The organism is Mucilaginibacter sp. AK015 (assembly GCF_014200785.1).
In the GTDB taxonomy this organism is placed as follows: Bacteria; Bacteroidota; Bacteroidia; order Sphingobacteriales; family Sphingobacteriaceae; genus Mucilaginibacter.
In genome coordinates, this window is record NZ_JACHCV010000003.1 from 460758 (window position 1) to 573858 (window position 113101).

At 45.6% G+C, this 113101-nt stretch carries 125 protein-coding genes and 1 tRNA gene (2 of these 126 only partly in view); 46 read left to right on the forward strand and 80 right to left on the reverse strand.

Translation table 11 applies throughout. The features are described from left to right. From glgP to HDC91_RS14360, 8 genes are all read right to left on the reverse strand, one after another. Window positions 1-1455, reverse strand: the 5' portion of a protein-coding gene (glgP, locus tag HDC91_RS14325; RefSeq protein ID WP_183553311.1) for an alpha-glucan family phosphorylase. 192 nt of this gene lie to the left of the window's left edge; 1455 of the gene's 1647 nt are visible here — the first part of the coding sequence; its start codon is at window positions 1453-1455; the stop codon falls past the left edge of the window. Continuing rightward, window positions 1442-1624 (reverse strand): hypothetical protein, encoded by a 183-nt coding sequence (locus tag HDC91_RS14330; protein ID WP_183553313.1) that lies wholly within the window; start codon window positions 1622-1624, stop codon window positions 1442-1444. The genes glgP and HDC91_RS14330 overlap by 14 nt, the downstream gene beginning before the upstream one ends. Continuing rightward, complete coding sequence (locus HDC91_RS14335; RefSeq protein WP_183553315.1) at window positions 1611-3998, reverse strand: phosphoketolase; 2388 nt, start codon at window positions 3996-3998, stop codon at window positions 1611-1613. The genes HDC91_RS14330 and HDC91_RS14335 overlap by 14 nt, the downstream gene beginning before the upstream one ends. A 4-nt stretch (window positions 3999-4002) precedes the next feature. Continuing rightward, on the reverse strand, window positions 4003-5190 hold the full coding sequence (locus HDC91_RS14340; RefSeq protein ID WP_183553317.1) for an acetate/propionate family kinase: 1188 nt from the start codon (window positions 5188-5190) through the stop codon (window positions 4003-4005). Between the two features lie 154 nt (window positions 5191-5344). Next, window positions 5345-6205 carry a universal stress protein gene (locus tag HDC91_RS14345; RefSeq protein WP_183553319.1) on the reverse strand — a complete coding sequence of 287 codons (861 nt, stop codon included), beginning with the start codon at window positions 6203-6205 and terminating at the stop codon, window positions 5345-5347. A 77-nt stretch (window positions 6206-6282) separates the two neighbouring features. Continuing rightward, window positions 6283-6966, reverse strand: a complete 684-nt coding sequence (locus HDC91_RS14350; protein ID WP_183553322.1) for an ABC transporter ATP-binding protein — start codon at window positions 6964-6966, stop codon at window positions 6283-6285. After that, entirely contained in the window at window positions 6963-8078 is a 1116-nt protein-coding gene (locus tag HDC91_RS14355; RefSeq protein WP_221262192.1) for an ABC transporter permease, read from the reverse strand. The genes HDC91_RS14350 and HDC91_RS14355 overlap by 4 nt, the downstream gene beginning before the upstream one ends. Window positions 8079-8218: 140 nt before the next feature. Next, complete coding sequence (locus HDC91_RS14360; RefSeq protein ID WP_183553324.1) at window positions 8219-9319, reverse strand: efflux RND transporter periplasmic adaptor subunit; 1101 nt, start codon at window positions 9317-9319, stop codon at window positions 8219-8221. 132 nt (window positions 9320-9451) lie between these two features. On the opposite strand from HDC91_RS14360, the gene HDC91_RS14365 reads away from it, so the two are divergent. Beyond that, the gene (locus HDC91_RS14365; protein WP_183553326.1) at window positions 9452-10171 is read left to right on the forward strand and encodes a TIGR00730 family Rossman fold protein; all 720 of its coding nucleotides are present in this window, start codon (window positions 9452-9454) and stop codon (window positions 10169-10171) included. Between the two features lie 33 nt (window positions 10172-10204). Next, window positions 10205-11272, forward strand: coding sequence for a PAS domain-containing sensor histidine kinase (locus HDC91_RS14370; RefSeq protein ID WP_183553328.1), 1068 nt, complete (start codon window positions 10205-10207; stop codon window positions 11270-11272). On the opposite strand, the gene HDC91_RS14375 is transcribed toward HDC91_RS14370, so the two are convergent. The 3 genes from HDC91_RS14375 to HDC91_RS14385 form a co-directional block, all read right to left on the reverse strand. Continuing rightward, the gene (locus HDC91_RS14375; protein WP_183553330.1) at window positions 11211-12632 is read right to left on the reverse strand and encodes an MBL fold metallo-hydrolase RNA specificity domain-containing protein; all 1422 of its coding nucleotides are present in this window, start codon (window positions 12630-12632) and stop codon (window positions 11211-11213) included. The two genes, HDC91_RS14370 and HDC91_RS14375, sit on opposite strands and share 62 nt — an antisense overlap. A 76-nt stretch (window positions 12633-12708) precedes the next feature. Next, window positions 12709-13212 (reverse strand): cupin domain-containing protein, encoded by a 504-nt coding sequence (locus tag HDC91_RS14380; protein WP_183553332.1) that lies wholly within the window; start codon window positions 13210-13212, stop codon window positions 12709-12711. A gap of 52 nt (window positions 13213-13264) precedes the next feature. Further along, entirely contained in the window at window positions 13265-13846 is a 582-nt protein-coding gene (locus tag HDC91_RS14385; RefSeq protein ID WP_183553334.1) for a Crp/Fnr family transcriptional regulator, read from the reverse strand. Between the two features lie 160 nt (window positions 13847-14006). Here HDC91_RS14385 and HDC91_RS14390 point away from each other — a divergent pair, with 160 nt between their 5' ends. Genes HDC91_RS14390 through HDC91_RS14400 form a run of 3 tightly spaced genes read left to right on the forward strand, consistent with a single transcriptional unit; the run spans window position 14007 to window position 17753 of the window. Continuing rightward, on the forward strand, window positions 14007-14765 hold the full coding sequence (locus tag HDC91_RS14390; RefSeq protein WP_183553336.1) for an SDR family oxidoreductase: 759 nt from the start codon (window positions 14007-14009) through the stop codon (window positions 14763-14765). Window positions 14766-14796: 31 nt separating this feature from the next. Then, window positions 14797-17196 carry a phosphoenolpyruvate synthase gene (gene ppsA / locus HDC91_RS14395; RefSeq protein ID WP_183553338.1) on the forward strand — a complete coding sequence of 800 codons (2400 nt, stop codon included), beginning with the start codon at window positions 14797-14799 and terminating at the stop codon, window positions 17194-17196. Then, complete coding sequence (locus tag HDC91_RS14400) at window positions 17178-17753, forward strand: HdeD family acid-resistance protein (protein WP_183553340.1); 576 nt, start codon at window positions 17178-17180, stop codon at window positions 17751-17753. The genes ppsA and HDC91_RS14400 overlap by 19 nt, the downstream gene beginning before the upstream one ends. A gap of 165 nt (window positions 17754-17918) precedes the next feature. Here HDC91_RS14400 and HDC91_RS14405 read toward each other — a convergent pair whose 3' ends face one another. From HDC91_RS14405 to HDC91_RS14425, 5 genes are all read right to left on the reverse strand, one after another. Then, complete coding sequence (locus HDC91_RS14405) at window positions 17919-18908, reverse strand: MlaD family protein (protein ID WP_183553342.1); 990 nt, start codon at window positions 18906-18908, stop codon at window positions 17919-17921. Window positions 18909-18912: 4 nt separating this feature from the next. Beyond that, window positions 18913-19650: an ABC transporter ATP-binding protein gene (locus tag HDC91_RS14410; RefSeq protein ID WP_183553344.1), complete on the reverse strand. Its 738-nt coding sequence runs from the start codon at window positions 19648-19650 to the stop codon at window positions 18913-18915. Between the two features lie 5 nt (window positions 19651-19655). Further along, window positions 19656-20426, reverse strand: coding sequence for an ABC transporter permease (locus HDC91_RS14415; protein ID WP_162430419.1), 771 nt, complete (start codon window positions 20424-20426; stop codon window positions 19656-19658). Window positions 20427-20504: 78 nt separating this feature from the next. Then, entirely contained in the window at window positions 20505-21788 is a 1284-nt protein-coding gene (locus HDC91_RS14420; RefSeq protein ID WP_183553346.1) for an acetyl-CoA hydrolase/transferase family protein, read from the reverse strand. Window positions 21789-21790: 2 nt separating this feature from the next. Next, entirely contained in the window at window positions 21791-22171 is a 381-nt protein-coding gene (locus HDC91_RS14425; RefSeq protein ID WP_183553348.1) for a hypothetical protein, read from the reverse strand. Between the two features lie 116 nt (window positions 22172-22287). Between HDC91_RS14425 and HDC91_RS14430 the strand changes: the two genes are divergently transcribed. The 5 genes from HDC91_RS14430 to hemN all read left to right on the forward strand — a co-directional run bounded on the left by HDC91_RS14430 (window position 22288) and on the right by hemN (window position 27814). Then, window positions 22288-23586 (forward strand): hypothetical protein, encoded by a 1299-nt coding sequence (locus HDC91_RS14430; protein ID WP_183553350.1) that lies wholly within the window; start codon window positions 22288-22290, stop codon window positions 23584-23586. Window positions 23587-23714: 128 nt separating this feature from the next. Further along, on the forward strand, window positions 23715-24902 hold the full coding sequence (locus HDC91_RS14435) for a PAS domain-containing sensor histidine kinase (protein ID WP_183553352.1): 1188 nt from the start codon (window positions 23715-23717) through the stop codon (window positions 24900-24902). Next, window positions 24899-25948 carry a response regulator gene (locus HDC91_RS14440; protein WP_183553354.1) on the forward strand — a complete coding sequence of 350 codons (1050 nt, stop codon included), beginning with the start codon at window positions 24899-24901 and terminating at the stop codon, window positions 25946-25948. Before HDC91_RS14435 ends, HDC91_RS14440 begins: the two co-directional genes overlap by 4 nt. A 79-nt stretch (window positions 25949-26027) precedes the next feature. After that, window positions 26028-26450, forward strand: a complete 423-nt coding sequence (locus tag HDC91_RS14445) for a lactate dehydrogenase (protein WP_183553356.1) — start codon at window positions 26028-26030, stop codon at window positions 26448-26450. Beyond that, entirely contained in the window at window positions 26450-27814 is a 1365-nt protein-coding gene (gene hemN, locus HDC91_RS14450) for an oxygen-independent coproporphyrinogen III oxidase (RefSeq protein WP_183553358.1), read from the forward strand. Before HDC91_RS14445 ends, hemN begins: the two co-directional genes overlap by 1 nt. Before the next feature lie 132 nt (window positions 27815-27946). On the opposite strand, the gene adhP is transcribed toward hemN, so the two are convergent. The 9 genes from adhP to HDC91_RS14495 form a co-directional block, all read right to left on the reverse strand. Then, window positions 27947-28981 (reverse strand): alcohol dehydrogenase AdhP, encoded by a 1035-nt coding sequence (adhP, locus tag HDC91_RS14455; RefSeq protein ID WP_183553360.1) that lies wholly within the window; start codon window positions 28979-28981, stop codon window positions 27947-27949. A gap of 18 nt (window positions 28982-28999) precedes the next feature. Beyond that, window positions 29000-29344, reverse strand: coding sequence for a hypothetical protein (locus tag HDC91_RS14460; RefSeq protein WP_183553362.1), 345 nt, complete (start codon window positions 29342-29344; stop codon window positions 29000-29002). A 113-nt stretch (window positions 29345-29457) separates the two neighbouring features. Continuing rightward, window positions 29458-30198: a sulfite exporter TauE/SafE family protein gene (locus HDC91_RS14465; RefSeq protein ID WP_255476732.1), complete on the reverse strand. Its 741-nt coding sequence runs from the start codon at window positions 30196-30198 to the stop codon at window positions 29458-29460. After that, window positions 30147-30566, reverse strand: a complete 420-nt coding sequence (locus tag HDC91_RS14470; protein WP_183553364.1) for a FixH family protein — start codon at window positions 30564-30566, stop codon at window positions 30147-30149. Before HDC91_RS14470 ends, HDC91_RS14465 begins: the two co-directional genes overlap by 52 nt. Before the next feature lie 4 nt (window positions 30567-30570). Then, complete coding sequence (ccoG, locus tag HDC91_RS14475) at window positions 30571-31947, reverse strand: cytochrome c oxidase accessory protein CcoG (protein WP_255476733.1); 1377 nt, start codon at window positions 31945-31947, stop codon at window positions 30571-30573. Window positions 31948-31949: 2 nt separating this feature from the next. Beyond that, window positions 31950-32852 carry a cbb3-type cytochrome c oxidase N-terminal domain-containing protein gene (locus HDC91_RS20110; RefSeq protein ID WP_183553366.1) on the reverse strand — a complete coding sequence of 301 codons (903 nt, stop codon included), beginning with the start codon at window positions 32850-32852 and terminating at the stop codon, window positions 31950-31952. Between the two features lie 199 nt (window positions 32853-33051). Continuing rightward, on the reverse strand, window positions 33052-35178 hold the full coding sequence (gene ccoN / locus HDC91_RS14485) for a cytochrome-c oxidase, cbb3-type subunit I (RefSeq protein ID WP_183553368.1): 2127 nt from the start codon (window positions 35176-35178) through the stop codon (window positions 33052-33054). An 87-nt stretch (window positions 35179-35265) separates the two neighbouring features. Continuing rightward, window positions 35266-35427, reverse strand: coding sequence for a cbb3-type cytochrome oxidase assembly protein CcoS (gene ccoS / locus HDC91_RS14490; protein WP_183553370.1), 162 nt, complete (start codon window positions 35425-35427; stop codon window positions 35266-35268). Beyond that, entirely contained in the window at window positions 35424-37811 is a 2388-nt protein-coding gene (locus tag HDC91_RS14495) for a heavy metal translocating P-type ATPase metal-binding domain-containing protein (protein ID WP_183553372.1), read from the reverse strand. The genes ccoS and HDC91_RS14495 overlap by 4 nt, the downstream gene beginning before the upstream one ends. A gap of 212 nt (window positions 37812-38023) precedes the next feature. Here HDC91_RS14495 and HDC91_RS14500 point away from each other — a divergent pair, with 212 nt between their 5' ends. Both HDC91_RS14500 and HDC91_RS14505 read left to right on the forward strand, forming a co-directional pair. Further along, on the forward strand, window positions 38024-38992 hold the full coding sequence (locus HDC91_RS14500) for a DUF542 domain-containing protein (protein WP_183553374.1): 969 nt from the start codon (window positions 38024-38026) through the stop codon (window positions 38990-38992). A 27-nt stretch (window positions 38993-39019) separates the two neighbouring features. Beyond that, window positions 39020-40804 carry a hypothetical protein gene (locus HDC91_RS14505; protein WP_183553376.1) on the forward strand — a complete coding sequence of 595 codons (1785 nt, stop codon included), beginning with the start codon at window positions 39020-39022 and terminating at the stop codon, window positions 40802-40804. Between the two features lie 53 nt (window positions 40805-40857). Here the strand turns inward: HDC91_RS14505 and HDC91_RS14510 are convergent, their stop codons facing one another. The 3 genes from HDC91_RS14510 to HDC91_RS14520 are packed head-to-tail and all read right to left on the reverse strand — an operon-like array spanning window position 40858 to window position 42401. Then, entirely contained in the window at window positions 40858-41700 is an 843-nt protein-coding gene (locus HDC91_RS14510; RefSeq protein ID WP_183553378.1) for a universal stress protein, read from the reverse strand. Between the two features lie 12 nt (window positions 41701-41712). Continuing rightward, the gene (locus HDC91_RS14515; RefSeq protein ID WP_183553380.1) at window positions 41713-42126 is read right to left on the reverse strand and encodes a hypothetical protein; all 414 of its coding nucleotides are present in this window, start codon (window positions 42124-42126) and stop codon (window positions 41713-41715) included. 17 nt (window positions 42127-42143) lie between these two features. Beyond that, the gene (locus tag HDC91_RS14520; protein ID WP_183553381.1) at window positions 42144-42401 is read right to left on the reverse strand and encodes a hypothetical protein; all 258 of its coding nucleotides are present in this window, start codon (window positions 42399-42401) and stop codon (window positions 42144-42146) included. 123 nt (window positions 42402-42524) lie between these two features. On the opposite strand from HDC91_RS14520, the gene HDC91_RS14525 reads away from it, so the two are divergent. Beyond that, window positions 42525-42923: a hypothetical protein gene (locus HDC91_RS14525; RefSeq protein WP_183553383.1), complete on the forward strand. Its 399-nt coding sequence runs from the start codon at window positions 42525-42527 to the stop codon at window positions 42921-42923. 1 nt (window position 42924) lies between these two features. Here the strand turns inward: HDC91_RS14525 and HDC91_RS14530 are convergent, their stop codons facing one another. Continuing rightward, window positions 42925-43377 (reverse strand): pyridoxamine 5'-phosphate oxidase family protein, encoded by a 453-nt coding sequence (locus HDC91_RS14530; RefSeq protein ID WP_162430400.1) that lies wholly within the window; start codon window positions 43375-43377, stop codon window positions 42925-42927. 151 nt (window positions 43378-43528) lie between these two features. Here HDC91_RS14530 and HDC91_RS20035 point away from each other — a divergent pair, with 151 nt between their 5' ends. Together HDC91_RS20035 and HDC91_RS14535 are read left to right on the forward strand one after the other, a co-directional pair. Beyond that, the gene (locus tag HDC91_RS20035; RefSeq protein ID WP_255476734.1) at window positions 43529-43654 is read left to right on the forward strand and encodes a hypothetical protein; all 126 of its coding nucleotides are present in this window, start codon (window positions 43529-43531) and stop codon (window positions 43652-43654) included. A gap of 57 nt (window positions 43655-43711) precedes the next feature. Next, window positions 43712-44815 carry a hypothetical protein gene (locus HDC91_RS14535; protein WP_183553385.1) on the forward strand — a complete coding sequence of 368 codons (1104 nt, stop codon included), beginning with the start codon at window positions 43712-43714 and terminating at the stop codon, window positions 44813-44815. Between the two features lie 107 nt (window positions 44816-44922). On the opposite strand, the gene HDC91_RS14540 is transcribed toward HDC91_RS14535, so the two are convergent. The 3 genes from HDC91_RS14540 to HDC91_RS14550 all read right to left on the reverse strand — a co-directional run bounded on the left by HDC91_RS14540 (window position 44923) and on the right by HDC91_RS14550 (window position 48815). Continuing rightward, complete coding sequence (locus HDC91_RS14540) at window positions 44923-45294, reverse strand: PleD family two-component system response regulator (protein WP_183553387.1); 372 nt, start codon at window positions 45292-45294, stop codon at window positions 44923-44925. Next, a complete protein-coding gene (locus HDC91_RS14545) occupies window positions 45291-46826 on the reverse strand; it encodes an ATP-binding protein (protein ID WP_183553388.1) in 1536 nt (511 codons plus the stop codon). The genes HDC91_RS14540 and HDC91_RS14545 overlap by 4 nt, the downstream gene beginning before the upstream one ends. Window positions 46827-47621: 795 nt before the next feature. Next, window positions 47622-48815, reverse strand: coding sequence for a sulfite oxidase (locus tag HDC91_RS14550; protein ID WP_199502030.1), 1194 nt, complete (start codon window positions 48813-48815; stop codon window positions 47622-47624). 114 nt (window positions 48816-48929) lie between these two features. On the opposite strand from HDC91_RS14550, the gene HDC91_RS14555 reads away from it, so the two are divergent. Together HDC91_RS14555 and HDC91_RS14560 are read left to right on the forward strand one after the other, a co-directional pair. Beyond that, entirely contained in the window at window positions 48930-49325 is a 396-nt protein-coding gene (locus HDC91_RS14555) for a YidH family protein (protein ID WP_117392409.1), read from the forward strand. Between the two features lie 45 nt (window positions 49326-49370). Next, window positions 49371-49595 (forward strand): hypothetical protein, encoded by a 225-nt coding sequence (locus HDC91_RS14560; protein WP_117392408.1) that lies wholly within the window; start codon window positions 49371-49373, stop codon window positions 49593-49595. Window positions 49596-49606: 11 nt separating this feature from the next. On the opposite strand, the gene HDC91_RS14565 is transcribed toward HDC91_RS14560, so the two are convergent. Then, window positions 49607-50059: a DUF305 domain-containing protein gene (locus HDC91_RS14565; RefSeq protein ID WP_157541629.1), complete on the reverse strand. Its 453-nt coding sequence runs from the start codon at window positions 50057-50059 to the stop codon at window positions 49607-49609. 145 nt (window positions 50060-50204) lie between these two features. Here HDC91_RS14565 and HDC91_RS14570 point away from each other — a divergent pair, with 145 nt between their 5' ends. The 15 genes from HDC91_RS14570 (at window position 50205) to HDC91_RS14640 (ending at window position 61426) form a co-directional block, all read left to right on the forward strand. Continuing rightward, window positions 50205-51311 (forward strand): c-type cytochrome, encoded by a 1107-nt coding sequence (locus HDC91_RS14570; RefSeq protein ID WP_117392771.1) that lies wholly within the window; start codon window positions 50205-50207, stop codon window positions 51309-51311. A gap of 10 nt (window positions 51312-51321) precedes the next feature. Next, a complete protein-coding gene (locus tag HDC91_RS14575) occupies window positions 51322-51780 on the forward strand; it encodes a DsrE family protein (RefSeq protein ID WP_117392407.1) in 459 nt (152 codons plus the stop codon). A 32-nt stretch (window positions 51781-51812) separates the two neighbouring features. Beyond that, entirely contained in the window at window positions 51813-52733 is a 921-nt protein-coding gene (locus HDC91_RS14580) for a substrate-binding domain-containing protein (RefSeq protein WP_157541625.1), read from the forward strand. Window positions 52734-52737: 4 nt separating this feature from the next. After that, a complete protein-coding gene (locus HDC91_RS14585; protein ID WP_117392405.1) occupies window positions 52738-53478 on the forward strand; it encodes a substrate-binding domain-containing protein in 741 nt (246 codons plus the stop codon). Between the two features lie 163 nt (window positions 53479-53641). Further along, window positions 53642-53788 carry a hypothetical protein gene (locus tag HDC91_RS14590; RefSeq protein WP_157541623.1) on the forward strand — a complete coding sequence of 49 codons (147 nt, stop codon included), beginning with the start codon at window positions 53642-53644 and terminating at the stop codon, window positions 53786-53788. Between the two features lie 14 nt (window positions 53789-53802). Beyond that, window positions 53803-54696, forward strand: coding sequence for a LysR family transcriptional regulator (locus HDC91_RS14595; protein ID WP_117392404.1), 894 nt, complete (start codon window positions 53803-53805; stop codon window positions 54694-54696). Between the two features lie 9 nt (window positions 54697-54705). Further along, window positions 54706-55167, forward strand: a complete 462-nt coding sequence (locus tag HDC91_RS14600) for a hypothetical protein (protein ID WP_117392403.1) — start codon at window positions 54706-54708, stop codon at window positions 55165-55167. A gap of 115 nt (window positions 55168-55282) precedes the next feature. Then, window positions 55283-55942 carry an MBL fold metallo-hydrolase gene (locus HDC91_RS14605; protein ID WP_117392402.1) on the forward strand — a complete coding sequence of 220 codons (660 nt, stop codon included), beginning with the start codon at window positions 55283-55285 and terminating at the stop codon, window positions 55940-55942. Between the two features lie 46 nt (window positions 55943-55988). Next, window positions 55989-56597, forward strand: coding sequence for a Crp/Fnr family transcriptional regulator (locus HDC91_RS14610; RefSeq protein WP_117392401.1), 609 nt, complete (start codon window positions 55989-55991; stop codon window positions 56595-56597). A gap of 59 nt (window positions 56598-56656) precedes the next feature. Next, on the forward strand, window positions 56657-57460 hold the full coding sequence (locus HDC91_RS14615; protein WP_117392400.1) for a sulfite exporter TauE/SafE family protein: 804 nt from the start codon (window positions 56657-56659) through the stop codon (window positions 57458-57460). Further along, window positions 57447-58007 (forward strand): YeeE/YedE family protein, encoded by a 561-nt coding sequence (locus HDC91_RS14620; protein ID WP_117392399.1) that lies wholly within the window; start codon window positions 57447-57449, stop codon window positions 58005-58007. Before HDC91_RS14615 ends, HDC91_RS14620 begins: the two co-directional genes overlap by 14 nt. After that, window positions 58004-58414, forward strand: coding sequence for a DUF6691 family protein (locus HDC91_RS14625; protein WP_199502029.1), 411 nt, complete (start codon window positions 58004-58006; stop codon window positions 58412-58414). The genes HDC91_RS14620 and HDC91_RS14625 overlap by 4 nt, the downstream gene beginning before the upstream one ends. 1 nt (window position 58415) lies before the next feature. After that, window positions 58416-59753, forward strand: coding sequence for a rhodanese-like domain-containing protein (locus tag HDC91_RS14630; protein ID WP_117392397.1), 1338 nt, complete (start codon window positions 58416-58418; stop codon window positions 59751-59753). A 101-nt stretch (window positions 59754-59854) separates the two neighbouring features. Next, a complete protein-coding gene (locus HDC91_RS14635) occupies window positions 59855-60379 on the forward strand; it encodes a class I SAM-dependent methyltransferase (protein ID WP_262512204.1) in 525 nt (174 codons plus the stop codon). A gap of 75 nt (window positions 60380-60454) precedes the next feature. Next, entirely contained in the window at window positions 60455-61426 is a 972-nt protein-coding gene (locus HDC91_RS14640) for a YeiH family protein (protein WP_117392396.1), read from the forward strand. 63 nt (window positions 61427-61489) lie between these two features. Here the strand turns inward: HDC91_RS14640 and arsB are convergent, their stop codons facing one another. From arsB to HDC91_RS14685, 9 genes are all read right to left on the reverse strand, one after another. Continuing rightward, a complete protein-coding gene (gene arsB, locus HDC91_RS14645; RefSeq protein ID WP_117392395.1) occupies window positions 61490-62554 on the reverse strand; it encodes an ACR3 family arsenite efflux transporter in 1065 nt (354 codons plus the stop codon). Then, window positions 62554-62973 (reverse strand): arsenate reductase ArsC, encoded by a 420-nt coding sequence (locus HDC91_RS14650; RefSeq protein WP_117392394.1) that lies wholly within the window; start codon window positions 62971-62973, stop codon window positions 62554-62556. Before HDC91_RS14650 ends, arsB begins: the two co-directional genes overlap by 1 nt. Continuing rightward, complete coding sequence (gene arsN2, locus HDC91_RS14655; protein WP_117392393.1) at window positions 62974-63408, reverse strand: arsenic resistance N-acetyltransferase ArsN2; 435 nt, start codon at window positions 63406-63408, stop codon at window positions 62974-62976. A gap of 11 nt (window positions 63409-63419) precedes the next feature. Next, window positions 63420-63989 (reverse strand): DUF6428 family protein, encoded by a 570-nt coding sequence (locus tag HDC91_RS14660; RefSeq protein ID WP_117392392.1) that lies wholly within the window; start codon window positions 63987-63989, stop codon window positions 63420-63422. 53 nt (window positions 63990-64042) lie between these two features. After that, the gene (locus HDC91_RS14665) at window positions 64043-64375 is read right to left on the reverse strand and encodes a helix-turn-helix transcriptional regulator (RefSeq protein WP_117392391.1); all 333 of its coding nucleotides are present in this window, start codon (window positions 64373-64375) and stop codon (window positions 64043-64045) included. Between the two features lie 79 nt (window positions 64376-64454). Continuing rightward, entirely contained in the window at window positions 64455-65402 is a 948-nt protein-coding gene (locus HDC91_RS14670; protein WP_183553389.1) for a DUF5712 family protein, read from the reverse strand. 3 nt (window positions 65403-65405) lie between these two features. Next, entirely contained in the window at window positions 65406-65960 is a 555-nt protein-coding gene (locus HDC91_RS14675; protein ID WP_147321999.1) for a BfmA/BtgA family mobilization protein, read from the reverse strand. Between the two features lie 460 nt (window positions 65961-66420). After that, window positions 66421-66774, reverse strand: coding sequence for a hypothetical protein (locus HDC91_RS14680; RefSeq protein ID WP_117392388.1), 354 nt, complete (start codon window positions 66772-66774; stop codon window positions 66421-66423). After that, window positions 66771-67037 carry a helix-turn-helix domain-containing protein gene (locus tag HDC91_RS14685; RefSeq protein WP_117392387.1) on the reverse strand — a complete coding sequence of 89 codons (267 nt, stop codon included), beginning with the start codon at window positions 67035-67037 and terminating at the stop codon, window positions 66771-66773. Before HDC91_RS14685 ends, HDC91_RS14680 begins: the two co-directional genes overlap by 4 nt. Before the next feature lie 235 nt (window positions 67038-67272). Here HDC91_RS14685 and HDC91_RS14690 point away from each other — a divergent pair, with 235 nt between their 5' ends. Beyond that, window positions 67273-67989: a hypothetical protein gene (locus HDC91_RS14690; protein WP_183553390.1), complete on the forward strand. Its 717-nt coding sequence runs from the start codon at window positions 67273-67275 to the stop codon at window positions 67987-67989. A 38-nt stretch (window positions 67990-68027) separates the two neighbouring features. On the opposite strand, the gene HDC91_RS14695 is transcribed toward HDC91_RS14690, so the two are convergent. The 5 genes from HDC91_RS14695 to HDC91_RS14710 form a co-directional block, all read right to left on the reverse strand. Beyond that, window positions 68028-68678, reverse strand: coding sequence for an AAA family ATPase (locus HDC91_RS14695; RefSeq protein WP_117392385.1), 651 nt, complete (start codon window positions 68676-68678; stop codon window positions 68028-68030). A 4-nt stretch (window positions 68679-68682) separates the two neighbouring features. Next, on the reverse strand, window positions 68683-68955 hold the full coding sequence (locus tag HDC91_RS14700; RefSeq protein WP_147321997.1) for a hypothetical protein: 273 nt from the start codon (window positions 68953-68955) through the stop codon (window positions 68683-68685). 44 nt (window positions 68956-68999) lie between these two features. Continuing rightward, the gene (locus HDC91_RS20040) at window positions 69000-69128 is read right to left on the reverse strand and encodes a hypothetical protein (protein ID WP_255476735.1); all 129 of its coding nucleotides are present in this window, start codon (window positions 69126-69128) and stop codon (window positions 69000-69002) included. Continuing rightward, window positions 69129-70229, reverse strand: a complete 1101-nt coding sequence (locus tag HDC91_RS14705; protein WP_255476736.1) for a site-specific integrase — start codon at window positions 70227-70229, stop codon at window positions 69129-69131. It lies immediately after the preceding gene. Between the two features lie 264 nt (window positions 70230-70493). Further along, window positions 70494-70567 (reverse strand) — tRNA-Asp (locus HDC91_RS14710). Window positions 70568-70744: 177 nt separating this feature from the next. On the opposite strand from HDC91_RS14710, the gene HDC91_RS14715 reads away from it, so the two are divergent. The 6 genes from HDC91_RS14715 (at window position 70745) to HDC91_RS14740 (ending at window position 79984) form a co-directional block, all read left to right on the forward strand. After that, entirely contained in the window at window positions 70745-72271 is a 1527-nt protein-coding gene (locus HDC91_RS14715; RefSeq protein WP_183553391.1) for a xylulokinase, read from the forward strand. A 15-nt stretch (window positions 72272-72286) separates the two neighbouring features. Beyond that, window positions 72287-73615, forward strand: a complete 1329-nt coding sequence (gene xylA, locus HDC91_RS14720; protein WP_183553392.1) for a xylose isomerase — start codon at window positions 72287-72289, stop codon at window positions 73613-73615. A 42-nt stretch (window positions 73616-73657) separates the two neighbouring features. After that, entirely contained in the window at window positions 73658-75358 is a 1701-nt protein-coding gene (locus HDC91_RS14725; protein WP_183553393.1) for a sodium/solute symporter, read from the forward strand. Between the two features lie 139 nt (window positions 75359-75497). Continuing rightward, on the forward strand, window positions 75498-76151 hold the full coding sequence (locus HDC91_RS14730; RefSeq protein ID WP_183553394.1) for a hypothetical protein: 654 nt from the start codon (window positions 75498-75500) through the stop codon (window positions 76149-76151). Window positions 76152-76351: 200 nt separating this feature from the next. Then, a complete protein-coding gene (locus tag HDC91_RS14735) occupies window positions 76352-78796 on the forward strand; it encodes a TonB-dependent receptor (RefSeq protein ID WP_183553395.1) in 2445 nt (814 codons plus the stop codon). Between the two features lie 3 nt (window positions 78797-78799). Then, window positions 78800-79984 carry a PepSY domain-containing protein gene (locus HDC91_RS14740; RefSeq protein ID WP_183553396.1) on the forward strand — a complete coding sequence of 395 codons (1185 nt, stop codon included), beginning with the start codon at window positions 78800-78802 and terminating at the stop codon, window positions 79982-79984. Between the two features lie 33 nt (window positions 79985-80017). Here the strand turns inward: HDC91_RS14740 and HDC91_RS14745 are convergent, their stop codons facing one another. From HDC91_RS14745 to HDC91_RS14775, 7 genes are all read right to left on the reverse strand, one after another. After that, window positions 80018-81031 (reverse strand): ferredoxin--NADP reductase, encoded by a 1014-nt coding sequence (locus HDC91_RS14745; RefSeq protein ID WP_183553397.1) that lies wholly within the window; start codon window positions 81029-81031, stop codon window positions 80018-80020. Window positions 81032-81035: 4 nt separating this feature from the next. Further along, window positions 81036-82031, reverse strand: coding sequence for a zinc-binding dehydrogenase (locus tag HDC91_RS14750; protein WP_183553398.1), 996 nt, complete (start codon window positions 82029-82031; stop codon window positions 81036-81038). A gap of 131 nt (window positions 82032-82162) precedes the next feature. After that, a complete protein-coding gene (locus HDC91_RS14755) occupies window positions 82163-82774 on the reverse strand; it encodes a superoxide dismutase (protein WP_183553399.1) in 612 nt (203 codons plus the stop codon). A 165-nt stretch (window positions 82775-82939) separates the two neighbouring features. Next, complete coding sequence (locus tag HDC91_RS14760) at window positions 82940-83413, reverse strand: nucleoside deaminase (protein ID WP_183553400.1); 474 nt, start codon at window positions 83411-83413, stop codon at window positions 82940-82942. Continuing rightward, complete coding sequence (locus tag HDC91_RS14765; protein ID WP_183553402.1) at window positions 83413-83787, reverse strand: SdpI family protein; 375 nt, start codon at window positions 83785-83787, stop codon at window positions 83413-83415. Before HDC91_RS14765 ends, HDC91_RS14760 begins: the two co-directional genes overlap by 1 nt. After that, on the reverse strand, window positions 83784-84119 hold the full coding sequence (locus tag HDC91_RS14770) for a tRNA-binding protein (protein ID WP_183553404.1): 336 nt from the start codon (window positions 84117-84119) through the stop codon (window positions 83784-83786). The genes HDC91_RS14765 and HDC91_RS14770 overlap by 4 nt, the downstream gene beginning before the upstream one ends. A 44-nt stretch (window positions 84120-84163) precedes the next feature. Next, a complete protein-coding gene (locus tag HDC91_RS14775) occupies window positions 84164-84691 on the reverse strand; it encodes a YfiT family bacillithiol transferase (protein WP_183553406.1) in 528 nt (175 codons plus the stop codon). A gap of 85 nt (window positions 84692-84776) precedes the next feature. Between HDC91_RS14775 and HDC91_RS14780 the strand changes: the two genes are divergently transcribed. Next, complete coding sequence (locus tag HDC91_RS14780; RefSeq protein WP_183553408.1) at window positions 84777-86603, forward strand: FAD-dependent oxidoreductase; 1827 nt, start codon at window positions 84777-84779, stop codon at window positions 86601-86603. A 91-nt stretch (window positions 86604-86694) separates the two neighbouring features. On the opposite strand, the gene HDC91_RS14785 is transcribed toward HDC91_RS14780, so the two are convergent. The 10 genes from HDC91_RS14785 to HDC91_RS14830 form a co-directional block, all read right to left on the reverse strand. Then, complete coding sequence (locus HDC91_RS14785; protein ID WP_183553410.1) at window positions 86695-88092, reverse strand: hypothetical protein; 1398 nt, start codon at window positions 88090-88092, stop codon at window positions 86695-86697. Window positions 88093-88101: 9 nt separating this feature from the next. Then, window positions 88102-88899, reverse strand: a complete 798-nt coding sequence (locus tag HDC91_RS14790; protein ID WP_183553412.1) for a hypothetical protein — start codon at window positions 88897-88899, stop codon at window positions 88102-88104. A gap of 21 nt (window positions 88900-88920) precedes the next feature. Beyond that, window positions 88921-89421, reverse strand: a complete 501-nt coding sequence (locus tag HDC91_RS14795) for a heavy-metal-associated domain-containing protein (RefSeq protein ID WP_183553414.1) — start codon at window positions 89419-89421, stop codon at window positions 88921-88923. A gap of 58 nt (window positions 89422-89479) precedes the next feature. Further along, entirely contained in the window at window positions 89480-89872 is a 393-nt protein-coding gene (locus tag HDC91_RS14800) for a hypothetical protein (protein ID WP_183553416.1), read from the reverse strand. 94 nt (window positions 89873-89966) lie between these two features. Beyond that, a complete protein-coding gene (locus HDC91_RS14805; protein WP_183553418.1) occupies window positions 89967-90452 on the reverse strand; it encodes a DUF3347 domain-containing protein in 486 nt (161 codons plus the stop codon). Window positions 90453-90489: 37 nt separating this feature from the next. Continuing rightward, entirely contained in the window at window positions 90490-90879 is a 390-nt protein-coding gene (locus HDC91_RS14810; protein WP_183553420.1) for a hypothetical protein, read from the reverse strand. A gap of 31 nt (window positions 90880-90910) precedes the next feature. Further along, complete coding sequence (locus HDC91_RS14815; RefSeq protein ID WP_183553422.1) at window positions 90911-91711, reverse strand: S1/P1 nuclease; 801 nt, start codon at window positions 91709-91711, stop codon at window positions 90911-90913. A 2-nt stretch (window positions 91712-91713) separates the two neighbouring features. Then, entirely contained in the window at window positions 91714-92235 is a 522-nt protein-coding gene (locus HDC91_RS14820) for a fumarate hydratase (RefSeq protein WP_183553424.1), read from the reverse strand. 72 nt (window positions 92236-92307) lie between these two features. Then, window positions 92308-93705 carry a class II fumarate hydratase gene (fumC, locus tag HDC91_RS14825; protein ID WP_183553426.1) on the reverse strand — a complete coding sequence of 466 codons (1398 nt, stop codon included), beginning with the start codon at window positions 93703-93705 and terminating at the stop codon, window positions 92308-92310. Between the two features lie 195 nt (window positions 93706-93900). After that, window positions 93901-94809 carry a tetratricopeptide repeat protein gene (locus HDC91_RS14830; protein WP_183553428.1) on the reverse strand — a complete coding sequence of 303 codons (909 nt, stop codon included), beginning with the start codon at window positions 94807-94809 and terminating at the stop codon, window positions 93901-93903. A 111-nt stretch (window positions 94810-94920) separates the two neighbouring features. Here HDC91_RS14830 and HDC91_RS14835 point away from each other — a divergent pair, with 111 nt between their 5' ends. The 3 genes from HDC91_RS14835 to HDC91_RS14845 all read left to right on the forward strand — a co-directional run bounded on the left by HDC91_RS14835 (window position 94921) and on the right by HDC91_RS14845 (window position 97387). Further along, a complete protein-coding gene (locus HDC91_RS14835; protein ID WP_183553430.1) occupies window positions 94921-96129 on the forward strand; it encodes a serine hydrolase in 1209 nt (402 codons plus the stop codon). Window positions 96130-96262: 133 nt separating this feature from the next. Then, window positions 96263-96577, forward strand: coding sequence for a YbaB/EbfC family nucleoid-associated protein (locus tag HDC91_RS14840; RefSeq protein ID WP_162430271.1), 315 nt, complete (start codon window positions 96263-96265; stop codon window positions 96575-96577). Between the two features lie 132 nt (window positions 96578-96709). After that, a complete protein-coding gene (locus HDC91_RS14845) occupies window positions 96710-97387 on the forward strand; it encodes a metal-dependent hydrolase (protein ID WP_183553432.1) in 678 nt (225 codons plus the stop codon). A 190-nt stretch (window positions 97388-97577) separates the two neighbouring features. On the opposite strand, the gene HDC91_RS14850 is transcribed toward HDC91_RS14845, so the two are convergent. From HDC91_RS14850 to HDC91_RS14875, 6 genes are all read right to left on the reverse strand, one after another. Further along, window positions 97578-98840 carry a glucose-1-phosphate adenylyltransferase gene (locus HDC91_RS14850; protein ID WP_162430269.1) on the reverse strand — a complete coding sequence of 421 codons (1263 nt, stop codon included), beginning with the start codon at window positions 98838-98840 and terminating at the stop codon, window positions 97578-97580. Next, window positions 98837-100261 (reverse strand): glycogen synthase, encoded by a 1425-nt coding sequence (locus HDC91_RS14855; RefSeq protein WP_183553434.1) that lies wholly within the window; start codon window positions 100259-100261, stop codon window positions 98837-98839. Before HDC91_RS14855 ends, HDC91_RS14850 begins: the two co-directional genes overlap by 4 nt. 196 nt (window positions 100262-100457) lie before the next feature. Beyond that, window positions 100458-101555 carry a S41 family peptidase gene (locus tag HDC91_RS14860; RefSeq protein ID WP_183553436.1) on the reverse strand — a complete coding sequence of 366 codons (1098 nt, stop codon included), beginning with the start codon at window positions 101553-101555 and terminating at the stop codon, window positions 100458-100460. Window positions 101556-101621: 66 nt separating this feature from the next. Beyond that, window positions 101622-104432, reverse strand: coding sequence for a DNA polymerase I (gene polA, locus HDC91_RS14865; protein ID WP_183553438.1), 2811 nt, complete (start codon window positions 104430-104432; stop codon window positions 101622-101624). 125 nt (window positions 104433-104557) lie between these two features. Next, window positions 104558-105130: a DNA-3-methyladenine glycosylase I gene (locus HDC91_RS14870; RefSeq protein ID WP_183553440.1), complete on the reverse strand. Its 573-nt coding sequence runs from the start codon at window positions 105128-105130 to the stop codon at window positions 104558-104560. A 131-nt stretch (window positions 105131-105261) separates the two neighbouring features. Further along, complete coding sequence (locus HDC91_RS14875; protein WP_183553441.1) at window positions 105262-105606, reverse strand: carboxymuconolactone decarboxylase family protein; 345 nt, start codon at window positions 105604-105606, stop codon at window positions 105262-105264. A gap of 113 nt (window positions 105607-105719) precedes the next feature. On the opposite strand from HDC91_RS14875, the gene HDC91_RS14880 reads away from it, so the two are divergent. From HDC91_RS14880 to HDC91_RS14890, 3 genes are read left to right on the forward strand one after another with little or no spacing between them, the layout of a single operon-like run. Next, complete coding sequence (locus tag HDC91_RS14880; protein WP_183553443.1) at window positions 105720-106097, forward strand: glyoxalase/bleomycin resistance/extradiol dioxygenase family protein; 378 nt, start codon at window positions 105720-105722, stop codon at window positions 106095-106097. Between the two features lie 3 nt (window positions 106098-106100). After that, on the forward strand, window positions 106101-106466 hold the full coding sequence (locus HDC91_RS14885) for a VOC family protein (protein WP_183553445.1): 366 nt from the start codon (window positions 106101-106103) through the stop codon (window positions 106464-106466). Window positions 106467-106504: 38 nt separating this feature from the next. Next, window positions 106505-106876, forward strand: coding sequence for a hypothetical protein (locus HDC91_RS14890; protein WP_183553447.1), 372 nt, complete (start codon window positions 106505-106507; stop codon window positions 106874-106876). Here the strand turns inward: HDC91_RS14890 and HDC91_RS14895 are convergent. The 10 genes from HDC91_RS14895 to HDC91_RS14940 form a co-directional block, all read right to left on the reverse strand. Beyond that, window positions 106857-107189, reverse strand: coding sequence for an MGMT family protein (locus HDC91_RS14895; protein WP_183553449.1), 333 nt, complete (start codon window positions 107187-107189; stop codon window positions 106857-106859). The two genes, HDC91_RS14890 and HDC91_RS14895, sit on opposite strands and share 20 nt — an antisense overlap. 5 nt (window positions 107190-107194) lie before the next feature. Then, window positions 107195-107842, reverse strand: a complete 648-nt coding sequence (gene trmB / locus HDC91_RS14900; protein ID WP_183553451.1) for a tRNA (guanosine(46)-N7)-methyltransferase TrmB — start codon at window positions 107840-107842, stop codon at window positions 107195-107197. Window positions 107843-108093: 251 nt separating this feature from the next. Continuing rightward, on the reverse strand, window positions 108094-108549 hold the full coding sequence (locus HDC91_RS14905; RefSeq protein ID WP_183553453.1) for a hypothetical protein: 456 nt from the start codon (window positions 108547-108549) through the stop codon (window positions 108094-108096). A 4-nt stretch (window positions 108550-108553) separates the two neighbouring features. After that, complete coding sequence (locus HDC91_RS14910) at window positions 108554-108895, reverse strand: phage holin family protein (RefSeq protein ID WP_162430258.1); 342 nt, start codon at window positions 108893-108895, stop codon at window positions 108554-108556. A gap of 43 nt (window positions 108896-108938) precedes the next feature. Further along, window positions 108939-109205: a YtxH domain-containing protein gene (locus tag HDC91_RS14915; protein WP_162430257.1), complete on the reverse strand. Its 267-nt coding sequence runs from the start codon at window positions 109203-109205 to the stop codon at window positions 108939-108941. A gap of 95 nt (window positions 109206-109300) precedes the next feature. Next, window positions 109301-110347 (reverse strand): AI-2E family transporter, encoded by a 1047-nt coding sequence (locus HDC91_RS14920; protein ID WP_183553455.1) that lies wholly within the window; start codon window positions 110345-110347, stop codon window positions 109301-109303. Window positions 110348-110430: 83 nt separating this feature from the next. After that, window positions 110431-110637, reverse strand: coding sequence for a hypothetical protein (locus HDC91_RS14925; protein WP_183553457.1), 207 nt, complete (start codon window positions 110635-110637; stop codon window positions 110431-110433). A 2-nt stretch (window positions 110638-110639) separates the two neighbouring features. After that, window positions 110640-112049 (reverse strand): sigma-54 dependent transcriptional regulator, encoded by a 1410-nt coding sequence (locus HDC91_RS14930; protein ID WP_183553459.1) that lies wholly within the window; start codon window positions 112047-112049, stop codon window positions 110640-110642. Window positions 112050-112223: 174 nt separating this feature from the next. After that, window positions 112224-112808 (reverse strand): outer membrane beta-barrel protein, encoded by a 585-nt coding sequence (locus tag HDC91_RS14935; protein WP_162430253.1) that lies wholly within the window; start codon window positions 112806-112808, stop codon window positions 112224-112226. Between the two features lie 274 nt (window positions 112809-113082). After that, window positions 113083-113101, reverse strand: the end of a protein-coding gene (locus tag HDC91_RS14940) for an enoyl-CoA hydratase/isomerase family protein (RefSeq protein ID WP_183553460.1). Its footprint extends 764 nt past the window's final position; only the last 19 of its 783 coding nucleotides appear in the window; the start codon falls outside the window, past its right edge; it ends in the stop codon at window positions 113083-113085.

Here is a 113101-nt window from a genome sequence, read left to right on the forward strand (position 1 = left end):
TTCTTGCGGCGCCGTCGGGATCAGAAAACAGTTCACCGGGTCGCGGGCAAATTCAGCTACCCAGCCGTCAGCGATGGATAGGTTCACCGCCCCGTTCATAGCCGCAGTCATCCCACTGGTCCCCGAAGCTTCGTGATACAGGCGCGGTGTGTTCAACCAAAGGTCTGCACCTTGCTTTAAAAGTGCGGAAAGGCGCAATTCATACCCGGTGAGTACAGCGCAATTGCAAAAAGCAAACGTCCGGTTTATCAATTGGTTAAATTCCCCGGCTCCTGCCTCATCGCCCGGATATGGCTTTCCTGCCCAAATCAATTGTACAGGATATTTCGTCTGTGTAACCAGGCTTACAAAAGCCTGCCAATCGGCCATAAGCAGTCCGGCACGCTTATAACCCGCAAAGCGCCTCGCCCAAACAATGGTTAACACATCTTCGCGGAATAGTTTGCCGCATTGATCAGCAACAACCCGGAATAGTTCGCGCTTTAACTCTTTCTTACGGCCGGCAAAGCCCTGTACATCCTTTGATTGCAACTGCCGGCTTATCTGCATATCGGCCCAATAATACCGGTTTTGCGCATTGGTGATGGGGATGAGAGGGCAAATACCGGCATTGGCGCCCCACATTTGCTGCGCTATTTGAGTATGAAGCTTTGAAACGCCATTGGCCTTCCGCGCGAATTTGAGGGCAGTCAGCGTGTAGTTAAATTGCTCCCCCTCCAGCTGGAGCAATTCCCTAACCTCTGTTACGGTGAGGTGATAAAAAAAGGACATTGTTTCCAACAGTGCAAAGTTATGCGCTTCATTACCTGCCATCTCCGGCGTATGGGTAGTGAACACTACCCTTTTTTTTACCTCTTCGAGATTTTTGAATTTATCATACAGGTAAAAATTTAAGGCTACGGCGTGACCTTCATTCATATGGTAAACATCTGGCGTAAGCCCTAAAATATCCAGCATTTTAGCGCCCCCGATACCTAAAACGATATTTTGTGCGATGCGGGTCGCCTCGTTTGAATCATACAGCCGATGGGTGATCGACCGGGAAAGCTCGTCGTTCTCCGGGATATCTGTGGTCAGCAAAAATAAGGGCGCGCAACCAAAAGTTGCCGGCGGTAAAAGGTAAGCTTTGACATGGACAGGGGACTGGTGAACAGTTATACTGAAGGTGATATTAATATCTCTTAGAAAGGAATAGTGCTTTTCAATAAAAGCGTCTGCCATATGGTTTGTTGCATCGCGCACCTGGTCATAATAACCATATTTCCATAGCAACCCCACGGCGACGAAGTTTTGCTGCAGATGATACGCACTGCGCAGGTGCGAGCCGGCCAGGAAGCCAAGGCCGCCGGCGTAGATCTTTAACGATTGGTCTATCGCGTATTCCATGGCAAAATAGGCGACCGATGTGCGGTACTGGTCGGCCGGTGTGTAAGTAAATAATTCAGCTTTGTCCATCTGGTGCTGTATTGATGTTGCGCCCGGCGATTTCCGCTTTTAACTTCGCCGGTATTGGCCGGCAGCCACAATTTTGCTGATGCGCCAGGTGCCAGCATATCCGTTGGTCGATGGTGGCGTTTTTCGGCATCACGTTCATCTTATGCCAAGCTTTGTTAATCATTTTCATAAGGTGTTAAATGGGTTTCGTCGTTCCATTTCCAATCTTTGATCTCGGGCATATCATCCAGGTGCTTACAGATATATTGATGATGCCGCTGAAGCATAGATTGGCAATATGCGGTAAAGGTATCTGCGTAGGGTTGAAAGCCGGCTATCCGCTTCACAGCTTCCATCGCCAGATGATATCGGCTCATATTATTTAGTACAACCATATCAAATGGCGTCGTGGTTGTGCCTTCCTCCATATAGCCGCGAATATGGAAGCGGGCCGGTTCCGGCCGGCCGTGTACCAGGTCGTGTATGATGCGCACATAGCCATGAAAGGCAAAGATCACATGCGCTGTGTCTGTAAACAAACTGCTGAATAATTCGGCACTCATACCGTGCGGATGATAAGCTTGCGGTGATAAGGCCATCAGGTCGATCACATTGACGACGCGTACCTTTATCTGCGGCAGGTGGTGCCGCAGCAGCCATGCCGCCGCCACCGTTTCCAAAGTAGGGACATCGCCCGCGCAGGCCAGTACAATATCCGGCGTTTCAGCGCCGCAATTGCTTGCCCAATCCCAAATGGAAGCGCCTTGCGCCGAATGCCTGATCGCGTCAGCCATGTTCAGCCATTGCAGTTCCGGCTGTTTGCCAGCTACAACTACGTTTATGTAATCACGGCTGCGCAGGCAATGATCCATAACAGATAGCAATGTATTGGCATCAGGCGGCAAATAAATACGCACTACCGCGCTTTTTTTGTTCACCACCGTATCAATAAATCCTGGCCCCTGGTGGCTGTAGCCGTTATTGTCCTGCCGCCATACATGCGAGGTCAGCAAGTAATTTAATGATGCTACCGGTTTACGCCAGGGCAGTTCGCGCGCAGTTTTTAACCACTTGGCATGTTGGCTCACCATAGAATCTACTATCGTTACAAATGCTTCGTAACAGGGAAATAATCCATGCCGCCCGCTCAGCAGGTAACCTTCCAGCCATCCCTCACAAAGGTGCTCACTCAGCACTTCCATTACCCGGCCGTCAGTGGAAAGCTTATCATCTGCAGGCAGCGTTAATTCCATCGTACAACGCTCCGTGACCTCAAAAACAGCCTCCAGGCGGTTCGATGTCGTTTCGTCCGGGCAAAAGAGCCGGAAGTTCCTTTTATCTGCATTCAAGGTAAAAATATCCCGCAGATACTTACCCAACTTGCGGGTACTCTCCGCTTCTAGGGTTCCCGGCATACCAATATCAAGACCGTATGTTTTAAAATCAGGCAGCACCAGATCAGTTAGTAACAACCCTCCGTTTGCTTGCGCAACTGCGCTCATGCGCTTATCTCCTTTTGGGGCAAGCTCCGCCAGTTGCGGCAACAGTTTTCCCGTATCGTCAAAAAGCTTTTCAGGGTGATAGCCGCGCAACCAGTTTTCAAGCAGTTTGAGTTTTTCCGGATCTTCACGCACACCGGTAAGCGGTACCTGATGAGCACGAAAGGTGCCCTCAATAGGTACCCCTTTCCAGGCCTTTGGCCCCGTCCACCCCTTCGGCGTCCGCAAAATAATAACCGGCCAAAGAAAAGGATAAGAAAGTTTTTTAGCCCTGGCTGATTGTTGTATAAGCCTTATTTTATCGTAGGCAGCATCCAGGGTTCTCGCCATTTGCTCATGCACCACGAGCGGGTCGTCGCCCTCAACAAAATACGTAGCGTAGCCATAACCGGCAAAAAGCGCCGTAAGCGAAGCGTCGCTCATGCGCGCAAGCACTGTGGGCCCTGATATTTTATATCCGTTTAAATGCAGAATAGGCAAAACTGCCCCATCCGTTGCCGGATTTAAGAAAGCGACTGACTTCCAGCTGCCCTCTAATGGGCCGGTCTCCGCTTCCCCGTCACCGACAACACAGGCGACAATAAGGTCCGGATTATCAAACGCCGCTCCGAAGGCGTGTACCAATGAGTATCCCAGTTCGCCTCCTTCGTTAATCGAACCCGGGGTATGCGCACTTACATGGCTGGGAATCCCGCCCGGTGTTGAGAATTGCCGGAATAACTGACGCATACCTTGCTCATTCTCGGGCACAGCCGGGTAAATTTCGCTGTAGGTAGCCTCCAAATAGGTGTGGGCTATAACAGCAGGCGCTCCATGCCCCGGGCCGCAAACATAAAGTATGGCGGCGCCTGTGTTTTTGATCAGCCGATTCAGGTGAACATACACCAGGTTCAGCCCCGGCGACGTGCCCCAATGGCCCAGTAGTCTTGGCTTGATATCTGCTGCTTTCAATGGCTCGTTAAGCAACGGGTTCTCCTGCAGGTAAATTTGCCCCGCTGCAAGATAGTTTGCTGCTTGCCAGTAGGCGTGTATCGATCGAAGTTCTTTTTCGTTTAATGTGTTCATAATCTTAAAGGTTACCGATTAACGTTTGGGCGTGTTTGGCCATGATAGCGGCCTCATTGGTTTTCAACACTCCTATTTTTACTTTACTGCCTGATTTTGATATCCATTTATGCCCGGCACTATTGCGCCGCCGGCTGAGTTCCAGCCCCATAAACTGCAGGCCGTGGCAGCACTGCTCCCTAACGAGCGCGGCATTCTCGCCAATCCCTCCCGTAAAAACCAGCATATCCAGCCCACCCATAGCGGCAGCTAAGGCGCCGATAAATTTTTTTACTGTGTAACAGAAAAGTTCGATTGCCTGCCCGGCTTTTTGATCGCTTGCAGAACGCTTTACCAAACTTTCCATATCTGCGCATCCGGCAATGGCCTGTAACCCGGACTGCTCACTCAATAACTCATCGATCTCATCTGCTGACAATTTCTCGTTTCGCAGCAAGTACAGGATCACCCCGGGGTCGAGATCGCCGCTGCGTGTTGCCATCACCAGACCGCCTAACGGACTAAAACCCATTGTGGTATCTACACTTTTACCATTACACACCGCGGCCATGCTGGCCCCGCTGCCCAAATGGGCGATAATCAGTTTCTGCCCCACCAGTTTTGGATGCTTTTGTAACAGCGTTTCCAGGATGAACTCATAGGATAAGCCATGAAAACCATAGCGCATCACCCCCTTTTCACGGTAGCTTGCGGGCAACGGGTAATATTTGGCTTGCCCGGGCAGGTGGCGATGAAAAAAGGTATCGAAGCAAGCTACGGCCAGCGATTCAGGAAAAATTTCCTGAAATGCCTTTATAGCTTTTATTTCAACCGGAAGATGGTTGGGTGCGAGATAGGAATAATGTTGAAGCTCGTTCAGCAAACTGTCGCTGATAATTTCCGGCTCCCGGTGTTTTGGCCCCCCCTGAACAATACGGTGCGCCACAACCCGGATAGTATAACGGTTGGAATGATTGTGAAGCCAACCGCTCAGTTCCCGAATACCGGCGGCCACACCAGCCTGCGCCAATGGGTGATTGGCCAAATATTCGCCCCCTTCATCTTGTATGATAAAGTGCGTTTCACCGGCAATATCTGTCTTCACCGAACCGGATAAAGCGGGGTGCAGGTTTTGCAGCCCGAATAAACAAAACTTAAGGCTTGAAGACCCGCAGTTGACAGTAAGTATGAACTGATCATTCGCCGTTGTCATGCTACGAAATTATTATTCGCAGCGCGGCTAAAATATGACCATGAGCACGGCCGGTAATGATCTGCCGGCGTGTTTGGCTAAAAGAAGCACAAAGCCGGCTCAAGGTTGCGCTGCTGCGATATATAATTACGAATGTTTACAAATTTACTGTTTTTTAAGCAGTGGTTTCATCGTTGAAGTTTCCGGGAAAAACCAGCATCAGTAGCTGTAAATGACGTAACTCCTTAAAAGTTTGGCTGTTGCCTAACAAGCGACTGAAGAAATCATGATGGTAATTGATCATGGCCAGTACATCCGCCTTTTTATCCTGGCAAAACCGATCAAGTCGTTCTAGGATATCTTTACCCTGCAGGTCATGACATTGGAAATTATTAAAACTCAAGTTATTCAGAAAAAGTTCGAACACCTGCCTTTGCTGGGCTGTAAGCTGCGGTACCTCATCGCTGGTTTGAATATGCACAACATCCAGCCGACCGCCAATAACCGCTATCCATGCGCTTAAATAGCGTAACGCGCAAAGATCTGCGGACCGATAGTCGGTTGCCAGCACAAAGTTGTTAAAGGGCTTGATCGGCTTATCCCCCGGAATTATCAGTACAGGTCTGTTGGCAGATTTTATAACGGAACGCGTTTCGCTTCCGGTTAGTAAATGATTAATCAAGCTACCCTGCGGTGCTCCCATCACAATCAGTTCGATGGCTTGTTCGTTAAGCAGCTTTTTGATATTACTACCCAGATCACCCTCGCCGATGAGTATCTCGATTATCGGGCCTTTCCCCTGCCTGGCCAGTAAGCTGTTGCGCACTTGCGTTAACTGACCGAAACTCTCTTCGGCAAACAAATTTTCTGTTTCCGTTACAAATCCGCCGCCTGCATAATTAGGAACAATAGGTATGGACTCGACGGTATTATACAGCAGAATACTGGTTCCACGTTGGCTGGCCAGCACGTTTGCATACTGAGCAGCGTTGTAAGAACTGGCACTAAAATCTGTTAAAACAAGAATCTTTTTCATGATACTGCGGTTTATATCCCAAATCTGAACAATGTTAGTTTATCGAAGAATGACTTCGGTCAATAGCTACGCTGATGTCAGGCATCCGGCACAACAATACGGCCGTCTTTCATCTCTATTACACGGTCGGCGTGTTTAGCGAAATCAAGGTCGTGCGTAACTGCCAGTACCGTTATGTTCTTTTCGTGGGCCAGACGACTGAAAATATCAAACACCAACTTAGTGTTGCCGCTATCCAGGTTACCGGTTGGCTCGTCGGCCATAATGATCATCGGTTCGTTGATTAATGCCCGCGCTATGGCAATACGCTGCTGCTGCCCACCCGAAAGCTTGCCCGAAAGTTGGCGCGCAAAGGGCTCCATCTCCAGTTGACGCAATTGTTGCAATGCCCGCTCCTCTGTCTCTGCTTTATCCCATCGCCCGAGTTTTAAAGCGGGGAGCATCACGTTCTCCAACGCGGTAAACTCGGGCAATAAAAAATGAAACTGGAAAACGAAACCGATGTGCCGGTTGCGAAACAATGCCAGGTCGTTCTGCGACAGACCGGTAACCTGCTGCCCATTGATCGTGATCAACCCGGTATAATCCGTATCCATCGTACTGAGCAAATAAAGCAAAGTTGATTTACCACAGCCGGACTTGCCGATAATGGGGACGAATTCGCCCTTATTGATATTGAAAGAGATATCCTGCAGCACCCGGAATTCTTCGGGTTCGTGGAAGTACTTATTCAAATTCTCGGCGGTTAGTGCTGCTGTCATCCTCTTAATATCATTACGGGGTCTATCTTAGCGGCTTTGAGCGAGGGCATTAAGCCGGCAACCAGCGGGGTAAGCGAGCCGAATAGCAACCCAAAAAAATAATGTGCAGGCTCAAAAGCTACAGGGAAATATTTCAGGGCCACGTACTCGTTAGGCGGAAAGGGCACGCTGGACAAGGCATAAGCTAACATAAAGCCCAGGCCCATGCCGCTCAGGGCTCCCAACAACCCGATAAATATGGCCTGGCTCAAAAAAATCTGCATAATGTCTTGTCCGGCAAAGCCCTGGGCCTTCAAAATAGCAATGTCCTTCATTTTATTATTAATGGTCATGTTCATAATATTGTAAATGCCAAAGCCGGCTACAATAAGCAATGTCACGCTTACCACGTAAGTGAGTGTATCGCGCACCAGGTTAGATGTCTTTACAGAGGCATTTGCGGTTTCCCAGTCATCCGCTTTGTAGCCAAACTGTTTATTCATTGCCTTGGCTACCCACGCCGCCTTACTATGGTCATGTAGCTTTATGCTGATGTCTGTAATATAACTTTTGTCCTTCCCCAATAGTTGCTGGCCGCTGGCCAGGCTAACATAGCTGCGTACATTATCAATTGCACTCATGCCGATTCGGAAAATACCGACGACCCTAAAACGCATCAGCATGCCATTGGGCGCCGCCAGACTGACCAGATCACCCAACTGCACATTTAACTTTTGTGCCAAACCGCTACCCATTAAAATTCCTTTATCAGCGGTTAGCAAATCCTCCGGCATGCCGCTAACCATCTTTTCTTTAAGATCAAACATCCGCGACTCATCCAGGATGTTAACCCCACTGATGTTACCATTGATCTGAACCGGCCCATAGTTGTAAAACACCAGCGTGCTAACCATCGGCGAAATCTCTGATATCAGTGGATCCTGCCGGAGCCTGGCTATAATGCCTGCGGCATTTTTCAGATTAAGCTTTATTTGTCGCGGTTTTGGATGCGCCACGCCTACAGATACCGGCTGGCCTTTAAAGTAATCTCCGGCTATTGAATGGCTGTAATCCGTACTGATGTCATTGTACAGGTGTACATCCGGCGTAAAAGAAAGCATGGTGCGTTCCATAAACTGGTTCACCCCCGATCATGAAACTGATCATAAGGATAAACATCGCGATTCCGAACGTAACACCTAACATAGCAACCAATGTCTGCTTTTTGCTGGCCATTAAATGCCGCCTTGCGATGAGTAGATTTACAGACATGCTATTGGGGGTTAAAAGGGTCAAGAATAGCGGTATGCCTGCTTGCCCCGCTGATAATTTCAATTTCGTTCGTCGTACGGATACCGGTTTTTACCGGTTGGGTAACTATCCGTCCGTTTTGGCGCACACGGATACTGTCGCCTGTCATGAGCAAAGCCAGCGGGATCGTCAGGCAATTCATTTTCTTTGCGATAATGATATTAGCTTCAACGGAACTATGAAGATAAGCAGGGTCAGCACCGTCGGTAAACAGCGCATCTACCCTAAAGGTCTGGTCTGTTTCATTCATCATAGGATAAATCCGGCTGATCTTTGCCTGGTAAATATGCTCGCCACTGGCGTCGGTTTTCAAAAGCACCTGCTGGCCGGCCCTGATCTGACGGATGTCTTCCTGGTCAACAGCCAATTGAATAAGCCTTGTTCCAGATCGTCCCAAAAGGGCAACGGGTTCGTTCATCTTAACCGCTTCACCTTTTTCCTTTAATAGCTGATAAATCGTGCCGCTACTCTCGGCACGTATAAAATAATTTTCCAGATCAGCCCTGGAACCGGCCGCCATGCTTTCGGCATTTTTCATGCTAACCTTCAGATCGTTCAACGTTGACCGGTATTTTTCGCGGGCAGATTGTTTTTGATTATAGGAAAGCTCGTATTGCGTTTGCGCGTTATCCAGATTTACCCTGGTGCCAATATTCTGAGCCCACAGGTTTTGATAGCGGATGTATAGTAAGGAATCGTTGTGGAATTTGAGATCTGCGTTCTGCTCGGCAATCTTCAGATCATTTAAAATGCGCGAACGTGCAGAAATATTTTCCCTTGCATTCAGTAACGCGCTGGCAGCCGCTTCCATTTTTGCCGCCGGGGCGGTATGGCGTAAAATATAAATGACCTGGCCTTTTTTGATTTGGTCACCTTCCTTAACAAGCTTTCCAATAACCGTTCCGGAGATGAGAGCGCCCACCGTGTATTCACTATCCGCCATGACCTTGCCGGAAGCATAAACTGTTTGCACGATCGTCATGTACCGCGGGTATGTAATGCGCTGTTGCTGACAAGCTGCAACAAAAACAGAAATTAATAATAGTAATGACTTTTTTGACATGGCTACTGTTTAATGCAGCCGAAAGCTGCGCTGTAAATTTGTAGCTAAGCTGTATATAACAGAATGATCATTATCAGTTTTTATACTGGCTTTCATCAGCAAACGCTACAATACCTTCAACGATATTTGACTATGAACGAATCTGAGATTGTGTTTCTGGACGGGCTGCAGTCGCGGTGGAAGGAACTAAAGTTTGCTTTTAAGACCTTGCGCGAAATGATAGTTGGTTTTCGGGCGCTGCATTTTATCGGGCCATGCATTACTATTTTTGGCTCTGCGCGTTTTGCCGAAGACCACCCCTATTATACCATGACCCGACAGGCAGCAGCTGCCTTTGCGCAGCTGGGGTTTACCATACTCACCGGCGGTGGCCCCGGCCTGATGGAAGCGGCAAACCGTGGCGCAAAAGATATTGGGGGCCGTTCTGTAGGCTGTAATATTCAGCTTCCGGTTGAACAATCTCCTAACCCTTACCTTGACAAATGGATACGGCTGGAACACTTTTTCGTGCGAAAAATACTGCTTGTAAAATATTCGTACGCGTTTATAGTGATGCCTGGCGGCTTTGGTACGCTTGATGAGTATTTTGAAGCGCTTACGCTAATACAAACCAGGAAGATAAAAGATTTTCCGGTGGTCATTTTTTCCAAAACCTACCACCGGGAATTACTGGCGCATATGGAAGCCATGCAAAAGGAGGGCACCATCGGCCCTGCGGATGCACGAATGTTTCTTGTAACAGATAGCATTGAGGAGGCGGTTGAAATGATCAGGGAAAAAAGCATCAAACCCTTTGGTTTGCAGCCTAAAAAGAAACCAAAACCCTTCCGGTTTTTATTTGAACGCGGCTGATCGATGCTTAACCATAACCTTAAACCATTTACAATGAACAAAACAACAATATTTGAGGCGCTCTTTGAACGGGCCGCTGATGGACTGTTGGTTACCGACAGAAATGGCAACATCCTGTTAGCCAATCCTGCTTTTTGGTCATCCTTTGGGTGGAAACCTCATAAGGGCATGCAAATAGGGCAGTTTCTGGATGGCCAAACCAGTCAGCGGCTGCTGTCGTGCGATATGGCACAAGAGTTTACCGGCATTAAAAAAGACGGCACGAAATTTCCCATATTTTTTTCCCTGGTGCGGGTTCCGGATGATGACGACCACTATTACATCGGACAGGTTCATGACCTCAGCCGTGAAAAAAGTAACGCGAACTCCTTAGCAAGGGAACAGCAGTTAGGTCAGTTAAAAAGCCGGCTTGTGTCTATGGCATCCCACGAGTTCCGTTCACCATTAAGCCAGATCCAGCTCTCGGCCTCCCTCATCGAACGCTATTATCAGCGGCTTGATCAAAGCAAGATCATGGCGCATTTGCAAAAAATACGCCTGGCGGTGAATGATATGACAGATACACTTAACGATTTCCTATCCCTGGAACGTATTGAGGCCGGAACCTTCCAACCCGATTTAAGAAAGTTTGACCTGGTTAATTTTGGAGAGGATCTGTGTGCCCAGATGCGGCTAATGGCTGGTAATCATCAGTTACTGTACCAGCATAATGGAAGGGAACGCCTGATAAATTCTGACCGGAGCCTGCTAAAACATTGTGTGATAAACCTGCTATCCAATGCGTTTAAATACTCTGCCCTGCCCGGCAAGATCTTCCTTCGGACAAAGATAAATCCCGAAGGATACGTAATCACCGTTAGTGACCGAGGGATAGGCATTCCGCAGGATGAACAAAAAAAGCTATTTGAACCATTTTTCAGGGCAAGTAACGCCGGGGCAGTATCGGGTACCGGGCTGGGCCTGCATATCGTTAAAAATTACGTACGCCAGCTTGGTGGTGAAGTGCGTGTACGAAGCCACGAAAATAAAGGATCAACTTTTAGCTTATCGTTTCCGGCGCTGCCGGCTCAAATAGCATCAAGCGTACATCCTGTTGCATAATTTCCGCATAAATACCTAACTCATCTTTAACTTTTACCCGGAAAGCATCCTGTACACCAGGCTCGCCGTGTACCAAAAATACACGTGGCTGGCTGGCAGCTAACCGGCTGAGCCAATTTAACAATTCCCTTTGATCGGCATGGGCCGAAAGCCCTTCTATCTCTTTAACCTGAGCCCGCACCGGGTAATAGTTGCCGTGCATCTTTACTTCGGGGGCTTTGTTCAGCAAGGCGCGGCCACGCGTGCCTTCGGCTTGAAACCCAATCAGCAAAACCATATTTTTACTATCGGGTAAATATTGCTTAAGGTATTCCAATACCCGTCCGCCTGTTAACATGCCGCTGGCGGCCAATATAATCTTGCTTCCCCTGCGGCGTATGATCTTCTTTGTTTCTTCATAATTTTCATTAATGGTTACTCCGCTGAACATTCGTGCGCATTCCTTTTCATCAATGGTAAACCATTGAGGATGGTGAAGCAATGCTTTGCCTGCGGCTGCCGCCATGGGGCTGTCCAGGTAAACCGGTACAGTCCTGGGGATAATATTCTGCATTTTTAAGCGGTAAATTAGGTGCATAACCTCTTGCGCGCGGCCAACGGCAAAACAAGGGATAAGGATGTTTCCTTTATTAAAAAGCGTATCGTTAATCAGCATTGCCATTTCCTGGGCCGTATCCGCTGCGGAATGCAGCCGATCGCCATAGGTGGTCTCCATAATTACAAAATCAGCATTGGTGAGCCGTGCGGGAGGCGGGAGCAATTCGGAATGTTCGCGGCCGATATCGCCCGAAAACAACACATTTTTACCATAACAGTTAAAATTAACCGAACATGCCCCGGGGATATGACCGGCGGGGAATAAGGTAAAAGACAAATGTTCGCCCAATCTTATTTCAGATGCTGTTGCACATACTTTAAACAGTGGCAGCGCAGTTTCAACATCAGCTACTGTATAAAGCGGCTGCGCGGGATGATGTTTACTAAAACCATGCCGGTTGGCGCGGGCAGCATCTTCTTCCTGTAATTTTGCGCAATCTCTCAGGATGATCTCGGCCAGGTCGCGTGTTGGGGCGCTCATATAAATTGGCCCGCGATAGCCGTTTTTTACAAAAAGCGGAATATAGCCGCAGTGGTCCAGATGCGCATGGGTAAGTACCATAGCCCCCACGCTAGGGGCAGCAACCGGCAGCTTATCCCAATTGCGCTCACGTAACGTTTTGATACCCTGGAAAAGTCCGCAGTCTATCATTACCGTCATACCTGGGGTAATCAGCAAATGTTTAGAGCCCGTAACCGTACCGGCCGCGCCCAACGATTCCAGGTAAACTGCCGAAGCGCTGTGATGTTGTTTTCTTCCCATGACGCAATATCAGGCTCTGCTGCTGATGGAAAGTTGACCAAGATCACCCATATAAGTGATACCCGGCAAGGAATAACTATTGAGCCCGGATCTCCCTGTTATCTACGTTCCGGATGCCGAATTGATGCTGTAACCGGCCCAAACGCTCCAACCATTCGGCCGGCGGCGGCCCCGCAGGTACAGTGGGGTAATCTAAAGCAATTGCAGGCTGGCTTAATTCAAGGAACATGGCTTCAAGCCCCGCAGGCACCAGGTGAATTAGTACCCTGGCGGTGGGGCTCAGTACTTTAAATGTGTGCTGAACCCCTTTTGGCAGATGCAAAAATTCTCCGGCCTTAAGTTGGTATTGTTTGCCATCTGCAGTAAACAACATCTCGCCTTCCTGCAACTGAAAGGACTCATCTTCGTTGGTATGTACATGAGCTGGCGGCTCCATGCCCTGGCGCAGGTTGGCTTCTATCAGGCTAAACTGCCCCCCTGTATCTGCAGCGGTAGCCAAAAACACCCAGTAACCGCCCATATAATAGCGCGCCCGTCCAAGTCTGTTTGTTAATTGATATATTGTTGTTGATGGTTGCATACACTAAAGTTAACCCGTTCCATTTTTAAAAATGTTGACCCGGATCAACAAATCAACCCCGCAGCAACCTGGCTTTGATACGGCTAAGCGTTTCAGTCCGCACCCCGAGATAGTTGGCAATAAGATGTTGCGGTACACGCAGAAGTAATGACGGCCTGGACTCCATTAACTCGCGGTAAAGTGTTTCGGGCGGTTCGCTTTTTAAACGGTTTGCAGCTTCCAGTAACCTGGCATGGTCAGCGGGGTACTTTTTCAAAAAATATTGCTGATACCATGGAAACAGCGCCATGCCGCGATCTACATTCTCTATCGTAATACCCAGTATCTGGCAGGGTTCAAGCGCCTGCAGATAAACGTTGGTGGGCGTACGGCTGCGCATGCTGCCTAATTGCCCTGCCCAGTTGCCCTCTTCGTTGAATAATATGGTCTGCTCCCGGCCTGATTCGTCCAATATGAACTGCCGCAAACATCCTTGAACTACGAAAGGGCTGTACCGGGGCACCTCACCACTTTTATAGAAATACTCGCCTTTGCGAAGACTGAAGGGCACAAGTAATTTTAAAAATCCATCGAAATCCGCATCAGGAAAGGACACGTAGGAACGAAGATGCTGCAGAAAAATGCTGGTATCCATCAGTTAGGAAACTATATGAATTAAAATTAATAAGCATTTCGCGATAAAACAACACCCCAACTGCCTTAGCCCGGTGCACCGCTTAGCATCAACTAAAACTATGACCACCGTCATAGCCTAAACCTGTTTAGCTTGCGACCTTCGATATAAAAAGACGATCATGAATTTATTGAAAAACAAGGTAATACTGGTGACTGGTGCAGGGTCCGGAATTGGCAAAGCAATCGCACAGCGGTTCACTCTTGAGGGAGGAAAGCTTATGCTGGCCGACTTGCACCAGGGAAATATTGAAGCTGTGGCACGCTCGATCACCGACCAGGGCGGCAGCGCCAGTTGCTTCGCAGCCGATATTGCGAGCCCTGGTGATGTAGAACAGTTGTTCAAGCACACGCTGAATACTTATGGGAGCCTTGATATCCTGGTCAACAACGCCGGTATCATGGATAACTTTACGCCGGCAGCCGAGCTGAGTGACGAACTTTGGGCCAAAGTGATAGGTACCAACCTGAATGGATCGTTTTTTACGTGCCGCAAGGCCTTGAAGCTCTTCCTGCAGAATGAGCGCGGCCGCATCATCAACATCGCTTCTATAGGTGGCTTTTGCGGCGGCCGTGCCGGAGCCGCTTACACGGCGTCTAAGCATGGCCTTATTGGCCTTACCCGCAATATTGGTTACCAGTATGCCGGCAAAGGCATTCAGTGTAACGCTATTGCTCCGGGCGGTGTAACTACCAATATCCTTCAAGGTATGCAGCCCGAACCCTTTGGTTATGAACGGATGAACGCGGGCACTGGGAATATTCCGGAAAGTGCCCAGCCTGATGCGATCGCTGAACTTGCGCTATACCTGGCCACTGAAGCATCAGGGTTTATTAATGGCGCGGTCCTGGTTGCAGACGGTGGCTGGACTGCTTACTAAACCGCTTTCGTCCCACACAATAAAAAACAATATGGAACGCTATATCAAAAAATTCAAGGATACCACCCTTCGCGACATTGCCGAGGTTGGCGGAAAAAATGCCTCGATCGGCGAAATGTTCGCAACGCTGGAACCACAGGGAATTGCTGTGCCTGATGGCTTTGCGGTTACTGCCGCAGGCTACCGGCACTTTTTAAAAGTAAATAATTTAGAGTCGCAACTGGCCAAACTGATGGAAATGCTGGATCGAAACGAATTCGCTAATTTGCCTGAGATTGGTCAAAAAGCGCGAAAGTTAATCTTGAACGCGCAGATGCCAAACGATCTGCAGCTGGCCATATTTGATGAATATGACTACGTATTCGATTTTCACGAACAGGCAGTTGCAGTTCGTAGCAGCGCAACAGCTGAAGACCTGCCCGATGCCAGTTTCGCGGGTCAGCACGAGTCCTACTTGAATATCAAAGGTCACCGGGCCGTTGTTGATGCTGTAAAACACTGTTTTGCTTCGTTATACACCGACCGTGCCATCAAATACCGCGAAGATAAGGGCTTTGCACACGATAAGGTTTACCTATCCGTTGGTATCCAGGCCATGATCCGCGCTGATCTGGGTTGTTCTGGCGTCGGGTTTACGCTGGAACCGGAAAGCGGCTTTCGCGACGTTATTCAAATTTCAGGTGTATGGGGACTGGGGGAAAATATGGTACAAGGTACCGTTGTGCCTGATGAGTTTTTGATTTTTAAACCCACCTTACGTTCAGGCAAGCAGGCCATCATTCAAAAAACATTAGGCAGCAAAAGCAAAATGATGGTTTACCCAACAGATAATGACCAGCAGCGTACTACCGTTAACCTGGACACCCCCTGGGAACTGCGCGAGAAGTTTGTTCTGAAAGACGGGGATGTGCTTAAACTGGCCAACTGGGCGTTATTGATTGAGGCACATTATCAAAAACCTATGGATTTTGAATGGGCAAAAGACGGTGCCAGCGGCCAACTATACCTTATACAGGCGCGACCTGAAACTGTACATAGCCAGGAAAAAAAACGCCTGGTAAAAAGTTGTCGTATTATAGAGCAAGGAGAATTGATTACCAGCGGGGCAGCGGTAGGCCACCAGATCACTGCCGGTACTGCACGTTTATTGAACTCGCCGGCAGATATAGGCAAACTGCGCCCGGGAGACATACTGGTGACGGACACCACCAGCCCGGATTGGGACCCTGTACTTAAAAAAGTGGCCGGTATTGTCACCAATAAAGGCGGAAGGACCAGCCACGCAGCCATTATTGCACGGGAACTGGGTGCAGTTGCGGTTGTGGGTACAGAAAACGCTACTGTTAATATACAGGATGGGGAAGTGATAACGGTTAGCTGCGCCGAGGGAAAAGGCGGCAAAGTTTACCGTGGCAAGTTGAATTGGACCGAAAGCATAACAGATGTTGCTTCAGTGAGGCTACCACAGCGGCCGCTGGCACAATTGATCGTTGGTGATCCTGAACAAGCCTTTGAGTTATCTTTCTTCCCTAACCATGGAGTTGGCCTGATGCGCCTGGAATTCATTATTGCCCGCCAGGTACAGGTTCATCCCATGGCACTGGTGCATTTTGACCAGGTAACCGAAGAAACCGACCGGATCAAAATCCAAAACCTGACGAATGGCTATGATACGAAAGAAGCCTATTTTATAGATCAACTTGCCCAGGGCGTGGCCACTATAGCGGCGGCATTTTATCCCAAGGAGGTAATTGTACGTATGAGCGACTTTAAGACCAATGAATATGCAGGCTTGTTGGGTGGTAAATATTTTGAACCAAAAGAAGAAAACCCGATGATCGGCTTCCGTGGAGCTTCTCGTTACGACAACGATCATTACAGAGAGGGGTTCCGCCTGGAGTGTGCAGCCATGAAACACGTTCGCGACGATATTGGGCTCACTAATGTTAAACTTATGATACCATTTTGCCGTACCGTTGCAGAAGGTAAGCGGGTGATTGAACTGATGGCAAAAAACGGATTGAAGCAAGGCGAGAACGGCCTCGAAATAATGGTAATGGCGGAAATTCCAAGTAATGTATTATTAGCGGAAGAGTTTGCGCAGGTATTTGACGGCTTCTCCATCGGTTCCAACGATCTGACGCAGCTTACCCTGGGTATAGACCGCGATTGTGCGCTTATTGCGGACGAGTTTGACGAGCAGGATGCCGCCAGCGTGCAACTCATCCGGCTGATGATCGAAAAGGCAAATCGTTTAAACAAGCACATTGGGCTTTGCGGGCAGGCAGCCAGCGATTCGGAAGCTTTTGCCCAGATGCTGGTTAAGGCGGGGATAGATAGTATTGCTTTTAACCCCGACGCCCTGATCAACGGCATCAACAACATTAACCGTGTTTTAGCAAACCAAAAGCCATGTCAACCCCCGGCGTAAAAAAACCAATGCCTGATATCAGGCATTGGTGGCTGTTTCCGGCAAGTGGCTGCGTTTTAACAGGGATGGGCATTTGGATACTGACGGAACAATTGACCGCTTACTTAACGGTATGTATCATCTTCGCGATCGGCATTTTTGTGACAGGAATTATTGAATTTTTGTTTGTACTGCTTACCCGGCGCGCTTCGGGCGTAACACGCTGGGCCTTACTTGGCGCATTTGTTGATCTGTTCATAGGGATTTATCTTGGGTTTTACCCGCTGATATCGTTGGTCATTGTACCTGTTATTCTCGGTTTTTGGCTCGTACTGCGCGGGATATTGTCCATCGCCAGCGCCTGGCAGTTGCACGACCATGGGCAGGAAGACTGGGCCTGGTTGTTGCTTTTTGGCGCACTGGTTATGTGTACCGGTGTGCTGATGCTCACGAATATGATCTGGGGCACTCAAGACATTATCTTACATACCGGTGCCGCCTTTGTTATTACCGGCTTGTTCCGGATCTATCTGGGGTTTAGGTTTCGTAACTTAAAGATCAACAACAACAGCATATGAAGTGTGCATGGCCGGTATCGTTATCGGTGCATTTCGTAAGGGCCACCCGATGGCTCTAAGTTGTCCGCCGGCCAGGGTACACAGGTGGCCTTAACGGCAATGGCACTACATCAAACCAGCCAAAAATCCGTTGACCAAATAATGCAAAAATTAAAATTTATCGTGTCAAGGCTTTGACGTCTGTTTCGCGCTTTTTTTGGCTTGATCCTTAAAATATCCCCTGAACAGGAAATTGTGTTTCAGCGCTTCCATATTTTGATTAAAGCCATCGGTACCTTGTTCGATATGTTCGAGGCTTTTCCGGATGTGCCCGGCGGTCACAGAATCTTTTAGGAGCAGATGTAGCGTCCCCTTGCCATTTTCCAGGTCGCTATTGACCTGCCGCAACAGGTCGTCCAGTTCCCTGGTCAGCGACTGTGTATGTTCAGTTGTTTGGCGGATGTTTCCTAATGCGGCCCGCAGGTCACCAGCCAGCAGGGTATCGCTTACCAGCGTGCCGGCCAGGCCTTTTCCTTTGTTGATTTCAGTAACCGTCCTATTGAGGTTAACAGCCAGTTGATCCGCTTGGGCAGCTGTTCGATCCATGTTTTTTAGTGCAGACTTTAAGCTGTTTCCGATAGAAGGGTCATCCAGCAAAGCCATCAATTTACTTTCGTTGATGCGAAGTACCGACACCTTCAGCGCCTCTGAAATGCCGGCGATATTTTGATTGGTGCGCGAAAGGGTTTGCAGCATCTCATCTGTATTGATAGCCGGGCGCGAGGAAAGAAGATCGCCATCAACTACCAATGGATAATTACCTGACGATGGTACGATATTTACGATCTTATTCCCCATCAGGCCTTCCGTTCCGATAGAGGCAACCGAGCGCTGGTGTATGTGCTGCCTGATGGTCTTATCAATCAGTAGGGTTACTTCTATGGTGGTGTCATTGATCAGTGTGATATCGCTTACTGTTCCTGCCTGGATACCTGCGTATAACACATTGCTTCCTTCTATTAAACTGTTCAGGTTACTAAACCGGGCGCGCAATTTAAATTTTGCGCCAAACAGATGCTGATTCTTACCAATAAAATAAAAGGACAGGATCAAGGCCAGTAAGCCAGCCAGCATAAATCCGCCAAGTTTTACATTATTAATGCCTTGCTTGCTCATAGTTTCATTCAAAAAATTGTTTTACCAGTGGGTCAGTAGCGTTTTCCAATTCACTATACGTGCCTCCCATATACACCTGGCCGTCCAGCAGCAGCGCTACATGGTCGGCCGTGCTTTTCACGCAATGCATATCATGGGTAATAATGATGGATGCCGTTTGATATTTATGCTGTAACTCCACAATAAGCCGGTCGATTTCCCGGGCGGTTACAGGGTCTAGCCCTGTAGTCGGCTCGTCATATAAAATAATATTCGGTTGCAGGATCATTGTGCGGGCCAGTGCCACCCGTTTTAGCATCCCTCCGGAAAGCTCGGCGGGCATCATATCTACCGTATGAGGAAGACCTACATTTTCAAGCGCTTCCATCACCAACCGGTTTACTTCTGCCTGCGTTTGCTGCAAACGATGACGCCGAAGGGGAAATTCGAGGTTTTCTCTGACGGTCATCGAGTCGTAAAGCGCATTACCCTGAAACAAGAATCCTACCCTGACCCGGATATCGTCGAGTTCTTCTTCATCCAATTCAGGAATGTTTTTTCCGAAGACCAAAATGCTGCCCCGCTCGGGCTTTAACAAGCCGATGATACATTTGATGAGCACGGACTTGCCGGAACCTGATTTGCCCAGCACAACCACATTTTCATTGGCATGCACTGTTAAATTAAAATCTTTGAGGACCTTGTTTTTACCAAAGCTTTTGTATAGGTGCTCAACAACGATTATAGGTTCCCTGGTGTCCATCCTTTTCAATTTAAACCAAGAAGGTCAGTTATTTGAACGGCCAGTAGGTCGATGATAAATATAACTACAGAGGATAGAACAACCGCTGAATTAGCTGAATTGCCTACACCACGTGTTCCCTTATTGCAAAAGTATCCTTTAAAGCAGCCGATAACCCCCACAGCGAAACCAAAAAAGAACGTTTTTATTACTGCAGGCAACAGGTCTCCGAAGCTCAAGCTGTTAAATATCTGATCAAAAAACAAGCGAAAACTTGTGACAGAACGAATGTTAACACCGATATAAGAACCCGTTAAAGAGATCGCATCACCAAGGACGGTAAGTATAGGCAGCATTAGTGTGCAAGCCAGCACCCTGGTGGCTACCAGGTACTTAAACGGGTTTGTACCACTAACTTCCATGGCATCTATCTGCTCGGTAACCTTCATCGAACCCAATTCTGCACCAATACTGCTGGCTATTTTACCCGCAAAGATCAGCGCGGTAATAACCGGCCCTATTTCCCGAACAATAGCGATACCCACCATGACTGGCAATTGCGACTCAACCCCATAATCAACCAGATTAGGCCGAAGCTGCATGGTTAGTACTAAACCCATAATAAAACCGGTGAGGCCAACCAATGGCAGAGACTGGTACCCTACGATAAAACACTGTGCTAAAAATTCGCGAAACTCATAGCGCGGTTTCAAGCCGCCGGCAAAAAAGCGGCCTATAAACCGCCCGATTGAGCCGGTTTGTTCTAAAAAAGAGGATATATCTTGACTAAATGCCATATGCGTGCTTTGATCATAAAATTAACGGAGCGTTGTGAGCTTGCCTATGACCGCCGGCAGCCCCAAAAGTGATCGGTGTCAGGCTTTAGCGAAGCGTTCAAAGTAAGCACGGTCCAGCGTTTCGCGGTGATCTGGATGAGCAAGGGCAATCAGGCACTTTGCCCGCTGTTTCAGGTTTTTTCCAAACAGATCAACGGCGCCGTATTCCGTCACCACCCAATGAATATGTCCGCGGGTGGTAACAACACCGGCACCTTCCTTCAAGCATGGTACAATACGGCTGATGCCTTTATTGGTTTGCGAGGGCAGCGCGATGATAGGCTTACCGCCTTCTGATAAAGCGGCACCCTGTATAAAATCCATCTGCCCCCCTATACCGGAATATTGGAAAGAACCGATTGAATCGGCGCAGACCTGGCCGGTGACATCAATTTCAATAGCACTGTTGATGGCTGTTACTTTCGGATTTTGCCGGATCACACTGGTATCGTTTACATAGCCGATATCCATCACGCCAACGGAGGGGTTGTCATGTACAAAGTCGTACAACTTTCGGGTACCCGACAGGAAGGCGGTTACAGATAAGCCTGCGTGAATCTTTTTATAACGGTTATTGATCACACCTTTTTCGATCAGGGGGATAACGCCGTCAGAAAACATTTCCGTGTGAAGACCAAGATCCCGATGGCCCGACAGGTTTTTCAATACCTGGTCGGGAATGCCGCCTATACCCAGTTGCAGGGTCGCGCCATCCTCAATAAGCCCGGCAATGTTTTTCCCTATCTTTTCGGTGACAGGATCCGCAGCGCTGGCATAATCCATTTCGGGTAGTTCAGCCTGGTGCCAAACCATGGCGTTAAGGCGACTCGTATGCACAAAGCCTTCACCATGCGTCCTTGGCATTAGCGGATTTACCTGCGCAATTACGTATTTAGCGGTTTCTACCGCGGCCAGTGCAATATCCACCGAAGTACCCAGCGAACAATAGCCGTGACTATCCGGCGGCGAAACCTGGATCAACGCCACATCGATCGGCATGATCCGTTTACGAAATAGCGCCGGGATCTGGCTCAGAAAGATAGGAACATAATCCCCATGTTCGCTATTCGCGACATTACGGGTGGTGGCAGATACAAATAGGGAATTGAAAAAGAAGCTGCCGCGGTGTTCCGGCCGGTCAAAATTAACCTGCCCAAGCGTGGTAATGCTTACCAACTCTACATCCTGTAAGTCGCGCCAGCGCTCCTGAAGCGCTGCAACAAGGTGAATTGGGGTTGCCGCGCTACCGTGAATGAAAACACGATTACCCGACTGCACGAGTTTAACAGCTTCGGCGGCAGGTATGTAGGCGATGTTTTTCATGTTTACATCCATTCCGCCGCAAAACGATTGAAATCCTGCCTGAGTGTTTTGAAAAATTGCTCTTCCTGTTCATAATCAGCCCCAATCTGATTCGCCGCGTCGACAGTAGCCTGCTGAACGAAATTTTCGGATTGCTGTAAATCTGCTGCCACCTGGTCCAGGTTCACATGGATACGATGTTTTAATTGGTCTGTCTGCTCGCGATGAATAATCAGCTGGTTCTGAAAATGCTCGACCTGCTCAGACACCTCGTGCCCCGTGTTATCACCGGCGATCTCTTCGAGCCTTTCCTGTAGAAAACGGATCTCTAATGCATAGAATTCCAGTCCGCGCAAACAAGCCTGATGCGCGAACGTCAAATGTTTGATGTTTGTCTTTTTCATCCTGCAAGTGTAAATGTTTAACATGCCTTAAAAAGTGACCCAACGCATTTTTGCCGCTGATACGCATCATTGGGTGGCCCACTTAAATATGGGTTCTTTGCTAATAAAAACGGAAGATGAACTTACCATATCCCCGCATAAAACTGGCCCGCCTGCCCTTATATTGGGTCTTAGCTTTTTTATTCCTGAGTAGCGCACCGGCGCTGGCCCTGCAGCCGGATCCCGGGCTTGCAAGCCAGATCCGATCGCAATTGCAAGCAAAAAATAAGTTAGCCTTGTATTTTCCACGGTCTGTTAAAAGGTTTTATGCGGCACGTAACTTTAAGCCCGTCTGGCTGATCAAAGAAACAGGAGAAACGGGCCACGCATGGCAAGCCATGCTATTGTTAGATTGCGTAGTTCAATACGGCCTGTCATACGGCGATTACCATCCGGATGAATTAAAATACGGCATATTACGTGACATTGCAGAGCAACCTGCTAAAATCAACCGCAAACAGCAGGCGCGCTTTGAGATCATGCTGACCGATGCGATGCTAACCCTGATGGTTCATCTGCACTACGGTAAACTAAACCCCGATTTACCGGCGGCAAAAATAGACGCGGCATATGGCGACCTGCGGGTGGAAACTGCCCTGGCGCAGGCATTAACTCAGCCGGATGTAACAGAAAAAATGCTGGCTGTTCAGCCGAGCGGTCAAGCTTATCAGGAAATGCAGAACTGGATGCACAAGTGGAAGGGTCAATACCTGGATGATTGTTATGAAGTGCCCGAGGCTGATGTCAGGAAGGTGGCCATTAATATGGAGCGTTTACGCTGGGCAGCGATCGGCCCAGGGCCATACTTGCAGGTCGACATCCCGTCATTTACTTTATCGTTATTCCTGCCCGACTCTGTTTATCGCTTTAAAATAGTAACCGGCAGCAGGGCCACGCCAACACCATTATTGAAAAGCCAACTGCTTGCCGTGAGCCTGGTGGCAGGCAACAGCAGGCCTTATCGCCAAAAACACGCAACCCCAAATCAGGAAGATAAAAAAAGGTCGCTTATAAACTTTGACTTTTCCGGCCGGGGTAATTTATTAATGGGCGAGATCAGTGAAAAAGCGTGGTTTCGGCAAGATATGCGCGCACTTAGTATAAGAAATGTAGGCGTTGATCAAGCGGAAAAGCTGGCAGCCATACTCTTACAGGCCGACAGGCAACCTGCTTTAGTCAACGCCCTCCGGCACAATCGCAAAGCAGGCCGGTTTATGAACGTTAAGCTGCACAAGCCAGTACCGCTAAAAATCACCTACCTAAGTTGTGGTTTTCAGGACGGACAGCTGATAACCTACCCTGATATCTATCAATTAGACAAAAAATTGGAGCAGGCCATTTACCATGAGCTACCAAAAAAGCTGCCCGTGAAGTGAAGGTTGGTCCGGGGGAAGAAAAATAAGTGATTCAAAAAGAAAAAAGTGATCCGGATCACTTTTTATCCTGAAATTAATTACATTTTGTATTCGTTACAATAACCATATTTGTGATTATAATCACGTTTATGGAAAATGCGGCACTGCTTAAAGCTATTATTGATAACGCCATTGATGGAATCATTACTATAGATGGTCGCGGTATCGTTGAATCAATCAACCCGTCCGCTTGTAAGATGTTCCTGTATGCGCCGGAAGAAGTGATTGGGAATAACGTTTCTATGCTTATGCCTTCACCTTACCACGAAGAGCACGACCACTACATCGCGCGTTACCAACAAACGCGGCAGGCACATATCATCGGCATCGGCCGCGAGGTAACAGGCCTCCGTAAAGACGGAACAACCTTTCCCTTTCGTTTAGCGGTAAGCGAAGTTCAATTTGCCGAACGCAAGATCTATACCGGATTTATTCATGACCTATCGCGGGAAAAAGAAGCAGAAGAACAGTTAAAAGATTATGCTGCACATCTGGAGGACCTGGTAGAAAGCCGCACCGCTTCCTTAAAAGATTCGGTAATGGCACTTGAGCGGGCCAAAGAAGAGGTTAGTTCATCCCTGGTTAAAGAAAAAGAGCTGGGTTTAATGAAAAGCCGGTTTGTATCCATGGCTTCTCACGAGTTTCGTACGCCGCTTAGTGCTGTTCAGTTGTCTGCTTCGCTGATCGAAAAATATGCCCAACCTTATGATAACGAAAATATCCGCAAGCATGTAGCCAAGATCAAAGGCTCCGTAGGCGTACTTACCGGTATTTTGAATGATTTCCTATCCCTCGAAAAGCTGGAGGCTGGTAAAGTTGATGCGGTGTGCAGCCCTTTTGATTTGGTTAAATTCGCAGAAGAAATCACTGATGAACTGCAATTGGTGGCTAAACAAAATCAACATATTATTTACCAGCATACCGGCACGGCTAACATGGCCAATCTGGACCAGACCTTGCTCAGGCATTGTATCACTAATCTCATCGGAAACGCCATAAAATATTCCGGAGAAAATACCTTCATAGAATTTAACACTGAGATTGGCCCGGACGAATGTGTGATCTCGATTAAAGATAATGGCATTGGCATCCCTGAAACCGACCAGAAGCATTTGTTCGAGGCATTCTTTCGCGCACATAATACCGGCAATATATCAGGCACCGGTTTAGGATTAAACATTGTAGCCCGTTATGCCGGCCTAATGAACGGCCGCATTGATTTTAAAAGCGAGGTAAATAAAGGCACCTCATTCACCATCACATTCAAGATTGTATGAAAAAGAAAGTACTCGTTATTGAAGATAATAATGACATTCGGGAAAATATTGTCGAGATCCTTCAGCTGGCGGGTTATGAGGTTAGCGCGGCGGATAACGGTAAAAGCGGGGTTGAACTTGCACAGCAGCATTTGCCGGACGTGATCCTGTGCGATATTATGATGCCGGAGCTGGATGGCTACGGCGTGCTCTACATGCTGAGCAAAAACCCTGCTACCGCGGCCATCCCTTTCATTTTTCTGACAGCAAAGGCCGAAAAAGTAGACCTTAGGAAAGGTATGGAAATGGGAGCTGACGACTACCTTACCAAGCCGTTTGATGATATGGACCTGCTGAATGCCATTGAAATGCGCTTAAAGAAAAAAGCCATCCAAAAAGAATTTTACAGCAACTCACTGGAGCGGTTACACACGCTGATTGGCCGGAACGAGGGATTGAATGAGTTGAAAAAGATCATCCAGGAACGTAAAAGCCGGCCATTCAAAAAAAACCAGGTGATCTATTACGAAGGCGACCGGGGCACTGGCATTTACCTGATTATAACCGGTAAGGTGAAAACCATACGCATGGCGGAGGATGGGCGCGAACTGATGACCGGTATATTCGGAAGCGATGAATATTTCGGAGTGAATGCCCAACTCTCAAATGAACCATACAGTGATACCGCTACAGCATTGGAAGACAGCACCGTATGCCTTATTCCTAAAGACCAACTGGAACACTTACTGTTTCGTTACCCGGAAGTGGCGCGGGAGTTTATCAAACTATTGGCAGATAATATCCGGGTAAAAGAAGATCAGTTGGTACAATTGGCTTACCACTCGGTAAGAAAACGTATGGCCGAAGCAGTGCTGCGGCTGCTTAAGCCGGCCCCTGGCGGCGAAAGCTTTAAAATAGCCCGCGAAGACCTCGCTGCGATGGCAGGCATGGCCACCGAGACGGTAAGCCGCACCCTGTCTGATTTTAAAGAAGAGGGCCTGATAGACAAGAAAGGCAGCACGATCACGGTATTAGACGCGAATAGGTTAGCTAAAATGAAAAACTGACAAAAGTCACCTTTCTCTCTGATCAAACTCACCGTTTGGCTTTGCCGGGTACCCTACTTTTGTGTAAAAACATAAGTGGATGAAAGTAATAGCGTATAGTATTACCGCTCCGGAAAAAGAGCATCTGGCGAAAGCAAATCAAAAGAAACATGATATTACTCTTATCGCAAATCCTTTAGGGATCGATACGGTCGCCTTCGCAGCCGGAAAAGATGCAGTAATCATATGGAATCACGGCGATGTATCAGCAACGATAATAGAACACCTGGCGGCATTGAATGTTCGCTTCATCATCACAAGATCGGTAGAAACCGGGCACATAGATAAAACAGTGGCCGCGAAATATGGCGTTAAAGTAGCTAACGTTTCTATCGGTTCCCTACAGGGAACCGCGGATCAACTTGTCCAAATATTAGACTTATACCAGCAAAGCAAATGCGTTGGCGATGCTTGTGCCTGCAACAAAAATTGCCGGGCCGCAAAAAATTTGAATATTACCTGATGGACCAATATCCTTACCTCGTGGCTAAATATAACATACCATCGCCACGTTATACCAGTTATCCAACGATGCCTTATTGGGATGTTCAAAGCTATACCGAGGCGGGATGGATAGAAACAGTAAAACTGGCTTTTGATGAAAGTAACGCAGCGTCTGGCATTAGTCTATACGTTCACCTGCCGTTTTGTGAAAACTTGTGTACCTATTGTGGTTGTAATACCCGTGTTACAAAAAACCACGGCGTTGAAGAACCATATATTAATGCGGTATTACAAGAGTGGGCAATGTACAAAGCGGTACTTAATGCTCAGCCCCTTATCCGGGAGATACACCTGGGCGGCGGAACGCCTACATTTTTTAGCCCTGAAAACTTAGATAAGTTACTCGGGGGATTGCTGAAAGGTACCATCAGGCATGAGGAAGCGGAGTTCAGTTTCGAGGCGCATCCTGCAAATACCCGCACAGACCACTTACAAATTTTATATAACCATGGCTTTCGGCGATTAAGCCTTGGCATCCAGGATTTTGATCCTAAGGTGCAGTTTATCATTAACCGGCACCAAACTGTTGAACAAGTATTCACAGTAACCCAGGAGGCGCGCCGGATCGGCTACACGTCTATTAACTATGACCTGATCTACGGCCTGCCATTACAAACCGTTGATGGCCTGACGGATACTATGAACATCGTTGCCGGACTAAAACCGGACCGTATTGCCTTTTACAGTTATGCACATGTGCCCTGGATAAAACCCGGTCAGCGCCGTTTCACCGAAGCGGACCTTCCGGCACCTGAATTAAAAAGTAAATTGCATGACATTGGCCGAAGCTTGCTTACACACTTTGGTTACCAGGAGATTGGTATGGACCATTTTGCCTTGCCAGGCGATGAGTTGCTAGTGGCGGCCAGGGAGGGCGCCTTACACCGAAATTTTATGGGATACACACATCAGCACACCCAACTACTAATCGGTTTGGGGGTATCTTCGATAAGCGATTCCTGGCACGGTTTTGCCCAAAACGTAAAAACGGTTGAAGAGTATCTGTCCAAAACCGCAGCAGGAGAATTTCCATTGTTAAAAGGCCATCTACTTTCTGAAGAAGACCTGTTGCTACGGCAGCTGATCCTGGATATCATGTGCAAAGGCGAAGCCCGCTGGGGAGCGCTGGAGGAATTGCCTGCAATAAGGCACGCACAAGAGCGTCTACGCGGATTAGCCGAGGATGGCCTGGTAAAACTAACGCCTGATGGCCTGCGGGTTACCAGCTTGGGCAACCGTTTTTTACGCAACATCTGTATGTGTATGGATGCGAAATTATGGGCAGCTCAACCCACTACGCAACTATTCAGCATGGCCGTTTAAAAATCGGCGGCACAAAATACTTTCGGCCGAACACCTATACCATCCATTAATGGCTCGGTTTTGGCAAGCCCCGTTGCGAGAAAGCCGGCATAGCCGGCTAACTGATTAAATAACTTTTACGCAAAGGCCGGTTTACGGCCGGGATATTTCTAATACCACCCGACCATCTATCTGGCCGTTTTTCATTTTCGCGAAAACATCATTGATGTCTTCCAGTTTGGCTGCATGCACCGTTGCCTTTACTTTGCCTTCTACGGCAAACGCTATAGCTTCCTGCATATCTTTGCGGGTACCCACAATAGATCCCCTAACCGTGTAACGGTTCAGCACCGTATCAAAAATAGATAAGTCGAAAGTGCCTTTTGGTAAACCGTTCAAAGCGATGGTACCTTTACGGCGAAGGGCGGAAATTCCTTGCTCAAAGGCGATAGGAGAAACCGCTGTGACCAGCACCCCATGCATACCGCCAACAGCTTTTTGCAAATAGGTCCCGGGGTCTTCTTTTGAGGCATTTACAACCAAGTCGGCACCTAAGTTTTTAGCCAGTGCCAGTTTATCATCTGCAATATCTATGGCTGCCACGTGCATGCCCATTGCCTTAGCGTATTGAACCGCCAGGTGACCCAGACCGCCTGCACCCGAAACAGCTACCCATTCTCCCGGTTTTACCTCGGTTTCTTTCAGTCCCTTATACACGGTGACACCCGCACAAATGATCGGGGCCATTTCGGTAAAATTAATCCCTTTCGGGAAATGCGCCACATATCGCGGGTCTGCCAAAACATATTCGGCAAAACCACCATCTACGCTATACCCACCATTTAACTGGGTTCCGCACAGTGTTTCCCAGCCGGTGACACAAAATTCGCAGCAACCGCAGGCACTATGCAGCCAGGGTACACCAACAATATCCCCTTCTTTAACATTTTTCACCTCCGAACCCAGTGCCACCACATAACCAATGGCCTCGTGGCCTGGAATTAGCGGTAGCCTGGGCTTTACCGGCCAATCGCCATTGCACGCATGGAGGTCGGTATGGCAAACGCCGCAGGCAACTACCTTCACCAGTATCTGGTTAGCGTGTGGTGTTTTTACCGGAACGGTCTCGATCTGCAGCGGTGCGCCGAATTTACGGATCACGGCTGCTTTCATATTTTGTGGTAACATAATGTTTCAGTTTAAAATTCAGATCATAAAAATCAGGATCATTAGCAAGTGCGTTGCAATGCTGACAGTGAATATCCAAAGGAGCGCTTTGATGCCCGCACCGCCCATTCCGGCAATAATGTTGGCGAAGAAGAGGGCCAGGGTAACGGCCAGCACCCCTACCGGCGCGTTAGTGTAATAGATCAATATAGCGGGAACTGGTAAGATCAATACCCCCTGAAAAAGTAAGGATATGAGAAACCAAAGCATGATCCTGTCGGATTGGCTTTCCATGAAAACGTTCCATTTTCTGAGTAAATTGTTTGTGTGAACAGGGGTTGCGGCTTTAGCTTCCCAATTCGCATTTGATGTTATTGTTGCCATTTTAATTTGTTTATGATACAAATATCCTAAAGCAGAAGCAGGTCAGTCATGACGTTAGGCTCAGAGACAAGTGATGCTTGTCACACTTGCTCAGCCGCTAATACCGAAACATGTTAATGGCAAATGGCTACCCCTTGTTGCTGCCTGGCGGGGCTCAGATACGGTATATTTAGGCTAAGTCCCCTCAACAGGAACCAGCAGCCCAGGCAAATCATCAGGTAAGGCATCCCCTTGTTGATACGTCGGCGAAAAACCGGCCCGACATAGCCGGAGCCAACGGTGGCTATAAGCATAAGGGGAAAAGTACCGGCACCAAACCAAAACATATATTGGGCTGAAGCAGCCGCAGAAGAGGTATTTACTGCGCCTGCCAGTGCCAGGTAAACAAAGCCACACGGTAAAAAACCATTCAGCACACCCACCAAGAAATGGCCCCATTGATGGTTAAGGGCATAGCTGATCATCCGCCGGATAGGCGCCACCGAAATGGGCATATACCGGCTTTGGGTGAACCGGGCCTTGAACAAACGTGAAAAGCCTGCCACGACGATGAGTAAGCCGCTAATGATGCTTACAGCTTGCTGCAACCCTGCCAGCCATAACTGTTCACCAAGCAAACCGATCAGATACCCCAGTAGCGTATAACTAACTACGCGGCCTGCATTATAGATCAACTTATCGGCAATAACCAGCCACCATTTGTTATGCAAACCCGTAACAGCAAAAGCCAGCGGGCCACACATGCCAATACAGTGTACGCTGCCGAAAAGGCCTATGTAAAAAGCAATCTGGTTGGCCGACATCATAAGTAAAGTTGCTGCTGATATAAATAACTCTTCGATCCGCTTTGCCATTCCAATAACAGGTGCCAGCGCCCTTTTGGCAGCTTAGCGACGAGGAATCCGTTTGTAATTTCCTCGCCGTTTGCTATCGCGAAGGTTTTGTCTTGTGCGGCACTGGAGGGCCTGATAAATTTTGCAGTGCCTTTGGCCGGGCCATTAAAAGCTATCCTAACTGTTGTGCCTGTAACGGTAACTGTTGGTTCAGCATGGTCGGCCATTACCTGTCGCTCTTTGGCAATATCCGCATTAAAACTTAAACCTTTTTCATAGTACTGATGATCATACTCGTCAGCCGGAACGCGGAACATATAAAAACACATGCTCAGAATGAAGAGCATGAAAACAGCCATGCCGGTAATTAATCCTTTTCCCCAATTCATATCATTAATCGTTTACAGGCCCCACAAAGGTGGTGCTAATAGTTTGTTTTAATTGCTTGCCTGTATAGAGCTGCAGCTTAACATCAGTTTTCGCCGTATGCAAATGAGCAGCCGGGATCTCGACAAAGAACATGGTCTTTGCCATGCCGCCTTTCATGACTTGTCCCGGTGCCTGAATGTATTTGACCTTGACGGCCGGATCGTCTGAAAGGATAGTGATTACCCGGTTTTCGTTACTTTTATTGATGATCTCGGCGTTATAGATATTACTGATGTAGCCGCCGGGTTGCTCCTGGTAAAGCGTACCTGCACTCCGCATCACGGTCATGTCCATATCGCCGCGGCTGAATATAAAGTAGCACAAAACGCCGAGCATGATCGTAATTACCGTGGCGTAACCCTTCATCCGGAGCGTGAAAGAAGGTTTCTCCTTTATCCGGATCATGTTTTCTGAATAAAAGCCGATGAGGCTTTTTGGCTTGCCTATCTTGCCCATAACCTCATCGCACACATCAATACAAGCGGTACAGTTCACACACTCCAGCTGCGTACCTTTTCTGATGTCGATTCCCGTAGGGCAAACCGCTACACATAACCCGCAATCCACACAATCCCCTTTCAAATTAAGCGGGTTGGCATTGCTCTGTAATTTTCCCCGTGGCTCCCCACGAACGTCGTTATAAGCCACCACCAGGGTATGCTCATCAATAAGTACACTTTGCAAGCGTCCGTAAGGGCAGATTACCGTGCATACGATCTCTCTTACCCGGCTGTACACCAGGTAAAACACGATGGTGAACACCCAAATGCTGCCAAAGCCAACTGTGTGGGCGGCCACCGGTTCCGTCACGATCTTTAAAAGATTTTCGCTCCCGATAAGGTAAGCCAGAAAAGTATTGGCTATTAAAAATGACACCAGGATAAACACCGCATGCTTGGCTGTTTTTTTGGCTATCTTGATTTTAGTCCAGGGGCCTGCATCAAGTTTTTTCCGGCGATGGGCATCGCCTTCTATCCATTCTTCGATCTTCCGGAAAACCATCTCCATAAAGATCGTCTGCGGACATATCCATCCGCAAAAAATGCGCCCAAAGGCAATGGTAAACAGAACAATGCAAACCAAAAATACCAGCGACGCCAGCATGAAGAGGAAAATATCCTGGGGCCAGAACACCTGTCCCAGGATGACGAAGTGCCGCTCCATAAAATTCAGGAGCAGGAAGGGTTGCCCGCCGATACGAATAAACGGACCTGCAAAAAAAACGATGAGGTACACATAGCTGATAACCGAACGCCATTTATAATATACGCCTTTACGAATAAGCGGATAAATCCATTTCCGTTCACCTGATTCCTTCACCGCTGTCAGTCCGTTCATCATTGTTAATTTAATGCCAGTTTGCCGGCTTCATCCGCCTCTTTTTCACCCTGTGGCGCTTTAGGATTTGCCGGATTACTACCTTTTAAAGACTTGATATAATTGGCCACATCAGCTATCTGCTTGGGCGACAATTGTTTTTCCCACGATGGCATACCTTTGGCCGAAACGCCGTATTTTATGGTTTTAAAAATATCATTGATCTTTCCGCCGTGCAGCCAGTAATCATCAGTTAAATTAGGGCCAACATTTCCTTGTGCGTCGTCGCCATGGCAAGGCGCGCAGGTTTGTTTGAAGATAGCCTTGCCGGAAGCCAGTACCGCCGGGTCGTGAACCAGTTTTACAGTGTTTTCATCCACACGGTTAGCCGCCTTGCTTAAATATATTTTTTTGGCAACCTCGGCCTGTGCTACCTCATTTTTATATTCGTCGTATTGTAACTGTCCTACGCCAAATACGTGGTAGATCAGCATATAGCAAAATGCAAAAACAATGGTCACGTAAAATAACCACATGAACCATGCGGGTGTGGGGTTGTTGAGTTCCTGGATACCGTCATATTCATGAGCGATAAGTAAGCTTTTCTCTTCTGACATCGGCTTTAGTGACAGTAGCTTCAGGAGTTTTTTGTTATCACCTGAACTTGGGGCAGGCTTTTCCTTTTTGGCAGGCTGTTCCAGTTCTTTGATCTCGGCATTGCTGTAGCCCTGAAGGCGCAATACAACCTTTGTTATTACCTTAAATGTTCGGAGTAATATCAGAAAAACACCCACAAATAACAGCAGCATAGCAATGATAGCACCAAAGCCGATATAATTTTTTACCTCATCGCTTAGTAAACTATCATTCTGAGCGCCTGCAGTTTGTGCAAATGATAAAATAGCAGGTATAACTAATAACTTTTTCATGATTGGTGAAGGTTTGAGGGTTGAATTTCATCGCCGTCGTGCAATGGAAGGTCACTCATGTGTTGGATATGCGCTTTTCGCATACGTATCAGCAATACAGTTACTAGGATGAAAAAAACCAGGAAAATGCCTAATGAAGAAAGCAAATAAACCTGATGACCAGAGACATTTTCGGTGAATTGTTTAAACATGACGTTATTTATTTTTTTTCGGTTTTACTGACTTTAATATCGGTGCCCAGCCTTTGCAGGTACGCGATGATCGCAATGATTTCTTTATCTTTTTTAACTTTAATATGGTCGGTATTTAAATTATCAGCGATCTCCTTCGCCTGCTTTTCCAGATCTGCGTTGGCTACCTTTTCATAACCCTTCGGGTACGGTACCCCTAAGGTTTGCATTGCGCGTATCTTAGCGGCTGTTGTTGCTGTATCCAGCTTTTGGGTAAGTAGCCAACCGTATTCGGGCATGATACTGCCGGGCGACATCAATCGCGGATCCATCAGGTGATTATAGTGCCAAGCATCACCATACTTGCCGCCTTCGCGGGCCAGGTCTGGTCCGGTCCGTTTGGAGCCCCAAAGGAAAGGGTGGTCGTAAACAAATTCGCCTGCTTTGCTATATTCGCCATAGCGTTCCGTTTCAGACCGGAACGGTCTAACGGTTTGCGAATGGCAGCTAGAGCACCCTTCCCTGATGTAAATGTCACGCCCCTGCAATTCAAGCGGCGTATATGGTTTTACGCTTGCGATCGTGGGTATGTTAGATGATATGGTTAGGGTTGGCATTAGCTCGATCACCGAACCGATTAAGATCACAATTAGCGACAAGATCATAAACTGTATGGGCCTGCGCTCAAGTCGACGGTGCCAGGCTGTTTCTTGGGCAACGCTATGTGCCGGCTCCAGCGGCATTGCCTGGGCGGCTTCGTTAGCCACCAGGCTACCCTGTTTCGCGGTCTTGATCAGGTTATAGGCCATTACAATTACCCCCAGCAGGTAAATGCCCCCGCCTATCGATCTCATCACATGCATGGGGATGATCCTTAAGGTGGTTTCTAAAAAGTTGGGGTACTTTAACATCCCTTCCGCCGTGAACTCTTTGAGCATCAGGCTTTGGGTAAATCCGGCCCAATACATTGGCACTGCGTAAAAAATGATGCCTAACGTGCCTATCCAAAAGTGAAACGAGGCCAGCTTTTTCGAGTATAGCTCTGTTTTATAAATGCGCGGTATTAGCCAGTAAAGTATGGCAAAAGTAAGGAAGCCGTTCCAGCCAAGAGCGCCTACGTGCACATGAGCTACTATCCAATCGCTGAAGTGGGCAATACTGTTGATCTGTTTCAACGACAGCATCGGCCCTTCAAAGGTTGCCATACCATAAGCGGTTAGGCCAACTACCATAAATTTCAGGATCACGTCATCGCGCACTTTGTCCCAGGCGCCGCGCAAGGTTAGCAGGCCATTGATCATACCGCCCCAACTAGGCGCTATCAGCATTATTGAAAAAACGACGCCTAATGATTGCGCCCAACCCGGCAGGGTGGTGTATAATAAATGGTGTGGCCCTGCCCAGATGTAAATAAAGATCAGTGCCCAAAAGTGCAGGATACTCAACTTATAGGAATATATCGGACGGTTGGCCATTTTAGGCAGGAAGTAATACATCATGCCTAAATAAGGCGTAGTGAGAAAAAATGCAACTGCATTGTGCCCATACCACCATTGTACAAGGGCATCCTGTACGCCGGCATAGACCATGTAACTTTTAAATGCAGAAACAGGTAACTCAAACGAATTGACAATGTGTAACACCGCTATGGTAACAAACGTGGCGATATAGAACCAGATCGCTACATATAAATGACGTTCCCGGCGTTTAATGATCGTTCCGAACATATTCCAGCCGAATACTACCCAAATAATAGTGATGGCAATATCTATCGGCCATTCAAGCTCGGCGTATTCATGAGAGGTGGTCAAGCCCAAAGGCAAGGTAATAACTGCCGACAGGATAATGAGCTGCCAGCCCCAGAAATGGATGTTGCTAAGCAAGTCGCTGAACATACGCGCTTTAAGCAGCCGCTGTAAAGAATAATAAACACCCATAAATATTGCATTACCCACAAATGCGAAGATCACAGCGTTGGTATGCAATGGGCGGATACGCCCAAAGGTGGTAAACTGGTTGTGCAGGTTTGCACCTGGCTGATACAATTGGATGGCCGCGATAAGGCCAACGGTCATTCCGATGATGCCCCAAACTACGGTAGCGATACCGAAATTGCGGACGATCTTGTTGTCGTAGTAAAATTTCTCAGGCTGCATAAAAATGTATTACGTTTAATGGGTGTAAAACTAAGCTGCTAAAAAAGGTTGCCGAATGATGTTGATCGACGTAGTTAGTGATGGACATCATTTTTTATTTCCCGGTTCATTTTCGTCGTCCAGCAGTATCCGTATGGATGGCGTATACAGGTCGTCATGCTGACCGCTGCGTTGTGCCCAGAAGAAGGCGGCAAGGAAGATCAGCGCCAGCAATACGCTACAACCAATAAGCAGGTAGATGATATTCATAATAAATTTCTCCTTTTTGCCATAAAATGCGTCGCCAGCGTTGTAAAAGAAATAATTGTTGCGGTGCTTAACGGCATCAATACCGCCGCTACCAATGGCGAAAGGTTTCCCGAAACCGCGTAGCTAAGGCCCACCAGATTATAGGTGAGTGATATAAGGAAAGAACAATGTATAATATTTACAGCGTCTTTTGAGAAGCGCAGAAACGCCGGTATTTTAGCAAAAGAACGCCCATCCAGGATGGCATCGCTTCCCGGAGAGAAATTATTCACATCGTCGGTAACGGCTACGCCAAGCTCACTTTGCATCAGCGCGCCCGAATCATTCAGGCCGTCGCCAAGCATCATCACCTGCCGGCCTTGTTGCTGTAAAATTTCAATACGGTCTAATTTCTGTTGAGGTGACTGAGCAAAGAACAAGTGTTCATTATCCAAAAAATAAGCCAGCAGTTCGCTCCGTTCCTGGTCCTGATCTCCCGACAGGAGATAAAGCGTATAAGAATCGGCCAGTTCAGCAACCTGCTTCAGCCCTTCCCGGTATTGATGGTAAAAGCCAAAATATCCCAAGTACTGCCCGTCTACCATCAGATGGACGCGGGTTGTCAAATGTTCACCCTGCGATTGCCCGAAAATCAATTTACTGCTGCCCACCAGTAACCGGTGACCGTCTACCGTCGCCCGGATGCCCTCCCCCGCGATCTCACAATAATCGGTAACGTTCCCTTTTTCCGGGTAACCAAAGTATTGGCAGATCATCCGGCTAAGGGGATGGATAGAATTAGCGCAAGCACTGTATATCAGCCGCCGGTGCTTCGGATCTAACGTTCCATTAAGTTCTATGCTTTTGCTGCCGGTGGTGATGGTACCTGTTTTGTCCATCACCAGGGTGTCGATCCGGGCCAACTGCTCCACAACTGCCGTGTTTTTTAGATAAAATAAATTCCTGTCGAAAATACTTAAAGCGGCGGCCATGGTGAATGGTGTACTTAAGGCCAGCGCACATGGGCAAGCAACAATTAGTACTGCTGTAAAAGCATCTATCCCCCGCCTGTAGTCAAAAGGTAGCCAGGCCACTAACGATATCATCGCAACAGCGATGAGTACAATGGTAAAATACTTACTGACCCTGTCGCTAAAGGTTTTCATCCGGTTGTCTTGCTTCCTGGTAAAAACCTCATTGTTCCAAAGTTGGGTCAGATAACTTTGAGAGACGGCCTTTACTACTTCAAGCTCGATAGCCTCTCCTGTTTGCCTGCCGCCGGCATAGATGATCTCGCCCAGGGTTTTGTTAACAGGTACCGCTTCACCGGTCACAAAACTGAAGTCGATCAGTGCCTCTCCTTTTAGCAGAATAGCATCAGCCGGAATGATCTCGTTATGGCGGATCACTATTCGGTGACCGGTTTGGATTGCTGACAGCGGCAAGGCTTTTTCCCTTCCTTCTGCAATCACCTGCACCGCAACCGGAAAGAATGAACGATAGTCCCGCTCAAAAGAGATATGATGATATGTTTTTTGTTGTACAAATTTACCTACCAGCAGGAAGAATACCAGGCCGCATAGTGTATCTGCAAAACCAGCCCCGCTATTTGTTGACACTTCAACAACGGTTCGTAAAAACAATACGGCAATGCCCAAAGCTAACGGAAAGTCGATATTTAGGACCTTGTTTTTTAGGTTGTGCCAGGCCGAAACAAAATAGCCCCTCCCGCTGTAAAACACTACCGGCAAACTGAACAGCACATTTAGCCAGCCAAAAAAATACTTGAACGATTGTTCAAATGCAGACAAGCCGAAATATTCCGGAAAACTGAGCAGCATCACATTGCCAAAACAAAAACCGGCCACCGCTATCTTTTGAACCAGATTCCCTTTCGACGCTTTATTTTGCTTTTTGATTATATCCTGTAAACTGATCAGCGGTTCATAGCCGATATCGTTCAACAGCTCCACTAATTGTTGCAGCGTAAATTTTTCCGCGTCATAACGAACGATCAGTTGCTTTTTTAAAAAATCTACCCGCGAGTAATGAATGGCCGGGTTAAAGCGGTTCAATTGTTCAAGCAACCATAAGCAGGAACTGCAGTGAATTTGTGGAATGTATAGTGTAATAGCCTGCTGACGTTCATCAGCATAGTCCAATAGCTCGGCCATAACTTCCGGGTTACTCAGGTAATCAAAACGCTTGTCCACACGTGTCCGGGTTGTTCCCGGGTGGTCGTTGTAATGATAATAACTGCACATACCGGCCCCTGAAAGTATGGTGTACACGCTTTGGCAGCCTTGACAGCAAAATTGTCGGTCATCTTTTTGATATGCGGTGGTCTGACATTCATCACCACAATGGTAACAAAGGGTGTTGACCAGCGTATGGGTTTCGGCCATTTCTTTTTTTCTTCAAAAATCGAGGATTCGCCCAGGCGCCGGAATGACCACCAGGCCCGAAAAAAATGATGCCGGTCATTTTTTTGAGAAATTCCGTACTGTTTACCATATCTGTAAAAACGGTCAGAGGAAAAAATAGCGCGGGATATAGCGATTATGACGGTGGTCATTTATTGGGTATTACAAGCGCATTACCTTTGGAAGATTCTTAAATGGATTTTACGGAGATGTTAGATATCAGTGCTGTTGCACCCAGTTTTAAAAATGAGGCCTTTATAGAAAAGTTTGATGCGTTAAAACCCGGACAAGGCTTTGTGCTCGCCAACGATGAAAGCTCAGAGGCTTATTATGGCCTGTTATCAGCATCACGCGGCCTTGATTTTGAGTGGGAACCGCTGGAACAAGGTCCGACCCAGTGGACGGCAAGGATAGTAAAACGATTATTAAAAGATGATGAGGAAACTATAGGCGCTATCGTTGCGCGTGATTATCGAAAATCGCGCGAGCTTTTCGCGCATGATATCGATTTTTGCTGCAGCGGCGACAGGACCCTTTCAGAAGCGCTTAACGGAGATACTGCTGCGATAAACGAAATTTTAAAGCAGTGGGAAGCTATCGATCAATGTCCGGCCGAAGAAGGTATAGATTATCAAAGCTGGAGCCTTTCTCTATTGACTAATTATATCGGCCAGATCCATCACACCTTTGTGCGCACACAAAGCTCCTTTATTGCCGATATGGCTTTCAAAGTGGGGGCATCAAACAGTGATCGCTACCCACAGATAAACAAAGTTGCACAAATTTTTGCCTTGACCGGGAAAATATTTGAGGCCCAGATCAGCAGAGAGGAGCAGCTGCTTTTCCCGTATATCCATCAACTTCCCGGACATACGCTTTTGCAAAGGCCGGGCGATATAAACGATAATTCAAGTGTCACGCAACTTATTTCCGTTTTAAAAGTGCAAAGCATCGATATCATTGGCCACCTGCGGCAAATCCGCGCCCTGACGGACAATTACACCGCCCCGGCTTATGCATTAGGAACATGCAAGATTCTTTATAGGCTCCTGGCCGATTATGAAGCGGATGCTTTACTGCATTTGCACCTGAAAAACAACATTTTGTTTCCTAAAGTGCTCCAATCACAACCAAACTATCGTCGAACCGACATAAAGCCTTAACTATTAAAATAACAATAAGCCTTTACTATGAGCCACACATTCCACATACCGGTTTTAGGACTCGGTTATTCCATAGATACACCTTTAAAGGTTGCCCGATATGGTATTGCCTCCACCATATCCATTGTTGACGATGAACTGATCGAACGCATGCGCCAATATCACGCGAAATTAAATGGAGAACCTTACACGGCAATTGCTAAAGGTGATACGGATGCCCGCGCAAGGCGAATTACACAATACCTGGACCTGGTTGCCGGGCTGGTAGAAAAACAATTTAAAACACTTAGGGCACTGCAATTTGAACCGGGGAATGACCTGAGCCGCTATTTTGAGTTATTGCCCGAGCACAGCCGCCTGAAACAGGGCTACGATCTGATGTGCGATTTTCCGGAAGGAAGTCAGAAACAACATTTTCAAAAATGGTTAAAAAGCGAAATGGTTGTCGGTGCAATCGACGTCAATATCATGTCGAAAGTCGACAAGATGAATTATGCCGTAACGGGCGAATTCACCGGTGACCAAAACACCGACGCACTGGCCGCGTTACGTGGCTTTGCTAACAGCCGGTTACGCTCATCGTTGATCCTGTCTGCCGGCATGAACCCACGCCTATACAGCTACCTCGAATCCTTCGCAGATTTTTACCCCTCTGCAAACGGTGTTCTCAATAAAAAGATCATCCTCAAAGTGAGCGATTTTCGCTCAGCGTTCATACAAGCAAAATTCCTGGCTAAAAAAGGCTTGTGGGTTTCTGAGTTCCGGCTCGAATCTGGTTTGAACTGTGGCGGCCACGCTTTTGCAACGGAGGGGTTCCTGCTGGGGCCGATCCTGGAAGAGTTTAAACAGAAACGGCAGGTAATGGTCCATGAGTTGTTCGCTATTTACCAGGCAGCCCTGCCTGAAAAAGGTTACGCCTACCCCGCCTGCCCACCTAACCAGAAATTAAGTGTCCAGGGCGGCATTGGCACAGCTTCAGAAAATGCCTTCCTGCTGGAGCACTATGAGGTAGATACCACCGGTTGGGGCAGTCCGTTTTTGCTGGTACCCGAAGTTACGAACGTTGATCAGGAAACGCTTCACTCGCTTGAGACTGCCACGGAAGCCGATTATTACCTTAGCGGCGCGTCGCCTTTAGGAATATTGTTCAATAACTTTAAAAAAAGCACCGCAGAATCACTTCGTTTAAAACGGTTGGAAAAAGATCGTCCGGGCAGCCCCTGCACAAAAAAATACTTATGCACCAATACTGAATTCACCGCAAAACCTATATGTACTGCATCGCGTGAATACCAGCACCTTAAGCTGAAAGAGTTGGCAGTTGCCGGCCTGCCTGAAGATGAATACCAACAGGCCCGCCAAACGGTGGTAGAGAAAATATGCTTGTGTGAAGGTTTATGTGCTTCAACATACATAAAGTACGATATGTTAAAACCGCGTGAAAATAAAGCAGTGGCCATTTGCCCGGGTCCTAACCTGGCTTATTTTTCCAGAAGTTATAGCCTCGACGAAATGGTTGGGCATATTTATGGTGTTACGGACATTTTGGAGAAGGTAAAACGGCCCCACATGTTCGTCAAAGAACTTAACCTTTACATTGACTATCTGCAACGCGATCTTGTATCGCAATTAAGGCAGGTAAGCGAAAAGAAGAAAAAGCAGTTGACGAATTTCAAATCGCAATTGCACGAAGGCATAGCTTATTACCAAACTCTTTTCGCCGAATCGGCCAATCAGGCGCCACAGCTTATTCAAGATTGGGTTGAAGAACTGACCAGCTCAGCAGCCCGGCTTGCGATGATCAAAATCTGATCAAAAAGAAAGGCGGTATGGATTCCATGCCGCCTTTCTTTTATTGATTACCGTTAGGGTAACTTAGGCATCACCATAACTGGTAAGTTTAAATGATAGCTTACCGACTCATTTTGCCCTCTTTTAAAGAACCGGCCAAACTGTTCATGTGGCGTTTGTACAACTACCAGAAGATCGGTTTTTTTATTGGCGCTTAGCCAGGCCCAATCTTTCACTGTAGAGGTATCCGGAATGCTCCTGAAGTATACGCCGCCGCAGTTGAGTTTTTTATAAAGATCGCGGTTAAGCGCTTCCTCGGCCTGCCTTACTGCCGCGTTCAACGGGTCGCAGTTTAAGTGAGCGATCATCAACTCTGCCACATAGCTGTCCATCAGGTGGCCAAGGTGTCGAATAGAGTTGATGTCTTCTTCATGCAGATGGGTGGCAAACGCGATCTTTTCAAAATTACGCAACTGTGCTGTGGGCGGCACCACCATTACCGGAACGGCGGCCCAGTCGATGATCCGTTTACACATATCGCCAAGCAGGAAGGGCACGGGGTCGGCGGTTCCCGCCGTACCGGTAACAATCATGCAGATATCTTCGCGATCCAGCAGGGCGGTCATGATATCTACTATATCTGTATTCTGTTCATCAAGGCTAACTTTGGGCTGGTATGCCCCCGGAAAGCTGCGACCGGCATGTTCCCGGGCCATACTGCGCCCGAATATTGCCAGGCGCGATTCGGGTTCCGGTTCGCTATCCTGGGCTGCAACATTTATAGGGGTTGGTATCACGTTACCGCAAAAACTAAACAAAAGCAAGTTGGCTTTCATTTTTCTGGCCATATGGAAGGCTACCCGGGTTGCGTGCGCCGAGTCGGTAGAGCAATCAGTTAATACCGCAATAGTTTTCATAATATATAAGGGTTAGGCCTGTATTTTACGGCCCGCAAGAGACTCCGTATACTGAAATAATTCGCTTTTGGTTGCACGGTAGCTGTCGAAAAGATCGGTCAGTTCCAGGCGAAGGGTATTATACCGGGTAAGAAAATCCAGGTCCATGGGTTTCTTCAGGTCGCCGATAAATGGTTCTAAAAACGCCAGGAAACCCGGGATCTTGGCCCTTAGCAACTCCAGCCGCTGATACTGAGCCTCAATCTTAGCCTTAAATTCCGCATTCCGGCTGCCGTTTACGGAAGGTGATGTGTAGCGATTGATGATATCACGAAAAAAATGTGTTTCTGTTTCCAGGAACGCAATATCTTGCAGCCAGTGTGTGGCTTGCAAATGGATATCTTGAAGTTCCGCCTCCAGCTCGTTATCAGATAATGATGGGATCATATTTTTAATATTATGTATCAATAAGTTAGTTCTTCCAGCTTTTCACCATCTTTTATTGTGATGGTTGATTCATGGGAGAATGAGCGGCCCTCAAACTCCCAGTTAAGAATCACCTGGTAGGTACCATCGCCCGCAACCGGCAAAGCAACATCAAAATCATGTTCGCCATCGCTATTGTAAGGTATCGACTGGCACCATGGCTGCGCGCATCCTATTTTTCGCAGGAAAACTTTACCATCAAAAGGATGTCCAAAATTGAAGCGCAATGCCACCATGCTTTAAGGATTAATAAATTAAAGTTACCAGGAACGCTTTGACCAAAAAATGATCTTCGGCACTAAATAAGTTGATTAGGGGCCGCCGAAATATTGGGAAGAAAAAGTTAAATTTATATGCTCATGGAAGTTAATGAATACATACAGACATTGCCGGAAGAACGCCAGGCCGCCGTACTTGCGCTGCACAGCCTGATCTTAAGTAATGACCACAGCGTAAAAGCTAAACTATCGCCTATGATGGGCAAAATAATGATCCGGTATGACCAGGGCGAAACTTTCAAATATGCGCTGGCTGGCGAAAACAAGCAGCTTACACTACATTGTATGCCAATTTATTGCAATACCCGGTTCAAAGACAAGTATCTCGCCTTACTAACCGGCGTAAAGGTTCAAAAGGGATGCATTAACTTTGTTGGTAAAGGTCCCTTACCGTTTAAAGTGCTTGCCGATCTTATTGCCGAATGCGCCGCTGTTGATATGCCATCCATTACCGCCGGGCAAAAAGAACATCGTAAATAAGCTAACTTTTTTCGAAACGCCCGGTTATTTCTTCCAGCCTGATCCGGTAAACCACCAACTCCACCAGGGTGCCTACGTCGCTGTCCTTTTCTGTAATGCCATGTGAGGGATGCCCTTCCGGTTTGGTCACCAGGGGCATGATCCTGTGGATGATACCTTGCATAGCCTGCTGTTTTTCATCCACATCAGTTATCTCTTCATAAACCCCTTTTGCAATCACACTTTTCCATTGAAATACATTTTGAATATCATCGATCTCGAAACAAACATGCGGGTTATCACGCATCATCCTGATCTTTTTGCCTTCGCCGGAATGCCCGTAAATGTACCCGTCGCGATAAACATAATTAATAGGTACCAGGTATATCTCGCCTTTACTCTGGCAAGCCACCCTGCCAACTACTTGTTCCTTTAGCAAGTGTTCAATTTCCGCATCATTAAGTTTTCCTAACATGATATAGATCGTTAAATTTCGTTGGTAAAATTACCACCGTTCTCTCATACCGTTAATGACCATGAATTACTCCTTTTCGTGATGCTGGTCACTTTTTAAATTGGTGTACCGGAGAAAGCGGACCAACAAACCTGCTGATAGATCCCTCAAGGTGCCGATTCTTAAGGTGCCGGTATGCACCGGCGACTTGTTTACCGTACCGCCTTACGTTTACAGCTTAAGCGTTAGTATTAACCGGGCTGCGATACAAATTGATAACCAGCACCAGGTACACTGACCACCGTCATTGATGGACACGCCGCCACCGGGTTAAATTTACGTTTAAAAGAATACTATGAAAACAGCCGTTGATCCCGAACTCCGTGAAATTATGGAAGTTCCACATTATCGGCCGGCGTTATCTATCATATTGCCGGTCGATACCGACGTGAGCTTAAAAACAGAAGCTGCCCACACTCTGAAGATTACCGCTGACAAAGCAGAGCAGGCATTGAAAGAATTTTATCCTGAAGAATACTGCGACCTGATCATGCAAAAACTTCATTCACTAATCGATGAATTAGATATTCCGGCAAACAGCAGGGGTATGGCCTTGTTTGTGTCGCCACTGTTTAAAAAGGTATGCTATCTTGATTTTCCTGTAACTGAAAAAATCATTTTAGACGATTCCTTTGAAATAAGAGATTTGCTCTATAACGCCAGGCAGAACATAAACTTTATTGTTGTGATGCTTAGCGGCCGCGGAAGTAAGGTTTTTACAGGCGACCGTATTTCCATACACCCACTTCACACTAATATACCGGCGACAGTCGATTCCTTTATAGCGGATACACCTGAACGAGTAAGGAACTTTACGGACATGACGGAACACAAACAAAGCGTTTTGAACAAGTTTCTGCTTCATGTGGACGAGGCCCTGGATGAATTGCTGCAGCAATACCGCTTACCGGTTTTGCTCATCGGGACCAAAAAGACCCTGGGCCAATTTAAGAAAATCAGCAAAGGCAGCTACAAGACTATAGGATATGTTGAAGGCAACTACGAAAAACTCGCCACAACCGCGTTGACCAAGCTTATAAAACCATTTATAACCTCGTGGCAGGAAAACAACCAACAGGAGATTTTAAAACTTTTGGACGAAGCCGCCGGGCAACACCGGCTAACAACAGGTATCTTGCAAGTGTGGCAAGCAGTTCAAAACGGCCACGGAAAGTTGCTTGTTGTGGAAAAAAACTTTCGCTTTGCCGCTCAGCATGGACCGCAGCCGGACATTATTGAGCCAGCTAATGAGCCCTATAATCATTTTACCTTTATTCGCGACGCGGTAGACGATGTCATTGAGAAGATACTGCTGAGCGGCGGCGAAGTTGAATTTATCGACAACGGGCGACTGATACAATACGATCATATCGCGCTGATAAATTATTACCCACAATGATGTTTATAAATACCAGAGATGTAACAAACACCAGCCGGTTACGCGGCCTCCGCCAGACAGGCCAGCCATCGGCTCGTAAATAATTCATTCCAATGCCATGTCGCGCCTTAGGTAATTGCTTCGCTGTTCAGCTTATCCACCAGGTCTACAAATTCATTTACATTAAAAGGCTTGGCTATATAGGCATTGGCGCCGGCATTCTTCGCTATCTCTCCGCCATCCCTGCTTGCAGACATAATCAACACCGGCATATGTGCGTCATCAGGTTGACTTTTTATTTTTTGGGTGATCTGATCTCCTGACAACACTGGCATCCACAGGTCCAGAATCAGCAGATCAGGCCGGAAGTTTTTGATGCATTCAAATACCCTGAGGCTATTACCTTCTGTAAGTACTTCATACTTGTCTTCATTAAACACAATTTCAAGCATTTCCAGGATGCCCTGGTCATCATCACAGATCAGTATCTTTTTTTTCATGGTAATTGTTTTATCGGCAAGGTAAAACTAAAGGTAGAGCCCTGCCCGTATTCACTATCCACCCAAAGGCTTCCGCCGTGATTTTTAATGATCTGTTCGCAGATATATAGACCGATACCCATTCCAGGGTATTTTTTCTGCGTTTCGGTTGACCGGAAGAAACGCTCGTATATTCTTTTTTGGTCGGCAGCGTTAATGCCCAGGCCGTAATCTTTAACAGATAATTTGATGTATCCGTTTAACACCGCCAGGTGTACTTCCACTTTATCTGCGTCGGGCGAATATTTGATCGCGTTTGATAAAAAATTACTAACCACCTGGCTCAGTTGCGATTCATCGCCTATGAGTTTTATCTGCGTATGCCCTGAAACTATGATATGGTGTTTGGCAGATGCAGCCTGCAAACTGTCTACTGTTTCGGCAACCATCTTGTCAAAATCAAACTCTTCCTCGTTTAGCGTGATATTCCCGGTTTGAATTCTTGAAACTTCCAGCAGCTCCTCAATCAAATTATTTAGCTTTTCGGTGTGTTTAGCGGTTTTTTTAACAATATCTTTCAGTTTTTCACCTGACTCGGGAGGAAGCAACCGCTCTATTATCTGGATGTAACCTTTAATAGTGGTCAATGGTGTTTTTAGTTCGTGGCTGGCTACCGAAAGGAAATCATCCTTTCGCTGTTCAATCGCCCGGCGCTCCGTTATATCTTCGATAGCCAACAGAATACGGTCTTTATATTCTCCTTCAAGTTCAACGCGATTGGCGTTAAGCAGCATAAGTTTTTTACCTATATGCGGAAAATCATGCTCCACCTCGAAGTCTAACACCGGGTTATTTGTAGGAAGTATCTTTTCGAGCAACTCCTTAAGTTTTGGTATATTCCATTGCCCATTCCCCAGTTGATAAAGGTTCTTATTCTCCGTTTCCAGGACACTGACTTTAAAAGTGTTCAAAAAATGCTGGTTGGCACTGATAACCTTTAATTGGGGGTCGAGCACCAGCAGGCTTTCCCTTACCGTTTGAACGATACTATCGAGATATTCCCGGCTATGATGCAGGGCTTCTGTACGTTCTCTAATCCTCTGCTCGCGTTGTTCCTTTTCCTGCACAAGGTTCTCTTCCGCTTTTTTGCGCAGGCTGACGTTATGTTGAACACCAATAAAATGGGTAACTTTTCCATCTTCGCTTTTCACAGGTGAAACATAAAGTTCGTTCCAAAACAATTGTCCAGTGCGGGTGTAATTTCTGATCTCTACAAATATGTTGCTGCCATTGGCTATAGCCTCCTTTATTTTAGCTCGCGCGGGTTGATTACGGTCATCCGCTTGCAAAAAACGGCAATTGTGGCCAATAATGTCATTGCGCCGGTAGCCAGTCATTCGCTCAAATGACCAGTTGCAATAAATGATTGGGTTATCCGGCAATTGGTTATCCGTGATAATGATGCCCGATACGCTGGCGTCAAGGGCGGCTTTGATCAGCGTAAGGCTGATATTATTATTATTGTCGCGAGGTAGTTGATCGGCTGTAAACATTTTAAGTATATCCGCAAATAGGTTGAAATATGCCAACCATCTGAATAATTTCGCTTTAGTAACACGATTTCTACCGGTTGGTTTTGCAAATCATCGCCGTTTGTTAAAATAGTAAGCAGGTATCGCCTTCACACTTTTGGCCAGCGAAAGCTTTAACTCAAGCATTTGTCCGCATCAGCAAGATGTTAAAATTGTTAAACCAGAATTAGCTGATAGGCTTTAACAGGAATTTGAAAAGATTAAATAGGCAACACAGTAGGTCATCTCCTCAATATTTTCGAAACAAAAAAGCCTGTAAACATTAATTTACAGGCTTTTAGTTGTTGCCAACTTTTTTCTTAGCGGAATGGACGGCTCCGTAACCCTGTCCATTTATGTGCTGTTATTCAGTATTTTACCAATTTTCAACTACTGTACTCCCGAATTTTTTCTGAGCAAAGACAATAGCATTCAATATCAAATGATACTAACAAAAATAAGAAAAACCGGCAAATAGTAGCCAATTGTTACCATGATTAAAACATAGGGACATTAAGTGCTGGTGTGATTGGCGGCCATGCTATTGAACTCACCATTCTTTATTCATTACTTAAGCAACCAAAAGCGCTAGCCGGGTAAAATGTCAGGGCCGGGGCGCAACCGCTGAAAGCGGACAACCGCGCCACGCTTGTATAGCCTTGACTTTTTGTCCCGGCGGTGGGCTATCTTTGCGTTTGTGGTGAATAAGATAAATGGAATTTTTATTGGAATTATTTATGTTTAGAGAAGATCATTGGGTATTTACCTGGCAATATTCTATTGCGCTTCCACTTCAACCGTTACGATCTTGTTTACCATATAAGTTCTTCGGTCTTTATCATGCTGCATAGGCTGTGTAATTCCATTACTATCGGTTGCTCTCGACATTAGCTTATGCCGCTGTTGTCCCAGCGGAACCTCCCAGTTGTATTCCCAAAGCCGCCATGCAAACCTAACTGACTTGCCTAATAACTTTGCCGGTTGCCAAGTTTTACCTTCATCGAAGCTAAGCTCTACCTTTACGATTTCGCTTTCGCCGCACCAGGCCGCACCATGCACCCGGTATATTTTACCTGCAGGGATCACTTCGCTTAGCGCTGGTCTGGCGATCTCTGCTTTTACCTGTACTTCGGTAACTGCCGTCAGTGTCGGCTGTTCATCAGTGCGTTTCCAATATGCATATTCCAGGGTTTGCCAATAACCTTCAAACGGCTTATTTACAGCTAATATCTTGGTTAACCATTTCACTGAAGCCATACCATACCAGCCCGGGATGATCGCCCTTACCGGGTACCCATGCTCAGGGCTAAGGTCCTTTCCGTTCATTTGATAGGCAAGGATCACCTCCGCCTGCATCGCTTTAGTAAGCGGTAGACTTCTGGCGAAGTGGATAGCACCGGGAGACTTGGGTTCTTCCGAAACTTCACCTTTATCTGCTCCTTCCAAGATGATCTCGACTGCTCCCTCTTTTATCCCAGCCTTTTCAAGTAACACAGCAAGTGGCACACCTGTCCATTCTGCATTCCCTACGGCACCCTGTTCCCACAACAAGCCTTTTACCTTTGGGGCCAAATTGGCGCGCCCATTTCCGGCGCACTCCAATGTCGCCATCACTTTTTTTGCGGGCAAAGCACGTAACTCATCATAGGTGAGCGTGATCTCTTTATTAACATGCCCACCGATCGTCATTTTCCACTCTTTCGCCTGTAGCTTCGGGATTGGGAAATGAGTGCGTATAAAAAACTGATTGTTTGGTGTAATGGCTTCTGAAAGCATCGGAAAAGGGAATTCAAAATTGACCGGTTCCTTTTCCCTGATGATTAGGCCCGGGAAGGATGGTTCAGATCCTTTATCTGCGTTACTCGCTGAAGCGATTCCCGGAATGATTGCGGTTGCCATGACGGGAACTGTCCCTTTCAGGAAAGCACGTCGTCCGTTATTGTTCGTTCCGTTATTTTGCGCCTTATCCATAATTGACCGATTTTGATTGGAGTGTTAAATAATTAAGGATCGGCAGTGCATTTTGTTTGAACAGGCAATCTCGACCGGTTGCCAACAAATCAGCTTTTCAATTGCTTAGATCTTATGGAAATACCAAGCGCAAACACGAACAAAGAAAAGATCAATCCCGGTGATCATCTGGCCAATGAACGCACCTTTTTGGCCTGGATCAGGACAAGTATCGCTTTAATGGGTTTTGGGTTTGTAGTCGTAAAATTCAGCTTGTTCGTCAAGCAATTATCCCTCGTTATTACTGACAAGATCGTTCTGCCAGGGAAGGGCTTTTCCGCGACCATCGGGATCATACTCGTCGCTATCGGTGCCCTGATGGCCTTGTTAAGTTATTTCAGGTATCGACGTATTGAAAAACAATTGCTTAGAAATACCTACTTTCCTTCGTTCGCCTTATCGCTTTTGCTGACCGTTGCGATAGTACTGGTCAGCGGGTTGCTGCTTTGGTATCTTTTACCCAATACCTGATAAACTCCTTGTGGAACAATTTCTATGCTTTATGGTTAAATAAACATGGGAATACATTCTGAATTTATGGTATCCGCTACGATACCTGGCGGTTCCGATCAGCAATATAAAGTGACGCACCAGGACGAAACATTTGCCGTGGAGACAGATAGCGGAACGATCACACTTATAAATAATGGTGATAATTCATGGAGTATTGTTAACGGTGATATCTCGCAAGAGTCCGCCAATATTATTGGGCAGGCTATTGAAGACCATTATCAGAAGTAATTCTTTCTGAACTATCGCTCAAGCCTTTCGATCATCTTCTTCATTTGTATGATCTCTGCCTGCTGTGCCTTAACAATACTATCCGCCAGTTTGCGCACCTCCGGGTCTTTGAGTTCGGCGTTTTTACTGGTCAGGACCGCTATAGAGTGATGCGGTATCATGCCCTTCATCCACTGGATATCGCCCACAGCGATTTGAAGTCTTACGCCCCATAAGGCAGTGCCGAAAATGACAATACTGAATACCATGATCAAAAAATTCTTCTTTCGATCGGTATACATATTGCGCATCATCATCAACATTAGAACTGCCATCGGGCAGATCATCAGTAAGGTCATGTAAAATCTGGTCAGGTTAAGATAAATATGATCCCACTCATACACATTAAGATACATAACGGCATACATGATCATGAATGACAGCGCAAGCATGATCAGGAAACGTGTATAGACTTTTTTATTCATGATCGATCTTTTATGGTAAAACCCAACTGTTTCTAAAATGTTCATTTGTTAAGATACCATAACCACAGGTTATCAATCATCAAATTTTGTGATATAACTTCAGCCTTTTTCGCTTGTACTTTTGATGTATCAACCAACAAACAAAATGAAACAGCAAGACGAAAATAGAGAAGTGACCAAAGCCTTGGTAAAAGTATCAAAGGCCTTAATTACCGTAAGTGTTTTGTTTGCGGTTTGTATAATAGTGGTGATCGTGACATTGATAGTACCAACTGGTCATTTACCTGGTAAGGATTCCCAGAAGATAAATGGCAGATCCGACCAACCAGTTACCATTCCATCTACCGAAGCCTCTGCCGGTACGACACCACGCCCTATTCCGGCTGATGCATGGAAAGCTCCAAATGATAATACGATACCTGCCGGTAAAGATGGCGAGATGATCAAATATGGCAGGGAGCTTGTAGCACATACCGCCAGATATTTTGGCCCTCAAGGCAGCATCGCGAAGATCACTAACGGGATGAATTGTCAGAACTGCCACCTTGATGCCGGGTCACGCCTTTTCGGTAATAATTATGCCAGCTTTATTGCTAGTTATCCAAAACTGAGCAACAGGAGTGGCAGGGTGGAGCAGCCTGAAGAACGCATCGCTGAATGCTTCGAGCGTAGTTTGGCCGGTAAAGTACCTAACCCATCCAGTAAAGAGATCCAGGCCATGTTGGCTTACATGAAGTGGATCGGCAAGGACGTAAAGAAAGGTCAGAAACTATTTGGAAATGCAACAGAAAAGCTGGCATTCATGGACCAGGCAGCAGACCCGGCCAAGGGCAAGGAAGTGTTTATGATGAAATGCCAAAGCTGCCATGGTGCTAATGGCGAGGGCCTGCTTAACGCCGATAAAAAAACCTACGCCAATCCGCCGTTATGGGGAAAGCACAGCTATAACGATGGCGCAGGCATGTACAGGCTGACCAATTTTGCAGGTTTTGTGAAAAACAATATGCCATATGGCGCTTCATATCATAGTCCGCAATTAACAGATGAAGAGGCCTGGAACGTTGGCGCCTTTGTTAACTCCCAGCCGCGCCCTCATAAGGATCAGCAACATGACTGGAAAGACCTGAAAAAGAAACCGATCGATTTCCCGTTCGGGCCTTACGCCGACCAGTTCAGCGAGAAGCAGCATAAATACGGGCCGTTCAAACCCATCAAAGACGCACAAAAACAAGCATCAATCATCAAATCATAAAATAAGAACCATGAAAAAGTACATCATCATTTTAGCAGCCTTCGCGCTGACCGCTTTCACAAAAACTGTTAAAGCACAACAAACCGATCCCGCCGCCTTTACGGGCGCAACCGCAAAGCTCAAGCATTACGATGCGCTTTACATCATCAATTCCGGCGATGATAAAAAGATCAAGGGGACGTTAAGGAACATCAATAACGCGCTGGAAGATCCAAGACTAAAAGGTAAACTCCATGTTGAACTGATCGCTTTTGGTGACGGCGTGGCTGTTTACATGAAAAGTAGCGCCTATGAGCAAACTTTAAAGGACCTACAGGCAAAGGGAGTGGTGCTGGCACAGTGCGATAACACGATCAAGGAAAGGAAAATTGACAAAGCCGACCTGTTTCCATTCATCTCCTATGTGCCGAGCGGCAACGGTGAGATCATCATCCGCCAATACGAAGGCTGGGCTACTGTACATCCCTAATAAGCATCCTCATTCAATTTATATAAACCATCATGAAATATCTTCAAAAAATAACATTTGCAATAACAGCAATAACAGCCTTGAGTAGCCAGGTAAAAGCACAGGATCACCGATTTGATCCACCCTGGAATACCCCGCCTGAAAGCAAGGTGCAATTTACCGTCCCGGGAGTCGACAATGTACCCGATCTGTTCGGCGACATTAACGACCCGCAACTGGTGGTATTCTTTGCCGGAAATCAGTTCATGTGTATAGACGACCTGCTGGCCGCGTTCAAAAAACAATACCCGCAATACCAGCGTGTATTTGCCGAAACCTTGCCACCGGGCATACTGGCTAAGCAGATCATAGGTGGCAGCATTGTTATTGGGAACATGCGTATCACCTTGAAACCCGATGTTTACACTGCAGGAAAAAGCCGGATCGATCAGATGCCGGAATATTTCAGCAAGACCGCACCTTATGCCTACAACCGTTTAGCTATTATGGTGCAAAAGGGTAATCCTAAAAAAGTGAAGGGATTGAAAGACCTTGGGCGTAACGATGTGCGTGTAAGCATGCCCAATCCGGAGTGGGAAGGAATTGGTAAACGTATAGAGGAAGCTTATGTAAAAGTGGGCGGTGAAACCTTAAAAAATACGATCATGGATACCAAGGTTAAAAACGGCAAAACTTTTCTAACCCAGATACACCACAGGCAAACGCCAATGCGCATTATGTATCAACAGAGTGATGCTGCACCGGTATGGTACACCGAAGCCTATTATCAGAAAATGATCGGTTACCCGGCAGATATGGTGGAGATCCCTGAGAAAGATAACATCAGCGCCACTTATGTGGCCGGACAATTAAAGGCCGCGCCGCACGCGCAGGCTGCGCAGGATTTTATGGACTTTTTAGTAAGCCCGGTAGCCAAATCAATTTACCGGAAATATGGTTTTATAACAAAATAACAATATGAAAAGATCGATCATTATCATAGTTCTCATGGCCAATGTAGCTGTGGCCTTCGCCCAAAAAGACACCCTTCACATTTACGGACCCGGCGGCCCGCTTTCAGCCATGCAGGATTGCGCTAAAGCATTCACCGCTAAAACAGGTATTCCTGTAAAAGTAACCGGTGGCCCGGAACCGAAGTGGCTTTCACAAGCGCAGGCAGACGGCGATGTGATCTACGGCGGTGCGGAATATATGCTTACGCAGTTCATGCAAACCCATCCGGGAATGGTTGATGCAGCCACACGTGTGGAACTTTATAAAAGACGCGCGGCCATATTGGTAAGGTCGGGGAATCCAAAACAGATCACAAGTTTAAAAGATCTTGCCAAACCCGGTATAAAAGTGCTGGACGTGAACGGAGCCGGGCAGTTGGGCTTGTGGGAAGATATCGCCGGTAAAGAAAACCTGATCGGCGCGATACAAAAAAACATCGGCGGTTCCTACGCCAATACCGCGCTGGGCATCGAGGCCTGGAAGAAAGACAAAAGCTATGATGCCTGGATCACCTACGCATCGTGGCACAATAATTTGAAGGATGTTACGCAAGTTGTGGAATTGTCTTTGGCATCACGCTTATATCGTGGTACGCCGGTAGCACTTACATCCAATACCAAACAGGCTACGCAAGCCAAACAGTTCATTCAGTTCTTGCAAAGTGTCGATGGCCATGTGATATTTAAGAAATGGGGCTGGGAATAAAGCTCATATTTAAAACCCTAACATGAACTGAACGACAGAATCAGCCTGTTTTTGCCTTATATGCTTGAGCTGTTTTTCATAACCTTAGGCTATCAACCATCTGTTTTGACGATGAAAATGACTTGGTGTTATGATTGATCTTTGAGTTATAAGCAAAGAGATCATGAAAACTATTCAACGTTATGTACATTATCAATTTGATGACCAAGCAATAATAATTGGCAACAAGGTTATAAATATAGCTGTATCAGTCATCGCCTTGGCAGCAGCTACTTTCCCATTTTTGTTGTTATTTTTCCGACTTAGCTAATAACATTTATCAGTATGTTCGATTTTCGATTACAGGTTTTTCATACAGTGGCCAAGAGGCTGAACTTTACTAAAGCTTCTGCTGAGTTGTATATCAGCCAGCCTGCGGTAACCAAGCATATCAAAGAACTGGAGGAACAGTTCAAAACGACGCTGATAGAACGTAGCGGGAATAAAAAAATATCGCTCACACCTGCTGGCGAAATGTTGCTGGCTTATGCGGATAGACTGGCCGCTGTTTACAACGAGCTGGACTTTGATATGAACCTGCTGATCAAAAAACATTCGGGTACGTTGCGTATCGGTGGCAGTAATACGGTTGCGCAATACGTGATCCCCCCGGTATTAGCCCGGTTCCACGAAAAGTTTAGAGACGTACAAGTGAACCTGGTGCCCGGTAATACTGAGCAGGTGGAACTGGCATTGTTAAACAAAGAGATCGATCTGGGTATAGTAGAGGGCATCCTGCGTAATCCGCAACTCAGCTATCAGGAATTTTTGAGTGATGAACTGGTGCTGATCTGTAGCGCCTCAAATACTTTTAAAAAGGACAGCATTAAACCGGAAGAATTAAAAGATTTACCCTTATTACTACGTGAACCAGGTTCAGGGACTTTGGACGTCATTGCTCACGCTTTAAAGCCTTTCAATATTAAGTTATCAGATCTGAATATCGAGATGCAGTTAGGCGGCACGGAAAGTATAAAGTCTTATTTGCTACACAGCAAATGTTTTGCATTTGTATCTGTGCAGTCGATATTAAAAGAACTAAAATACAACGAATGCAGGATCATTGATATCAAAGATCTGACTATAGAGCGTCCATTTTATTTTATCCTGCCACACGGTCAACCTTCATCGTTAGCAGAAATATTTATGCGATTCGCTAAAAGCTATAAGAGCCTATAAGCCTCTGATATGACTGAAAAGAGAAATAAAGTCATCATCATGTTTATTGCTGAAGCGCCTGGTTCTATCGATAAACATTTTTATTTAAAGAACACCAATTTATTCCGGGCAATGCGCACGGCCTTTGAACAGGCTTTTGGTAAATTTAGTTCTGCTGACGACTTTCTTGACTTTTTTAACAAGTCCGGATGCGTCTTGGATCACCTTTATCCTTTGGGTAAAGAAATATTGACTAAACCAACGGGTTATGCTGCCCGGCAGTTGGCAGATCGCATGCGTTCGCTTCAACCTGATCATGTTATTATTCTAATGAAGCGTATTGCTCCCGTTATCTGCAAAGCTGCCGTCGATGCTGATTTTCCCTCGTCTAAAATTCTAATTACAGCATATCCAGCAGGAAGTGAAAGGAACAGGCAGCTTTTTATAAGAGATGTATCAAATTGGTCAAAAAAAATGTTCGATAATATTTAGTTATCGTGATGTCTGTTTACCATAATAGATCTCTTTACGGCAATAGGATCTGATAGCTTGGTTGGGCTGGAAACTTTCCCATCATTTGAGGGTTTATTTATCATATTCAAATGCTATGAAAATATCTAAATATATCCACTCTTGCCTACTACTGGAAAAAGACGGTTTTCAGTTATTATTCGATCCCGGTAAGTTTACATTTGCCGAGGACTTAGTAAAAGTGGAGCAATTTATTAAAGTCAATGCTGTCATCATTACCCATAGTCATCCCGACCACCTGGACGTGGAACAACTGAAAGCCATCGTTAAATTAAGCGGCGCTAAGATTTATACCAACAAAGAAGTCGCTAAAGAATTAAAAGAGTCCGGGCTATCTTATAACTTGGTTGAGGCCGGGTTGTTCGATATCGGTCCTTTTGCTTTGCAGGCGATCAATGTAAAACATGAAAATATTCTTGATAGTCCATTGCCTGATATGCAGGCCTACTTGATCGATGGCAGGGTCTTAAATCCTGCGGATTCTTTTGGCACTTATGATGATGAATTTCAACAGCCTGAATTATTAATACTGCCTGTTATGGCTCCGTTTACGACAGAGATAGCGGTAGCGGAGTTTGCTGATCATATTAAACCCAAGGCCGTACTACCGGTGCACGATGGCTACGCCAAGGAATTCTTTTTAAAACAACGCTACGAGACCTATAGTAAGCACTTTGAAAAACGAGGGATCGTATTTCATCAGGCCATGCAACCGGGTTTTAGTATTAGCATTTGAAGAAGCAGTATTAGGTAATAGATCTTAAGACTGCTAAATTTACTCAATGATACAGTTTGGCCCTGCGTTGCAATTAGAATTAGAGGCAAATAGCCAGCGTAAGCAGTTGCCTGCCGGTACGGTGCTGATGTCGTCAAACAGTTATGTGCGTTCGTTGCCGGTGCTTTTATCCGGCAGTATGCGGGTGATGCGGCAGGATGAGGATGGCCGCGAAATATTACTTTATTACATTAAGCCCGGCGAAAGCTGCATCATGTCATTCCTGGCCGGGATACATGAAGATACCTCGAAAGTACACCTGGAGGTGGAAGAGGATGCCGATGTACTGATGTTGCCCATTACCAAAGCCAGCGAATGGATAAAGAGCTATCCCGAATGGGCCGATTTTATCTTTAAGCTTTACCACCAGCGTTTTGAGGAATTACTCACGGTAATTAACGAAGTGGCCTTTCAAAAACTGGACGACCGCATTGTTGAACTGCTGAAGAAGAAGGCTGCGGTATTTAATTCCCATGAGTTTCAGCTCACGCACCAGCAACTGGCAGAAGAGTTAGGCACTACGCGCGAAGTGATCTCACGCCTGCTTAAACAGATGGAAAAGAAGGAAATGATCATTCTTTCCCGCAATAAGATCACTTTAAATTTCCCTGTGTAACATAAGTCACTAATTACCGGGCTTAAAGCGGATAGCTTTGTTCCATCAATCATCAGATTTTGGAAATAGCAGGTTACGCAGCTTCGGTTTTAATTGGTTTATCCCTCGGTTTGATAGGCGGTGGTGGCTCTATCTTAACCGTACCTATTCTCGTTTGTTTTTTTGCTATTGATCCGGTATTGGCCACCACATATTCTTTATTTGTAGTTGGGCTCGCAAGCACCGCAGGTGCGGCCAGCCATTATCAAAAGGGCAATGTAGATGTGAAAACGGCATTCTTATTCGGTTTACCCTCATTAACGGCGGTATTTATAATGCGGCGATGGGTAATGCCGATCATGCCAGTTCATTTATTTACCCTCGGCCATTGGGCGTTAACCAAAAGTATGCTGCTGATGCTGATATTTGCCGGGTTGATGCTGGCCGCATCAGTTTCCATGCTACAACGGACAAAAGGAATCGAACTTGCATCAATTGAGATCAATTACCGAAGGCTTATCTTACAGGCCATAGCGGTTGGCCTCATCACTGGTTTTGTGGGGGTTGGCGGTGGCTTTTTGATCATCCCTTCACTGGTATTATTCGCCGGTCTGCCGATGAAAAAAGCTATAGGCACCTCGCTCATGGTGATGGCCATCAGCTCGCTATTGGGGGTATTGGGTGATATCACCGGGCATGTAGCCATCAATTATTCGTTCTTAGCCATCTTTTCGGGTTTCGCCATTGCCGGTATCATTCTCGGCAGTTACCTTACGCGGTTTATCAGCGATACGCGCCTGAAACCGGCCTTTGGCTGGTTTGTACTGGCTATGGGTATCTTTGTTTTAATAAGCACTTTAACCAACTCCTATGAATATCATTAAACACCCCTGGCCCTGGTATGTAGCAGGGCCATTAATAGGCCTCATCGTCCCGGCGCTATTGCTATTGGGTAACAAAACATTCGGCATCTCATCCACCTTGCGGCAGATCTGTGCGGCATGCATTCCTGCAAATGTTTCCTTTTTTAAGTTTGATTGGAAGAAAGATGCCTGGAACTTGTTTTTTATCGCCGGTATAGTGTTGGGAGGATTCATCGCTGCGCATTTGTTATCCAACCCCGGCCCGGTAGCCATCAACCCTAAAACTACCGCCGCTTTACAGCAACAAGGCATCAAAGATTTTACAGGGCTGCTGCCGCAGGATATTTTTGGTTTCAAAGGGCTTGCAACTTTAAAAGGATTTGTATTTATCGTTGTCGGCGGTTTCCTGGTCGGCTTCGGTACCCGCTATGCAGGGGGCTGCACATCCGGGCATGCCATTATGGGTATTTCCTCTTTGCAATGGCCTTCGCTGGTCGCAACCTGTTGCTTTATGATCGGCGGCTTTGTAATGACCTGGTTGATCTTACCTTATTTATTACAGCTATGAGGAACCTGAAATTTTTACTGGTCGGGATGTGCTTCGGTATCATCCTGATCAAATCCGAAGTGATATCGTGGTTCCGCATACAGGAAATGTTCCGCCTGCAAGCCTTCCACATGTATGGCATCATCGGCAGTGCTATTGTAGTCGCCATGATCTCCATCTTGTTGATCAAACGATTCAATATCAAAACGATCCATCAGGAAGCGATCATCATCCCGGATAAGCAGTTTAACTGGGGCTATGTTTATGGTGGTTTGATCTTCGGATTGGGCTGGGCGCTTACCGGTGCGTGCCCAGGCCCCATATTCGCGCAGATCGGCAGCGGCATTTTAGTTACCTCAGTTACCCTGTTGAGCGCCATAGCAGGTACCTGGGTTTATGGTTTATTACGTGAAAAACTTCCACATTGATATGAAAATTGAACAATTTGAAGATAAAGGGCTATCGCATTATTCTTACGCGGTATTAAGCGAATGCGAAAACAAGATCGTGCTGATCGACCCGTCAAGAGACATTACGCCCTACCTGTCTTTTGCCCAAACGCATGGTGCTGCCATCATCGCTGTGATCGAAACCCATCCGCATGCGGATTTTGTAAGCGGACATCTGGAATTGCAACAGGTTACCGGCGCGGTCATTTATTCTTCCAAGCTATTGGGCGCGGAATATGCCCATCAAACATTTGATGATGGTGATGAGATCGTATTCGGTAAAATAAAATTGAAAGCTTTGAACACACCAGGGCATTCGCCAGATAGTATCAGCATTGTTCTGGAGCATGATGGCAAGGACAAAGCTGTATTTACAGGTGATACTTTATTTATTGGTGATTGCGGCAGGCCCGATCTGCGCGAGCAGGCGGGTAACCTAACTGCGAAGCGCGAGGAGTTGGCTAAACTAATGTATCATTCGCTACGCGATAAATTGTTGACTTTAGATGATGTGGTTGGGGTTTATCCGGCACATGGGGCAGGTACCTTATGCGGCAAAGCATTGAGCGAAGCTAACCGCAGTACCATTGGTGCGGAAAAGGCAGGTAACTGGTCATTACAGGAAATTAGCGAAGCGGAATTTGTGCGCGAGTTATTGGCAGACCAACCGTTTATACCCAAGTATTTCGCCTACGATGTCGCCTTAAATAAGCATGGTGCCATAGGCTTAAAAACAGCTTTAGCCGATGTCCCTGTCAAAAAACCAATTACGTTAAACAGCAAACTGTTTATTATTGATGCAAGGCCTGAAGCAGATTTTAAAAAGGGGCATCTACCGGGATCGATCAATATCCAGGACGGCGGCAAGTTCGAGACTTGGCTGGGTAGTATCATCGCGCCGGAAGAAGTGTTTTACCTGGTAGCGGAAAATGAGGAGAAATTAAAGCAATTGATCAGCAAAACGGCAAAGATCGGTTACGAAGCTTTTATAGAAGCTGCATTCGTTGTAGCGGGTGGCGATGAACAAATGGCAGAGCTGCATTTGGCGCATTTTGCAGCGCACCCGGAGCAATATACTATCGTCGATATCCGTAATGAAGCAGAAATAAAAACACAGCCGGTCTTCAGGAACGCCATCCATATTCCACTGTACGAGCTTCGGGAATGTTTAGCGAATATACCTTTAAGTAAGCCTGTCGTAGTACATTGTGCCGGTGGGTACCGCAGTGCTGCGGGAAGCAGTATCATTGCCAACGCGTTGGGGACAAAAACCAAGGTATTTGATCTGGGCGAGGCGATCAAAAACTTTATATCCTAACAATGGCAAACAAAAAAGAACACTGGGAAAACGTTTATGCTCAGAAAAAACTGACCGAAGTAAGCTGGTACGAGCCAATACCGTAAACCTCGTTAACGATCATCAATAGTTTTGACCTTCCCAAGGATGCCGCGATCATCGACATCGGCGGCGGGGACAGTTTATTGGCCGATCACCTGCTGGCATTGGGCTACACCAACATCACCGTTTTGGATATTTCCGCTAAAGCCATTGGTAGAGCAAAATTGAGATTAGGCGATAAATCCAATGAAATTAAATGGATCGTGAGCGATGTACTGAATATTGTAACCGGCGATCAATATGACCTTTGGCATGACCGCGCAGCTTTTCATTTTCTTACCGAACCAGAAGATCAAATCAAATATGTGGCGGCGGTAGCTAAATATTTAAACGCTAATGGAAAACTTATCATCGGGACTTTTAGTATCGATGGCCCGGAAAAGTGCAGCGGATTAGCGGTTGAACGTCATTCACCTGCTTCATTATCAAACATTTTCCGGGAGCACTTTCATTTAACGGGAAGTATGGAGCATATCCATCATACGCCATTTAATACCGGGCAGCTATTTAATTACAGCTGGTTTCAAAATTACCATAACCTGTAGTTATCGGCCATCGCCTTTTATGATAAAAATCATCACTAAATAAGACGGAATTTTGGGGTATCAAAAGCAAAGATCATGGATACCCAACATCAATTAACTCAAACCCATACATTTCTTCACCTGAACGAAAACACCCGCAAATTTATCTTTATTATTTGCGTGACCTTGTGCCTTACACCATTCGTCAGTCCGGCTATCGCGCTGTTATTAGGTTTGGCGGTTGCACAATTATCAGGTCACCCTTACCTGCATTTAAATCATAAGGCTACACACTTGTTGTTACAGGTATCGGTTGTGGGGTTGGGTTTCGGTATGAACGTGCATAGCGCCATGCAGGCCGGTAAAGAAGGCGTGCTGTTTACCATCGCATCGATCAGCAGTACTTTGGTGTTCGGTTTCCTGATCGGCAAATGGCTGAAGATCGAAACGAAAACTTCTTACCTGATCTCAAACGGTACGGCTATCTGCGGTGGCAGCGCCATTGCAGCCATCTCTCCGGTGATCAAGGCCGAAGAAAAACAGATCTCTGTCGCTTTAGGTTGTGTGTTTATACTGAACTCTATCGCGCTGTTTGTGTTCCCGGTAGTCGGGCATTACTTCAACTTATCACAAACCCAGTTCGGTTTATGGTGTGCCATTGCCATTCATGATACCAGTTCTGTTGTCGGGGCTGCCAGTAAATACGGCGCACACGCTTTAGAGGTAGCTACTACAGTGAAATTAGCCAGGGCGCTGTGGATCGTGCCGATCTCATTTTTGTCGACCTTTCTGTTCAAAAACCAATCTAAAAAAGTAGCTATTCCTTATTTCATCGGGTTATTCATTCTGGCAATGATCGCCAACACTTATCTGCCGGTAGTAAAACTGATCAGCCCCTACATGGTCATGATAGCGAAAGCTGGACTTACCTTGACACTGTTCCTGATCGGTGCAGGTCTATCTCGCCAGGTATTGGCTTCAGTAGGATTCAAACCCTTGGTGCAGGGTGTGGCGTTATGGATATTGATCTCAGTGAGCGCCTTGTACGCTATCCTGCATTTGGTATAGATGAACATGGGGTCGAGAAGTATCAAATGCCCTTTTTTCGGTCGGTCGTTTTATTTTTTAGGATCAGGCTGGGTAGTATTTGGTTCTAAACCAAAAAGCCAAATTCACTAATGCTATCAGCGCCGGAACTTCCACAAGCGGGCCGATCACACCGGCAAATGCTTCACCTGAATTAATGCCGAACACGCCGATGGCAACAGCGATAGCCAGCTCAAAATTGTTACCGGTTGCCGTAAAGGCAATAGATGTCGATCTTGAATAATCGGCACCGAATGACTTGCCGATAAAAAAACTGGCAATAAACATAATGGTAAAATAGATCACTAATGGGATAGCGATGCGCACTACGTCGAATGGTATTTTTACAATCAGATCACCTTTTAAGCTGAACATGACGATAATAGTGAATAGCAGGGCGATCAAAGTTATCGGCGATATGAAGGGTACATATTTGGTATTGAACCATGTTTCGCCTTTCAGTTTAATGAGCGTATAACGGCTGATCACGCCCGCTGCAAATGGAACACCTAAATAGATGCCGACCGACTTGGCAATTTCTGCGATCGTAATATTAACAGCCAGACCTTTTAAGCCGAATAGGGGCGGCAGGATCGTAATGAATATATAAGCATAAACACTGTATAACAGCACCTGGAAAATACTGTTCAAAGCGATCAGGCCGGCGGCATATTCACGGTTGCCCTCAGCGAGTTCGTTCCAAACCACAACCATCGCGATACAACGGGCCAACCCGATCAATATCAGCCCGATCATATAATCAGGATGGTCGCGCAATAGTGTGATGGCAAGAATAAACATGAGTATCGGACCGATGATCCAGTTCAAGATCAGCGAAGCGCTCAATACCTTAGTATTGCGGAATACTTCGCCCATGTTCTCGTATTTCACTTTGGCCAATGGCGGATACATCATCAGGATCAGGCCAATGGCCAGCGGGATATTGGTGGTACCGCTCGAAAAGGAATTAATAAAAGTGGCCGATGAAGGGAAAAAATAACCAAGGCCAACACCAATGGCCATCGCCAGGAAGATCCACAAGGTGAGGTAACGGTCAATAAAGCCTAATCGTTGTCTTTCAACAGTCGGCGCGCAGTGGTCAATACTCATTAGTCCTTTAGGTTTTCGTTCACGAAATTCCTTGCGTATTGCCTGATCATTTCCCGCACTTCGCGAAACTGCTCCATAATTTGTTCATCTGTACCGGTAGCTTTGGCCGGGTCCGGAAAATTTTGATGCAGTTTAATAGCCTTGGTTGGGAAGTAAGGACAATTCTCCTTCGCGTTATCGCAAACGGTGATCACGTAGTCGAAAGGGATATCGGCATACTCATCTACATTGTTGGAAGTATGGCCGGATATATCTATACCATCACGCTTCATGATCTCAATGGCTTTGGGGTTTACGCCATGCGTTTCGATACCTGCGCTGTAAATAGTTGCTTTGTCACCTGCAAAATAACGCAGGTAACCTTCGGCTATTTGGCTGCGGCAGCTGTTTCCTGTACAGAGCACTAATATGTTTTTCATTTATAATTTAATTAGAGGTTTTGACATAACGACTGCCGAAACCGGGCAGACATGGGAAAATTCGGATGAAGCTTTTAACGGTTCGGGCACTTCTTCCCGGCTGACGCGTTTAAAGCCATGGTTTTCAAAATGACCAGGAGCTGTTTCTGTCAGCAGAAAAAGCTTGGTCATGTTTTGATCTAAGGCTGTAGCTTCAATTTTTTGCAAGAGTTGAGCGGCGATGCCTTGTTTTCGGAAATTGGGGTGAATGACCACCGAACGCAGTAGACCATTACTGCCGTAGATCTCCACTCCGGCGGCCCCGATGACTTCGCCATCGTTAATGGCGACAAAGAAATTGTTCAGTGTTTCCGGCAGATCTGCATAAGGTAGTTTGGCCAAACTTAAAAGTTCAACTACTTCTGCTTTGTAAGGTTGCGCAGCTTTGATCTCCATGATGAAGTTGTTTAACAGCAGCCCCCGCCCGGTGTGCAGCAGGCTTCAGCGGGTGCAGCCAGGTTCACTAATTGTACTTTTGGTTTTTCAACGACCGCAGGCGCACAACATTCCTCACCCTTATCATTCGTGCCGCAATTGCCGCCGCGACCAATAGCCTTGCATTGCACCGCATCCGGGCGCAGGTCAACGATTAAAGCATTTTCACTCACGATCATTTCATTGGGGAACATTTGGCGGGTATCAAATTCAGAGTTACCGAACTCGATCTTTACTGTACCATTGGGGTTCAGTGGCAGCATTTTCTCGACGATATCCACGATAGATAAAGCTTTGCCTACTTTCATCGAACGCTCTTGCTGTTCGCCCTCCGGCACCCAAAGCTGTACGATAATTTCTGTCCAGGCATTCATTACGCCGCCGCAATCCACGGAAGTGATCGGCGCTTGTTTGATCTCGGTGATATGGTAAGCTGGATCTACCAGTTTGCCTTCTGCATATTGGAATTGCAGGTCAAGGTCCGGATGCTGTAATAAGGTATCCTTAAAGGTTTTCCAATTGTTGGCTTCTATTTTATTCATGGCTTTGTATTTGTTGCTTATTGTAATATTACGATAGATCAAGCCAAAAAATTTTAACAGCAGCTATCGTTCTTTTCTGTGTAAGAGCCAAACAATATATTCAATTCCAGTTGCAGGGCTTTCCAGGCTTTGGGCTCAATACAATAACATACACTCACCCCCTCAATAGTCCCTTGTATCAGACCGGCATTCTTCAGCTCTTTCAAATGCTGCGAAATGGTCGCTTGCGCTAACCCCAGTTCTTCTACCAGATCGCCGCAGATACAGGCATTCGCTTTAATGATCTGCTGTAAAATAGCGATACGAGCGGGATGCGCAATGGCTTTTAACTGCACTGCCAGCTTGTTTTGCTGTTCGTTGAATATGTCCGTTTTGGTAATGCCCATAACTATATTGCAATATTACGATTAAATTGACAATCAACAAATTTTATTAAAAGACAGACTGTATCGATTACAAGCAACTTTAATAACGATAACCTTGACCTCTTTTCTTTTTCTTTTTTGGCCGGTCTGACTGGGGAGAGGCGGCAATATGTGTTTGCTCCAGTAATACATCTAAGAACTTTCCGATTGTTGTACCAGTAGATGCCATCATTTTTTGTGGTGTAGTAAATTGTTGCTGAGCAACTCCTTCGGCTAATTCCTTTATTTGATCTTTATCAGGGGAAAACTGTTCTCCCGCAGAGAGTATGTCCATTTGGCGCCTTTGTTCAAGGCTACCGTTTTTTATTACATTGGCATAAGCCATAGTATCATGCAAGCCACGGTCAAATTTAAAATGTTGATCAAAAATATGCTCGCCACATTGCTTGAAAGCTACCCGGTCAAATTCGCCCATCTTTTTAGAATGTTCGACATTTCTTCCGCGTGAGTTATTCATTGGGCTTAGCTTTACAGTATTGCTGGCATCCTTACGGCTGACAATCACTTGTATGTGCATTTGTTCTCCCGGCTTTCGTTCTCCCCGTTTTTTTAAGCCTTCCTTTACTTCCTTATCCTCATAACTGTAATAGCGGTAATTTTCCAATTTGGCAAACCATATCAAGTCATTGCTATCTTTAATATTGGCCCGGTTAAAATTGCGCGCATATTCATCCATCACCAATACTGCATAACCTTTCAGTAGTTCCTTAACTTGTTCCCGGTTATTCTCTGCGAACAGGTGATTGAGCTCTTTTTGACTCGGGCTGATATTTACAAGGAAGAATTTTGCATCATTGCGGCCGAGTTTAGCAATATTATTATCAATCTTTTGCCTTACTTCATAGGCGGCATAAAGATTATCTGTTTGATTAAACCAATATTCTTGCTGTGCATTATCTAAACGATTCTCCTTTTCCAGATAATTGACCAACCCTCCTGCACTGCCCTTGTTATCTGCTGTTTTGCTGTCTGTTATATTAATAAACATATCTTATCTTAATATTTCTATTTGTGCTTTTGTAGTTGACAACAATTCTTCCTTTTCCCGGCCGGTATTAAAACCACTGATATTTTCCCTGGCTTTCACGTAGCCCTCCAGTATCAACACAAATTGCTTCTTCAGTTGGTCTTTACCGGTTTGTTGAAGTTCTACACGCTTCATCACATCAGCAATAAGTTTAAACCTGTCTGATGCTGTTTGCTGCCCGGCCAGCATTGTATTTAAACTTGGCGACAACGTTTCGTTAAAAAAAGTTATAACATTCCTAAATGCTTCAACCATTCGGTCTACTTCCCGCCGGGTAGGTATCAGCAAATCATTTTCCTGGGTTTTAATGAAGCCAATCAAATCTTTATGGTTCTTTATGAGCGAGTTCTTTAGCATTTCATCATTCAGATCCATTGGATCTTTCTTGCTTTTGTAGAAATAATCTACCATTTGAATAAATATCTGTCGCTTTGTCCTTCCCAATTTCAAGGCAATCTTCTCAAACTTTTGATCGACCGCTTCGGGATACCTTACCGACCTGGTGTTAATGTCTTGCATACATCACAATTTTTTTGTTAAAACTTTGCTGGCATTAAACTATATATCTTGATACATAGATGTACAGATAGCCAGCTATATGGGATACCATTAAGTATCCTGAAATTGGCCTTTTTAAAGCCGTAGGAGCAGGCAAGTATCCCCGGAGGATACTTCAAACCCTTTTTGCAGCGCAAAAAGCAAGCAAAGTAGGGCTCTGCCCAACTTCCGCTTGCTCCCTTATGGGACAAGCCAGGTAGCCATCCATATTTGCACAGTTGATATTAAAAATGGTTGTCGCACTTCGCGCGACAACCATTTTTAATGGCCAAGAGAAGTACTTGAGGGAGTGGACTTGAATGGTGGGTAATATCATTCTTGAGATAATTGAGTAATAAATTGATATGCCGGTAAATTGGTACACTGATATATGTTTATGTGGTTATCCCAATACAAAATAGCTGGATAACAATTTATCCAGTTACATAGATATATTATTACCAACATGGCTTTCAGAGTCGTTTACTTTCCAGTTTTCCGGCCAGTCAACCGTACTTGCTTTTGTCGGGTGATAGGATGGCAGATAGAGGATGTAACCAAAGTCCCGTAACTCTTTAATGCACTTTTGATAAGTGGCGGTGGATGCAATTCTTGACGTCGCCATTAAACCGCTTCTGCTTATTTTAAATGGACGCTGATAGCCTGAGCGCTGCCAAAAAATGAAAAGCCCTGAGAAAAGACTGACATGTGTGGGAAACAACCGCTCATCCTTACCCAGTGATCTGAATAACTTTGAATAGCCTTTTAAATCCATTGAAGATGATAAGGCTTTCATTTTACACCTCCTTCTAACAGTTTGTGAATATCTTCCAACTTGTAATAAAGCATTCCGCCAATTTTGGCAAACCTTAGTGTGCCATTGATACGCAGGTTTTGTAAGGTGCCTGGTGATATATTTAAAAGCTTTCTTACCTCTACACTTTTAAGCCACTTTTTCCCCTGGCTTTCTACAGGCTCGATCATTTGCCTGATCTCCTGGAGCAGGTCTTTTTTAAAATCATTCAAATCGTCTTTCGTGATCACTTCAATTGCCGCCATATTTGATTTGTTTAAATTGCAAAACAGTAAAAATTAATTATCAATGCTCCTAACGACTATCAACATCTATTTGAGAATCGTTGAAATGCCTAAATGATGCAGAACAAATTTAGTTAATGTTTTGATAAAATAAAATAATATCAAAACATTTCTTATTTTTGTATCATTCCACTGAAATATATTTAACGAGAGATATATTACATTTGAAAAATCATCATTGGCAGGTACTTAAATAATGGGGAAGATCGCTTACAAAACATATTTGAATGACAGGCTTAAACAAGTGGACTTTCATGGTACGCCGACATTTCCCTTATACATACAGATTACTCACGAACGAAAAAGCATCTTTTTTAAAAGCTATTATTTCCAGTTACTCTCAAAGCGTAAGTATTTGATCGTTGTTCCGGGTATAGTTTCTAGAGGGCCATCGTTGGAGTTTGTAAAGAGCAGGGAAGAAGTGATTATTAAGTATTGTATTGAACAACTTGGTGATGCTTTTTCGCTCGACATTTTCAAAGCATCATATGATGGCATGAGCACTGATCTGTGTGATATGCTGGAAGGTGGCTTTTTTGAATACCTGTTTAATTTCTTTTGGGACGAGGGAAACCCGTATATGCGGGACGCTATACAAAATGCGGTCTCTACAGTGAACCCGTATGACTTGCTTCATGACTTTAAACGTATGTTTAAAGCCGACTTTTATAATAAGTTGATAGAAAATTCCTTTTTTTATGCGCCTCCGTATTTGCCGCTTTATGGATTTAAAGATGGCCCGCAAAAAGGAGATCCGATTATTTTTTCTGTTATGGATTGGCAGGATGATTCTGTTAAAAAGAAATTTAAAACTTACGTGGAGAAAACTTACCCGTTTGCGAAAGCTGATGAAATAGTAAAAGCTGTAGATACCTGGGCACAAAAGTATTTGTCCTCATTTTCCGGAAAATGAAAAAGCCGCTCCATTTGAAGCGGCTGACAGGAAGTATGTTAACGACTTGGGCCTCTGTAAGGTCGCAATTCTTGTGTAGGCGAAGGTGGTATGAATTTCTCGACAATAGAGTTTATCCGATCGACAAACTTTTCGGGTATATTAATACTTTGATAAACAACGCTTCGATTTTGGATGCTAAGCAAGGAACGAAAATGTTGGTTACTTTTTGAAGCATCAGCGATCTCTACGTTATCAAAGTGATCGGCAAACCGTTCGATATATTCCAACCCTAAATCGTAGTTCTGTTGAATGTTTTTTATATCTACAAAATGTCCACCGTTTTTAACTCTTTCATTCACACGGAAAACAGATTGCTCAATACTATCTAAAGTCAAATAAATCAACTGGGTGGCATAACCGTGCGCTTTAAAATGAGCAACAACATCCATCAATGATTCGTCTCTGAAATTTGTTTCCAAAGTAAAATGCCGTCTATCTTTAACAGCGGTATTCGCCTGTCTAAAAAAATCTTTAGTCGCTTCCTCATATATGCGTCGTTTAGGCATATGAGGTGATTGGGCCTCTATCTGTGCAACAACTTTGTCCACGTCAAAAATAATGGCACCAGGTTTCGACAAATCTTTAGAGAAAGTCGATTTTCCCGCTCCATTTGGCCCCGCGACAAATAATAGTTGCGGGTTTGACATAAGATTAAAGGGTTTTTATAAAGTGTTCCTGATATTTATCGTCCATCCACATCAAGTCCTTGCGGTCAACGTATTCGTGTACCGCATGGGACGTAGTTGGGCAAACAGAGGGATCGTAATATGTGATGTAACCACCTTTAGCAAATTTTTCCTTTTTCATCGCTTCGTAGGTCGGCCTAAGTCGTTCCTGCCTTTCTTCTTCTGATAGATCAAAAAAGGATTTTAAACGTAAGTCGATTGCTGCGTTGTTACTCATGGTTTGACGGAATGTTCTCATACAAATATAAAAATTGAAATATTAAGAATTATGAATGTTGATATTTAGGCGGTCTTGGCTACACGTTTCTTTGGTAACAGTTTAGCCTCTAATTGCGACATGTCTTCGCTGATTTTATGATCCAAAACTTTGGCATATATCTGCGTGGTCTTGATGCTGGTATGCCCCATCATTTAAGATACCGTTTCAATGGGTACACCATTATTTAGGGTAACGGTAGTGGCAAACGTGTGGCGGGCAATATGAAAAGTGAGTTCCTTTTCAATATCACAAATACCTGCAAGTTCTTTTAAGTAAGCATTCATTTTTTGATTACTCATAACAGGTAATAATAGGTTTTCAGCGATACATTGCGGATGCTTATCGTAGGTGCGAATAATACCTGCTGCCACAGGTAAGACAGGGATACGGGAAAGTGTATCTGTTTTTTGGCGCTGGGTATATATCCAGGTTTTGTTGTCAATTCCTTTTACCAGTTCAGAACGTTTAAGCTTTCGTGCATCAACGTAGGCCAGCCCCGTGTAACAACTGAAAACAAAAATATCCCTTACCGTGCGTAAGCGTGCGTTCGGGATTTTCTTTTTTGTCAACCGGTCAAGCTCTTTAGTGTCGAGTACCTGCCTGTAAACCTTTTGGGTACGTGGCTTATAATTCAGATATGGATCGATTGTCAGCCAGCCATTACCCAGACAGATCCGCACGATCTTACCGAGGTTCTTAATATATTTTATAGCAGAATTATTGGCGCACTTACGGACAGTCCGAAGGTAGTATTCAAAATCGTTCAGGAATGCAAAGTTGATCTTGCTAACGGGGATATCAGTAATATTATATTGCCATTGCATAAAATCCTTGGTGTGCATTAAAGCTGTTTCGTAACGCTGCCAGGTGCTTTTCTCAAACTCATGCCCAATCAAAGCTTTCATCTTCTCATTGTGGTCTTCAAATATGGCCACAAGGGTTCTTGCACGTTCTAGTTTACCTGTGTAGCGACTCTTAATGGTTTCTACCGTTACTGTTTCATCGGCAGCAGTCATCTGTCTATGGATTTCGTAAAGCTGATGCTCAATACTGCTCATGAAAGCATTAAGGGAGCGGGCATCTTCTTTATTGCCGGTCGCCCTGCCGGTATCAATATCCCAGCGGTCAGGATTACATTTCCGGCCAATGGAAATTTCGGTACGTTTGCCATCCACAGTGATGCGCAAATAAATAGGGGCTGAACCTGATTCATAATTCTTAGGCTTTCTCAGGCAGAAAAGCACGGCGAGCATAGTTCTCATGTTGTTTTAACTTGCTTTTAAAGTGAACAAAATTGTTAATTAAGTCACTTGAAATCAAGATGCGCAATCACTGAACAGGTTGATATACAGATATATATCAGTTAATTCGGGAGTTGTTTTGTGGCTCGGCTATTAACTCCCGAATTATTGTCATTTTCCTTGCGAAAACTTGAATAATTTGGCTTGGCCGTAAAACAAAAAACCCTTCAAATGATATCATTTGAAGGGTTTTGCTTGGTAATGTTACCTTTTTAGCGGAATGGACGGGACTCGAACCCGCGACCCCATGCGTGACAGGCATGTATTCTAACCAGCTGAACTACCACTCCGTTTGGGATGGCAAATATACGCACCTTTTTGTTTTACACAAGCTGTTTTTAAAAAAATATCTTTTTAATTGTTTTTTGGCTTTATTTACGTCAAACAGACACTTTATCAAAAATTAATTTAAATTCGTTTCTTCATACCAATTATTTCTGCTTGCATAATTTTAAAAGAGAAAAAACATGCTGTTATTAGGCATCGACATCGGCACTTCGTCGGTAAAGGTATGCGTTGTTGATGCTGAAAGTCAGGCCATTGTAGCATCCGCATCCTACCCCGACCAGGAGTCGCCTATCACTTCGCTGCAAAGCGGCTGGGCGGAGCAATCTCCTGAGATGTGGTGGCAGCAAACCCGGCAGGCGTTAACTTTGTGCCATAAAAAAGGCGGATACGATCCCAAAAATATTTCAGCAATTGGCATTGCTTACCAGATGCACGGGCTTGTTTTGGTTGATAAGGACCAAAAAATCCTGCGCGATAGTATCATTTGGTGCGATAGCCGGGCGGTTGAAATTGGCGACAAAGCCTTTGCGGATATCGGTACCGAAAAGTGCTTAACGCATATGCTTAACTCGCCCGGCAACTTTACCGCCTCGAAACTGGCATGGGTTAAGAAAAATGAGCCGGACATATATGCACAGATAGATAAGATCATGCTTCCCGGCGATTACATTGCCATGAAGCTTACCGGCGAAATAACCACCTCGGCTTCGGCATTATCAGAAGGTGTCTTCTTCGATTTTCAAAATAATGGCCTGTCAAAAGATATTATCAGGCACTTTAACTTCAGCGAAAAGCTCTTCCCACCGGTTATGCCCGTATTTTCGGAGCATGGCAGGATAACTACCAATGTCGCTGCTTTATTAGGGCTAACCGCGGGAATCCCTGTAACTTATAAAGCAGGCGATCAGCCTAACAACGCTCTGTCATTAAACGTGCTTAAACCCGGCGAGGTAGCCGCTACCGCGGGCACATCGGGTGTTATATATGGAGTAAGCGGTGAGCTTACCTACGATGTACAATCCCGGGTAAACACTTTTGCACATGTTAATTATACAAATGAACGTAAGCGCCTGGGCGTATTGTTGTGTATTAACGGCACAGGCAGCCTGTATCGCTGGATAAAAAACACTTTCGGCGCATCGCTTAGTTATGCGGAAATGAACGCAATGGCAGAGCAAGCGCCAATGGGTTGCAACGGCCTGCGCATTATGCCTTTTGGCAACGGTGCCGAGCGTATGCTGAACAACAAGCAAATTGGCGCGCACCTGCATAACATCGACCTTAATTTGCACACAGCAGCACATGTTTTCAGGGCTGCACAAGAGGGTATTGCATGCGCTTTCAGGTATGGGTTGGATATCATGCGCGAAAATGGCATGCACCCAACCGTTATTCGCGCCGGAAAAAGCAATATGTTTTTAAGCGACTTGTTTGCTCAAACTTTTGTAAATGCCACAGGGGTGCCCGTTGAGCTTTATAACAACGATGGCAGCCTGGGCGCAGCATTAGGCGCGGGTATTGGCGCGGGTATATACCCATCGCAAGCCGAAGCGTTTAACAAAGCCGAACGGGTAGGGTATATAGAGCCGACGGATATCGAAAAATTTGAGCCCATCTACCAGGATTGGAAAGAAATTCTTGAAAATCACCTGCAAAGGAAGCAGGAAGATAAGGATCAGAAAGTAGAAACATTCAATAATCAATAACTCAATAATAAAATTATGGGAATTGTAACCGGAGAAAAAGAGTTTTTTAAGGGAATAGGGCAGATAAAGTACGAGGGGCCGCAATCAGATAACCCGCTGGCGTTTCGCTGGTACGATGCGGATAAGATAATAGCAGGTAAACCCATGAAAGATCACTTGCGCTTTGCCTGTGCTTACTGGCACTCGTTCTGTGGTAACGGCGCTGACCCGTTTGGCGAACCAACGCATATATTCCCGTGGGGCCTTAAGGATGATGCCATTGAGCGCGCCAAAGATAAAATGGACGCGGCTTTTGAGTTTATCACCAAAATGAATTTACCATTTTATTGTTTCCACGACGTGGACATAGTTGATTACACAAACGATATTAATGAAAACGAGCGCCGCTTGCAGACCATGGTTGGCTACGCTAAACAAAAACAGGAGGATAGCGGCGTAAAATTGCTGTGGGGCACATCAAACCTGTTCAGCAACCGCAGGTATATGAACGGGGCGGCAACCAACCCTAATTTTCATGTACTGGCCCATGCAGGCGCGCAGGTAAAGGCGGCTATTGACGCTACTATCGCACTTGGCGGCGCGAACTACGTATTTTGGGGAGGACGCGAGGGTTACATGACCCTGCTAAACACCGATATGAAGCGCGAACAGGAGCATCTTGCAAAATTCCTGCATACCGCAAAAGATTACGCCCGCAAACAAGGTTTTAATGGCAATTTCTTTATAGAACCCAAACCTTGTGAACCTACCAAACATCAGTACGACTATGACGCGGCAACCGTGTTAGGCTTTCTGCAAAAATATGGCCTGATGGACGATTTTAAACTAAACCTTGAGGTTAACCACGCCACACTGGCAGGCCACACTTTTCAGCACGACCTGCAAGTAGCCGCGGATGCCGGGCTGCTGGGCTCGATAGATGCCAACCGCGGCGATTACCAAAACGGCTGGGATACTGACCAGTTCCCGAACGACATTACCGAGGTTACCGAATATATGCTGATCATACTACAGGCCGGCGGCTTTGGCGGTGGCGGGATAAACTTCGATGCCAAGATCCGTCGCAACTCTACAGACCCGGCCGATCTGTTCTACGCGCATATAGGTGGGATGGACATATTTGCGCGGGCCCTCGTCATCGCTGATAATATCCTGCAAAAATCCGAATACAAAAGAATACGTGCAGATCGTTACGCATCTTTCGACAGCGGCGCGGGTAAGGATTTTGAAGCGGGCAAGTTATCGTTAGAAGACCTGCGGAAATATGCCGTGAAAAATGGAGAGCCGGAAACCATAAGCGGCAAACAGGAGTACCTTGAAAATTTGATTAACCGATATATATAACTATTATTAAGCTCCGATTATAAACCTATTTAAACCAGATAAATGAACTCTCTTACCTTTGGCGATAAGATCGTCTTCCTTATTTATTTTTTGATCGTATCTTTTTACGGGTATTGGATTTACAGGCGTAAACGCAATGCCGATGCAACCTCAAAAGATTATTTTTTGGCCGAAGGTTCGCTTACCTGGTGGGCTATAGGCGCATCTTTGATAGCATCTAACATTTCTGCCGAGCAATTTATCGGCACCAGTGGTTCCGCGTTTAAAATGGGGCTTGCCATATCTACATACGAGTGGATGGCGGCGGCAACGCTCATTATCGTAGCGATATTTTTTATCCCCATATATTTAAAGAACAAAATATTTACCATGCCGCAGTTTTTGCACCAGCGGTATAACGGCACAGTGGCTATGGTTATGGCTATCTTCTGGCTGTTGCTATATATCGTGGTTAACCTTATGTCTATCCTGTACCTGGGCGCATTGGCAATAAGCGGTATATCAGGCTTAAATATTTACTTCTGTATAATTGCTTTAGCCGTATTTGCTGTTATTATAACATTAGGCGGCATGAAGGTAATTGGCTATACCGACGTAATACAGGTGTTTGTATTGGTACTTGGCGGGTTAGCCGCTACGTACATAGCATTGGGCGAATTAACAAAAGGCGCAGCCGACCATTCCATCCTTTCGGGCCTAAAAATATTGCATAACGAGGCCTCGGAACACTTCCATATGATATTTAAGAAAGAGAATGAAAATTATATGGACATGCCGGGCCTTTCGGTTTTAATAGGCGGTATGATCATTGTTAACCTTAACTACTGGGGCTGCAACCAGTACATTACACAAAGGGCCTTAGGCGCCGATCTTAAAACAGCGCGCGCGGGTATCCTGTTTGCGGCTTTCTTAAAACTACTGATGCCGGTTATAGTGGTATTGCCCGGTATAGCAGCTTATGTGCTTTATCAACGGGGGATGTTCCACCAGGAGATGCTAAGTTCATCGGGCGTTGTGGATGTAAATAAAGCGTACCCTTCGCTTTTAAACCTTTTACCTGCCGGGTTAAAGGGCTTATCGTTTGCCGCGCTTACAGCGGCGATAGTAGCCTCGCTGGCCGGCAAGGCAAACAGTATAGCTACCATTTTTACACTGGATGTTTATAAAAAAGCCATCAACACCAAGGCCACCGAAAAAAAGTTAGTGGTATTGGGTAAATGGTCGGTTTTGGTAGCTATGGGCTTAGGTGTTGCAATGTCGCTGGTAATTGGCGAGCGTTTAATGGGCGAAGGCAAGCAGGGCTTCCAATACATACAGGAGTACACCGGTTTTGTATCGCCAGGTATATTTGCCATGTTCATCCTGGGCTTCTTCTGGAAAAAGGCATCGTCTAACGCGGCTTTATTTGCTACCATAGGGGGCTTTATATTTTCGGTGTTCTTTAAACTGCTTCCGCGCTTTGCCGACCTTAGCTTTTTATACCCTTATGGCTTTGCAAAACAAGCCTTACAGGATGATAAGGTTACCAAACTATACGAGATTCCCTTTATAGACCGTATGGGCTTTGTGTTTGTGCTTTGCGTGATAGGGATGATCATCATTTCAAAAATTGACCAGGCCAAAGGCGTTAAAACCAACGGACTGGAAATTGATGCCTCGATGTTTAAAACATCGCGTGCGTTTACTGCTGGGGCGCTCATAGTAGGTGGTATTATAGTGGCTTTATATTCGTTCTTTTGGTAAAATAGGAACTCTGAATATCGGAGCGGCTTGCATAAAGCCGCTTTTTTTTGCTTATCTCGCCAAAAAGAATTTATATTATTTTAAACCAATACTTAAATTTACCGTCTAAGGCGTATACATAACCTTAAACTTTAATAAATTGAAAAAAACATTTTTGTTAAGCGCTGCTGCTATATTGCTTAGTGCATCAGCCACTTTTGCGCAGGCTACCGCAAATCAAACAACTTCTCCTTTTATATTTCCCGAATTTAAAACAGGTACCGTTTTCCAAAAAGGTGGCGCCACCGTAGAGGCATCCCTTGATTATAATACCGTTACACAGGAAATGATGTTCGACCAGAACGGTAACAAACTAATCCTTGATGATGTTAGCAATATCGACAGTATTGTGATCCAAAACTTTGTATTTGTGCCGGCAAATAAAGTATTCTACGAAAAACTTACTAAAACACCTGTTAGCTTATTTGCCCAATATAAAGGCAAAGCGGTTAAAGCTTCGGCAGATGGGATAGGCGTTAGCGGTGCCATTGGCGGTACCATAGGTATAGTCAAAAAGGATAATCAAAAACCCGGCAGCTATGATATGCAGCTTAAAAAAGGATATAAAATAAACAATCAGGTGATTTACTGGCTCAAAAAAGGAAATGAGTTTATCGAGATCAATAACCTCAAATCGCTTGATAAAATATTTCCGGATAAAGCAAGCCAGATCGATGCCTTTATTAAGGAAAATCATACGAGTATTTACAATACTGAGGATATGATAAAGCTGATTGAGTTTAGCAATAGGTAGAAGCCCTTGACAGCGCTTTAAAAAAGGCCGGAGGTTTTGCACCTCTGGCCTTTTGATTGTTGTGCGGTAGCATAGGGCCTCCATTTCAAACAATATAACACTCCATTTCAGTCACTTATTTATAATTATTCTAAATAATTTGGATACCATAAATTCTTAGTATACTTTTGGCCATTATTTATAATTAGTCTTAATAAGGAATGGTCAAATATCAACTTACAGTATTAGCAATATCAAGTGCATTGCTTTCAATGTTTTTACCAAACGTATCTTTTGCTCAAAATAAAGGAACTGTTCAGGGTAAAGTAGTAACTACAAAAAACGAACCTGCCGATAATGTATCAATTGGCCTGGAAGGTACCGGCTATGGCACAACCACCCGGTCAAACGGCGAATTTTCTTTTAAAGCACCCTCAGGATCTTACACCATTATCATATCATATGTGGGTGTAGAGCGTGTTGAAGTACCTGTAACTGTTATTGCAAATCAAACTGTAACGGTACCGCAGATAGTAATAAAAGCCAGCTTATCGCAGCTTACAGAAGTAAACGTGATTGCTAACAGGGCAAACCGTTTTACGCGCAAGGTGAGCACCGATGTAGGTAAAATACCATTGGACAATCTGGAAAATGCCCAGAGCTATACCACTATCAGCAGCGAGCTGATCAAAGAACAGCAATTATTTACGGTTGAGGATGCCTTAAAAAATGCTTCAGGCATTCAAAAAATGTGGGATGCTACAGGCCGGGCCGGCGATGGCGGCGGTTATTTTACACTGCGCGGCTTTACTACGCAAACGCGCGTTCGTAACGGTATAGCCGGTTTGGTAACCAGCAGCATCGACGCTGGTAATATCGATAAGATCGAAGTTATCAAAGGCCCCTCTGCTACCTTATTCGGCAGCACAGTAACCTCATTTGGTGGGTTAATAAACAGGGTCACCAAAAAGCCTTATGGCACTTTCGGGGCCGAAATTGGTCAGTCCGTAGGCAGTTATAACCTAAACCGCACCACAATTGACGTTAACACTCCTCTCGGTTCTGATATCGCCTTCCGTTTAAACGGCGCGTACAGCTACGAGGGCAGTTTTCAAAACTATGGTAAAAACCGCACGTTTGCCTTCGCCCCAAGCCTTTCTGTAAAAGCAAGCGACAGGTTGTCTTTCCTGTTTGAGGCCGAAATGTTCTACGGCCGCAGTTCGGCCAAGCCGTTCTTCTTTTTCTGGTCGAGCCCGAAAGACCTTGGTGTTACCAATGCTAACCAGTTAAAAATAGACTATAAGCAGGCCTACGCTAACGATAATGTAACTTCATACTCACGCAGTTTAAATTACTTTGCAGAGGCTAAGTATAAGATATCTGATAAGTTCACCTCGCAAACCATCTTCTCATCATCAAATAGCTATTCTGATGGCCCGAGCCCTTACTATTATCTGATAACCGACGCTATCGCTATGGCAGCGCCTTACAATGCTCCAGACCTGCCTGGTGAAGGCAACTACATCCTGCGTAACGACCAGTCGACCGCAAACAGCAAGCTTGGTGCTATCCAGGTTCAGGAAAACATCAATGGTGATTTTAATATTGGCAGCATGCGTAACCGTGTTGTGTTCGGTTTAGATTTTCAGCGCCAGAACTCTCACCAGATCTTCCTTGACCACCAATATGGTTATGCCCCCATAAACGATCCAAATTTTGATTACGGCAATTTTAACAAGCAAGCGGTTGATGCCGTAGACCCGGGCACGCCATATCCATATATTTACAAAACCAATACGTATAGCGCCTACGTTTCGGACGTGCTTAACTTAACCGATAAACTCATCGCTTCGGTTGGGGTGCGGGTAGACCGCTACGAGAACAAAGGCTCGTATAACGTAGATGGCGAACAGGTTAGTAAACCCTTTGATCAAACTGCATATTCGCCAAAGTTTGGGTTGATCTATCAACCGGTAAAAGAGGCCCTTTCGTTATTCGCCAATTACCAGAACGGGTTTGTTAACCCTGGTGTTTATACGAATGGTGATGGCCAACCTGCCGTTGCCGACTTGCAAAACGCTAACCAGATTGAAGGTGGAATAAAAACCTCGTTATTTAACGGCAAGTTAAACAGTACTATAAGCTATTACCGCATTAACGTTACCAATGTATTGCGCCCCTTGCCCAATTCGCCGGTTTTCGGTCAGGTTCAAGATGGCACACAGTTGAGCCAGGGTTTCGAGGCCGAACTGGTTGCCAACCCCATACCGGCTGTAAATATTGTAGCAGGCTTTTCATATAACGATTCTAAATTTACGAAGGCGGCAGATAATGTACAGGGCTTGCGCCCTAATACTGCGGGGTCGCCTTACCTGGCCAACCTTTACATCAGCTACCGTTTACCGCAAAGCTTTGTTAAAGGCCTTGGTGTAGGCGTTGGCGGAAACTATGCCAGCAACAACAAGATCATAAACAGCATTAGCGAGGGCACTTTCGAACTCCCATCTTACACCTTACTAAATGCGTCGATATATCTCGACAGGCCAAAATATCGAATTGGGTTAACAGGCAATAACCTTACCGACAAGCATTACTACACCGGTTTTACAACGGTAAACCCACAACGTTTACGCCAGTTTGTTTTAAGTGCATCATATAAATTGTAAGTAATGACCCCATTTAAAAAAGGTTTGCTTTTTTGCCACCGCTGGCTCGGATTTATTTCCGGGCTTGTGGTGTTTATTGTAAGTATCACGGGTTGTATTTTTTGCTTTCAGGACGAGATACAGGATGCTTTGCACGATTACCGCCGGGTGGAGTCGCATGGGAAGCCTTATCTGCAGCCATCTCAACTGATCAATATTGCCAAACAAAAATTCCCGAAGGCATCGCCTGATTACATGTATTACTATGGTGAAAAAAGGCCGGCTGCGGTATTGTCTAATACGGGCAATGAGGGTTACATCTATATATTCATCAACCCCTACACGGGTACAATTACCCATACCGAAACCCCTGCGACCAACTTTTTTATTATTGTTGAGTATATACACCTGTATTTATTGCTGCCGCCTGCTATAGGTAAATGGGTTGTTGGGGTAGCTGTTATCATTTTTATGGTGATTATGGTAACAGGCCTTATTTTGTGGTGGCCTAAACGCAAAACCGACCGCAGGCGAAGCTTCACTATTAAATGGGGCGGCCGCTGGCGCAGGGTGAACTATGATCTGCATAACGTACTTGGTTTTTATGCCACATCCATAGCAGTTATACTTGCTATCAGCGGCCTGGCCATAGCATTTGAACCGGTGAGCAGAGCCATATATAACACGGCAAACATTGGCAAGAATATCAGATATGAAGATGAAGTAACGGAGCCTAAGTCAGATTCGCTTAAGAAAGCCGGGGTTGCCAAACAACCGGTTGTTGATATCGCATTTGCACATGCCAGGCAGCAATCGCCAAAAGCCGAAATGTTTTTGATACATAACGACCCGGCCATTTCGGGCGCTATTGGTGTGGGCGCTTATCCTAAATCAATGCATTACGCATATGCCAGTGGTTATGAGTTTGATAAGTACAACGGCAAATTGCTAAAAACATATGCCTACAATAAAAAAAGCCCCGGCCTTAAACTGAACGAAATGAATTATGATATTCATGTGGGCCAAATAGGCGGTTTAACCACCAAGATCATCGCGTTTTTGGCGAGCCTTATCTGTGCCAGCCTGCCCGTAACCGGGTTTATCATCTGGTTAGGGAAGCGCAAAAAATCAAGATCTAAAACAAGCAAAGCGCGTAATGCCGTGCACCACAAAACCCACAGGCGGATGGTTTTAGAGACAAAGGGTTAAGTCCGCTTTATCGATCAGTATTACAGGTAAAACTTACCTATACTCAATCTCCACATCATCCGTCAACGCATGGCCCGTGCAGGTGAGTATCCACCCCTTGGCAAGGTCATCATCGGTAAGCACTTCGTTTTTGGCCATCTCTACCCTGCCGGTTTTGCAAAACGCTACACAGGCCGAGCAGATCCCGCTGCGGCAGCTATAAGGCAACGGTATATTGTTTTGTAATGCAGCCTGCAATATGGATTGGTTTTCGCCTGCTACTATATTATGCTGTTCGTTATAGAAATTAATATTGATATTCCGGGGGGGATAATTGGTTTGGCTGCCGGTAACGGGCACAGTTTCCAGTACAAAATTCTCTTTATGTATCTGCCTTGGTTCGATACCCATATACAGCAGGGTAAGCATGATCATCCGCATGTACACAAAGGGCCCGCAAAGGTAAAATTCCGCTTTATTCCTGTCAAATTCCAATTGCATGTTTACCAGTTGCTCAACCATAATATTGGTAAGCCGCTTGGCATTGCTGCTCAACAAGTAAGTAATGTTTAACCTATCCGGATGTAGCACCTGTAAAGTATTCAACTCTGCTTCGAACAAAACGGAGTTACTATCCTGACAACTGTAGATCAGGTGCAGCTTGCTCTTTCCGGCGCGTTTTAGGATATACTTAATAATCGAGAATATGGGTGTAATTCCGCTCCCTGCAGCTAACAACAAAATGTCCTTTTCAGGCTGATGCCCGGTAACGGTAAAGACTCCCGCGGGTTCGGCCGCATATAACACATCCCCTACCTTAACTTTTGCGAGCAGAAAACGCGATATTTCGCCATTGCTAACCCGTTTAACAGTTATAGCCAGCCGGTCTTCATCAGGCGAAGAGCTTAACGAGTACGATCGCCGTACTTCCTCGTTATGATGGTTAAATACCAGTGTAAGGAATTGCCCGGCGCTATATGCCACGTGGCGGCCCTGCGCTTCAACAAGGTAAAATGTGGCCGTATCGGGCAGTTCCCATTTTATTTCATCAACTCTTAATTGCAGCATCAGCTCAGATCTTGATCACAATTTTACCGAACTGCGTTGCGGCGCCCATTTTATCAAAAGCTTTTTGAGCATCTGCTAAAGGGTACACTTCATCAACCACCGGTACTATTTTATGTAAATTAACAAAGTCAAGCATGGCTTCAAAATCCTGTTGTGTGCCCATCGTCGTCCCTATGATCTGTAATTGTTTCCAGAATATAGGCCGGGCATTTAATTCAGGGATATTACCCGCTGTACCGCCAAAAAATACTATGCGCCCGCCGGGGTTGCAAAGATCGGGCATCCTGGCAAAATCAGGGCCAAGCGCGCTGTCAACAATAACATCAAAGCCTCCTCCCGCAAAATGCTTTAGCTCCTGCGCCCAATCCTGCGCTTTGTAATTTACACCCGCGCAGGCGCCGAGCTGCCTGGCCTGTTCTATCTTTTCGCCGGTGCCTGATGTTACAAAAACCTTGGCGCCGGCGGCCAAAGCAAATCGCAGCAAAAAAGTGCCCGTGCCTGCGCCTACACCAACGATCAGCACCTTATCGCCCTTTTTAATATGTGCTTTTGTAAATAACGCGCGGTACGATGTCAGCCCCGCTAAAGGCAGTGCCGAGGCCTGCTCAAATGTTAAATGTAATGGCTTTGGAAATAAGTATTCCGCTTTTACCAAAACATATTCGGCCATAGTGCCATCATCGGGCAAGCCCAGTATTTTAAATTCTTTCGATTGAAACTCCGCATGTTCGCCCCAGTTGTGTGATGGGTTAATGATCACCTCTTTACCCAGCCATTCTTCAGCGCCATCACCGGCATCACTTACCACTCCTGCACCATCAGCGCCCAGTATGGTTGGATATTTTATTCCGGCATACTTGCCCTGGGTTATCCACCAGTCGCGGCGGTTTAAGGCAGCAGCTTTTACCTGCACCAATACCTCGCCCGCGCCGGGCGTGGGTTTGGCAACATCTTTTATAACCAGAGGGTTTTCTGCGGATTCTAATACAACGGCTTTCATAGTGTAATAGTCAATCCACGCCATTGCGGGCTACGGCGTGGTGTGTAAAATAAAAATAAAAAAAGCGGCAGATTGTTTCCAACTGCCGCTTCTGTATTTAAACCCTCGCCATTAGCTCAGGGTTTGTGGGTTTAAGCAATGGCTTTTGTATATAATTCCGAAACGTGGTTCCAGTTAATCACATTCCAGATAGCGGCCAGGTAATCGGGGCGGCGGTTCTGGTATTTTAAGTAATACGCGTGTTCCCATACGTCGATACCCAAAATTGGTGTGCCTTTTACTTCGGCAATATCCATTAAGGGGTTGTCCTGGTTTGGTGTCGAGGTTATTGCCAGCTTTTTATCGGCAGTTACAATTAGCCACGCCCAGCCCGATCCAAAACGGGTAGCACCTGCTTCTGATACCTTAGTTTTAAAATCGGCAAACGAACCGAAAGTGCTTTTGATAGCATCAGCTAACGCGCCCGCAGGCTCGCCACCACCGTTCGGCGATAATATGGTCCAGAATAAAGAGTGGTTATAGTGGCCGCCACCGTTGTTGCGCACGGGGGTCGGGAACTTCGAAATATTTTTGATGATGTCTTCAATATTACCATCAGCCTCCGGTTTACCTTCTAAGGCCTTGTTTAAATTGGTAACATAAGCCTGGTGGTGCTTACCATGGTGAATTTCCATCGTAGCTTTATCAATGTGCGGTTCCAGAGCATCGGTAGCGTATGGTAACGCCGGTAGTGTAAATGCCATAATATTAAAATTTAAGGTTAAAACTTTCGTGTGTGATGTAGCAAATATAAGGGTTGAGACAGGTAATTGTTCTATATCAATGTCAAGTTTTTGTTAAGGGAGTTGGAAAAACAGCGGCAGGAAAATTTCGTCTTTCCAACTTTCGGACATCGGAATTTCTGACTACTACTTCCTCTTTCCCTTAAAAAAATCTTTCACCAGCTGCGCGCAGTCGTTTTCATATATACCGCCGGTTATTAAGGTTTTTGGGTGAGTGATGGCTTGGTTAAGCCGGCCAAAACCGCGTTTGGTATCGTACGCGCCAAAAACTATGCGCCCTATCTGGAACCAGTAGCTTGCACCGGCGCACATTACGCAAGGCTCTAAAGTAACATACAGCGTACACTCGGGCAGGTATTTACCGCCCATATAATTAGCAGCCGCTGTCAGGGCCTGCATTTCGGCATGGGCCGATACATCGTTAAGCCGCTCGGTAAGGTTATGACCACGGCCAATGATCTGCCCCTTACACACCACAACCGCGCCAATAGGTATCTCATCCTCCTGCAAAGCAAGGCGAGCTTCTTTTAGCGCCTCATTCATAAAAAACTCGTCGGGCGAAATGGCGGGCTGCTCATCGCCAAAGTTTACGTATCGCATCAGGTGTTTTGTTCAAATTTGTTCTTTAAATGTTTTTCGGTAGCCCTGAAAAGTATGATGACCGTAACAAAAGCACCTGCCAGCATCAAACCGACTTTTATAAGCGCTGTTATTTGGGCGCTTAACATTACCAGCTTTAATAACCCTGTTATAACAAGCCCGGCTACTACCAGCGCCCAACCGCATTTAATGATCAGCGCGGTGGAATAACGGTTACCCTCATCCCAATTTTGCTGATTTTTCATAGACAAGGCGGTGCGGTAACCATAAAGGCTATTTATTTCTTTAGGCGGATAACGCTTTTGTATCATACCTGCCAATATAAATATCAAACCTATCAGGTGCGGGCCTATTATCCAGTTTACAAATATCATATCAGCTTGCTGCCGTTGGGCACAGGTTTATCTATTGCAGTTAGCACAATGTCGCCGTTCTCGTCGGCCATACCGGTAACCAAAAACTCCGACATAAAATTGGCTATCTGTTTTTTAGGGAAATTAATTACCCCCAGTATCTGCCTGCCCGGCAACTCCTCTTTTGTGTAATGTTTGGTGATCTGCGCGCTGCTTTGTTTAATGCCCAGCGGCCCAAAATCTACCTTAAGTTTATACGCAGGTTTACGGGCCTGGGGGAAATCGGTTACCTCAAGTATAGTACCGGCACGCAGTTCCACTTTTTCAAAATCATTCCAGGATATGGTTTCCATAAATGCAAAGGTAGCGGGTGGATGTTGATTATGCGGATTCACACTTATCTAAACTTCTTAACCGTTTCGGTTAAGTGGGCTAAATGATGATTACCATGCCACGCATACAACGCAAGATTCTTTTTTAGCGGCGTAACGCTGCCCGACTCGGGGTGTATAAATGTGCGGTTCCATTGATCTTCGGTAAAACTCTCAAAAAGGGCCACCATATGCTGATGGATACCGTCGAGCATTTTTAGCGATGGCTCAACCGGCAGGCGGTAATCGGGCTGCAGGGCCCAGCCTGTTTCGTCATAAGGTTTAATGGTTGGGGTATCTTCGGTGAGGGCCAGCTTAAAGCGGCATAACGAGTTCATGTGGCTATCAGCCAGGTGGTGTACTACTTGCCGCAACGTCCAGCCGCCGACACGGTATTGGGTGTCAAGCTGGTTATAATTAAGCCCTATAATGGCTTCACGTACGCGGCCTGGCAATGTTGCGATATCATGTATCCAGCGGCGCATGGCATCGTCTGTGTATGATACCGGCGCCACAAACTTCCCTATGGGGTAACGCATTTGCTCGTCTGTCATGGTCTTTGGTTAGGATGTATCTAAATTTTTGTTATTCCATAAGGAATTGGGCTAAATTAGCGTTTTAGTGTTATTTTGCTTTAAGATGTATAAAAAATTACTCCTGCTATTACTGTTCTTTAAATGTTTTACCGGCTTTGCCGAAACTATACGTACCGATGTATTAGTTGTAGGCGGCGGTGCAAGCGGCGTGGCGGCAGCCATACAAAGTGCCCGCAGCAAAATTAAGACGATGCTGATTGAACCCGGCCCCTGGCTTGGCGGCAGCATGACCAGCGGCGGGATGTGTATACTGGAAGGTAACCGCACCTTAGCATCGGGAATCTACGCTGAATTTAAAAATCACGTACGCGAATTTTATAAACCACGCCTGGGGTACGATACCACCACAAACGCCCCGCTGGTATTTGAACCCTACACCGGCGCGGCGATACTTAAACGCATAACCGATACGGTTAAAAACCTCACCGTTAAGATGAACACGCCTTTTACAGCTGTAAAAAAAGATGGCACAGGCTGGGAGATCACCATTATGCAGAGCGGCAAGGCGGTGACCATAAAAGCTAAACTGGTGGTTGATGCTACCGAACTGGGCGATGTAGCCGCAGCTGCCGGCGTATTACTAACAGCGGGGTTTGATAGCCGTACCGATACAAAAGAGGAACTGGCACCCCAAAATGCCACCAACCAGATACAGGATATCAGTTATCTGGCAATTTTAAAAGATTATGGCCGTGGTATTGATCGTACCATCCCCCAACCTGCGGGCTATGATGCAACGCAATACGCTTGCCTAAAAAACGCCGATATCAAAAAAATGCTGGCATCGGCCAAGTTGCCAAATGATAAATACCTGATCAATTGGAGCGACTGCGCAAATCAATACCCTGTAACCAGCAACGACCTGAATCCGGAAAACCGCGAGGCCACATTCAAAAAGGCAAAACTACGCACACTGGGGCTTATTTATTACCTGCAAACCCGCCTCGGTTTTAAAAACCTTGGCCTTACTGATGATTTTAAAACGGCCGACCATCTCCCTTATTTGCCGTTGATCCGCGAGAACCGCCGGGCGGCTGGGATGGTGCGTATGGTGCTTGACGATATTTATACACCCTATACCCGCGGCTCGCAGCTATACCGCACCAGTATTGCCGTGGGCGATGCCTTGCCGGGGCAACATTACAGTATACCGGGGGCACCTCACATCAATTACCCGCCGTTCCCGGCTTATTCTATCCCGCTGGGGGCGGTTGTTGTTAAAGAACAGGAGAATTTACTGGTTACAGAAAAGGCTATGTCAGTTACGCACCTGGTAAATAGCAGTATCAGTTACCCGTCCGTACAGATGACACTTGGGCAGGGCGTTGGCGCCACCGCAGCCTACTGCATATTTTTTGAAACCACTACCAAAAATTTAAAACCACGCATCATTCAGGGCGAGATACTTGACTTTAAAGGTATGCTGATGCCCTTTGCCGATATTAAAACCAACGACTGGGATTACCGCGCCATACAGCAGATAGGCGCCACCGGTTTATTGCAAGGCATACAAAAGCCAAATGGCAACAGCGCCCGGGTGTTGTTTATGCCCGACAGCGTTGTACATACCGCCGAAATAAAACCCTTTTTAAACGAGATATACTCGCGGGCATTTTTATGGTTTAATAGGGAGAAGCCGGGCGAACTGTTTACCATAGGTAACCTGCTATCGTACATCAGCGAAATGACCCTGCGCGACCCGAAAAACCTGCAGGATGGCATCCAGAAAACATGGAAAACCTATTACAAATTTACAACCGGTTTTGACGCTACTCGCCCGGTTACCCGCCGCGAGTTTGCTGTACTTGCCAACCGCTTTTTTAACCCCTTTGCGCGCAAGGTGGATATGAGCGGAAAATTTATTAATTAACATGAAGCGATTGTTGAACGGCTGATTGACTGAGCTGTTAATAAAGTTTTCTTTTAGTGGAAGAATAAAAGGCGCTTTCGCGCCTTTTATATTACATATCCATCATATCATGATCCATTTTGTGTTTTGCACCGCCCATTTTCATCAGTGAGGGCGTAATACGCAGGTACACCTGGAAACCAACCGGAGCATCGCCATATAATGGCCTTAGCGCTTTGGGCGAGGCATTGAGTGTTGCCTGAAGCCCCAAGGTAAGGTTGGTTTGCTTAACGGTGGTTAGTATACGGTTTGCCCCCAGGGTTATGGCGTTAATGTTAAAATTAGGGTCGCCCGGGAATAATGCATCCAGATCCATCTCGCCTGCATCCTTTTGCACATATTCGTAACGGCTGTAAATGGCGGTTTTGTTTAATTGCAGGCTGTTCTCAAGCAATATAGCGGGCTGCGTTTTGCCGTGATGCCGGTTTTGCCCATATACCAGGGTGGTGGCTACGTAGCTGTTATTGCCCAGCATTTTGGTGTGTATGGCCGATGCGGTAAATCGGTTCACATTATCCTGGGGTTCGGCTTCTTCGGGGCTGTGCAGCCAACCGTTTGAAACCTGTAACGCCCATTCCCTGGACGGGTTTACCGACAGGCGCACCGAGTATGAATCAAACCTGGGCTTATCAAAATCGTACCGGTGCTCATCAGGTTCGCGGCCTGTAAAAACTGAGCCCTCCAGCTTCACATTTTTGTAGCGTAAACCCAGCGTGGCTGTACCAAAGGTAATGTGCGTGGCATCTGCATAATGATGGCTCAGGGGTGCATCCGGGTTATTCATGGCCGAGATACGGTGCATAAACACGGGCGGACCGAGCGCAGGCTCACCGGGCATCCCTACCGATAGCGAAATGTCGGTATTTTTAGCTAGCCGGTGGGTGTAAGCTACACTTAGTTCGGCAAACAAGTCATGCGGATGCTGACGGTCTACCAGTTTATTGCCTTTATACGATTCGCCGGTTTGATACAGCAGCGGGTATCCGCCCGCGCCAACGGTGAAAGGATCAAACGAAAACATGGTATTCACAGCAAACAAACCGTTGCTTCCTACCTTACGCTGAGCCATATACATAAACCAGTTTGGCACATCAAATTTACTATCTCCACGCTGGCCCTTGTTAAACAGGTCCTGCTTGTTATAGCGTGCAAAAAAGCTTCCGTGAAACATGTGCATCCACTTTCTCCCGTGTACCATATACATGTACATCGGCGTTTCATCGGGCAACCACGAGGTGCCCGAGCCATCGCGGTTCATCGGCAGGTCTAATGAAAACTGACTGCTCATCCCCATATAGCGGGTAGTATCGTTGCCCATCGCCGCCATCATTTTAGCATGATCGTGCGGTTTGGCGTTTTTTGTATTATCATGTTGCATGTGATCCATTTGCTGCGCATTGACGTTTACCGCCAGCATCAGCATACCAAACAATGTGATATAATTTTTCATGGTTGATATTTATAAGTTAAAAAAATTGTACTCGAACCGTACCAGGTACATATTGGCACTGTTGCGCAGCATGTTATTGTATAAAGGGGTACGATAGGATATATCGAGCCGGCAAACACTGTTGAATATCAGCTGCGCGGCCGGGGCTACATCAACATAGCTTTGCGCATAGCCGGGATTGGTTTTGCCCAGCAACTCGGCATACAGGTTTAAGTTTACCTGCTTATAACTGGTATACCGCTTTGGCAACAGCAAATAGCCGGCGCTTATAGTATACGCCAGGGCCGACTTTGCGCCTGTAACTTCGCCATAAGTATTGGCATTGTCTATTCCGCGTAAATAGCTTGCCGAACCTGAAAATGCCAGTTTATGCAGCAATTGCGTAAACACCATGCCCGCCTGCAAGCCCGAGTTATCGCCCTCAAAGGCTATCTCCTGCATAGTGTAGGGGCTGCGGCTTACGGCTGCCTTTGCGAAAACGGCTCCCCGAAAATGCGCCTGAACCGTATCAACGGATAGAAACCTGTATTTTCCGTAAATGCTGCCCCCCTCAAAACGCTGGCTGTTTTGCTGAAAATTTGACGTATATAACGCCCCGTGCATCATTAGCTTACCGCTTACGCCGTACATCGCTTCTAATGTTGTGCGATTTTTAAACGCTAATGAATTAAAGCCCTGATTTTCCAGCCTTATACCAAGCGAATGTGCAGCCATGTTGCTGGCAGGTTCGGTATTTACATATAATTCTTGCGCATGTACAGCGCATGCCAATGCCGTAAGGCAAAAAGCCAATAAAATAACTCTCATAAATTAAATGTTTATGAGCGCTTATATAGCTAAATGATAGGTGCGGCCTGTTGCGGTGGGCACTTCTTCGGGATTTTTACCCAGGTGCTTTTTGGTAATGGATTTTGGCGCGAAACCCTGATCGACAATAGTTAAAACTACCGGGCCTGTAAGCGGCTTGTCGGCGTTTAAAAGCTTATAATTATTGGCGCCGTAGGTAAACGCGTTATCGGCAACCGTGGTGTTGTCAAAATTAAAAGTGGTTTTTAAATAATTTACCGAAAAGCCCGAACTCCTGACCTTTTTGCTGATCTGCTCAAAATCTACCGGCACATCATTTTTAAAGGTGATAAAGTAAACGTTGCGGATCAGGTCGGGTTTGATCTCGCTTACAAAAGGCAGTGCCTTTAATGATTTTTCGGTAGTGCGCGCGCAAAGCGAGCAGGTTAAACCACTAACTTGCAATTCGGCTTTGGTGAACTGAGCTTTAGCAGCCGTAATGGTTGCTATAAAAAGTAATATGGATATTTTAAACGTCTTCATGACTGTAAAAATTGAATTTGAAATTGATAAGTTAACTCTAATGGGATATAACTAACTATCAGATCTTCAAAGTTCGATTTTTGATAAACACCGGCACATTTTGCTTCGGAGCCACATCGGGCGGAGCGCGATCAAAAAGCAAATCAACCAATACCTGCTGGGCCGGCATTAAAAAATCGCCCAGAGATAGCCCCGGCAAATCAACAGTTGTGCTTTTAGGTATCGATGAATTGGGCTGACTTTCGTGGCTGTCTTTAACTTTTACGTCAACCTTGGTGTCCTTGCAGCACTTCATTTTATTGCTTGCAAGAGGCTTGGCGCAGCTTTTTGGCGGGGTATTTACTTTTATTGCAACAACCTTGTTGCCGCAGTAATGTAAGTTAATGGCAAAGCCCGATGATGTAACCATGTACATCAATACCAAGATCAATACGCCTGCCTTTTTTAACATAGTACAAAAATACAGTATTAAGTATCTGATTTCAAACACTTAATTCAATTATCTATGAAATAATTTGTTTAATTAAGATCAATACGGTTAAGTACTATTGTCCTTTTAAAGTAGCGGTTACCTTACCACATTCCAGCATATCATCGCCATAGTACGGATTGCGTATTTCTTCGGTTTCGCTTAACCATGCGGCTTTTTTCATAGGGCAATATTGCTGGTAAATAGTGGTACTATTCAGCTTCAAGCCCGATAGTAAGGCGTACATGTTTTTAGACAGGTTTTCGAAATGTTCGCGCTGGTGATCTAAAGCACCATTTTCACTCATGTGGCGGCTATCAAATTTCAGCTTCTGCAGGTAAGTGGTCATTAGTTTCTGTTGGCCGGGCTGCAAGCCTTTAACCGGTGCAGAAAGGGCGGCAAGCAATTCAGCCGAACGTGTTTTCACAAGCGGGGCATTGCTGCCCACCAACGCGTTTTTTACACCCATGTACGATGATGTTATTTTATCGATACCTGTGTTTTGTGCTTTTGCCACGATGATGGATAGCACAATTAACATGCTTAAAAATGCCTTTTTCATAATTGATATATTAACGTGTAAAGTTGATGTAGTATTGTTAAGCCTGTGCGGCAGGGTGCCTGTTAAATAATATTCCAAACACAATTGCAAACAGCGTATAAATGCCTGCCAATATCCAAACAGGTGAGGGCAGACTGGCATCTGCCAAAAGAGCTTTAACCAAAGCTATGCCCCCAATAAAAAAATGCGCGAAGTTGCCGATAACAATTGGCCTGTTATAAATACCGCCAACGATACTACCCTTTGCCATCCAGTTGATCATTGCAAAACCAAAATACAAACCGCCTAAAATTTGAATGATAAGTGTAAAGTATTTATTTGGCCCCATACCTATACCGGCATTTATTTCCTGCGGAAAAAAAGTAAGCCCCATGCCTATAATCGCCAAAAACAGGGCACTTAATATCATTATTATCTTAGTGTTCATTTCAACATTAAAACTTTACAACCTTCAACGGCTACGCTCCAAATAGCTGATTCAATAACCCGGCTAACCTAACGCCGCCTTTCAGCAGCTGGTTGTTCAATGTATCAATATAATCGAAATTGTATTTATAAACGTTGATCTTGTCGCCATCTTTTGTGCCGGCGTAAATTTTGCCGGCAATCTGGCTCGACTCGAACAGCCACTGGCTAATGGGCGCTTTTTGCCACTGCAGGCGCTGCGCGGTTGTGGTATGGTTTATCCAGCTAACATATTCCGTGTAGCTCAACTGTTGAAAATCTATCAGCTGGCTATCCCATATCGAGTGCAGGTTGGTTGGGTTGTTAAACCACGTTACTTTTATATCGTTACCGCCCTTATCGGCTGTATGCGCCGTATGCATAGGCTGGTGTATATCTTCCACAATGTGTATCAGCATGCGCAGGGCAAGTACTTTATTGCTTTTAGTGATATTCTTCCGTTTTAGCTCGCTTATTAAAAAGTTTAATTTGGTGTAAGCATCGGTGGCGGTATCCTGCTTCAAAAAAGCCTGCATCTCGGGATAGTTGTATTCTTTGTCAAAGTCTACATAATGCCACGATGAAAGGTACTTGTATTGCGGGTCAGACTTAATGAAGTCGGCCCAGTTACTGGCCATGGCTATCGATTCGTTACCCAAAATGGCCTTAATTGCCGCCCTTGCTTTAGGGGTTAGGTAGCTATCGGCAATTTGCCCGCTAATACGGTGCCCATTGGTGCCCCAAGCCATGGTTTGGACCGGCATGTACATGATAGCGATACCTACAAATATTTTTTTTACTAACGTGATGTTCATTTCTATAATGGTTTTGGATTACAGGTACTTCTTTTTATTAAACGCGTATTAAACGATATAACGTTCGATGTTGGCGAAAACTGCAGCATCGAATCGCCTTTTTTTGTTATTTTGAAACGCTCCTCGTAAACCCCCGACCTTAAGCAGCCGCCGGGATCTTTATAGGTATAATTTGCATTACAAAACAAGCCGCGCACATGCAGGGTATCGTTGCGCTGCTCATATACCCCTTTGGCGTACTCTGTCCAATTGCCGCCTTTTGTGCAGCTATCAGCGCCGTTGTTCACCTTGCTGAATGTTTTAATGCTCACAAAAAACGAATCGCAGTTAAACTTAAGGTTATATAAAGAATAAGTTACCAGTTGCTTTTGCATGGTTACACTATCCTGCTGCCACTCGCCCTGCAGGTAGCCCTCGCCCGGTGTTTGCATATCAGGATTGAACCTGCAGGCAGTTTGCAGCAGGCAGTTTGCAGTTAGCAAAAGGGTGAAAGCAAAAAGGTAAAAGGCAAAAGGTTTCTTCATGAACCGTATCAGATAATTTAAAAGCCTCTTCCACCTGGAAGAGGCTAATTTTTCTTCCCTTCGGGTCGGGGCTTATTTCAAACTCCCTATCATATCTTCGGGGCGTACCCATTCGTCAAATTGCTCGTTGGTCAGGTAACCTAAGCCAACCGCCGCTTCGCGAAGCGATTTATTTTCTTTTAACGCTGTTTTGGCAATTTTTGCCGCGTTTTCGTAACCAATATGCGGGTTAAGCGCGGTAACCAGCATCAGGGAGTTTTCCAGGTGCTTTTTAATACCGTCGTAGTTGGGCTCTATACCTACGGCGCAATGATCGTTAAACGATACGCAGGCGTCACCTATCAACCTTGCCGACTGCAAAAAGTTAGCCGCCATAACCGGTTTAAATACGTTTAGCTCGTAATGCCCGTTTGACCCGCCTATGCTGATGGCAACATCGTTACCCATTACCTGCGCGGCAACCATGGTAACCGCCTCGTTTTGGGTAGGGTTAACCTTACCCGGCATAATAGACGAGCCCGGCTCGTTATCCGGAATATGGATCTCGCCGATACCCGAACGCGGGCCCGAGGCCAGCATGCGAATATCATTAGCTATCTTCATTAACGAAACAGCAATTTGCTTTAACGCGCCGTGGCTTTCCACGATAGCATCGTGCGCGGCCAGTGCCTCAAACTTATTTTCGGCAGTAATGAATGGTAAGCCCGTAAATTTGGCAATGTATTCGGCAACCTTTACATCATAACCTTTAGGGGTGTTAATGCCGGTGCCTACGGCGGTGCCGCCAAGTGCAAGCTCGCTCAGGTGGTCTAAAGTGTTACGCAAAGCTTTAAGGCCATGGTTTAATTGCGATACATAACCCGAGAACTCCTGGCCTAAAGTAAGTGGCGTAGCATCCATCAGGTGGGTGCGGCCTATCTTTACCACGCTTTTAAACGCTTCAGATTTCGCCTGCAGTGTATCGCGCAGTTTTTCGATACCCGGGATAGTTACATCTATCAATATTTTATAGGCCGCGATATGCATAGCCGTCGGGTACGTGTCGTTTGACGACTGCGATTTGTTAACATCATCATTAGGGTGTATAAAGGTTTTGCCCTCGCCAAGCTTGTTTCCCTGCAATACATGCGCGCGGTTAGCAACCACCTCGTTCACGTTCATGTTCGATTGCGTGCCCGAGCCTGTTTGCCATATCACCAGCGGAAACTCGCCCTCCAGTTTGCCATCCAGTATCTCATCACACACCTGCGCTATCAGGTCGCGCTTATCGGCAGGCAATACGCCCAGGTCGGTATTGGTGTAGGCGGCTGCTTTTTTAAGGTAAGCAAAGGCTTCTATAATTTCCTTTGGCATGCTTGCCTCGGGGCCAATTTTAAAATTATTGCGCGAGCGCTCGGTTTGCGCCCCCCAGTATTTGTCGGCGGGCACTTGTACCGCGCCCATGGTATCGTGTTCGGTTCTGAAACTCATATCGATAGTATGTTTTTGCAGGTGCAAATTTAGGGTTTTATGCGGAAGGGCTTACTATCAAAAGGTAATCTTTTTGGTACAGAATAGTTACTATGCTGCCGCGAGATTAGCGTAGTGTACCTCGTAGTATAAAATTAACAAGCTTTCAGCTTCTATCATCTGAAAGCCGACCGACATCTGCTTGATCCGGAGTGTTTAATGCGTATTGCTTTGACTGATCAACTTTACAAATGCATCAAAATCACTTGTCTGCGATAGCTTGTAAAAATATCCTGCCAGCCAGTATGGCTTAGGCTGGGTGCCAAAGGCGGTAAACAACTCTTTTAGCTGCGCGGTAAGCAAAGCGGTTGCCGAAGCGTACTTGCGTGTCATAAAACCAGCAAGCACTTTGGTAATGAGCTTGTTTTGGGCCACTGCTTCTGCTTTGGTAGCGGGTGCGGGCTGGTAACCACTCTCGGGCGCCAGCGTGCCGCGCTGCAAAATGTTTTGCAAGTTTCCAAAGGCTTCCTTGCTTCTTGCGGTGTTTGGCTCGAGCTGTAAAAACCGGCAAAAGCCCAATATGGCATCGGCGCGTTTGTTTTCATGAAAGGTAGTAAGCGCGTACATCCGCATGCTTCCCGCATCCGCCGAATCAAGCTTTACAGCATTCATAAAAGTTTGCTCCGCGTCCTCGTATAACTTGCTGCGGTATTGCACAATACCCAGGTTGTAGTAGATCCGCTGATTGGTGCTATCGGCCTTTATTCCATTCTTGTATGCTTCAATAGCTTTGGGCAGCTGTTTGCCGTTGCCATAAACGCTCCCCATTAAGCTGTATGATGCAGCTTTAAGCGCGGCGCTCGCATTACCGTTTATTACCTTATCCAGGTAAGGCAATCCTTCGGGGCCTTTGCCGCTCGCAAAAAGTGTAAAGGCTAACTGGTAGTTTGCCTGTGTATTTTGGGGGTCGATAGTTAGGGCGCTTTTATATTTTTCTACAGCTCCGAGATAGTTTTTTTGGCTGTTTAGTTCACGGCCCTGTTTGATAAGCGTATTTGCATCCTGTGCCTTTGCAGTGTGCACTGTCATTGATATCAACAGCAGTATTTTCGCTAAAAATCTCATGGTCAAATTTAACAGTTTATAATTTGTTGAAACATTAATCAACTTTTAGGCTTATACCTCCTATATAATTTCTAATTTTCGCCTTCGTTTACGTGAAAGAATTTTTTGTCTATGAAACAAGTGTGCACAGTTGCCATTTCCATTATATTTTCCATCCTCGTATTTACTTCCTGCTCCGGCAACGGCGAAAATAAAAAAGGCGAAGCCGATAACGGCAAACCTTTTAATACAACCGAACTGCTGAAGTACGACCCCGCTAAAGGTGATAAAAAAATTGAAGAGTTTATGCAGCACCTGCATAAGGTAAGCGGGTTTAACGGCAACGTACTGGTTGCAAAGAAAGGCAAGATACTTTACGAAGGGTCGTTTGGCTGGGCCAATCACCTCACCCGCGACAGCCTTAAACTAAGCTCGCAGTTCGAGCTGGCATCGGTTACCAAAACCATGACGGGTACCGCCATTATGCAGCTTTGGGAAAAAGGCAAAATTAAGTTAGATCAGGATGTGAAGGAGTTCTTCCCTGATTTTCCGTATGATGGAGTAACCATACGTTTGCTGCTTACGCACCGCAGCGGCATGATGAATTACGTTTACTTTGTGGATAATATTTACCGCAGCCAGCATCTTAACCAAAAAAAGGGCTTAACCAACAAAGAGGTTATGGCTATGATAGCCAAATACAAGCCGGCGCGCTTTAACAAGCCAAACGCCAGCTTTTTATACAACAACAGCAACTTTATGGTGCTGGGCGCTATTATAGAAAAGGTTACCGGCCAAAGCTATGCCGACTACATGAAGGAACATATTTTTAAACCCGCCGGGATGACACATACCGCCGTTTATTCAAAGGCGGTTTACGATAAAATACCCGTTGATGTAGTGGGCCATGACCGTAACAGCTGGAAATACTCGGTAGCACAAAACTTTTTAGACGGCCCCGTGGGCGATAAAGGCATTTACAGCACCGTTGGCGACTTATATGTTTTTGACCAGGCCCTTAAAGCCGGCAAGCTCATTAAACCCGCCACGCAAGATTCTGCCTATACGGCGCGCAACCCCATGATACGCGGGCACTTTAGCTATGGATACGGGTGGCGTATATTTGAAAGCCCGGGACAAAAGGTGGTATACCATACCGGTTGGTGGCATGGGTTTCGCCATATATTTTTGCGCGATATGAAAAACGATGTTACCATTGTTTTGTTAGGTAATGTAGTAAACGGCAGCCTGCTGCACCTTGACGACCTGTTTAAAATGACAGGTATGCCGGTTGTGCGCAAGGGGGCATATACCGGCAGCGGCGATACGGCGGAGGATTAAGCTGCAAATGTGCAGATGCGTGAATATGCAGATGTGCAGATGACTTTATAAATATTGATAACCCGGATATTCAAAAGCTTTGTGCCAATATCTGCACGTACGCACATTTGCATATCTGCACATCTAAAACATTATGTTCGATAAACTAATGGAAGCCCAGCAAAAGGCGGGCGAAGTAAAACAACGTTTGGATGCCATAACCGTTACCGGCACCGCCGAGGGTGGCAAAATAACCGTACAGGCCAATGGCAACAAAGTGGTTAAATCTGTTGCTATTGACGAAGCTTTTTTGAAAGAAGCCGATAAAGAGGAGCTGGAAGAACTGCTGGTTGTTGCTATAAACAAAGCCATGGAGCAGGCCGAAAACGTAAGCCAGAGCGAAATGGCAGCCATGACCAGTGCCATGCTGGGCGGAATGGGCGGCTTAGGCAACCTGTTTGGCAAATAAAGCAACAGATGTGCAAAAGCGTGAATGCAAATGCACAGATGAGCTTCTGAATATTTAATAACCAGGGTATGCAAAGCGATGTGCTAATAATCTGCACCTACGCACATTTGCATATCTGCACATTTAAAATCTATGAAACTTACCTATTATGGCCAGTCGACCATTGAGATCGTGACCGACGGCAAAACATTGTTATTTGACCCGTTCATCACGCCGAACGAGCTGGCTAAAAACATCGATGTTAACAGCCTAAAACCCGACTATATATTGGTATCGCACGGGCACGGCGACCATGTTGCCGACCTGGTAACTGTTCAAAAAAACAGCGGTGCAAAAGTTATATGCATTGCCGAAATTGCGGGTTGGCTGGGTAAGCAGGGCATAACCAATGTACACGGTATGAACATTGGCGGTGGCTTCAACTTTGAGTTTGGCCGTGTTAAAATGGTAAACGCTGTACACTCCAGCGCACTACCCGATGGCAGCAACGGCGGCAACCCTGCCGGTTTTGTACTATCATCCGAAGGAAAAAAAATATACTTTGCAGGAGATACAGCGCTTACTTATGATATGAAGCTACTGGAGGACGAGAACCTTGATTGGGCGCTTTTGCCGATAGGCGATAATTATACCATGGGGGCCGACGATGCTATTAAAGCCGCCGCATTCATCAATTGTAAAAACATTATCGGCATACACTACGATTCGTTCCCGGTGATCAAGATAGATAAAGAAGAAGTCGCCGGTAAATTTATACACGCCGGGCTTAATTTAAAGCTTCCGGCCATAGGCGAAAGCATAGAGCTATAACATACAAGACTGTCTAAAAAATACGAGACGTCTTTCTTCTGATATAATATTAAACGAAACGGGTGGTGACAATATACTGTCACCACCCGTTTTATTAATTGGCTGATTATCACGCGTTCATGTTTGTTCACGGTGTTCACGTGCGCCGAACGTGAACACTTCCTGCTTTAAGCAGGTGTTCGCAACAAGCTTAAATAACCGTTCCGCTTGGTATTACAGCGCGTTTCTTAACTATCACAATACCATCAGTTACCGTATAGGTTGGGAAATCGCCGTCAGGCAAGGGCCCGCCGCAATTTATCTTTACATCGTTACCTATGTACGTGTTTTTGTCTATAATGGCGTTTTTTATGCAGCACCTGTCTCCAATACCCATAATAGGCGCGCCGGTAGCTTTTGCCTCGGCTATATCTTCAAGGGTTTGATAATTGTCGCTACCCATTACATAACAGCTTTCAATTTCGCTGGCCACCCCAATGCGGGTACGTATACCAATTATGGAATGGATAATGTGCGCGGCATTGATGATACAGCCATCGGCAATAATAGAACGGTCTATTAGTGTACCCGATATTTTTGTAGGGGGCAGCATACGCGCGCGTGTGTATATCTGGTTCTTATTAAACAGGTCGAATTTTGGAATGTCATCAGTAAGGCCCAGGTTAGCTTCAAAAAACGAAGGGATAGTCCCGATATCTGTCCAATAGCCTTCGTACTGGTAGCTTAATACCTTGTGGCCGGTGATGGCCTGCGGGATGATCTCTTTCCCAAAGTCCGGATCATCGTTTCCTTCCAACAACTCGTATAGTAATTTACGATTAAAGAGGTATATACCCATTGATGCCAGGTAAACACGCCCCTCTGCTTTCATCTCATCACTCACTTCAGATGCCCAGCTCTCGAAATCCTTTTTAGGCTTTTCAATAAAGGCGGTTATCATGCTGTTTTCATCCGTTTTAAGGATCCCAAAGCCGGGCACATCATTCGCGTGTACGGGAATGGTGGCTATAGATATATCCGCACCTGTGTCAATGTGCTTTTGTATCATTTCCTCAAAATCCATCTGATACAGCTGATCGCCTGATAAGATCAGCACATATTCAAAATCGTGCGTAGCCAGGTGATGCAGGCTTTGCCTAACCGCATCGGCCGTACCCTGGAACCACCCGCCGCTGGTTGGCGTTTGCTCTGCAGCCAAAATATCAACAAAAGCCGTGCTGAACGTACTGAAATGGTAAGTGTTTTTGATGTGTTTGTTTAACGATGCCGAGTTAAACTGCGTTAACACAAATATACGGCTGATATTTGAGTGCAAACAGTTAGAGATGGGGATATCCACCAAACGATATTTGCCCGCAATTGGCACTGCCGGTTTTGAACGGGTTAATGTAAGTGGTGCTAAACGGCTACCCTGGCCGCCTCCAAGTACAATACTGATTACTTTTGATGTCATATCTTTGGAATTAAACTTTCATACAGGTTTATATATTCTTTTGCCGAGCGTGCCCACGAAAAATCAAGGGCCATCATGCGCTTGCGTAATACTTGCATTTTGCGGTTGTCTTTATACACTACAACTGCACGGGTAACCGACGTGCAAATGTCTTCTACACTTACTTCTTCAAATCGTATGCCGTAACCACCTTCTTCGCCAAAATCTATTACGGTATCTTTCAGGCCCCCCGTGCTGCGTACCAGTGGCATAGTGCCATAACGCATGGCATACATCTGGTTTAAGCCGCAAGGCTCCACGCGCGATGGCATCAGCAGAAAATCGGCACCTGCATAAATTAAATGCGCCAACGATTCATCGTACCCAATAAACACATTTACGTTTTGGGGGTATTGTTCTTTTAACAAAGTTAATGCTTGTTCCGTTGCGCTTTCCCCGGCGCCAAGTATCAAAAAGTTGACTTTATCGCCATGTTCTTTAACGCTTTTTTCAATTGCTTCAGGCAGCATATCTGACCCTTTCTCGCCTACCAGACGGCCTATGAACGCCACCAGCGGCTTATCTGCAGATAACCCAAACCTGTCGCACAAAATATCCTTGTTTTTTTGCTTGCCCTCAGTAACCGTTGCCGCATCAAAATGCACTGCCAGCATCGGGTCGGTTTCGGGGTCCCAAACGTCGGTATCAATGCCGTTGATAATGCCTACGCCTTTATCCCGCTCTACGTAAAACAAATATTCCAACCCGTTTGAGTTAACACTAAGTTCGTGCAGGTAGCTTGGCGAAACGGTGGTGTATTTCCAGCAGCATTTTACCGCGGATGCCAATGGGTTTATCCCCCCGTTCCAGTCAAGCAGGCCGGTTTTATAAAAATCAATTTCGGGCAGGTGATTTAAATTTTCCCAGCCAAACGCACCGTGATACTGTCCGTTGTGTATGGTAAATATGGTGGGTATATGGGCCAGCCTGCGGTACAGGTTTGAGTGGTACATCATAAATGGCACCAGGCCCGAGTGGTGGTCGTGGCAATGTATCAGGTCGGGCGTTTGGCCACTCCAGTTTATCCAATCTAAAAACGCTATCTGGAAAGCGATGAACTGCTCTTTTTCATCCGGGTAGCTGTATACATTTTCCCTGTCAAGCAGGCCGGGTATTTTTACCAGATACAGTTCAAAGCCAAGTTTATCCGTTTGTTCTTTTAAAATCTCGAAATAAATACGCCGCGTACCCAGCAAAGTTGCACCCTGAAAAACAACATCAAATGTATTATCAACAACAAACTTACGGTTGTAAAAAGGCATTACAACGCCCGCCTGTAAGCCTGACAAATTTTGATATTTGGGCAATGCGCCAACCACATCGGCAAGCCCCCCTACTTTAGCAATAGGATAGCATTCGGCGCTCAGGTGGAAAATTCTCATTTGGGATTATATAAGGGTTAAGGTACTAAACATTTCCCCAAATGAACAAACACATAATTTAAAAAATGTGTTTAAAAAAGTGACATAATTTAATTAAAGAAACGCAATAATTACAATATCAGCATAAATGCGAATTGGAGAACAGGGCTTTTGACAAATTGTTAAAAGGCTGCAGAGGATCTATTTCTATTTAACATCAACGCTCTAATCGCTTTTGAATAAATCCAACCTTATCTTTTTCTTTAGCGCTGATATTTATATTGGGTGTAATACCAATATTATCAATAGGGTATTGAGGTAACCTTTTAGACCGTGCAATAGGAATAACCAGGTTAAGGTCGACGCACGGAATATCAAAATACTGGTAGCTGCCATAATCTAATATCCCTGCCGAATTTTCTCCGTATACGGTTACTTTTTTGCTTTGCATAGCAGTTAATAAAAACGACTCGGTAGAACTTGCGCTGTTCCTGTCTATTAATATCCCAACTTTTTTTGGGAATTTATAAACGGAATCGAGCCTGATCTCAAATGACTCTTTGCCGGAGGGGTTTACAAACTGGTTTGGATGTAACTTCATCAGGCTAATTACGTTACTCAAAAATTCTTTAGCCTGCCCGGAGATATCCGGGTCCTTTAAATTGCCTTCTAAGAGGGCAATATTATCTTTTGATGAGCGATATTCATCCGGTTTAATATTTATCGGATTGGCGTAGATATACGGCAGTAAAGCATTGAATGCATAATCAGTGCCGCCGCCGTTACCACGAACATCTATGATCCAGTTAGGAGCTGTTTTTAAACTTTCCTGATGGGCTTTAAAAAGGCTGTCGATTATTTTCTTCTCACTCCATTCAAATGAAGGAAGCCTGATGAGTATAGTATTAGCGTTGAACTGCTTTATACTCGTTTGGCTATCTAATTTCTCGCCAGATCCGCGTAAAGTTTGTTTCGCAGCAAAAAGCTTATTAAGCTGTTTAACCTGTTCGGGATATTTTTTACGATAACGCCAATCTAATTGCACCCTGAGATGATGGTCTTTAAAGTAATTGACCCATGTTTTTAATATCACATAACAGGAATCTGTACCAGTTGCTTTTAACGCCCTTTGGCGTAACTGCCCGGTGAAAGTGTTAAATTCCTTCAGGTTATTGTTTTTTACCTTGTCGGTATACCCGGAATAGTTATCGGTTACATGGCTTGTAACGTAATCAAAATTTACCAGGCAGTTGCAATTCTGCGCTAATGCGCCTATCGGAAACAATACAATAAAACAGAGAAATAATTTCTTCATAAATTATGATAACTATTTTGAAGACGATAAACATTCTTCAATAGTTGCGAAGAGCTTTTAAATAATTTAATGCGCCTCCAGCCAATTTAACCCTGTACCTATTTCTACCATTATCGGCACTTCGGTTTTGATGGCGTTCTTCATGTTTTCCAGGATGATAGGTTTTACAATTTCAATCTCGTGGTTGGGCACATCAAACACCAACTCATCATGCACTTGCATGGTCATGCGGGCATCCAGCTTCAGGGCTTTAAACTCGCGATGAATGTTGATCATGGCTATCTTGATCATATCCGCCGCGGAGCCCTGTATGGGCGCGTTTATAGCATTTCGTTCGGCAAAGCCGCGTACGGTTTGGTTGGCTGAGTTGATATCGCGCAGGTAACGGCGGCGGCCCATCAGGGTACATACGTAACCGTTCTCGCGGGCAAAGTTCATGGTATCGGCCATGTATTGTTTGATGCCGGGGTACTGTGCAAAATAGTTTTCAATGATCTCGGCGGCCTCTTTACGCGGGATGCCCAGGTTTTGCGATAACCCAAATGCCGACTGCCCATATATGATACCAAAGTTTACCGCTTTGGCATTGCGGCGCTGGGTGCTGTCTACCTCATCGATGCCAACCCCATACACTTTTGCTGCTGTGGCGGTATGGATGTCGATATTATCTACAAACGCCTGGCACATGTTAGGGTCTTTGCTGATCTGGGCAATGATGCGCAGCTCGATCTGCGAATAATCGGCAGATACAATGCTGTGATTCTCATCGCGCGGGATAAAGGCTTTCCTCACCTCGCGGCCCCGCTCGGTACGAATGGGGATGTTTTGCAGGTTTGGATTATTAGAGCTTAACCTGCCCGTTGCCGCCACCGCCTGGTTATAGCTGGTGTGCACACGCCCCGTTTTAGGGTTCACCATGGTGGGGAGGGCATCTACATAGGTAGATTTTAACTTTTGCAGTTGGCGGAAATCCAGTATATCCCTTACAATATCGCTTTTAGCAGCAAGCGATAGCAATACATCCTCACCGGTTTGGTATTGGCCGGTCTTGGTCTTTTTAGCCTTAGGGTCAAGCATTAGCTTTTCAAACAATACCTCGCCCAATTGCTTTGGCGATGCGATATTGAACCTAACGCCCGCTTTTTCAAATACGGTTTTCTCCAGTTTGGCTATATCGGTTTCCAGTTCCTTTGAAAATTCGCGCAGGGTATCATGGTCAATACGTACACCTTCGTGCTCAATATCGGCCAGCACGTATATCAGCGGGTTCTCAATTTTATGCAACAGGTCTTCTGCCTCTACTTCCTTTATCTTCGGCTCAAAAACGGTGCGTAGCTGCAGGGTAACATCGGCATCTTCGGCCGCGTAATCTTTTATTTTCTCGATCTCCACATCGCGCATGTTCCCCTGATTTTTTCCCTTAGGGCCAATAAGCTCTGTGATGGAAACCGGCTTGTATTGCAGGTAATTTTCTGACAGGATATCCATGTTATGGCGGGTATCGGGGTCTATCACATAATGCGCCATCATGGTATCAAACAGCTCGCCTTTCATTTCCACATCATACCACTTCAGCATCAGTATGTCGAATTTAAGGTTCTGGCCCGTTTTGCCAATATTAGGGTCTTCAAACACAGGTTTAAACTCGGCAACGATCTTCTTTGCTTCCGCCTCGTCATGCGGGGCGGGTACATACCAGCCCTGGTGGTGCTTCACAGCAAACGATAAACCCACCAATTCGCAATGATTGGCATCGGTGCCGGTGGTTTCGGTATCAAAGCAAAAGTGCTTTTGCTGTTTTAATATATCAATCAGTTCGGCGCGTTTTTCAAAGGTATCGGCCAAAATATATTCATGTTCAACAGTGTTGATATTTTTGATCTCAACCTGTGTTGGCGCTTCGTATATATCCTGCACATCAACCTCAAGGGTTGTACGGCCATCGGCCACGGGGTTGCCAAACAGGTCGGTTTGTACCGATACCGCCCGGGTTTCGGTAATACTAAAATCATCGCCAAATACACGGCGGCCTAATGTTCTAAATTCCAGTTCGGCAAACAGGGGTTCCAGCAGGTCTTTACTTGGCGCACACATCTCAAGCCCGGCTTCGTCCAGCTCAACAGGCGAATTTAGATTTATGGTAGCCAGCTTTTTCGACATCAGCCCCTGCTCAGCGTATTGCTCCACGTTTTCGCGTAATTTGCCTTTTAGTTCGTGGCTATGAGCTATAATCTCTTCAACCGAGCCATATTGTTTAATAAGCGTTTTGGCTGTTTTTTCGCCCACGCCCGGGATGCCGGGAATCCCATCCACTGCATCGCCCCAAAGGCCCAGAATATCTATTACTTGTTCCGGGCGTTCAATTTCCCATTTCTCCAGCACTTCTTTCACGCCCAATATCTCCATATCGTTACCCATGCGGGCAGGTTTGTAAATGCGGATATTTTCTGACACCAGCTGTGCAAAATCCTTGTCAGGTGTCATACAGTAAACCTGGTAACCTTTCTGTTCGGCTTTTTTGGCAAGGGTGCCTATGATATCATCGGCTTCATAACCGTCGGAAGTGATCAGCGGAATGTTAAACCCTAAAACCACTTTAAATATATACGGAAGGGCTTTACTCAAATCCTCGGGCATGGCCTGGCGGTGTGCCTTGTAGCCTTCAAAATCGGTATGGCGTTCGGTTGGCGCATCGGTATCAAATACCACGGCCATGTGGGTGGGTTTCTCTTTACGTAAAACTTCCAGCAGAGTGTTGGTGAACCCCATAACCGCGGACGTATTTAACCCCCCCGAAGTAAAACGCGGATTTTTACTCAAGGCAAAATGCGCCCGGTATATCAGGGCCATACCATCCAATAGAAAAAGCTTCTTCATTTTTTGTGATTACACAGATTGTGATTGATTGCACCGATCACCGGTGTGATTTCAAAAATACGATTAATGTTAATCTATCCTTATCAAATTTACAATTCCTCCCTGGAGAGATCTGCGTAGTGTTATCATCTAAAACTACACTCGGGGATATGGTCGTTAACCATGCCGGTGGCCTGCATGTGGGCGTAGCAAATAGTGGTGCCAAAGAATTTAAAGCCGCGCTTTTTCATGTCCTTGCTTATTGCGTCCGATTCGGGGGTGCTTACCTGCGGCCCGTTGTATGTGGTAATGGGTTTACCATCGGGCATAAAGCTGTACAGGTAGTTATTGAAAGAGCCAAACTCCTTTTGCACCTCAATGAAAAGCCTGGCATTGTTTATAGCAGCGTCTATTTTTAAACGGTTACGGATAATACCGGCATCGTTCAGCAAGCGTTCCTTATCCTTATCGTCAAACTTAGCAACCTTTTCTACATCGAAGCCGGCGAAGGCCTTCCGGTAATTATCGCGCCTGCGCAAAATGGTTATCCAGCTTAAACCGGCCTGCGCTGCTTCGAGCGTTAAAAACTCAAACAGCACCTTATCGTCGTGCGTTACCTTGCCCCATTCCTTATCGTGGTATTCCATGTAAAGCGGGTCGGTACCGCACCATTTGCAGCGGGTAATTTCTGTTGGCAGTATTGAGTTTGCAGTTGACATAAGGAGTAAATTTAATAAATTAATCGCCATTGCGAGGTACGAAGCAATCTCTTTAGGACGGCGGTACACATGCATAACGGATCTGCTTAAAGAGATTGCCGCGCTAACGCTCGCAATGACATGGTAAAAAATTATAATCCGTTCAATTCATCCCAATACTCCACTGCTCTGCGGTAATGCGGAATAACAATAGAGCCGCCTACCAGGTTGGCTATCATAAAAACTTCGTTCATTTCATCATGCTTTACGCCTGCCTCGTGGCATTTGCCCAGGTGGTATTTAATGCAATCATCGCAGCGTAAAACCATTGAGGCTACCAGACCCAGCATTTCCTTGGTTTTTACATCCAGAGCGCCGTCGGCGTAGGTAGTAGTGTCCAGTGCAAAAAACCTTTTGATATTAGTGTTGGCGGTTTCCATTATCCTGTCGTTCATTTTTGTACGATAGGCTTCAAAATCGTTTATTAATTGACCCATAGGGATGAATTATTAAGTTTATTTAATGTATAATTTAGTGTTTAAAGGTATAAATGTTTTATTTTGATAGCGCCCGATTAATCATAAATTTACCATACAATTAAAAAATCACCATGGAAAGTTTATCACCAAATATTTTTGTAAACGACATGAAGGCCACCGTGGCTTTTTATAAGCTGCTGGGTTTCGAAGTAACCATGAGCGTGCCTGAAGCAGGCGAGGAACTGGTTTGGGCCATGATGACCAGCGGCAAGGTTACAATGATGTTTCAGACCTATGCGAGCCTTGCGGATGAACTGCCCGAGATAAAGCGCACCGATGGCGGATCGTTATTGTTATACATTAATGTGAACGATATAAACGGTTTGTTCGACAGGATAAAAGATAGCGTGAAGGTACTTAAGGGACTTGAAAAGACTTTCTATGGCGCTACCGAATTTTCTATACTCGATAATAACGGTTATGTTTTGACCTTTGCACAACACCAATAGTTAATGATCAGCTTTAAACGCGCCGACCACTTTCATGTATGTGTACCGCCCGAACGGCTGGAAGAAGCAAAGGATTTTTATACCCGCATAATAGGCCTTGGGTTAATTAACCGCCCCGATCATCTTTTTTCATCTGCCGGGTATTGGTTTAATATTGGCGATGTGCAGCTGCATATTGGTGTTGAACTCGCGTTACCACGCACCATACGCCACACCGCAATGGAAGTTACTGATGTTGATGCCGCCCGCCGGCATCTGGAAGCTAACGATGTGGAAATAGTGGAAGAGCCTGTTATCCCCGGGCGGCGGCGCTTTGCGTTTATAGATCCGTTTGGTAACCGCATGGAGTTGCTGCAAATTACAGGCTGACGCCAACAGTTGGCGTGATTTGTGCGTATGTAAGGGATATGAAACTTATTTCGCCAAAATTGCATGGCATTATCGATTACCTTTTGATCCTGTTCCTGTTTGCATCGCCTACCTTATTTGCTATGCCCAACAATGTAAGCACCTATACTTACCTGCTGGCTGCAGCACAATTGATACTTACCATAGTTACCGATTATAGTTTTGGGATGTTCCGGATGGTGCCACTGGGCGTTCACCGCATTATTGAACTGATCATATCCCTGGGGCTAATCCTTTCTGCATTTACCCTGTTTCAATACGACGAGCGGTCAAAGCCTTACTATTTAGGGCTGGGGGTAATTTGGTTTATTGCCGCCCTTTTTACCGATACCGACAAAAAGAGGGATGCCGTTAAAGCGCCAATTCTATAGCCGGGTCCCAAAAAAGCGCTTTAAAATTTTGCACTTGGTTATCAATAACTTCAACACCCTCGCTTTGCAGCATTTGCTCCATGGTATTACCACCAAAGTGGAATTTGCCGGTTAATAAGCCTTGCTTGTTTAATACACGATGCGCAGGCACGGGCGGGTTTGCAGTGCCGCAGGCCATCATGGCATAACCCACAATGCGCGATGATTGCTTAGAGCCCAGGTAAGCTGCAATAGCGCCGTATGATGTTACCCTGCCCCTGGGTATCTGCCTTACCACGTCATACACGTTATCAAAAAAGTTATAATCGGGCATTGTGCTTAAAATGAGAATTTAAGGTAGTTAATATTCTTATTATGCTGCAGGTATTTTTTTTCGTAATAGGTTTTTATCGACAGCACCTCATCGGCATATTCCGAGTGGTAAAGGTCTTCCGTTTTGGCAAATAGCTTTAAAGCAAGTTCGGCTATTTTATCTGCCGTATAGGCATGCAGGCCATCGTTATCGGTCTTCAGGTTAATGTAGCCGCCCGGTTTAAGCACCACCCGGTACATGTTTAAAAACCGGGAAGATGTAAGCCTCTTTTTCTCGCGGCTTAGCTGCGGTTGCGGGTCGGGGAAGGTTATCCATATCTCGTCAACTTCGCCTGCTGCAAAATAATCTACCAGGTTCTCTATCTGCATGCGCAAAAAGGCAACGTTGGTAACGCCTTCTTCTAAAGCGGTTTTAGCGCCGCGCCAAATACGGTTGCCTTTATAATCAATGCCGATAAAATTTTTATCAGGGAACATGCGGGCAAGGTTAACCGTGTATTCGCCTTTGCCGCAGGCCAGTTCTAATACAACCGGATTATTGTTTTTAAAAAAGCCTGCGGCCCAGTTGTCCTTGAACGGCTTGCCGGCATCTAACTGCAGTACATTGCTAAACGTTTCTATCTCGGCAAAGCGCCTTATCTTATCTTTTCCCATAAAAAAGCAAAAATAAGGATTTTTGTGATTGTTGTGCGTGCCCCGTTTTCTATCGCTGCGCTTTATAACCCGAGGGAACGAGGAGAAATCTTGTTGATGATTCAATTTGCGGCTTGTCATCCGAAAAACTTCTTACATGCGTTCGAAATGACATGCTATGATATGGAAGCATATAAAATAAAAAAGGGATAAACCCTGTGGGTCTATCCCTTTTTCGTTAAAACTGTGTTTCGCAACAGGGCTTTAAGATCTTAATATGGCTGATAGGCCGGTACATCGTCTTTTTCCAATACTATCCCGGTATCCTTATCATCTTTCGCTTTCTTTTTAAAAATATTCCCAAAAAGGTTTTTAGCCTTATCCCATACACTGCTTACCGAGTCTTCGCTAATGTAGTGCGATGCTTTTTGCGAAAGAATGCCTACCAGCGTTTTGATGATAAAATTTGAATGTCTGAATATGGTTTTATTGAGTGTTAAAGGCAATACAAACCTTGATAAAAGCCCTAAAAAATCCTGGTTAAAAAAACCCGCCCCTTGTATACCATCGGTTGCGGCCGATTTAGGGAACAACGAAAGGACTGTTGAAAATATGGCCGATGGCCCGCTAAAGCGCGCTTTTAAAGCAATGGCCTGTTCAGCCTCTAAATTTTTTAAACGGCCAATCTCGGCTTGCAACTCAAATATATTTCTGATAGGTGTTTCCATGTGCTTATTTAAATAACTTCCTGATCATGGCATTAATTAAGGGCCTTTCGAAACTGCGTTTTGCTAACATTATAATAACGGCCATAAGCAGGTATAATAAAGCTACGCAGCCAAACCCCTGCCAGTACGAGTGCAGCACATCGGCCAGGAACAGCGCCAGCGTAAAACTGGCGAATAAGAAGGTCAATACCAGGCTTAGTATAATTACTATATCAATTAAAATATCAGCTAAAACTGATGTGCTGCGTTCAATCACTTCATACTTCAAAAGTTTAAAGCGCGTTTCAGCATAATCTTTCAGCTGGTCAACAATCGGGCGCGTGGTTTCTGCTTTTTCCTGTTCCATATAAATTTGTTAGTACAGCGGGCTTTATATGCCCGGCGGTAAGTTATGCGTGCTCCAGGTCGTCCTGATATTCTTCTTCAGCGCCTTTTACTTTGCTTTTTATATTCTCTACAACTTTATCTTTAAGGCCTACAAGCTTATCAATTTCGTTAGCGGCAGTTTCTTTGATAGAATCGCCAAGGTTGCTCAATGATTCTGAAAGCTTATCGCGTGTTTCGATACCTTTATCGGGTGCAAATAAAATTCCCAGTGCCGCACCTGCCGCTAATCCTGCCAGTAGGGCGACAATAACTTTTGTGTTATCGTTCATATTGTATTAATTTTTAAGTTGAGTATTTGTTTTATAATTATTAAATATCTTTTCAAAAAGGGTGCTACCCATGTCATAATCAGTTAGGTATAAAACTACTGCATTTCGGGCCCCGTTCGTATCCGCTCCAGCCTGTCGGCCGCCATACGGTTAGTTTCATATATTTCTAACAACAGCAAGAAATACGATAATAACACCGGCCCAAAAACCAGGCCAAGAATGCCAAACAGGGGCAAGCCAATAAACACCCCTACAACTGATATAATAGGGTGCGTATTGCCAATACGCTTATTGATTATCATACGCAACACATTATCAACGTTGCCAATAAACAATAACCCCCAGGCCAGCAGCAATATACCCTTAATATTGTGCCCGCCTGCAAATAATATAACGCTGGCGGGTATGCACAGGGTTGGCGCCCCTACCACCGGCAAAAACGACAGGAACGCGCCTATAACTCCCCAAAAAATAGCATCGGGTATGCCAAAAGCGTAAAAGCCCATTGCCAGCAATATACCCTGGGTAATAGCGATAATGCCCTGCCCCAGAACATTAGAATAGGTTGAATTGCGCAGCTCGGTAGCAAATTTTAAGGCATGTTGCTCCCGAAAGGGAGCGTATTTCAATAACCCTACTTCAAACTCGCGCATTTGCACAAACATAAAGTACAATAAAAAATACATTACCAATAAGGTAAGTATAATACTGGCCGCGCTGCCCAGCAACGATGGAAAAAGGTCGGCGGCATAAGCCCCCAACTTTTGTAAGGTATTTTCGGCAAAGTGCGGCTGATTTAAATTAGCTGCTGTAAATGCGTCTATCTTCTCGGTCCATTTATCAATATTGATAGACTCGCGGTTTAAGCTCCCTATTTTGCCTATCACCATAATGCTCAGCGACAGGAACGGGATAACAATTACGATGAGGGAAATCAAAATAATGATGATGGTGGCCAGCGTACTGTTAAATTTACGCCGCTCGACCATGTACAGGTAAAACGGCCTGAAAATGGTAAAGAGCACAATTGCGCCCAATATTGAGCTAAACAGATCGCTTAAAGCGTAGAGTAAAAAGCAACCGAGCACAACAATGCTTACCAGTATTATATTATTACGCTGCTTATAATTAAAAATAGACATTCTATAAACCGGAAAGCTAATTGTGATACTAATATATAAACAAAAAAGCGCCAAAAAGTTTTTAGCGCCGCGGTCTCATTTTTTTATTTAAAGCCGTCAAGAAGTTTATCAATTTTCAGCGCCGATTGGGCCAGGCTCTCCAGGTAAATTTCAAAGTCGCCGTGTATACCCTCTACCTCGTACCTTAAGCCTTCTAATGCCAGTTGAATGTTCGATAGCTGGTTTTTGATATCGTGCTTTAACATATCCAGGTCCGTTTTATCTGCAGGGTTGTTTAAATCTTCGGCCATAACTATTTCAAATTGATCGCTTTCATTTTATTGTAAAGCGTTTTACGGTCGATATTCAAAATCTCGGCAGCTTTTGTTTTGTTAAAGTTTACTTCGCGCAGTACTTTCAATATGGTTTCGTGCTCGGCACCCAAGGCAGCGTTTTTTAAATCGTGCTTGGGTTCCTTAACCTCGGTATTAACCAATGTGCCGGCAGGTTCAAACGATGATACCTTAAAGTTCGATATCTCCAGCGGCAGCGTTTTCATGGTGATCTCGTTACCCTCGCTTAACAAGGTAGCCCGGCGCACCACGTTTTTCATCTCGCGGATGTTTCCCTGCCAGCGGTAATTCATAAAACATTCTACAACCTCCGGTGCAAAACTGGTTACGTTACGGTCAAGCTCCTGGTTGGCAATCTTCAGAAAATGTTCGGCCAGCATCATAATATCGTTCCCACGTTCGCGCAAGGGCGGCATGTAAATACTAAATTCGTTAAAACGGTGATAAAGGTCTTCACGGAACTTTCCTTTTTGGATACCCTCCTGCAGGCTTTCGTTGGTGGCTATAATAATGCGTACATCCAGGTCTATCTCTTTAGTGCTGCCTATACGTTTTACTTTACGCTCCTGCACGGTACGCAGCAAAGCGGCTTGTATCTCATACGATAGGTTACCCACCTCGTCAAGAAACAAGGTGCCGCCGTTGGCCATTTCAAAATGCCCTATCTTGGTATAAAGCGCCCCGGTGAACGATCCTTTTTCGTGGCCGAAAAATTCGCTCGCGGCCAACTCTTTGGTAAGCGATCCGCAATCCATCGCCACAAAAGGCTGATTATGCCGTGGGCTGTTTTGGTGTATGCTTTTAGCAACCGACTCTTTGCCGGTGCCGCTTTCGCCCAATATGATAACGCTGTAATTGGTGGGCGCAACCAGTTCAATCTGTTTTAAAAGTTCTTTTGATGCGCGGCTGGTGCCAACCACAAACTCGCCCGACAGTACCTGCTTTTTACTTTCCTTTTGAGGCTTATCGCCCGGGCTGTAATCGTTATGGGTCATTTCCTGCAGTGCGTACTGCGTTTCAATGGCCTTGTTAATGGTATTTAATATCTCGTCGGGATAAAGGGGTTTGGTGATATAGTCGTATGCGCCCATTTTAATAAGCTCGACCGCCATTTTTATATCCGAGTACCCGGTAATGATGATAACGCCTGTTTTTGGATAAAGCGCTTTGATGTTTTTAAGCATTTCGCGGCCGTCGGTATCCTCCAGTCTAAAATCGCACAGCACCAGGTCAAAATCATTTTTTTTGAGATATTCCATCCCGGCGGCGCCATTTGCAGCTGTACTTACCTCAAAACCGTTGCGTACCAAAAACTTTGATAGCAATAGCCCAACGTTAACTTCATCATCAATGATGAGTATTTTTTTCATATCAGCAGTTACTGTTTACAGGTAAATGTATTACGCAGGTTAAGGTACAAATATTTGCTAATTTATCAGAATTATTATTGATATGGGCTAAAAACCGGCTTTTGGACGCAAAAAAAAGGGAGCTGTTGTGCTCCCTTTTTACAATTGTTGCCTTTACCGGTCTGATTTCTTTTCTTAGAAGCCGTATGCAACACGCACACCTAAAAAGCTTGGCTTGCTGCTGTCAAGAGCGCTGTTAAATTTAGTAGTTGCCTCGTAACGTACGCCGGCATCAATGAAGTTACCGCTTGCACTAACCGGGAACTGAACACCAATTTGCGGCGCGTAAACAAACGCTACAGATTTATCTTTGTAGGTATCATCGCTGTTCAGCAGGAATGATGCACCTGCTTCGCCCTGAATGTAAAAATTCTGAACCGGGAAGAATTTTAAACCTGCTTTTACCGGTAATAATTTGATATCGGTAATATCGGCAGCGGCTACACCACCTACATTCTTTTTACCGAAAATGTTGTTGTAACCGGCGTTAACGGTAACAAATAGTTGTGTTGCCACAGGGATATCGGCCTGTACCGATCCACCTAAATTCCAGTTATGGGTATCTTTCAGGTCGCCAACCGGTACGCCTGCGTCAACACCGATGCTGTAGCGTATGCCGCCATTTGTAGTTGTGCTTGTAGTTGTTGTTTGGGCATTAGCAGCGAATGATAGTCCGGCGAAAGCTAAGGCCAATGTTGCGATTTTTAATGTACTTTTCATGATATAATAATATTTAGATTAACGTGCTTTTTTGTTTGCACAGGGCAAAGTAAAGCACGAAATCGGGTACATTTATTCATCAGATTGTCACGAATATTCAATCGATTGATTAATAGGGAATTAATTTTGACCCATTTGGACAAATAGTCAGGGCAGTGTAAATAATGTGTTAAAAACCAGCCTGGTTTATGAAATTTGAATGAAAAGTGGCTGCTCCGTTCTAACACCAATGAAGCGGAAAAACTCGAAAAAATTGAATTTTTTTACCGGTTATTTACCGGCCTTTGAACGCT

Coding starts and splice junctions, on each gene's coding strand:
- HDC91_RS14330 (WP_183553313.1), bottom strand. CDS start 1,624: ATGAAAATGATTAACAAAGCTTGGCATAAGATGAACGTGATGCCGAAA.
- HDC91_RS14335 (WP_183553315.1), bottom strand. CDS start 3,998: ATGAACACATTAAACGAAAAAGAACTTCGATCGATACACGCCTACTGG.
- HDC91_RS14340 (WP_183553317.1), bottom strand. CDS start 5,190: ATGACAACGGCGAATGATCAGTTCATACTTACTGTCAACTGCGGGTCT.
- HDC91_RS14345 (WP_183553319.1), bottom strand. CDS start 6,205: ATGAAAAAGATTCTTGTTTTAACAGATTTTAGTGCCAGTTCTTACAAC.
- HDC91_RS14350 (WP_183553322.1), bottom strand. CDS start 6,966: ATGACAGCAGCACTAACCGCCGAGAATTTGAATAAGTACTTCCACGAA.
- HDC91_RS14355 (WP_221262192.1), bottom strand. CDS start 8,078: ATGGAACGCACCATGCTTTCTTTTACGCCGGATGTACACCTGTACAAT.
- HDC91_RS14360 (WP_183553324.1), bottom strand. CDS start 9,319: ATGTCAAAAAAGTCATTACTATTATTAATTTCTGTTTTTGTTGCAGCT.
- HDC91_RS14365 (WP_183553326.1), top strand. CDS start 9,452: ATGAACGAATCTGAGATTGTGTTTCTGGACGGGCTGCAGTCGCGGTGG.
- HDC91_RS14370 (WP_183553328.1), top strand. CDS start 10,205: ATGAACAAAACAACAATATTTGAGGCGCTCTTTGAACGGGCCGCTGAT.
- HDC91_RS14375 (WP_183553330.1), bottom strand. CDS start 12,632: ATGGGAAGAAAACAACATCACAGCGCTTCGGCAGTTTACCTGGAATCG.
- HDC91_RS14380 (WP_183553332.1), bottom strand. CDS start 13,212: ATGCAACCATCAACAACAATATATCAATTAACAAACAGACTTGGACGG.
- HDC91_RS14385 (WP_183553334.1), bottom strand. CDS start 13,846: ATGGATACCAGCATTTTTCTGCAGCATCTTCGTTCCTACGTGTCCTTT.
- HDC91_RS14390 (WP_183553336.1), top strand. CDS start 14,007: ATGAATTTATTGAAAAACAAGGTAATACTGGTGACTGGTGCAGGGTCC.
- ppsA (WP_183553338.1), top strand. CDS start 14,797: ATGGAACGCTATATCAAAAAATTCAAGGATACCACCCTTCGCGACATT.
- HDC91_RS14400 (WP_183553340.1), top strand. CDS start 17,178: ATGTCAACCCCCGGCGTAAAAAAACCAATGCCTGATATCAGGCATTGG.
- HDC91_RS14405 (WP_183553342.1), bottom strand. CDS start 18,908: ATGAGCAAGCAAGGCATTAATAATGTAAAACTTGGCGGATTTATGCTG.
- HDC91_RS14410 (WP_183553344.1), bottom strand. CDS start 19,650: ATGGACACCAGGGAACCTATAATCGTTGTTGAGCACCTATACAAAAGC.
- HDC91_RS14415 (WP_162430419.1), bottom strand. CDS start 20,426: ATGGCATTTAGTCAAGATATATCCTCTTTTTTAGAACAAACCGGCTCA.
- HDC91_RS14420 (WP_183553346.1), bottom strand. CDS start 21,788: ATGAAAAACATCGCCTACATACCTGCCGCCGAAGCTGTTAAACTCGTG.
- HDC91_RS14425 (WP_183553348.1), bottom strand. CDS start 22,171: ATGAAAAAGACAAACATCAAACATTTGACGTTCGCGCATCAGGCTTGT.
- HDC91_RS14430 (WP_183553350.1), top strand. CDS start 22,288: ATGAACTTACCATATCCCCGCATAAAACTGGCCCGCCTGCCCTTATAT.
- HDC91_RS14435 (WP_183553352.1), top strand. CDS start 23,715: ATGGAAAATGCGGCACTGCTTAAAGCTATTATTGATAACGCCATTGAT.
- HDC91_RS14440 (WP_183553354.1), top strand. CDS start 24,899: ATGAAAAAGAAAGTACTCGTTATTGAAGATAATAATGACATTCGGGAA.
- HDC91_RS14445 (WP_183553356.1), top strand. CDS start 26,028: ATGAAAGTAATAGCGTATAGTATTACCGCTCCGGAAAAAGAGCATCTG.
- hemN (WP_183553358.1), top strand. CDS start 26,450: ATGGACCAATATCCTTACCTCGTGGCTAAATATAACATACCATCGCCA.
- adhP (WP_183553360.1), bottom strand. CDS start 28,981: ATGTTACCACAAAATATGAAAGCAGCCGTGATCCGTAAATTCGGCGCA.
- HDC91_RS14460 (WP_183553362.1), bottom strand. CDS start 29,344: ATGGCAACAATAACATCAAATGCGAATTGGGAAGCTAAAGCCGCAACC.
- HDC91_RS14465 (WP_255476732.1), bottom strand. CDS start 30,198: ATGGCAAAGCGGATCGAAGAGTTATTTATATCAGCAGCAACTTTACTT.
- HDC91_RS14470 (WP_183553364.1), bottom strand. CDS start 30,566: ATGAATTGGGGAAAAGGATTAATTACCGGCATGGCTGTTTTCATGCTC.
- ccoG (WP_255476733.1), bottom strand. CDS start 31,947: ATGATGAACGGACTGACAGCGGTGAAGGAATCAGGTGAACGGAAATGG.
- HDC91_RS20110 (WP_183553366.1), bottom strand. CDS start 32,852: ATGAAAAAGTTATTAGTTATACCTGCTATTTTATCATTTGCACAAACT.
- ccoN (WP_183553368.1), bottom strand. CDS start 35,178: ATGCAGCCTGAGAAATTTTACTACGACAACAAGATCGTCCGCAATTTC.
- ccoS (WP_183553370.1), bottom strand. CDS start 35,427: ATGAATATCATCTACCTGCTTATTGGTTGTAGCGTATTGCTGGCGCTG.
- HDC91_RS14495 (WP_183553372.1), bottom strand. CDS start 37,811: ATGGCCGAAACCCATACGCTGGTCAACACCCTTTGTTACCATTGTGGT.
- HDC91_RS14500 (WP_183553374.1), top strand. CDS start 38,024: ATGGATTTTACGGAGATGTTAGATATCAGTGCTGTTGCACCCAGTTTT.
- HDC91_RS14505 (WP_183553376.1), top strand. CDS start 39,020: ATGAGCCACACATTCCACATACCGGTTTTAGGACTCGGTTATTCCATA.
- HDC91_RS14510 (WP_183553378.1), bottom strand. CDS start 41,700: ATGAAAACTATTGCGGTATTAACTGATTGCTCTACCGACTCGGCGCAC.
- HDC91_RS14515 (WP_183553380.1), bottom strand. CDS start 42,126: ATGATCCCATCATTATCTGATAACGAGCTGGAGGCGGAACTTCAAGAT.
- HDC91_RS14520 (WP_183553381.1), bottom strand. CDS start 42,401: ATGGTGGCATTGCGCTTCAATTTTGGACATCCTTTTGATGGTAAAGTT.
- HDC91_RS14525 (WP_183553383.1), top strand. CDS start 42,525: ATGGAAGTTAATGAATACATACAGACATTGCCGGAAGAACGCCAGGCC.
- HDC91_RS14530 (WP_162430400.1), bottom strand. CDS start 43,377: ATGTTAGGAAAACTTAATGATGCGGAAATTGAACACTTGCTAAAGGAA.
- HDC91_RS14535 (WP_183553385.1), top strand. CDS start 43,712: ATGAAAACAGCCGTTGATCCCGAACTCCGTGAAATTATGGAAGTTCCA.
- HDC91_RS14540 (WP_183553387.1), bottom strand. CDS start 45,294: ATGAAAAAAAAGATACTGATCTGTGATGATGACCAGGGCATCCTGGAA.
- HDC91_RS14545 (WP_183553388.1), bottom strand. CDS start 46,826: ATGTTTACAGCCGATCAACTACCTCGCGACAATAATAATAATATCAGC.
- HDC91_RS14550 (WP_199502030.1), bottom strand. CDS start 48,815: ATGGATAAGGCGCAAAATAACGGAACGAACAATAACGGACGACGTGCT.
- HDC91_RS14555 (WP_117392409.1), top strand. CDS start 48,930: ATGGAAATACCAAGCGCAAACACGAACAAAGAAAAGATCAATCCCGGT.
- HDC91_RS14560 (WP_117392408.1), top strand. CDS start 49,371: ATGGGAATACATTCTGAATTTATGGTATCCGCTACGATACCTGGCGGT.
- HDC91_RS14565 (WP_157541629.1), bottom strand. CDS start 50,059: ATGAATAAAAAAGTCTATACACGTTTCCTGATCATGCTTGCGCTGTCA.
- HDC91_RS14570 (WP_117392771.1), top strand. CDS start 50,205: ATGAAACAGCAAGACGAAAATAGAGAAGTGACCAAAGCCTTGGTAAAA.
- HDC91_RS14575 (WP_117392407.1), top strand. CDS start 51,322: ATGAAAAAGTACATCATCATTTTAGCAGCCTTCGCGCTGACCGCTTTC.
- HDC91_RS14580 (WP_157541625.1), top strand. CDS start 51,813: ATGAAATATCTTCAAAAAATAACATTTGCAATAACAGCAATAACAGCC.
- HDC91_RS14585 (WP_117392405.1), top strand. CDS start 52,738: ATGAAAAGATCGATCATTATCATAGTTCTCATGGCCAATGTAGCTGTG.
- HDC91_RS14590 (WP_157541623.1), top strand. CDS start 53,642: ATGAAAACTATTCAACGTTATGTACATTATCAATTTGATGACCAAGCA.
- HDC91_RS14595 (WP_117392404.1), top strand. CDS start 53,803: ATGTTCGATTTTCGATTACAGGTTTTTCATACAGTGGCCAAGAGGCTG.
- HDC91_RS14600 (WP_117392403.1), top strand. CDS start 54,706: ATGACTGAAAAGAGAAATAAAGTCATCATCATGTTTATTGCTGAAGCG.
- HDC91_RS14605 (WP_117392402.1), top strand. CDS start 55,283: ATGAAAATATCTAAATATATCCACTCTTGCCTACTACTGGAAAAAGAC.
- HDC91_RS14610 (WP_117392401.1), top strand. CDS start 55,989: ATGATACAGTTTGGCCCTGCGTTGCAATTAGAATTAGAGGCAAATAGC.
- HDC91_RS14620 (WP_117392399.1), top strand. CDS start 57,447: ATGAATATCATTAAACACCCCTGGCCCTGGTATGTAGCAGGGCCATTA.
- HDC91_RS14625 (WP_199502029.1), top strand. CDS start 58,004: ATGAGGAACCTGAAATTTTTACTGGTCGGGATGTGCTTCGGTATCATC.
- HDC91_RS14630 (WP_117392397.1), top strand. CDS start 58,416: ATGAAAATTGAACAATTTGAAGATAAAGGGCTATCGCATTATTCTTAC.
- HDC91_RS14640 (WP_117392396.1), top strand. CDS start 60,455: ATGGATACCCAACATCAATTAACTCAAACCCATACATTTCTTCACCTG.
- arsB (WP_117392395.1), bottom strand. CDS start 62,554: ATGAGTATTGACCACTGCGCGCCGACTGTTGAAAGACAACGATTAGGC.
- HDC91_RS14650 (WP_117392394.1), bottom strand. CDS start 62,973: ATGAAAAACATATTAGTGCTCTGTACAGGAAACAGCTGCCGCAGCCAA.
- arsN2 (WP_117392393.1), bottom strand. CDS start 63,408: ATGGAGATCAAAGCTGCGCAACCTTACAAAGCAGAAGTAGTTGAACTT.
- HDC91_RS14660 (WP_117392392.1), bottom strand. CDS start 63,989: ATGAATAAAATAGAAGCCAACAATTGGAAAACCTTTAAGGATACCTTA.
- HDC91_RS14665 (WP_117392391.1), bottom strand. CDS start 64,375: ATGGGCATTACCAAAACGGACATATTCAACGAACAGCAAAACAAGCTG.
- HDC91_RS14670 (WP_183553389.1), bottom strand. CDS start 65,402: ATGTTTATTAATATAACAGACAGCAAAACAGCAGATAACAAGGGCAGT.
- HDC91_RS14675 (WP_147321999.1), bottom strand. CDS start 65,960: ATGCAAGACATTAACACCAGGTCGGTAAGGTATCCCGAAGCGGTCGAT.
- HDC91_RS14680 (WP_117392388.1), bottom strand. CDS start 66,774: ATGAAAGCCTTATCATCTTCAATGGATTTAAAAGGCTATTCAAAGTTA.
- HDC91_RS14685 (WP_117392387.1), bottom strand. CDS start 67,037: ATGGCGGCAATTGAAGTGATCACGAAAGACGATTTGAATGATTTTAAA.
- HDC91_RS14690 (WP_183553390.1), top strand. CDS start 67,273: ATGGGGAAGATCGCTTACAAAACATATTTGAATGACAGGCTTAAACAA.
- HDC91_RS14695 (WP_117392385.1), bottom strand. CDS start 68,678: ATGTCAAACCCGCAACTATTATTTGTCGCGGGGCCAAATGGAGCGGGA.
- HDC91_RS14700 (WP_147321997.1), bottom strand. CDS start 68,955: ATGAGAACATTCCGTCAAACCATGAGTAACAACGCAGCAATCGACTTA.
- HDC91_RS20040 (WP_255476735.1), bottom strand. CDS start 69,128: ATGATGGGGCATACCAGCATCAAGACCACGCAGATATATGCCAAAGTT.
- HDC91_RS14705 (WP_255476736.1), bottom strand. CDS start 70,229: ATGCTCGCCGTGCTTTTCTGCCTGAGAAAGCCTAAGAATTATGAATCA.
- HDC91_RS14715 (WP_183553391.1), top strand. CDS start 70,745: ATGCTGTTATTAGGCATCGACATCGGCACTTCGTCGGTAAAGGTATGC.
- xylA (WP_183553392.1), top strand. CDS start 72,287: ATGGGAATTGTAACCGGAGAAAAAGAGTTTTTTAAGGGAATAGGGCAG.
- HDC91_RS14725 (WP_183553393.1), top strand. CDS start 73,658: ATGAACTCTCTTACCTTTGGCGATAAGATCGTCTTCCTTATTTATTTT.
- HDC91_RS14735 (WP_183553395.1), top strand. CDS start 76,352: ATGGTCAAATATCAACTTACAGTATTAGCAATATCAAGTGCATTGCTT.
- HDC91_RS14740 (WP_183553396.1), top strand. CDS start 78,800: ATGACCCCATTTAAAAAAGGTTTGCTTTTTTGCCACCGCTGGCTCGGA.
- HDC91_RS14745 (WP_183553397.1), bottom strand. CDS start 81,031: ATGCTGCAATTAAGAGTTGATGAAATAAAATGGGAACTGCCCGATACG.
- HDC91_RS14750 (WP_183553398.1), bottom strand. CDS start 82,031: ATGAAAGCCGTTGTATTAGAATCCGCAGAAAACCCTCTGGTTATAAAA.
- HDC91_RS14755 (WP_183553399.1), bottom strand. CDS start 82,774: ATGGCATTTACACTACCGGCGTTACCATACGCTACCGATGCTCTGGAA.
- HDC91_RS14760 (WP_183553400.1), bottom strand. CDS start 83,413: ATGCGATACGTAAACTTTGGCGATGAGCAGCCCGCCATTTCGCCCGAC.
- HDC91_RS14765 (WP_183553402.1), bottom strand. CDS start 83,787: ATGATATTTGTAAACTGGATAATAGGCCCGCACCTGATAGGTTTGATA.
- HDC91_RS14770 (WP_183553404.1), bottom strand. CDS start 84,119: ATGGAAACCATATCCTGGAATGATTTTGAAAAAGTGGAACTGCGTGCC.
- HDC91_RS14775 (WP_183553406.1), bottom strand. CDS start 84,691: ATGACAGACGAGCAAATGCGTTACCCCATAGGGAAGTTTGTGGCGCCG.
- HDC91_RS14780 (WP_183553408.1), top strand. CDS start 84,777: ATGTATAAAAAATTACTCCTGCTATTACTGTTCTTTAAATGTTTTACC.
- HDC91_RS14785 (WP_183553410.1), bottom strand. CDS start 88,092: ATGAAAAATTATATCACATTGTTTGGTATGCTGATGCTGGCGGTAAAC.
- HDC91_RS14790 (WP_183553412.1), bottom strand. CDS start 88,899: ATGAGAGTTATTTTATTGGCTTTTTGCCTTACGGCATTGGCATGCGCT.
- HDC91_RS14795 (WP_183553414.1), bottom strand. CDS start 89,421: ATGAAGACGTTTAAAATATCCATATTACTTTTTATAGCAACCATTACG.
- HDC91_RS14800 (WP_183553416.1), bottom strand. CDS start 89,872: ATGTTAAAAAAGGCAGGCGTATTGATCTTGGTATTGATGTACATGGTT.
- HDC91_RS14805 (WP_183553418.1), bottom strand. CDS start 90,452: ATGAAAAAGGCATTTTTAAGCATGTTAATTGTGCTATCCATCATCGTG.
- HDC91_RS14810 (WP_183553420.1), bottom strand. CDS start 90,879: ATGAACACTAAGATAATAATGATATTAAGTGCCCTGTTTTTGGCGATT.
- HDC91_RS14815 (WP_183553422.1), bottom strand. CDS start 91,711: ATGAACATCACGTTAGTAAAAAAAATATTTGTAGGTATCGCTATCATG.
- HDC91_RS14820 (WP_183553424.1), bottom strand. CDS start 92,235: ATGAAGAAACCTTTTGCCTTTTACCTTTTTGCTTTCACCCTTTTGCTA.
- fumC (WP_183553426.1), bottom strand. CDS start 93,705: ATGAGTTTCAGAACCGAACACGATACCATGGGCGCGGTACAAGTGCCC.
- HDC91_RS14830 (WP_183553428.1), bottom strand. CDS start 94,809: ATGAGATTTTTAGCGAAAATACTGCTGTTGATATCAATGACAGTGCAC.
- HDC91_RS14835 (WP_183553430.1), top strand. CDS start 94,921: ATGAAACAAGTGTGCACAGTTGCCATTTCCATTATATTTTCCATCCTC.
- HDC91_RS14840 (WP_162430271.1), top strand. CDS start 96,263: ATGTTCGATAAACTAATGGAAGCCCAGCAAAAGGCGGGCGAAGTAAAA.
- HDC91_RS14845 (WP_183553432.1), top strand. CDS start 96,710: ATGAAACTTACCTATTATGGCCAGTCGACCATTGAGATCGTGACCGAC.
- HDC91_RS14850 (WP_162430269.1), bottom strand. CDS start 98,840: ATGACATCAAAAGTAATCAGTATTGTACTTGGAGGCGGCCAGGGTAGC.
- HDC91_RS14855 (WP_183553434.1), bottom strand. CDS start 100,261: ATGAGAATTTTCCACCTGAGCGCCGAATGCTATCCTATTGCTAAAGTA.
- HDC91_RS14860 (WP_183553436.1), bottom strand. CDS start 101,555: ATGAAGAAATTATTTCTCTGTTTTATTGTATTGTTTCCGATAGGCGCA.
- polA (WP_183553438.1), bottom strand. CDS start 104,432: ATGAAGAAGCTTTTTCTATTGGATGGTATGGCCCTGATATACCGGGCG.
- HDC91_RS14870 (WP_183553440.1), bottom strand. CDS start 105,130: ATGTCAACTGCAAACTCAATACTGCCAACAGAAATTACCCGCTGCAAA.
- HDC91_RS14875 (WP_183553441.1), bottom strand. CDS start 105,606: ATGGGTCAATTAATAAACGATTTTGAAGCCTATCGTACAAAAATGAAC.
- HDC91_RS14880 (WP_183553443.1), top strand. CDS start 105,720: ATGGAAAGTTTATCACCAAATATTTTTGTAAACGACATGAAGGCCACC.
- HDC91_RS14885 (WP_183553445.1), top strand. CDS start 106,101: ATGATCAGCTTTAAACGCGCCGACCACTTTCATGTATGTGTACCGCCC.
- HDC91_RS14890 (WP_183553447.1), top strand. CDS start 106,505: ATGAAACTTATTTCGCCAAAATTGCATGGCATTATCGATTACCTTTTG.
- HDC91_RS14895 (WP_183553449.1), bottom strand. CDS start 107,189: ATGCCCGATTATAACTTTTTTGATAACGTGTATGACGTGGTAAGGCAG.
- trmB (WP_183553451.1), bottom strand. CDS start 107,842: ATGGGAAAAGATAAGATAAGGCGCTTTGCCGAGATAGAAACGTTTAGC.
- HDC91_RS14905 (WP_183553453.1), bottom strand. CDS start 108,549: ATGGAAACACCTATCAGAAATATATTTGAGTTGCAAGCCGAGATTGGC.
- HDC91_RS14910 (WP_162430258.1), bottom strand. CDS start 108,895: ATGGAACAGGAAAAAGCAGAAACCACGCGCCCGATTGTTGACCAGCTG.
- HDC91_RS14915 (WP_162430257.1), bottom strand. CDS start 109,205: ATGAACGATAACACAAAAGTTATTGTCGCCCTACTGGCAGGATTAGCG.
- HDC91_RS14920 (WP_183553455.1), bottom strand. CDS start 110,347: ATGTCTATTTTTAATTATAAGCAGCGTAATAATATAATACTGGTAAGC.
- HDC91_RS14925 (WP_183553457.1), bottom strand. CDS start 110,637: ATGGCCGAAGATTTAAACAACCCTGCAGATAAAACGGACCTGGATATG.
- HDC91_RS14930 (WP_183553459.1), bottom strand. CDS start 112,049: ATGAAAAAAATACTCATCATTGATGATGAAGTTAACGTTGGGCTATTG.
- HDC91_RS14935 (WP_162430253.1), bottom strand. CDS start 112,808: ATGAAAAGTACATTAAAAATCGCAACATTGGCCTTAGCTTTCGCCGGA.